This window comes from Pseudomonas argentinensis (genome assembly GCF_001839655.2).
Classification (GTDB): Bacteria; Pseudomonadota; Gammaproteobacteria; order Pseudomonadales; family Pseudomonadaceae; genus Aquipseudomonas; species Aquipseudomonas argentinensis_B.
Genome location: NZ_CP056087.1, coordinates 563,740 through 676,885 on the forward strand (window position 1 = coordinate 563,740; position 113,146 = coordinate 676,885).

Here is a 113,146-nt window from a genome sequence, read left to right on the forward strand (position 1 = left end):
GTCCTGGTCGGCGAGCATCTCCTGGGTCACGCCCTGCAGGTAGACGAAGTGCTCGGTGATCTCTTCCGGGTACAGGCGCGACAGGCGCTTGAGGGTCTTCATCACCGTACGGTAGTCACCGACCAGGCGTTGCAGGGACTCGCCGGACAGGCCAGGCGCCGCTTCGTTGACGTGCAGACTGGCGTCTTCCAGGGCCGACTGGGTCATGTATTCCTCCATGGCCTCGTCGTCCTTGATGTACTGCTCCTGCTTGCCCTTCTTGACCTTGTACAGCGGCGGCTGGGCGATGTAGATGTAGCCGCGCTCGACCAGCTCCGGCAGCTGACGAAAGAAGAAGGTCAGCAGCAGGGTACGGATGTGCGAACCGTCGACGTCAGCATCGGTCATGATGATGATGTTGTGGTAACGCAGCTTGTCGATGTTGTATTCCTCACGGCCGATGCCACAGCCCAGGGCGGTGATCAGCGTGCCGACCTCCTGAGAGGAAATCATCTTGTCGAAGCGTGCCTTCTCGACGTTGAGGATCTTGCCCTTGAGCGGCAGGATGGCCTGGGTCTTGCGGTTACGGCCCTGCTTGGCAGAACCGCCCGCGGAGTCACCCTCCACGATGTACAGTTCGGAAAGGGCAGGGTCCTTCTCCTGGCAGTCGGCCAATTTGCCGGGCAGGCCGGCGATATCCAGCGCGCCTTTGCGGCGAGTCATCTCGCGAGCCTTGCGCGCCGCTTCACGGGCACGGGCAGCGTCGATCATCTTGCCGACCACGGCCTTGGCTTCGTTCGGGTGCTCGAGCAGGAAGTCGGCGAAGTACTTGCCCATCTCCTGTTCCACCGCGGTTTTCACCTCGGAGGAGACCAGCTTGTCCTTGGTCTGGGAGCTGAACTTGGGATCCGGCACCTTCACCGAAATGATCGCGGTCAGGCCTTCGCGGGCATCGTCACCGGTGGTCGAGACCTTGTGCTTCTTGGCCAGGCCTTCCTGCTCGATGTAGTTGTTCAGGTTGCGGGTCAGCGCCGAGCGGAAGCCGGCCAGGTGGGTACCACCGTCACGCTGCGGAATGTTGTTGGTGAAGCACAGCAGGTTCTCGTTGAAGCTGTCGTTCCACTGCAGGGCGACTTCCACGCCCACGCCGTCGTCACGCTGGACGTTGAAGTGGAACACCTGGTTGACCGCGGTCTTGTTGACGTTCAGGTACTCGACGAATGCGCGCAGGCCGCCCTCGTACTTGAACAGCTCCTCCTTGGCGGTGCGTTCATCCTTGAGCAGGATGCCGACGCCGGAGTTCAGGAACGACAGCTCACGCAGGCGCTTGGCGAGGATGTCCCAGCTGAAATGAATGTTGGCGAAGGTCTCTTCGGACGGCTTGAAGTGAATCTGCGTACCGGTGCCATCGGTGTCACCAACGGCCGCCAAAGGTGCCTGGGGTACCCCATGGACGTAGGTCTGCTCCCAAATCTTGCCGCTGCGGCGAATAGTCAGCACCAGCTCCTTGGAGAGGGCGTTCACCACCGATACACCCACGCCGTGCAGACCACCGGAGACCTTGTAGCTGTTGTCGTCGAACTTACCGCCGGCGTGCAGCACGGTCATGATGACCTCGGCTGCGGAGACGCCTTCTTCCTTGTGCATGTCGACCGGAATACCACGGCCGTTGTCGCGCACGCTGATCGACTCATCCGGGTGGATGGTGATGGTGATTTCGCTGCAATAGCCAGCCAGGGCTTCGTCGATGGAGTTGTCGACCACCTCGAAGACCATGTGGTGCAGACCGCTGCCATCGTCGGTGTCACCGATGTACATGCCTGGCCGCTTGCGTACGGCATCCAGGCCTTTCAGTACCTTGATACTGTTGGAGTCGTACGTTTGGTTTTCGCTCATGCCTTACTCCCGGTGGTCGTGGGTCTGGGTGATACGCCCATGTTCCACGTGGAACATGGATACCGGCGTATCCGTTTGCCAGCCATCGCTCAACAATTCATGGTCTACACAGGTGATGAATACCTGGCAGTTCAAATCTTCCAACAAGCGGCACAAGGCACGGCGATGCTGCTCATCCAGTTCTGACGGCAGGTCATCCACCAGATAGATGCATTGGCCGCGCTTGGCCTGATCAACCAAATGCCCCTGGGCAATTCGCAAGGCGCACACCACCAGCTTCTGCTGGCCACGGGAGAGGATATCTGCCGCGTTGTGCGCGCCCAGTCGCAACCTGAGGTCGGCGCGCTGCGGTCCGGATTGGGTATGCCCAATCTGTTGGTCACGCACTAGCGACGACGTCAGCACCTCGCTCAGGGGGCGCTCTTTATCCCATCCCCGGTAATAGCTCAGCGTGAGCCCCTGCAGCTCGACCAGCTCGCTGAGGGTACGCTCGAAGACGGGCTTCAATTGCTGTATGTAGGATCGCCGATAACTGTCGATCTCATCGCTGGCCAGACACAACTCGCGATCCCAGGCCGCTTGAGAAACGGGGTCAAGTGTACCACGGCGAAGCCAGGAATTACGCTGCTTGAGGGCCTTCTGCAGGCGCTGCCAGGCGGGCAGGAATCGGTGTTCCACGTGGAACACACCCCAGTCGAGGAACTGCCGACGGATCTTCGGCGAGCCTTCCAGCAGGCGGAAGCTGTCCGGGTTGATCAGCTGCAACGGCAACGTCTCGGCAAGCTGCGCTGCGCTGCGCGCATTTTGTCCGTCGATGCGAATCTGGAACTCGCCCTGGCGATCCCGCGAGACACCCAGATTGCTCAGCCGGCCATCACTGAGTTGCACCTGACCAAACAGGGTGCAGACCTGCTGCTCGTACTGAATTACCGGCAACAGGCGAGCGCTGCGAAAGGAGCGCGCCAGACCGAGCAGGTGAATACCTTCGAGCACGCTGGTCTTGCCGCTGCCATTGTCGCCATACAGGATGTTGATGCGCGGCGAGGGCAGCAGGGTCGACGGCTCCAGATTACGAACGGCAGTAAAATTGATACGGGTCAGGGACATGAACAGACCGGATGAGAAGGGCAGCGATCGCACCGCCTGAAACGAAATCAGCCCGGGATGTCACGGATCAGAACTGCATCCGGACATTCCAAGGCTGATTATCTGACGCTGGGTAGCTGCCTTATTCAGCAGCTGGAATTACAGGCGCATCGGCATGACGACATAAGCGGAATCGTCATTGTCGGCTTCCTGTACCAGGGCACTGCTGTTGGAGTCGGAAAGGATCAGGCGCACCTGCTCGGTGGTCATCACGCCCAGCACGTCGAGCAGGTAGCTGACGTTGAAGCCGATTTCCAGCGCACTGCCGTTGTAGTCGACCGCGATCTCTTCTTCGGCTTCTTCCTGCTCCGGGTTGTTGGCCTGGATTTTCAGCAGGCCGGCGGCCAGTTGCAGGCGAATACCGCGGTACTTTTCATTCGACAGAATGGCCGTACGGCTGAAGGCTTCGCGCAGGCCCTGACGATCAGCGACCACCAGCTTGTCGCCGCCACGGGGCAGCACGCGCTCGTAATCTGGAAACTTGCCGTCGACCAGCTTGGAGGTGAAGGTGAACTCGCCGGTAGTGGCGCGAATGTGGTGCTGGCCCAGCACGATGGACACTTCGCCATCCTGCTCGGTCAGCAGGCGAGCCAGTTCGAGGATACCTTTGCGCGGCACGATGACCTGGTGCTTGCCGTCCTGCTGGATGGTGGCTTCCATGGAACACATGGCCAGGCGGTGGCCGTCGGTGGCCACAGCTCGCAGGATGCCGGTCTGCACTTCCAGCAGCATGCCGTTGAGGTAATAACGCACGTCCTGCTGGGCCATGGCGAAGCTGGTGCGCTCGATCAGGCGACGCAGTTTGCTCTGCACCAGGCTGAAGGTCAGCGAACCCGGCCCTTCCTCGACGGTGGGGAAGTCATTGGCAGGCAGCGTGGACAGGGTGAAACGGCTACGACCGGCCTTGACCAGCAGCTTCTGCTCGTCGACTCGGATGTCGATCAGTGCGTCGGCCGGCAGGCTCTTGCAGATATCCATCAGCTTGCGGGCCGGTACGGTAATCTCGCCCGGCTCGGCGGCATCTTCCAGGGCCACGCGACCGACCAGCTCGACCTCCAGGTCGGTGCCGGTCAGCGACAGTTGCTGGCCTTCGACGACCAGCAGAACGTTGGACAGAACCGGCAAGGTCTGGCGGCGTTCCACGACGCCGGCGACCAGTTGCAGGGGTTTCAACAGGGCTTCGCGTTGAATGGTGAAGTGCATGGTCTAGTCCCTTGCCTCGTGCATGGAGTTGCGTATCAAGTGGTCAGTGTACGCAGCAGGTTCTTGTAATCCTCGCGGATGTCCGCATCGGATCCCCTAAGTTCAGCAATCTTACGACAGGCGTGCAACACCGTGGTGTGATCACGACCGCCGAACGCCACGCCGATTTCCGGCAGGCTGTGGTTGGTCAATTCCTTGGACAACGCCATGGCCACCTGACGGGGTCTGGCGATGGAACGCGAACGACGTTTGGACAACAGATCGGTAATCTTGATCTTGTAGTACTCGGCCGTGGTGCGCTGGATATTGTCGATGCTGACCAGCTTGTCCTGCAGGGCCAGCAGATCCTTCAGCGACTCGCGGATCAGCTCGATGGTGATGTCGCGGCCCATGAAGTGCGAGTGGGCGATGACCCGCTTCAAGGCACCCTCCAGCTCACGTACGTTGGAGCGAATGCGCTGGGCGATGAAGAACGCCGCATCGTGGGGCAGGTCGACCTTGGCCTGGTCGGCCTTCTTCATCAGGATCGCCACGCGGGTTTCCAGCTCGGGCGGCTCGACCGCCACGGTCAGGCCCCAGCCGAAGCGCGACTTCAGGCGCTCTTCCAGGCCTTCGATTTCCTTCGGGTAGCGGTCACTGGTGAGAATCACCTGCTGGCCGCCCTCGAGCAGGGCGTTGAAGGTGTGGAAGAACTCCTCCTGGGAGCGCTCCTTCTTGGCGAAGAACTGGATGTCATCGATCAGCAGCGCATCCACCGAGCGGTAGAAGCGCTTGAACTCGTTGATGGCATTGAGCTGCAGGGCCTTGACCATGTCGGCCACGAAACGCTCGGAGTGCAGGTACACGACCTTGGCATTCGGGTTCTTGGCCAACAGGTGGTTACCTACCGCATGCATCAGGTGGGTCTTGCCGAGGCCGACGCCCCCATAAAGGAACAGCGGGTTATAACCGTGCTTAGGATTGTCCGCCACCTGCCAGGCGGCGGCGCGGGCCAGCTGGTTCGACTTGCCCTCGACGAAGTTGTCGAAGGTGAAGGTACGGTTCAGGTAGCTGGTGTGCTTGAGGCCACCTTCCACCTGCACGTTGCGCTCGCTACGCGCCGGCGCCACGCTGGGCGTTGCTCCGGCCATGGAATCGAAGCTGGCACGCGAAGGCTCGGTCTGCACCGGCAACTTGGGCGGCGGTGCGCTGACCTGAGGCGTGGGGACGGCAGGGGCAGGCGCGGAGGGCGCCGGGCTGTTATAGCTGGAAGCCGATGGCGAAGGCGTCAGCACGGCCCGCGGTGCCGAGCTGCGGCGGCTGCCGATCAGCAGCGAAATGGCCGGCACCAGGCCGGTCGCCCGCTCACCGAGCAGCTCGAGCATACGGCCCATGTACTTTTCGTTGACCCAGTCGAGTACGAAACGATTCGGTGCGTAGACACGCAGCTCATCGCCTTCGGCTTCTACCTGTAGTGGACGGATCCAGGTGTTGAATTGCTGGGCAGGCAGTTCATCGCGCAGGAGTTCCACGCACTGCTGCCAAAGTTCCACGGACACGGACATCCCCTGATTAAAAGCGCTGAGGCAAAAACAGCCTCTATTGTAGCTTCAAGAGATGGAGTTATCCACATAGGAAGGTCAGTCAGTACATGTTAAATCAAGGTGTTAGGCAATTTGCGACACGTCGAGAAGGGTCTGACTGTACTCTGTGGATAACGCGCCATAAGCACCGTTGAAAAGCGGGCGGAAAACTCTCTGGATATCCGTCCTGTGGGTAAAAGTCCATTCCATCCCCAGGCGATACCCAGCACGCGAACAGGCGCAGCACCGCTTTCTGACAGACTTTTGAATCGGCGCAAACCCTGGGCTGTCTAGGCTGCAGGAACTTATCCACAGAAGCGATCAAGCTAAGCTATAAACACTAAAACAAGCCTTCCTAAAAAGATTCTTTCCTTTATATTTCTCTTTCCGCAAAACAACTGGTTGGAAATTGACCTGGCCCGCGGCTTTCTCTAGAATCGCCGGTCTCTTAAAACGGGGACCATTCCGGTCCGTTGTCGACAACCAGGTAACCGCATCATGAAACGCACTTTCCAACCCAGCACCATCAAACGCGCTCGTACCCACGGCTTCCGTGCTCGCATGGCTACCAAGAACGGCCGTGCCGTCCTGTCGCGTCGTCGCGCCAAGGGCCGTGCTCGCCTGACTGTCTGATTTTTCCAGTCTTGTGGTGAGTCGAGGCTTCGGCCGGGAGAAGCGCCTGCTCACTCCCCGGCAATTCAAGGCAGTCTTCGACTCTCCAAGCGGCAAAGCGCCGGGCAAGAGTGTCCTGCTGCTTGCGCGCAACAATGAGCTTGATCATTCACGCCTCGGTCTGGTGATCGGCAAGAAGAGCGTCAAGCTCTCCGTTGAGCGCAACCGCCTGAAACGCCAAATCCGCGAATCGTTCCGCCTCAACCAGGACAACCTGGTGGGCTGGGACATCGTGGTGGTCGCGCGTAAGGGCCTGGGTGATCTGCAGAACGCCGAGCTGGCTCAACAGTTCGGCAAGCTGTGGAAGCGCCTGGCGCGCAGCAAACCTACCCAACAGGCCAATGCCCAGACCGGGGTGAACGACGATCCCCATGCGTAAACTGGTTCAAGCTCCAATCCGGTTTTACCAGTACGCCATCAGTCCGATGATGGCCAGTCATTGTCGTTTCTACCCCTCTTGTTCCTGCTACGCGCTTGAAGCCATCGAAACCCATGGCGTCCTGCGTGGTGGCTGGCTGACCGTTCGTCGGCTGGGACGCTGCCACCCCTGGCATCCCGGAGGCTACGATCCGGTGCCCCTCGCGAAACACTCCCGTTCCTCTTCGATGGCCGAATAATCATGGATATCAAACGTTCGATCCTGATCGTCGCCCTGGCAGTCGTGTCCTACATGATGGTTCTTCAATGGAACCAGGACTACGGCCAGGCCGCTCTGCCGAATCAGGCCGCTTCGACCAGCAAACCCGCACCGAGTCTGCCGGAAACCGCTTCGGTGGCCAGCAATGACGATGTCCCGACGGCCAATGCCGGCGGCACCGAGCCAAGCCCGGTGGAAACCGTTGCGGTCAGCGACGAGCTGATTCAGGTCAAGACCGACGTACTGGATCTGGCCATCGACCCGCGTGGCGGTGACGTGGTTCGCCTGAGCCTGCCGCACTACCCGCGCCGCCAGGACCGCCCGGACGTTCCCTTCCAGCTGTTCGACAACGGCAACGAGCACCTGTACCTGGCCCAGAGCGGCCTGACCGGCGCCAACGGTCCGGACGCCCGCGCCAATGGCCGCCCGCTGTACAACAGCGAGCAGCGCGTCTATCAGCTGGCCGATGGCCAGGATCAGCTGGTGGTCGACCTGAGCTTCAGCGAAGCCGGCGTCAACTACACCAAGCGCTTCACCTTCAACCGCGGCCTGGACACCAGCTGCTCGGCCAAGGAAGTGGAGCAGAAGAAAACCGGTTGCATCACCGGCAACGGTTACCAGATCGGCGTCACCTACCTGATCGACAACCAGAGCGCCAATGCCTGGACCGGTAACCTGTTCGCCCAGCTCAAGCGCGACAACAGCGGTGACCCATCCTCCAGTACCGCCACCGGTACCGCCACCTACCTGGGCGCGGCCCTGTGGACCCCGGAAAAGCCCTACACCAAGGTGTCGATGAAAGATATCGACAAGCAGGGCCTCAAGGAAACCGTGCAGGGCGGCTGGGTCGCCTGGTTGCAGCACTACTTCGTGACCGCCTGGATTCCGGCCAAGGACGACACCAACCTGGTGCAGACCCGCAAGGACAGCCAGGGCAATTACATCATCGGTTACACCGGCCCTGCGCTGAACGTGCCGGCAGGTGCCGAAGGCCAGACCAGTACCACCCTGTATGCCGGTCCGAAGATCCAGAAGGATCTGGCCGCGCTGTCGCCTGGCCTGGACAAGACCGTCGACTACGGCATCCTGTGGTTCCTCGCCGAGCCGATCTTCTGGCTGCTGGAACATATCCACAACCTGTTGGGTAACTGGGGCTTCTCGATCATCGTGCTGACGCTGATCATCAAGCTGGCCTTCTTCCCGCTGTCGGCTGCCAGCTACCGCTCCATGGCGCGCATGCGTGCCGTGTCGCCGCGCCTGCAGGCGCTGAAGGAACAGTTCGGCGACGATCGCCAGAAGATGTCCCAGGCGATGATGGAGCTGTACAAGAAAGAGAAGATCAACCCGCTCGGCGGCTGCCTGCCGATCCTGGTGCAGATGCCGGTGTTCCTGGCCCTGTACTGGGTGCTGCTGGAATCCGTGGAGATGCGTCAGGCGCCGTGGATCCTGTGGATAACCGACCTGTCGATCAAGGACCCGTACTTCATCCTGCCGATCATCATGGGCGCTACCATGTTCATCCAGCAGCAGCTCAACCCGACGCCGCCGGACCCCATGCAGGCCCGCGTGATGAAGATGATGCCGATCATCTTCACCTTCTTCTTCCTGTGGTTCCCGGCAGGTCTGGTGCTGTACTGGGTGGTCAACAACGTCCTGTCCATCGCCCAGCAGTGGTACATTACCCGCAAGATCGAAGCCGCGAGCAAGCCTTCCGAGGCCTGAGCCTTCGCGCTTCACCCGCTACATGACAGACGCCCCCTCGTGGGGCGTTCTGCTATCCAGCGTCTGGAGAACCTTATGTCCGCTCCCCGTGAAACCATCGTCGCCGTCGCCACCGCCCAGGGTCGTGGCGGGGTCGGCATCGTCCGCGTCTCCGGCCCCCGTGCACGGATGATCGCCATTACCCTGAGCGGCATCGAGCCCAAGCCACGCCATGCCCACCATGGTGCCTGGCATGACGATGCTGGCGAGGTGATCGACGAGGGCCTGCTGCTGTTCTTCCCGGGCCCCCATTCGTTCACCGGTGAGGACGTGCTCGAACTGCAGGGCCACGGTGGCCCTGTGGTGCTGGACATGCTCCTGCAGCGCTGCCTGGAGCTCGGTGCCCGGCAGGCGCGCCCAGGGGAGTTCAGCGAGCGCGCATTTCTCAACGACAAGCTCGACCTGGCCCAGGCCGAGGCGATCGCCGACCTGATCGAGGCCAGCTCGGCCGAGGCAGCGCGCAATGCCGTGCGCTCGCTGCAGGGCGAATTCTCGCGACGTGTGCACGAGCTGACCGAACGGCTGATCGCCCTGCGCATCTATGTCGAGGCGGCCATCGACTTCCCGGAAGAGGAAATCGACTTTCTCGCCGATGGCCACGTGCTGAGCTTGCTCGAAGGCGTACGCGAGCAGTTATCCACAGTGTTGCGCGAAGCGGGGCAGGGCGCCTTGCTGCGCGATGGCATGACCGTGGTGATCGCCGGCCGCCCCAATGCCGGCAAATCCAGCCTGCTCAATGCCCTGGCGGGTCGCGAGGCGGCCATCGTCACCGATATCGCCGGCACTACCCGTGACGTGTTGCGTGAACATATCCACATCGATGGCATGCCGCTGCACGTGGTCGATACCGCCGGGCTGCGCGATACCGATGATCAGGTCGAGCGGATTGGCGTGGAGCGCGCGCTGAAAGCGATCGGCGAGGCGGATCGCGTGCTGCTGGTCGTCGATTCGACGGCACCGGAAGCCGCCGACCCCTTCGCCTTGTGGCCCGAATTCCTGCAGCAACGGCCGGATACGGCCCGGGTCACGCTGATTCGCAACAAGGCCGATCTGTCCGGCGAACCGGTGGCCCTCTACAACGCCAACGATGGGCAGGCCACCCTGGCGCTTTCCGCCAGATCCAGCGAGGGCCTGGAGCTGCTACGTGAGCACCTGAAGGCCTGCATGGGCTTCCAGCAGACCGCAGAAAGCGGTTTCAGCGCCCGCCGCCGCCATCTCGACGCCCTGCATCAGGCACAACGTCACCTCGACCATGGACACGCCCAATTGACCCTGACCGGCGCCGGCGAACTGCTCGCCGAAGACCTGCGCCAGGCTCAGCAAGCCCTGGGCGAGATCACCGGTGCATTCAGCTCCGATGACCTGCTGGGGCGGATCTTCTCCAGCTTCTGCATCGGCAAGTAATCTTCGCCATTGGCTGTGGAAAACCTCTTCGCTAGTGGCATGGCCCGCCGCTGGCGAAAAATCCTACCACTGAACACCTGTAGCGTCCTGAGATTCAGGGGCTATTTCTCACCATGCGGCAGGCAAGCAGAAGAGCTTTCTGCGGACGGCTATCTCCAAGTTCCTCATATCAGCGGTCTCTCGCTCATTTTATGCACAGAGACGGTTGCTTTTAGGCATCCGAACGTACGTCTGCGCGGGAAACGGTGCCTCGCTCGGCAAGAGATCCACAGCAGAAATAAACCCTGTGGAAAAGCAGGCCTGAGCCCTGCCCATAAGCCGGTGACTAAGCGAGGGATAAACCCTCCTGTGAATAACCCATGCTTTTACACACAGGGTAATCACGGCCGTCGCACATGAGCCACCCAGGATAGTCGCGCTTTCATACATCGCTGTACATGCCGTGGATAAAGGGCTGTGGGAATCTATCCACAGATATGCCGGAGGCCATTTATAAACATAAAAACAAGCCTTTTAAAAAAATCATTCTTTTTTCTTTATTTACCTCATGGCACCGAGTGACGTTCTGGAAAGTCACAGTCGAGCGAGCGCCTTTTCTAAGAGGCAGGCCAATTGGCTATTTTTTGTGCAAAAGGCTTCTTTCAGCCGGGCTAAATCCCTATACTTGCCGCCCTTTCCTAGAAGCTCCCTTTCTCAACAGGCACGAGGTGCGTGGTGGATTTCCCTTCCCGTTTTCAAGTGATCGTCATCGGCGGCGGTCATGCCGGTACCGAGGCTGCGCTTGCAGCGGCGCGCATGGGGGTGAAGACCCTGTTGCTGACCCACAACGTGGAAACCCTCGGGCAGATGAGCTGCAACCCGGCCATCGGCGGAATCGGCAAGAGCCACCTGGTCAAGGAAATCGACGCCCTGGGCGGCGCCATGGCCACCGCTACCGATCTGGGCGGCATCCAGTTCCGCGTGCTCAACAGCCGCAAGGGCCCGGCGGTACGTGCGACCCGCGCCCAGGCTGACCGCATTCTGTACAAGGCGGCGGTGCGCGAGATCCTGGAAAACCAGCCCAACCTGTGGATATTCCAGCAGGCCGCCGATGACCTGATCGTCGAGCAGGATCAGGTCAAGGGCGTGGTTACCCAGATGGGTCTGCGCTTCTTCGCCGACTCCGTGGTACTGACCACCGGCACCTTCCTCGGTGGACTTATCCACATCGGTCTGCAGAACTACTCCGGTGGCCGCGCAGGGGATCCGCCTTCGATCGCCCTGGCCAAACGCTTGCGCGAATTGCCGCTGCGCGTCGGTCGCCTGAAGACCGGCACGCCGCCACGCATCGACGGCCGTTCGGTGGACTTCACCCAGATGACCGAACAGCCTGGCGATACGCCGATCCCGGTGATGTCGTTCATGGGCAACAAGGAACAGCACCCCCGCCAGGTCAGCTGCTGGATCACCCACACCAATGCGCGCACCCACGAGATCATCGCCGCCAACCTCGACCGTTCGCCGATGTATTCCGGGGTGATCGAGGGCGTGGGTCCGCGGTACTGTCCGTCCATCGAGGACAAGATCCACCGCTTTGCCGACAAGGACAGCCACCAGGTGTTCATCGAGCCGGAAGGCCTGACCACCCATGAGCTGTACCCCAACGGGATTTCCACCTCCCTGCCGTTCGACGTGCAGCTGCAGATCGTGCAGAGCATTCGCGGCATGGAGAACGCCCATATCGTGCGCCCGGGTTACGCCATCGAGTACGACTACTTCGACCCGCGTGACCTCAAGTACAGCCTGGAGACCAAGGTCATTGGCGGGCTGTTCTTCGCTGGCCAGATCAACGGCACCACCGGTTACGAAGAAGCCGGCGCCCAGGGCCTGCTCGCCGGTGCCAACGCCGCGCTGCGCGCCCAGGGCAAGGACGCCTGGTGCCCTCGCCGCGACGAGGCCTACATCGGCGTGCTGGTCGACGACCTGATCACCCTGGGCACCCAGGAGCCGTATCGCATGTTCACCTCGCGGGCCGAATACCGGTTGATCCTGCGTGAGGACAACGCCGATCTGCGTCTGACCGAAAAGGGTCGCGAGCTGGGCCTGGTCGACGACCAGCGCTGGGCTGCCTTCGAGGCCAAGCGCGAGGGTATCGCCCGCGAAGAGCAGCGCCTGAAAAGCACCTGGGTGCGACCGAACACGCCCCAGGGCGAGGCCATCGTCGAGCGCTTCGGCACACCGCTGACCCACGAGTACAACCTGCTCAACCTGTTGTCGCGCCCGGAAATCGATTACGCCGGCCTGGTCGAAGTGACCGGCGAAGGCGCTATCGACCCACAGGTCGCGGAGCAGGTCGAGATCAAGACCAAGTACGCTGGCTACATCGAGCGTCAGCAGGACGAGATCGCTCGTCTGCGTGCCAGTGAGGAAACCGCGCTGCCTGTGGATATCGACTATGCGACCATTTCCGGGCTGTCCAAGGAGATCCAGCACAAGCTCGGCAACGCACGGCCGCAGACCCTGGGGCAGGCTTCGCGCATTCCGGGTGTCACGCCGGCGGCCATCTCCCTGCTGCTGATCCACCTGAAAAAGCGCGGCGCCGGCCGCCAGCTGGAGCAGAGCGCCTGATGTCCGTTACCGCTCGCCATGCCGAAGAACTGCAGCAAGGCGCCCATGATCTGGGCGTCGAGTTGACCGAACAGCAGCAGACCCAGCTGCTGGGTTACCTGGCGCTGCTGATCAAGTGGAACAAGGCCTACAACCTGACGGCCGTGCGCGACCCTGACGAGATGGTGTCGCGCCATCTGCTGGACAGCCTCAGCGTGGTGCCCTTCGTGGCCGAGGCTGGGGATAACTGGCTGGACGTCGGCAGCGGCGGCGGTATGCCGGGCATTCCGTTGGCTATCCTGTTTCCCGAGCGGCGCTTCACCCTGCTTGACTCCAACGGCAAGAAGACCCGCTTTCTCACCCAGGTGAAGCTCGAGCTGAAGCTGGCCAACCTGGAAGTTATCCACAGTCGGGTGGAAGCGTTCACGCCCGAGCGGCCGTTCAACGGCATCTGCTCGCGGGCGTTCAGCTCCCTGGACGATTTCGCCAACTGGACGCGCCACCTGGGCGATGGCCACACCCGGTGGCTGGCCATGAAGGGCGTGCACCCGGATGACGAGCTGCAGGCACTGCCGGCGGACTTCAGTCTCACCGCCACCCAGGTGCTCAAGGTTCCCGGTTGCCAAGGCCAGCGCCATCTGTTGATACTGCGTCGCTCGGTTTAGGGGGAACGGCAACATGGCTAAAGTATTCGCAATCGCCAACCAGAAAGGCGGCGTGGGCAAGACCACGACCTGCATCAACCTGGCGGCGTCTCTGGTTGCGACCAAACGCCGTGTGCTGCTCATCGACCTCGACCCCCAGGGCAACGCCACCACGGGCAGCGGCGTCGACAAGCAGACCCTGGAGCACTCCATCTACGACGTGCTGGTCGGCGACTGCAACCTGGTCGAGGCCATGCAGTTCTCCGAGCATGGCGGCTACCAGCTGCTGCCGGCCAACCGCGACCTGACCGCCGCGGAAGTGTCCCTGCTGGAAATGAAGATGAAGGAGAGCCGCCTGCGTTACGCACTGGCGCCGATCCGCGAGAACTACGACTACATCCTCATCGACTGCCCGCCGGCGCTGTCGATGCTGACGATCAACGCCCTGGTCGCCGCCGACGGGGTGATCATCCCCATGCAGTGCGAGTACTACGCCCTCGAGGGGCTGAGCGATCTGGTCAACAGCATCCAGCGCATCGGCAAGCTGCTCAACCCGGCGCTGAAGATCGAAGGCCTGCTGCGCACCATGTACGATCCGCGCATCAGCCTGACCAGTGACGTGTCTGCCCAGCTCAAGGAACATTTCCCCGACACGCTCTATCAAACCGTGATCCCGCGCAACGTGCGACTGGCCGAAGCCCCCAGCTTCGGCATGCCGGCGCTGGTCTATGACAAGCAATCCCGTGGTGCGATCGCCTATCTGGCACTGGCTGGCGAGCTGGTTCGTCGCCAGCGCGCGAACGCCCACACCGCAACCGTATAAGGAAACTGTGCATGGCTGCCAAGAAACGTGGGCTCGGACGAGGCCTGGACGCCCTGCTGGGAGGCACCAGCGTCGATACCCTCGAGCAGGAAGCGGTCAAGGCCGATACCCGTGAGTTGCAGCACCTGCCTCTGGACCTGATTCAGCGCGGCAAGTACCAGCCGCGTCGCGATATGGACGTCACCGCCCTCGAGGAGCTGAGCCAGTCGATCAAGACCCACGGCGTAATGCAGCCGATCGTGGTGCGCCCGGTGGGCGAAGGACGCTTCGAGATCGTCGCCGGCGAACGCCGCTGGCGGGCCACCCAGCAGGCCGGGCTGGATCGCATCCCGGCCCTGGTGCGCGAACTGCCGGACGAAGCCGCCATCGCCATGGCGCTGATCGAGAACATCCAGCGCGAAGACCTCAACCCCATCGAGGAAGCCATGGCCCTGCAGCGTCTGCAGCAGGAGTTCCAGCTGACCCAGCAACAGGTCGCCGAAGCCGTCGGCAAGTCGCGGGTGACCATCACCAACCTGCTGCGCCTGATCGCCCTGCCCGAGGAAGTGAAAACCCTGCTCTCCCATGGCGACCTGGAAATGGGCCATGCCCGCGCCTTGCTCGGCCTGCCGGTGGAGCAGCAGACCGAAGGTGCGCGACACGTTGTCGCACGGGGCCTGACCGTGCGTCAGACCGAGGCACTGGTGCGCCAGTGGCTCAATACCCAGGAGCGGCCAGCTGCCACCACCAAGGTCGATCCGGATATCAGCCGGCTCGAACAGCGCCTGGCTGAGCGGCTGGGCTCTCCGGTGCAGATCAAGCACGGGCAGAAGGGCAAAGGCCAACTGGTCATCCGCTACAATTCCCTCGACGAACTCCAGGGCGTTCTAGCCCACATTCGCTGAAACAATTGCTCCCGGGGCACTACGGCGAAAAGACTTTCGGGCAGTTGAACGGGGTGGGAACCGCCCCTATACTCTGCGCGCATTTCGGCGGCACAAACTATGCCAAGGCATTGATTCTCCTGGCGCCGATACCATGAGGGCCATTCAGGTAATTCGATGGATATCCGCACGCCAAAACGCTTGCCCTTCCATCGCCTGCCGGTTTTTCCGGTGCTCCTGGCCCAGTTGATTGCATTGGTTCTGTTCGCCGCTGTGTTCTGGCAATGGCGAGGTGATGTCGCCGGTTATTCCGGCTTGTGCGGCGGGCTGATTGCCTGGCTGCCGAATCTGTACTTTGCCCACAAGGCATTCCGGTTTTCCGGAGCGCGGGCTGCCCAGGCCATCGTCCGGTCGTTCTACGCCGGCGAAGCAGGGAAACTGGTTTTGACAGCGGTGCTTTTCGCACTGGTGTTCGCAGGTGTGAAGCCTTTGGATGCGGCGGCCTTATTCGGCGTATTCCTGCTGACCCAATTGGTCAACTGGATCGCACCCTTGCTGATGAAGAGATGATTTTTAGAGCCTTAGAGCGTTTGAGGGATTTATGGCAGCTGCAGAAACCGCTTCGGGTTATATCCAGCATCACTTGCAGAACCTGACCTTCGGTCAGCACCCGGTCAATGGCTGGGGGTTCGCCCACACGGCCCAGGAAGCCAAAGAGATGGGGTTCTGGGCTTTCCACCTGGATACCCTGGGTATCTCCGTGGTACTGGGTCTGATCTTCATCTTCCTGTTCAAGGCAGCTGCCAAGCGCGCCACCTCCGGCCAGCCCGGCGGCCTGCAGAACTTCGTCGAAGTGCTGGTCGAGTTCGTCGACGGCAGCGTGAAGGACACCTTCCACGGCCGTAACGCGCTGATCGCCCCGCTGGCCCTGACCATCTTCGTCTGGATCTTCCTGATGAACCTGATGGACCTGGTGCCGGTGGACTGGATCCCGATGGCTGCCGCCAAGATCGCTGGCGACGACCACCTGTTCTTCCGCGCCGTGCCGACCACCGACCCGAACGCCACCCTGGGCATGGCCCTGTCGGTATTCGCGCTGATCATCTTCTACAGCATCAAGGTCAAGGGCATCGGCGGCTTCCTCGGCGAGCTGACCCTGCACCCGTTCAGCGCCAAGAACATCTTCGTCAAGATCCTGCTGATCCCGGTCAACTTCCTGCTGGAGTTCGTGACCCTGATCGCCAAGCCGGTATCCCTGGCCCTGCGACTGTTCGGCAACCTGTATGCCGGCGAGCTGATCTTCATCCTCATCGCGGTCATGTTCGGCGGCGGCATTCTGTTGGCAGCACTGGCAGGCGTCCTGCAGTGGGCCTGGGCAGTCTTCCACCTGATCATCATCACGCTGCAGGCCTTCATCTTCATGATGCTGACCATCGTCTACCTGTCGATGGCGCACGAAGACAGCCATTGATGGGCGTGTCGCGCGTCAACGATGCGCGGCGTTCACGATGGATCCGGCCTTGGCTGGAACGCCCGCAAGGGCACTGGAAGTAACGGTTTTGCTTTACCGCTTTACCCTTAGAAAAACCTTAACCAATACGACGTAAAAAGTCGGGAGGAAAGATGGAAACTGTAGTTGGTCTGACCGCGATCGCTGTTGCTCTGCTGATTGGCCTGGGCGCTCTGGGTACCGCCATTGGCTTCGGCCTGCTGGGCGGCAAGTTCCTGGAAGGCGCTGCGCGTCAGCCGGAAATGGTTCCGATGCTGCAAGTCAAGATGTTCATCGTCGCCGGCCTGCTGGACGCCGTGACCATGATCGGTGTTGGTATCGCACTGTTCTTCACCTTCGCGAACCCCTTCGTTGGTCAAATCGCTGGCTAATCACTCGAATTTTTCGAGTTGATTGGTGTGATGGACAACGAACGAGCGAGGTGTTGGCGTGAACATTAATGCAACCCTGATTGGCCAGTCCGTTGCCTTCTTCATCTTCGTGCTGTTCTGCATGAAGTTCGTGTGGCCTCCGGTCATTGCGGCTTTGCAAGAGCGTCAGAAGAAGATTGCTGAAGGTCTGGACGCTGCCAGTCGTGCGGCTCGTGACCTGGAGTTGGCCCAAGAGAAAGTGGGTCAGCAACTGCGCGAAGCCAAGACACAGGCTGCTGAAATCATCGAGCAAGCCAAGAAACGCGCGAACCAGATCGTCGATGAAGCCCGTGATCAGGCTCGCGTCGAGGCGGATCGCGTGAAGGCTCAGGCTCAGGCCGAGATCGAACAGGAAATCAACAGCGTCAAAGACGCCCTGCGTGCCCAAGTGGGTGCTCTGGCCGTCGGCGGTGCCGAGAAGATCCTGGGCGCATCCATCGACCAAAACGCGCATGCGGAGCTGGTTTCCAAACTGGCCGCCGAAATTTAAGCGAGGGCGCGATCATGGCAGAACTGACCACGTTGGCCCGACCTTATGCCAAGGCGGCTTTCGAATACGCCCAGGCCCACCAGCAGCTGGCCTCTTGGTCAGCCATGCTCGGCCTGGCAGCGGCGGTGTCGCAAGACGCCACCCTGCAGAGTGTGTTCAAGGCCCCGCGTTTGACGAGTACAGACAAGGCCACCACCTTCGTCGAGGTGTGTGGTGACAAGTTCGACGCCCAGGTACGCAATTTCATCCACGTTGTCGCAGAGAACGATCGTCTGGCCCTGTTGCCGGAAATCTTCGCCCTGTTCGAGCTGTACAAGGCCGAGCAGGAGAAGTCGATCGACGTGGACGTTACCAGTGCCTTCGCATTGAGCGATGAACAGCAAGACAAACTCGCCAAGGTTCTCAGTGCACGGCTCGGCCGGGAAGTGCGCCTGCACGCTGCGGAGGATGCCACCTTGATTGGTGGTGTCGTGATCCGCGCCGGCGACCTGGTTATCGATGGCTCAGTTCGCGGCAAGATCGCGAAGCTGGCCGAAGCATTGAAATCTTGAGTTTGAAGGGGCAGCAGAGCTATGCAGCAACTCAATCCTTCCGAAATTAGTGAAATCATCAAGGGGCGTATCGAGAAACTCGACGTCTCTTCCCAAGCCCGTAACGAAGGCACCATCGTCAGCGTATCCGACGGTATCGTGCGCATTCACGGTCTCGCCGACGTCATGTACGGCGAAATGATCGAGTTTCCGGGCAGCGTCTACGGTATGGCACTGAACCTGGAGCAGGACTCCGTCGGTGCCGTTGTCCTGGGTGCGTACACCACCCTGGCCGAAGGCATGAGCGCCAAGTGCACCGGTCGCATCCTGGAAGTTCCGGTTGGTCCGGAACTGCTGGGCCGCGTGGTCGATGCCCTGGGCAACCCGATCGATGGCAAGGGCCCGGTCAACACCGCCGCTACCGACGCCGTCGAGAAAGTGGCTCCGGGTGTGATCTGGCGTAAGTCGGTCGACCAGCCGGTACAGACTGGCTACAAGTCGGTCGATGCCATGATTCCGGTAGGCCGTGGCCAGCGCGAGCTGATCATCGGTGACCGCCAGATCGGCAAGACCGCCCTGGCCGTCGACGCCATCATCAACCAGAAGAACAGCGGCATCTTCTGCGTCTACGTCGCCGTTGGTCAGAAACAATCGACCATCGCCAACGTGGTGCGCAAGCTGGAAGAGTCCGGTGCCCTGGCCAACACCATCGTGGTCGCCGCTTCGGCTTCCGAGTCCGCTGCGCTGCAGTTCCTGGCTCCTTACGCCGGCTGCACCATGGGCGAATACTTCCGCGACCGCGGTGAAGACGCGCTGATCGTTTATGACGATCTGTCCAAGCAAGCAGTGGCTTACCGCCAGATTTCCCTGCTGCTGCGCCGTCCGCCAGGCCGTGAAGCCTACCCGGGCGACGTGTTCTATCTCCACAGCCGTCTGCTGGAGCGTGCATCGCGCGTTTCCGAAGAGTACGTCGAGAAGTTCACCAATGGCGCCGTGACCGGCAAGACCGGTTCCCTGACCGCGCTGCCGATCATCGAAACCCAGGCTGGCGACGTTTCCGCGTTCGTTCCGACCAACGTGATTTCCATCACCGACGGTCAGATCTTCCTGGAATCGGCCATGTTCAACTCGGGTATCCGTCCGGCCGTCAACGCCGGTATCTCGGTATCCCGTGTGGGTGGTGCTGCGCAGACCAAGATCATCAAGAAGCTCTCCGGTGGTATCCGTACCGCTCTGGCTCAGTACCGTGAACTGGCGGCATTCGCCCAGTTCGCGTCCGACCTGGACGAAGCCACCCGCAAGCAGCTCGAGCATGGTCAGCGCGTTACCGAGCTGATGAAGCAGAAGCAATACGCTCCGATGTCCATCGCGGACATGGCGCTGTCGCTGTATGCCGCCGAGCGTGGTTTCCTGACCGACATCGAAGTCGCCAAGATCATCAGCTTCGAGCAGGCTCTGATCGCCTTCTTCAACCGTGATCACGCCGACCTGATGGCGAAGATCAACGAGAAGGGTGACTTCAACGACGATATCGATGGCCAGCTCAAAGCCGGTATCGAGAAGTTCAAAGCCACCCAAACCTGGTAAGCCGCAGCGGGCGTCGCGAGACGCCCGCCTGCTAACCCGATAGGTGTGAAATGGCAGGCGCAAAAGAGATTCGCAGCAAGATTGCGAGCATCAAAAGCACGCAGAAGATCACCAGCGCCATGGAAAAGGTGGCGGTCAGCAAGATGCGCAAGGCACAACAGCGCATGGCAGCTAGCCGTCCCTACGCGGAGCGTATCCGCCAGGTAATTGGTCACCTGGCCAACGCCAACCCGGAGTACCGTCACCCCTTCATGATCGAACGCGAAGTCAAGCGCGTCGGTTACGTGGTGGTGAGTTCGGACCGTGGTCTGTGCGGTGGCTTGAATACCAACCTGTTCAAGGCCCTGGTCAAGGACATGTCGGCAAACCGCGAGCGCGGCGTGGAGATCGATCTCTGCGTAGTTGGCAGCAAGGGTGCGGCATTCTTCCGCAACTTTGGTGGCAACGTGGTCGCTGCGATCAGCCACCTCGGCGAAGAGCCGTCGATCAACGATCTGATCGGCAGCGTCAAGGTGATGCTCGATGCTTACCTGGAAGGGCGCATCGACCGTTTGTCCGTGGTTTCCAACAAGTTCATCAATACCATGACCCAGAAGCCGACCGTGGAGCAGTTGATTCCACTGGTGGCCGATCCGGATCAGGAACTGAAGCACCACTGGGACTACCTGTACGAACCCGACGCCAAGCAGCTGCTTGACGGGCTGATGGTGCGCTACGTGGAGTCGCAGGTGTACCAGGCAGTGGTCGAGAACAATGCAGCCGAACAGGCCGCACGGATGATCGCGATGAAGAACGCCACCGATAACGCGGGCGACCTCATCAAAGACCTGCAGTTGATCTACAACAAGGCGCGTCAGGCAGCGATCACCCAGGAAATTTCGGAAATCGTCGGCGGCGCTGCCGCGGTTTAACGGTTCAAATATTCAGAGGAACCAAAGATGAGTAGCGGACGTATCGTTCAAATCATCGGCGCCGTCATCGACGTGGAATTCCCGCGTGACAAGGTGCCGAGTGTTTATGAAGCGCTGAAAGTGGTCGGCGCCGAAACCACGCTGGAAGTTCAGCAGCAGCTGGGCGACGGCGTGGTGCGTACCATTGCGATGGGTTCGACCGAAGGCCTCAAGCGTGGCCTGAACGTCGACAGCACCGGCGCTGGCATCCAGGTACCGGTCGGGGTCAAGACCCTGGGCCGTATCATGGACGTGCTGGGCAACCCGATCGACGAAGCCGGTCCGATCGGCGAAGAAGAGCGCTGGGGCATTCACCGTGCCGCACCGACCTACGCCGAACAATCGGGCTCCAACGAGCTGCTGGAAACCGGCATCAAGGTCATCGACCTGGTCTGCCCGTTCGCCAAGGGCGGTAAAGTCGGTCTGTTCGGTGGTGCCGGTGTCGGCAAGACCGTCAACATGATGGAGCTGATCCGTAACATCGCCATCGAGCACAGCGGTTATTCCGTGTTCGCCGGTGTGGGTGAGCGTACCCGTGAGGGTAACGACTTCTACCACGAGATGAAGGACTCCAACGTTCTCGACAAGGTAGCCCTGGTTTACGGTCAGATGAACGAGCCACCAGGCAACCGTCTGCGCGTCGCACTGACCGGCCTGACCATGGCCGAGAAGTTCCGTGACGAAGGCCGTGACGTACTGTTCTTCGTGGACAACATCTACCGCTACACCCTGGCCGGTACCGAAGTATCCGCACTGCTCGGCCGTATGCCGTCGGCAGTGGGTTACCAGCCGACCCTGGCTGAAGAGATGGGTGTTCTGCAAGAGCGCATCACCTCCACCAAGACCGGTTCGATCACCTCGATCCAGGCCGTATACGTCCCTGCGGACGACCTGACCGACCCGAGCCCGGCGACCACCTTCGCCCACTTGGACGCCACCGTCGTACTGTCCCGTGACATCGCCTCCCTGGGTATCTACCCGGCGGTCGACCCACTGGACTCGACCTCGCGTCAGCTGGACCCGAACGTGATCGGCCAGGAGCACTACGACACCGCTCGCGGCGTTCAGTACGTGCTGCAGCGCTACAAGGAGCTGAAGGACATCATCGCGATTCTCGGCATGGACGAACTGTCGGAAGAAGACAAGCAGCTGGTATCCCGTGCTCGTAAGATCCAGCGTTTCCTGTCCCAGCCGTTCTTCGTTGCTGAAGTGTTCACCGGTTCGCCAGGCAAGTACGTTTCCCTGAAGGACACCATCGCTGGTTTCAGCGGCATCCTCAAAGGTGAGTACGATCACCTGCCGGAGCAGGCGTTCTACATGGTCGGTGGCATCGAAGAAGCCATCGAGAAAGCGAAGAAACTGTAATCACCCGTGCGCCCGGCAACGGGCGCTTACGTGAGGCTAGATATGGCTATGACAGTCCATTGCGACATCGTCAGCGCAGAAGGCGAGATCTTCTCCGGTCTGGTCGAAATGGTGATCGCCCACGGCAACCTGGGTGATCTGGGGATTTCCCCAGGCCACGCACCGTTGATCACCGACCTCAAGCCGGGCCCGATTCGTCTGGTCAAGCAGGGTGGCGATACCGAGGTGTTCTACATCTCCGGTGGCTTCCTGGAAGTGCAGCCAAGCATGGTCAAGGTTCTTGCCGACACCGTGCAGCGCGCTGCCGACCTGGATGAAGCCTCCGCTCAGGAAGCCGTCAAGGCTGCCGAGAAAGCGCTGAGCGAGCAGGGAGCCGAGTTCGACTACGGTTCCGCCGCGGCTCGTCTGGCCGAGGCCGCAGCCCAGCTGCGCACCGTCCAGCAAATGCGCAAGAAGTTCGGCGGTAGCTGATACCGACGCTCTTCATCGTTGCTTGGTAAAAGGGTAGCCTTGGCTACCCTTTTGCTTTTCTGCCGTTTACATTTCCCTGCCGACCCGCGCGGCCAGGGTCGCCAAGGAACCGCCTCCCATGTCCCTCGATATCGTCATTCTCGCCGCCGGCCAGGGCACCCGCATGCGTTCGGCCCTGCCCAAGGTGCTGCACCCGGTGGCTCACAAGCCCATGCTCGGTCATGTCATCGACACCGCCCGCAGCCTGCAGCCGCAGAGCATCCAGGTGGTGATTGGCCATGGCGCCGAGAAGGTACGCGAGCGCCTGGCGGCCGACGACCTGAATTTCGTCATCCAGGCCGAGCAGCTGGGTACCGGTCATGCGGTGGCCCAGGCGCAGCCGGCGCTGAGTGCCGATACGGTATTGATCCTCTACGGCGACGTGCCGCTGATCGAGCCGGCGACCCTGCAGCGCCTGCTGGAGCTGGTCAACCACAATCAGCTGGGCCTGCTCACCGTCGAACTGGCCGACCCGACCGGCTACGGCCGCATCGTGCGTAACGAGCAGGGCGCGGTGCAGGCCATCGTCGAGCACAAGGATGCCAGCGAGGCGCAGCGGCAGATCCGCGAAGGCAACACCGGCATTCTCGCCGTGCCGGGCAAACGCCTGGGCGACTGGCTCGGGCGGCTGTCGAACAGCAACGCCCAGGGCGAGTACTACCTGACCGACGTGATCGCCATGGCGGTGGCCGACGGCCTGGTGGTGGCCACCGCCACCGCCGCTGACGAGATGGAAGTACTCGGTGCCAACGACCGCATCCAGCTGTCGCAGCTCGAATGCCATTACCAGGAGCGCATGGCGCGCCGCCTGATGGCCCAGGGCGTGACGCTGCGCGATCCCCATCGTTTCGACGTGCGCGGTGAAGTGACCGTGGGCCGCGACGTGACCATCGATATCAACGTGATCCTCGAAGGCCGCGTGGTCATCGAGGATGACGTACAGATCGGCCCCAACTGCGTGATCAAAGACAGCACCCTGCGCAGGGGCGCCATCGTCAAGGCCAGCAGCCATCTCGAAGGTGCCGAAGTCGGCCAGGGTGCCGACTGCGGCCCCTTCGCCCGCCTGCGCCCGGGTAGCGTGCTGGGCGCCAGGGCCCATGTGGGTAACTTCGTGGAGTTGAAGAATGCCGTGCTGGGCGAGGGTGCCAAGGCCGGCCACCTGAGCTACCTGGGCGACGCCGAGATCGGCGCGCGCACCAACATCGGCGCCGGCACCATCACCTGCAACTACGATGGCGCCAACAAGCATCGCACCGTCATGGGTGAGGATGTGTTCGTCGGCTCCAACAGCGCACTGGTTGCGCCCGTTACCCTTGGCGATGGCGTTACCACCGCCGCCGGTTCGGTGGTCACCTCGGATGTACCGGCCAACAACCTGGCCGTAGCTCGCGGTCGCCAGCGCAATATCGAAGGCTGGCAGCGCCCCACCAAAAAACAGAAGTAAGGTCTCTTCTGTGGATAACCTGGCTATCGGCGCAATGCGGTCGCCGATGGGGTTATCCACAGCCTTGAGCGGCTTGACAGCAAAGCTCCGTTAGGTTTTGATTCGCGCCATTATCTTTCGAATCGAAACTTAAGCATGTCCAAACGCAACACGCCGCAACGTCGCCATACCATTCTTGCCCTGCTCGCCGAGCTGGGCGAGGTGAGCGTCGATGCCCTGGCCAAGCGTTTCGCCACTTCCGAAGTGACCATCCGCAAGGACCTCGCCGCGCTGGAAGCCAATGGCCTGCTGTTGCGCCGCTATGGCGGTGCGGTACCGCTGCCCCAGGAAATGATGGTCGAAAGCAGCCAGCCGGTGTCCCGCTACAAGCAGGCCATTGCCCGGGCGGGCGTGGCGCGCATCCGTGAGCACGCGCGGATAATCATCGACAGCGGCACCACCACCGCGGCAATGATCCCCGAACTGGGCCACAAGCCCGGGCTGGTGGTGATGACCAATTCCCTGAACGTGGCCAATGCCCTGCGCGATATCGAGCACGAGCCGGTGCTGCTGATGACCGGCGGCACCTGGGATCCGCATTCGGAATCCTTCCAGGGCCAGGTCGCCGAGCAGGTGCTGCGCTCCTATGATTTCGACCAGCTTTTCATCGGTGCCGACGGCATCGACCTGCAGCGCGGCACCACCACCTTCAACGAACTGCTGGGCCTGTCGCGAGTGATGGCCGAGGTGGCTCGCGAGGTGATCGTCATGGTCGAGAGCGACAAGATCGGCCGGCGCATTCCCAATCTCGAGCTGCCCTGGGGCAGCGTGCACACCCTGATTACCGACGAGCGCCTCGCCAGCGAGGCGCGCGAACAACTCTTGGCCCGCGGGATCCAGCTGATCTGCGCGGCCATCGACCCATCCTGAGGAGAACGCTATGTGTGGCATCGTAGGCGCCATCGCCGAACGCAATATTACCGCCGTGCTGGTCGAGGGCCTCAAGCGCCTCGAGTACCGCGGCTATGACAGCGCCGGTGTGGCGCTGATCGATGACCTGGGCAGCCTGCAGCGCCGCCGCCGGGTGGGCAAGGTCAGCGAGTTGGAAGCGGCGCTGGACAGCGAACCGCTGCCGGGCCGCCTGGGCATCGCCCACACCCGCTGGGCCACCCATGGCGTGCCCACCGAAAACAATGCCCACCCGCATTTCTCGGGGGATCAACTGGCGGTGGTGCACAACGGCATCATCGAAAACCATGGCCCGCTGCGCGAGCAGCTGCAGGGCCTGGGTTACCACTTCAGTTCGGATACCGACACCGAAGTCATCGTCCACCTGCTCGATCACATCCTGAAGAGCCACGCCGACTTGGCCGACGCCCTCAAGGCAGTGGTCAAGCAGCTGCGCGGCGCCTATGGCCTGGCGGTGGTCAGCGCAGCCAATCCGGATCGCCTGCTGGCCGCGCGCAGTGGCAGCCCGCTGGTGATCGGCCTGGGCCTGGGCGAGAACTTCCTGGCCTCCGACCAGTTGGCCCTGCGCCAGGTCACCGACCGTTTCATGTACCTGGAGGAGGGCGATATCGCCGAGATCCGCCGCGACAGCGTGCAGATCTGGGACACCCACGGCAACCCGGTGCAACGCGAAGCGGTGCAGTACCACGAAGGCGCCGATGCCGCCGACAAGGGCGCGTTCCGCCACTTCATGCTCAAGGAAATCCACGAACAGCCCACCGTCGTGCAGCGCACCCTGGAAGGCCGCCTGGGCACTGACCACGTGCTGGTACAGGCCTTCGGGCCACAGGCTGCCGAGCTGTTCGCCAAGGTGCGCAACGTGCAGATCGTCGCCTGCGGCACCAGCTACCACGCCGGCATGGTCGCCCGTTACTGGCTCGAAGAGCTGGCCGGCATTCCCTGCCAGGTCGAAGTGGCCAGCGAGTTCCGCTATCGGCGTGTCGCGGTGCAGCCGGACACCCTGTTCGTCAGCATCTCCCAGTCCGGTGAAACCGCCGATACCCTGGCTGCCCTGCGCAATGCCAAGGCCGATGGTGGCTACCTGGCCAGCCTGGCGATCTGCAACGTCGGCATCAGCTCGCTGGTGCGCGAGTCCGATCTGACCCTGCTGACCCATGCCGGCCCCGAGATTGGCGTCGCTTCCACCAAGGCCTTCACCACTCAACTGGTCGGCCTGATGCTGCTGACCCTGGCCCTCGGCCAGGTCAAAGGTACGCTGCAGGATGTCGTTGCCGCCGAGCTGGTCGAGGAGCTGCGCCGCCTGCCGGCGCGGCTGGACGAAGCCCTGGCGATGGACAAGATCGTCGAGAAGGTTTCCGAGCTGTTCGCCGAGAAGCACCACACCCTGTTCCTCGGCCGTGGCGCCCAGTACCCGGTGGCGATGGAAGGCGCCCTGAAGCTCAAGGAAATCTCCTATATCCACGCCGAGGCCTACCCGGCTGGTGAGCTCAAGCATGGTCCGCTGGCCCTGGTCGACGCCGATATGCCAGTGGTCACCGTGGCGCCCAACAACGACCTGCTCGACAAGCTCAAGTCCAACCTGCAGGTGGTTCGCGCTCGTGGCGGCGAGCTGATCGTGTTTGCCGATGCCAGCGCTGCCATGAGCAATGGCGAGGGTACCCATGTGGTGAACATGCCGCATATCCACGATGCGCTGGCACCGATTCTCTATACCCTGCCGCTGCAACTGCTGTCGTACCACGTGGCGGTGCTGCGCGGCACCGATGTGGATCAGCCGCGCAACCTGGCCAAGTCGGTCACGGTGGAGTGATGCGCAATAAGCCCGTGCTGGCCCAGCTCGGGCCACTGGCGCAACTGCGTGCCGGCAAACTGCCGCTACGGCTGCTGCAGCTGTTCGTCGGCCTGGCCTTCTTCGGCATGTCCATGGCGATGATGATTCGCGGCAACCTGGGGCTATCGCCCTGGGATGCGCTGCATGTCGGCCTGGCCAAGTTGTTGCCGTTGAGCTTCGGCTGGATCGTGGTCGGTGTGTCCTTCCTGGTGCTGCTGTTGTGGATTCCGCTGCGTGAAATCCCCGGCCTCGGCACCCTCGCCAACGCGGTGGTGATCGGCCTGGTGGCGGACCTCAGCCTGCAGCTGCTGGTGGCGCCGGAAGGCTTCATCTGGCGCCTGCTACTGACCCTGGGCGGCGTGCTGCTGTGCGGTTTAGGCTCGGCGCTGTACATCGGCGCCCAGCTGGGTCGTGGCCCGCGTGATGGCCTGATGACCGGCCTGCATCGGGTGACCGGTTACTCGCTGCGCTCGATGCGCACCGCCATCGAGTTGAGCGTGTTGTTGGTCGGCACCCTGCTTGCCGGCTACAAGGTGCTGGGCATCGGCACCCTGCTGTTCGCCTTCGGCATCGGCCCGCTGACCCAGCTGATGCTGCCGTGGGTGTTGGTGAAGTTGGATACCTGACTGGGCAGAAGCGGCCACGGGCTGAATACGCAGGCCAGCGATTTACGGCTTGCTTCGAACGCTTGCAGCGTATCAGCGCAGCGGCGTTTCATCCGCTCCCAGGGTCAGCACCCGAACACCGTCAGCCGTGACCGCCACGGTGTGCTCGAACTGCGCGGACAACAGGCCGTCAGTGGTCACTACCGTCCAGCCGTCGCCCAGGGTTCTGGTGGCGGGTTTGCCCTGGTTGATCATCGGTTCGATGGTGAAGGTCATGCCCTCGCGCAGGGTCAGGCCGGTTCCAGCCTTGCCCCAATGCAACACTTCCGGTGCTTCGTGCATCTGCTTGCCGATGCCGTGGCCGCAGTATTCGCGCACCACCGAATAGCCGTGGGCGCGGGCATGGCGTTCGATGGCGTGGCCAATGTCGCCCAAGCGGCCGCCCGGGCGCACCGCAGCGATGCCTTTCCAAAGCGCTTCGTAGGTCACGCGGGTAAGACGCTGGGCTTCAGGCGAAACGCTGCCGATCAGGTAGGTCTTGCTGGAGTCGGCGATATAGCCGTTCTTTTCCAGGGTGATATCGAAATTCACCAGGTCGCCGTCTTGCAGTATCTCGGCAGGACTGGGTACGCCGTGGCAGACCACTTGGTTGCGCGAGGCATTCAGTGCATAGGCATAGCCGTACTGCCCCTTGCTCGCCGGGCGCGCCTGAAGGTTGTGGACAATGAAGTTATCCACAAGGTCATTGACCTGCATGGTCGACATGCCGTGCAGATCCAGCTGGTCGAGATGGTCAAATACCAGGGCCAGCAGCCTGCCGGACTCGGCCATCAAGGCGATTTCGGCCGGTGTCTTGATCATGACGCATTCGCCAGACCAGGCGCCGATACACCGGCAGCGCGCAGTTCGGCAGCCATCAGCTCGTTGAAGCTCAGAGTCGGATTCATTTCGCAGAGCATGCCAATACGGATCCAGAAGCCGGCCTGGGCGTTGATGGAGCGATGCGAAACGCTGCTCGCCCGGCGAATCTGATCGTGCAGCTCGTCTTCGATATTGACGATACCCATGGTGGTTCCTCTATACGGTTCATATATGAATCATATAGAAGTTTCGGGGCGACGCCTATGTAGTCTATCGGGCAATGGCTGGGTACGCTGTTCAAGGATTGAACAGCCTGCTTGAAAGCACCGTGGTTACTGGCCTGTGTAACTATATCCACAGGTGATGAAAGATCTTATCCAAGGCATCTGTGCATAACCGACGGAGGATGCTCAAATCCTGATCAACGCTATGCTTTCCGCGTGGCACTAAGCGTGTAAGCGACGGCTACCAGCTTATCCACAGCTTCGACCACGATAAATGTGACTAGCCAAGTTGAGTCGTGTGCTCGCTCTGGAAAAGGCCATTCACCGAAGCGTCATCCAATCGTCATCTTCTTTGCCTAGCGTGCCTGCGCATCAGAAGAACGCAGGAGCGCCGTGATGCATGATGACCAATTGACCGACCTCGAACGCCTGACCCTTTCCCGCCGCCGTTTCATCGGTGCCGGGGCGCTGACCGGCGCGGCGCTGTTTCTTGGCGGCGGTTTGCTGAGCCGTAGCGTACTGGCCGATTCGATCAGTGCCACCGTCCCAAGCCCGCTGCTGGGTTTCGGCAACCTGGCTGCCTCCACGGCCGACACCATCACCTTGCCGCCTGGCTATTCGTTCCGCCCGCTGATCAGCTGGGGCCAGCCATTGCAGGCCGGTGGCCCGGCGTTCAAGGGCGACGGCAGCAACAGCGCGGCCGAGCAGTTGCTGCAGTTCGGTGACAACACCGATGGCATGAGTTTCTTTCCCTGGCCGGGCGACCCCGACCGCGCGCTGATGGCCATCAACAACGAATACGTGAATTACCGCTATCTGCTGGCCCATGGCGGCCTGCCGAAATCCGCCGAGGACGTGCGCAAGGCACAGAACGCCGAGGGGGTGACGGTGATCGAGGTGCGTCGCGGTGAGGGTGGCTGGGCCTTCGTGCAGGGCTCGCCCTACAATCGCCGGGTGCACGGCAACCTGCCGATCGAAGTGAGCGGCCCGGCCCGCGGCCATGACCTGCTCAAGACCGAGGCCGATCCGCTCGGTATCGAGGTGCTGGGCACCTTCCAGAACTGCTCCAGTGGCCAGACGCCCTGGGGTACCTACCTGACCTGTGAAGAGAACTTCAGCGACTGCTTTGGCAGCAGCGATGCCAATCTGCAGTTCACCCCCGACCAGAAGCGCTTCAGCGTACTGCATGCCAGTGCCGAGAACGATTGGCACCGCTTCGACCCACGCTTCGATATCGCCCGGAACCCCAACGAGCTGAACCGCCATGGCTGGATCGTCGAGATCGACCCCTTCGACCCCCAAGCCAAGCCGATCAAGCGCACTGCCCTGGGCCGCTTCAAGCACGAGAACGCGGCGCTGACCACCACCCGCGATGGTCGCGTGGTGGTGTACATGGGCGATGACGAGCGCGGCGAGTTCATCTACAAGTTCATCACCCGCGATCGTCTGGATCGCGACAATGCCAAGGCCAACCGTCATATTCTCGACCAGGGCACGCTTTACGTGGCGCGTTTCGACGAGGGCAACGGCGACGCCGATCATCCGAAAGGCCAGGGTCGCTGGATCGAGCTCACCGCCGGCAAGCATGGCCTGACCGCCGAGCACGGCTTTGCCAACCAGGCCGAGGTGGTGATTCGCGCGCGGCAGGCCGGCACCCATGTAGGCGCTACGCGCATGGACCGCCCCGAGTGGATCACCGTCAGCCCCAAGGACGGTCAGGTCTATTGCACCCTCACCAACAACAGCAAGCGCGGCGAGCCCGGACAACCGGTCGGCGGCCCGAACCCGCGGGCCAACAACCTGTACGGGCAGATCCTGCGCTGGCGCGAGCAGGGTGACGATGCCGCCGCCATGGATTTCCAATGGGACCTGTTCGTGGTCGCCGGCAACCCGGTGGTGCACGCTGGCACGCCCCAGGCAGGTAGCCACGCTATCAATGCCGACAACATGTTCAACAGCCCGGACGGCGTCGGCTTCGACGGTGGCGGCCGGCTGTGGATCCAGACCGACGGCAAGTACAGCAACAAGGGCGACTATGCCGGTATGGGCAACAACCAGATGCTCTGCGCTGACCCGCACACCGGCGAGATCCGCCGTTTCATGGTCGGGCCGGTGGGCTGCGAGGTCACCGGGCTGGCCTTCTCGCCGGACTACAGGAGCATGTTCGTGGGCATTCAGCACCCGGGCGAAGAGGGCGGCTCGAGCTTCCCAGACCACCAGGCCGGCGTGCATCCGCGCTCGACGGTGGTGGTCATCAGCCGCGACGACGGCGGCGTGATCGGCGCCTGATCCAGGGCGTGCTCAGAGGGACGGCGGGTGGTGTTAGCTGACTACCCTGCCGTCTTCCCTGCAGGCTGTTGATGCCGGCGCGCCCTCGTACCGCTGCAGTTTATTCGCTGTCTTCACTCCACTGCCGTCCATGACGCTCCAGCAGGTGCTGGAGCTGTTCCGGCCCATTGCTGCCTGCCGCATAGGGGCGCGGGCTCTGGTAGTGCTGTTGCCAGCCCTTGATGATCGGGTCGACCCACTGCCAGGCCGCTTCGACTTCATCGCGGCGCATGAACAGCGTCGAGTCACCCTCGATCACGTCCAGCAGCAGCCGCTCGTAGGCGTCCCAGCGGCGTTGCTTGTTGAAGGCATCGGCCAGGTTCAGGTCCAGTTCGACCGGTTGCAGGCGCATGCCCTTGCCGGGGTTCTTGGCCATCAGCTGCAGGCTGATGCGTTCCTCGGGCTGCAGGCGGATCAGCAACTGGTTGGCCTGGCCGTTGCCGAACAGCTGGTGGGGCACCGGCTTGAACTGGATGAGGATTTCCGAGGTCTTGCGGGCCAGGCGCTTGCCGGTGCGCAGGTAGAAGGGCACGCCGGCCCAACGCCAGTTGTTGATCTCGGCCTGCACGGCGACGAAGGTTTCGGTATCGCTGTCGTTGTCGACGTGTTTTTCGAAATAGTAGGCCGGCACCTCCTGGCCGCCAATCTTGCCGGCGGTGTACTGGCCGCGCACGGTCTTGTCGCGCACATCCTGGCCGGTGATGGGTTTGAGGGCTTCGAGAATCTTCACCTTCTCGTTGCGCACCGACTCGGCATCGAAGCGCACCGGCGCCTCCATGGCCACCAGGCAGAGCAGCTGCAGCAGGTGGTTCTGGATCATGTCGCGCATGGCGCCGGCGTTGTCGTAGTAGGCGCCGCGGTTTTCCACACCCAGGGTCTCGCACACGCTGATCTGCACGTGGTCGATGTGCCCGGCCCGCCACACCGGCTCGAACAGCGCATTGGCGAAGCGCAGCGCCATCAGGTTCTGCACGGTTTCCTTGCCCAGGTAATGGTCGATGCGAAACACCTGGGATTCATCGAACACCGCGCCGATGCCGGCGTTGATCGCCTGGGCGGACTGCAGCGAATGGCCGATGGGTTTTTCCAGCACGATGCGCGCACCCGCGCCGGCCAGGCCGGCGACCTTGAGGTGGGTGGCGATGGCTTCGAACAGATCCGGTGCGGTGGCCAGGTAATAGACCCTGACGCGATCCCGGTCGCTGCCCAGGGTCTTGCCCAGGCGGCCGAAGTCGGCGCTTTGCGAGGCGTCCATGGGGAAGTAGTCCAGGCGCTCGGCGAAGCTGCGCCAGGTGTCATCGTCGAAATCGGCGCGGGCCACCTGGGCGCGGCAATGGCGCTCGGCGAGGGCCTGGTAGGCAGCCCGGCTGTGGGGACTACGGGCCAGGGCGAGAATGCGCGTACCGCGGTGCAGGCGGCCGCCGCGATGCAGGTAATAGAGGGCCGGTAGCAGCTTGTGCAGGGCGAGGTCGCCTGTGCCGCCGAATACCAGCATGTCGCAATTGCTCTGCATGGGAACTCCGATTCGGTTAGTCCGTGCGAGGTCGCCAGGCTTGTAGTATAACTACAAGATCACTACAGCCCGGCGGCGTCCCTCGATCATAACCGAGTCGTGACGCTCGAATAGCCAGCCGGCGTAACCATCCTTTGCCAGTCGAGTCCCTGCCCGTGAATTTGTTGCAGCACATCGCCCAGTCACGCCACCTCCTGCGCAAGTCGGAACTCAAGGTGGCCGATCATGTGCTCCTCGATCCTGCGGCGGTCATGCACAGCTCCATGGCCGAGCTGGCGCACCTGGTGGGCATCAGCGAGCCGACCATCGTGCGCTTCTGTCGCGCCATCGGCTGCAGCGGCTTTCAGGATCTCAAGCTCAAGCTGGCGCAGAGCCTGGCCGCCGGCGCGAGCTTCGGCCAGTTCGCGATCCGCGAGGACGACTCGGTCGCCGATTTCAGCATGAAGATCTTCGACACCACCCTGCATACCCTGATCGAGGTGCGCGAGAAGCTCGACCCGGTAGCACTGGAAAAGGCCATTGGCCTTTGCTCCCAGGCGCAGCGTATCGAGTTCTATGGTTTCGGGGCGTCTGGCGCGGTCGCCGCCGATGCCCAGCACAAGTTCTTCCGCCTGCTGCTCAATGCCGCGGCCTATTCCGACCCGCACATGCAGGCGATGTCGGCCATTACCCTCAAGCCTTCCGATGTGGCGGTGTGCATCTCCCAGTCCGGTCGCTCCAAGGACCTGCTGATCACCGCCAACGTGGTGCGTGAAGCCGGTGCCTCGCTGATCGCCCTGTGCCCCGGGCAGACGCCGCTGGCCGAGCTGGCCACGGTGAACCTGGCCATCGACGTGCAGGAAGATACCGAGATCTACACGCCGCTGGCCTCGCGTATCGCCCACCTGGTGGTCATCGACGTACTGGCCATGGGCGTGGCCATGGCCCGCGGCCCCAGCCTGGTCAACCACCTCAAGAGCGTCAAACGCAGCTTGCGCAGCCTGCGCTTGTCGGCCAAGTCGGTGAAAGCCCACGAAGAAGGTGCCTGAACGCGGTCGTCACCCAGGCGTCACGCCTGCTTCCTCAAACTGTCATGGCATTCGCTGAAGCTGGTCTCCCGTAATTCAACCTGGAGACCTGCCATGGCTCGCCATGTGGATGAAGCGTTGCACCCGGATCAGAGCGTGGTGAAAGCCCGCCGCAAGCTGCTCGACGAACAGCGCATGCGTTACCGTCGCGCCATCGAGGCCTATGGCGAGAATCGTCGCCTGCAATCGGAAATCTCCAGTTTCCACGACCCACTGGTTGGCGAGTTCCGCCGCCTGCACTGATTGCAACCGAGTATTCGCACGGCGCGCACCCCGGGCGAGGAGGCTCCTATAATGGCGCTTCTTCGCCCAACGCCAGGGATGTGCCATGCGTCGTCTGCTCGTTCTCCTGCTCCTGTTGTTTCCCCTCCTCGGTGTTGCCCAAGAGGCCCAGCCCAAGGTCGGCCTGGTACTGTCCGGCGGCGCAGCGCGGGGCCTGGCCCATATCGGCGTACTCAAGGCGCTGGAGGAGCAGGGCGTGCGCATCGACGCCATTGCCGGCACCAGCATGGGCGCGGTGATCGGTGGCCTGTATGCCTCAGGCTACAGCATCGCCGAGCTCGAGGAGGTGGCGCTGACCATGGATTGGCGGCAGGTGCTCTCCGACGATCCGCCGCGCACCGACGTGCCGTTCCGGCGCAAGCAGGATGACCGCGATTTCCTGATCAAGCAGCGCCTGAGCTTTCGCGACGACGGCAGCCTCGGCCTGCCGCTGGGGGTGATCCAGGGCCAGAACCTGGCGCTGCTGCTCGAGCGCCTGCTGGTACGCAGCAGCGACGTGCGTGATTTCGACCGCCTGCCGATTCCCTTCCGCGCCGTGGCCACCGATATCGCCAACGATCAGAAAGTGGTGTTCCGCAGCGGCCACCTGCCCCAGGTGATCCGCGCCAGCATGTCGATCCCGGCGGTGTTCGCGCCGGTCGAGCTGGACGGTCGCCTGCTGGTCGATGGCGGCATGGTCGACAACATTCCCGTGGACGTGGCACGCGACATGGGCGTCGACCGGGTCATCGTGGTCGACATCGGCACGCCGCTGAAACCGCGCAAGGAACTGCTCACCGTGGTCGACGTGCTCAACCAGTCGATCACCATGATGACCCGGCGCAATTCCGAGGAGCAGCTGGCCACCCTGCGCGACGGCGACGTGCTGGTGCAGCCGGACATGGCGCGCTTCGCCGTCACCGATTTCGGCCGCGGCGAGGAAATGATCGAGGCGGGCTACCAGGCCGCCAAGGTGCTGCAGCCGCGCCTCGCGGAGCTGGTGCGGCGCGGCGGCGGCAATCCCGCGCTGACCCTGGCACGCAGTGCCCAGCAGCGCGCCCCGGTGATCCACGCCATTCAGGTGGCCAACGACTCCAAGGTCGGCGACGAGGTGATCGGCAACTACATCCGCCAGCCCATCGGCGAGCCGCTGGACATGGCCAAGCTGCAGCGCGACATGGGCACCCTGTACGGCCTCGATTACTTCGAGCGCGTGCAGTACCGGGTGGTCAACAGCGATGAGCGCAACACCCTGGTGATCGATGCCCGGGAAAAGCGCACCGGCACCGACTACCTGCGCCTGGGGCTGAACCTCTCCGACGATTTCAACGGCGACAGCGTCTTCAACCTGGGGGCGAGCTTTCGCAAGAACGGCATCAACCGGCTCGGTGCCGAGTGGCTCACCCGGGTACAACTGGGCGACCGCCAGGAGCTGTTCAGCGAGTTCTACCAGCCACTCGACGTCGGTTCGCGCTGGTTCGTGGCGCCGAATCTGCATGCCGAGGCCTGGAACCTGGAGTCCGTGCTGAACAACGACCCGATCGCCGAATACCGGGTGCAGCGCTACGGCTACGGGTTCGACCTCGGCCGGCAGATCGCCAACAACGGCGAGCTGCGTTTCGGTGTCGGCCAGGCCTGGGGGGATGCCGAGGTACGTATCGGTGAACGCGATCAGCCGGAGTTCAGCTTTACCGAGGGCTACTACGAGCTGCAGTACGCCTTCGACACCCTGGACAACGTCGACTTTCCCCACGAGGGCGAGGAGATCAGCCTTAACCTGCGTCAGTACGACGCCAGCCTCGGTGCCGACGATCGCTATCGGCAATGGCAGATCAAGCTCGACAAGGCCTTCAGCCAGGGACCGCACAGCCTGGTGATCGGCGGCCGCTACGGGCGCACCCTGGACGACGCGGAAATCGTCACCTCCAGCTTCCAGCTGGGCGGCGCGCAGCAGCTGTCGGGCTTCCGCCAGGACGCCCTGGCCGGGCAGAACGTCAGCCTCGGGCGGCTGGTGTACTACCGGCGCATGACGCCGCGCTCGTTCCTGCCGCTGGACTTCCCGCTCTACCTCGGCGCCTCCCTGGAACGCGGCCGGGTATGGAACAACGACAACGCCTTCGACAGCGGCTACATCAACGCGGCGAGCGTGTTCCTGGGTTACGAAACGCCGCTGGGACCACTGAATTTCAGCTATGGCCTCAATGACGACAACGAGAAGGCCTTGTATCTGAACCTGGGGCACAGCTTCTAGGCTGATGGTCATCGCCTTGCCAAGGCTTATGCAGAACTGGATCGTGCCTTGGGCTAGATGTCCTGGCGGCCTCTGGAGATCCAGGAAGTCGCTGATTGCATGGCGATCCTTGAAAGGCTTATCGTCCTGATCTGCGCCGCCACGACCTCGATTTCGTGGTTCAAGGAGTGTTCGTCAATCATCGGTCACGGCGTTTGAGGCAGGGCAATCGGACTGTCCGGCAGCTGTGGTCATTAGGATGTTTTCAGGCGCTGGTGATTCTATGGCGGTGCGCGTAGTTGTCGCAGCGGTTGCGGTGGGGGAGTTGAGATGAAGCGTGTAGTGGTAGTGGTAGGAGCACTGGGCCTGGTGGCCGGTTGCGCCAATGGTTCGGCCCAGTCACCCAGGTTGGCTGAGGCTGAACCGGTTGCGGTTAGCTCTCCTGTTACGGCCCCAGCCGTGCCAGCGCCGAGGCTGTCCAACTTCCGACCTGCGCCCGTGGTGCCTCTGTCACTGATCAGCTCGGGCGCCACGCCGCCGGCGCTCGTGAGAGAGCTGGGCCCGGCGACAGCCCAACCGTTACAGCCCCCCGCTGGCCAGGTGTCCGGCGCGCCAGCGGTTGCCGTGCTACCTGCTGCCGTAGAGCAGCCAGCATCTGGTGCCGCCGCGGCACAACGCGCACGAGCAGGCATCGAAATGCGTGCTGGGCGTCTGATCGTACCCATTGACGGAGGTGTCGTGCGGGTGGCTCCCCTCGAGGAGACCTCTGCAAGCGCCGACTGAGGCTCGGTCACGCGCAGATCGGGAGGGTTAAAAAGCATAATGATGTTTAACCTGGCCTTGACAGACCTACACGGGTATGAAAAAACAGTCCGGCGCACCGCCCTACCTCGCACTCACCACCGGCGGGATCGTATCGTTGCTGCTGGATCCGATGTTCGCCCCTGGCTTGGTCACCAAGCGGGGGGGTTGCCTGACCTGGCCGTCTGGGTCGATACCCTGCATGGCTGCTGCCAAGCGGTGCTGCAGGGTGATCAGCAATTGATCGTACGGCTGCGTGAGGCCGGTTTCGATTGCCAGGAGGGGGCGTGGAGCTTTCGTCTGCCCGCGCTGCATGCCTGGTTGTTCGGCCAGCATGGGGCGCTCGACTACCCGACCTTCCTCAAGCAGCTGTACGCCAGCGACCTCAACGAGCGCCTTGCCCGCCAGGGGGCGCAGATCGCCATTGCCGACAACTGCGGCAAGGTCAGCGAGAGCCTGTATCGTCTGCAGCGCCTGCCCTGAACAGGTGGCGGTGGCCTTCGTTGTAGAGCGCCGAGTCGGCGAAATCCTCCGCGCCCAGTACCGGGCCGACGAGAATCAGCGCGGTACGTTTGAAGCCCTTGGCGCTGACCTTCGCCTCGATATCCGCCAGGGTGCCGATCGCCCAGTCCTGATCCGGCCAACTGGCGCGATGCACCACCGCGATGGGGCAACTGGCGCCATAGTGCGGCAGCAGCTCGGCGACGATCTTCGCCAGGTGTGGTACGCCCAGGTGGATGGCCATGGTCGCGCCGTGGCGGGCGAGGTCTTGCAGCTGCTCGCCGGCCGGCATCGGCGACTTGCTGGCGTAGCGGGTGAGGATCACCGTCTGTGACACCCCGGGCAGCGTCAGTTCGCTTTCCAGCAGCGCAGCGCAGGCGGCCGTGGCCGTCACGCCGGGAATGATCTCGAAGGGTATGCCCAGCGCGCGCAGGTGACGAATCTGCTCGCCGATGGCGCCATACAGCGACGGGTCGCCGGAATGCACCCGCGCCACGTCCTCGCCACGGGCGTGGGCGGCGCGCAGCAGGGCGATGATTTCATCCAGGTGCAGCTCGGCGGTATTGACCACCTGATGGGCCTGATGGCCGTCGAGCACCGCGTCGGGCACCAGCGAGCCGGCGTAGAGGATCACCGGGCAGCTGCGGATCAGGCGCTGACCCTTGACGGTGATCAGCTCGGGGTCGCCGGGGCCGGCGCCAATGAAGTAGACGGTCATGCGGTTCCTGAATATGGGGTGGCGGTGTCTTGTATCGACCGATGAAAATCCCGGCAGATCGATAGGGCTTGATCCCTACCCATCGACTCGGGCTACGGCCAGGGTGGCGGCGGCGCTCTTGCGCTTGGTTATCCACAGGCGAGCGGGTCGGCCGCTCAGCTGTTCGGCCAGGGCCAGGGCGCTGGCTTCGGCGATGCCTGGCATGCCGGTCACCCGCAACGCCTTGGCCGAGGTCTCGGTCAGGCGCCCATGGTAACCCGCCAGCACCTCGGCGGGCAGGAAGTGGATCGGCAGGTTCAGGTGCGCGGCCAACAGCTGGAGGCCAGGTTCAGCCGCCTTGTGGGCGCTGCTGGCCAGGGCCGTCAGCTCAGCCGTGCTCGAGCCCTGCTCGGCCAGGGTGCTGTCGAGCAAGGCCAGCAGCTCATCGCGCGAGCACTCGCGCCGGCAACCCAGGCCGGCGACGAGGATGGGCCGCTCATTCACTGCGGCTGGCGCCCACGGCCATGGAACCAGGCGGCAGTCAGGCCCAGGGCGGCCCAGAAAACCGCGTTGGTCAGCAGCGAGGCGAGGATGAACTGATGCTCCAGCGCTTCGGGCGCCAGGCTTTCATGTGCTTCGGGCTGCGGCGCGCCAATCAGGTGGGGCAGGGCGAGAATCATCACGCCCGGAATGCGCAGCAGCCAGTTGCTGCCGAATGCCAGCAACGCCAGGCCGGCGGCGGTCGAGGCCGCGGTGCCGATCCACCAGTACTGGCGCAGCAGCAGGTCCGCCGCGGCAGTGCCTGGCAGTTCCGGCGGCAGGCCGCTGGAGGGTGCCAGTACGAAGGTGGCGAAACCCGCCAGGCCCCAGAGCAGGCCCTGCCAGGTTTTCTCGGGGGCACGCAGGGTGAACAGACCGGCGAGCATCAGCGCAAAGCCGACAGCCACCACCAGGTTGCTCAGGCCTGTGGATAACAGGCGCTGCCAGCCGTCCTCAGGGGCCCAGGCTTCACCGTCATGGCCGTGGCCATCGGCGCCGTCATGGTCGTGAGCGACGGTGCCAGTGTCATGGCCATGTTCCCTTGTGGCTGCAGGCTCCGCGACTTCGAAGGTCTCCGCGTGCTGAATCAACGGGGTTACCCACAGGCTCTGCAGCAGGGTCAGCACGATGGCGGCGAGCAGGCCGGCGAACCCGGCGGTCCGGGCGATACGCTTGATCATTCTGGTGCCCTCAGTGGCAGGGGAACGCGGCGCTATGCCGGGTATCGTGGGCGGCGTTGTGCAGGGCTTCGACCTGGGAGAAGCCGGCGAAGAAGATCAGCACGGCGCCCAGCACGCAGCTGCCAACGGCGAGCAGGATACGTTGCGACAGGGGGAGCGCAGAGGCGCTGGAATCGGAAAGGACACTGCTGGACATGATCGTAGACCTCAGGGGTAAACGGCACAGCAGGACACGGCGAGACAGCCCGCACGAGCAGGCAGCGATCGGCGCGTGCCCGCCCACCGCGGGTTGCCAAACAGAGGATTCAGGCCGGTCTCCGGGCTCACGACGATCACCTTGCGGCGATAGGGATCGGCCTTCCCATGCGCGTGCACAGTGGCCAAAACGATCCTGGCATTCGCTTACCGTTGCGGGGGCAGCGCCGGACTCTAACCGGCTTCCCGTTTCACCTCACGCGCGGCGGCGTGAGACACCTGAAACAACCGGGCAAGAACACCACGAAGCGGCCAGAGCGTCAATATGCTGCAGGTCGCGCCGCGATTGACCGTTACCCAGGCTCTGCGTAGCCTTGCGGTCTTCGAGGTTCTCCATGGGTCGCCATGGAGAGGAAACCTGTTCAGAAGGCTTCTAACAGGTTCAAGAGGGAACACGGATCGCCGTGGCTGCCCCCGCAACTGTAAGCAGCGAGTGCGTCGCCAATCGCCACTGGGAGACCGGGAAGGCCGGCCGCGTGCCATGACCTGCCAGCCAGGAGACCTGCCTCGATAACGCTTTCGACAACCGGGCGGGGTGATCCGGTGATGCCTTGGCGCGAGCCCTGCTCGTGCCTGCCATCCTATTGCCCGCTCGCCGTTTCTGTAGACGCCAGGGGCCACCATGAAAACGCTCGCCAAACTTCCCGTCACCATCGTCACCGGCTTTCTCGGTGCCGGTAAGACCACCCTGCTGCGGCACATGCTGGAAAACGCCGAAGGCCGGCGCATCGCGGTGATCGTCAACGAATTCGGCGAGCTGGGCATCGACGGTGAGATTCTCAAGCAGTGCTCCATCGGCTGCAGCGAGGAAGAAGCCAATGGCCGGGTGTTCGAACTGGCCAACGGCTGCCTGTGCTGCACTGTGCAGGAAGAGTTCTTCCCGGTGATGCGCGAGCTGGTGGAGCGCCGCGGCGATCTCGACCATATCCTTATCGAAACCAGCGGCCTGGCCCTGCCCAAGCCCCTGGTGCAGGCCTTCAACTGGCCGGAAATCCGTAACGCCTGCACCGTCGATGCGGTGATCACCGTGGTCGATAGCCCGGCCGTGGCGGCCGGCACCTTTGCCGCCTTCCCCGATCAGGTCGATGCCCAGCGCAAGCTCGACCCCAACCTCGATCACGAATCGCCGCTGCACGAGCTGTTCGCCGACCAGCTGGCCAGCGCCGACCTGGTGATCCTCAACAAGGCCGACCTGCTCGATGCCGAGGCGCTGGCCGCGGTGCGCGCCGAAGTGGCCGAGGAGCTGCCGTCGGCGGTCAAGGTGGTCGAGGCCCATGGCGGCTCGCTGCCGCTGGAGGTGCTGCTGGGCCTGGACAGCGAGACCGAGCTGCATATCGAAGGCCGCCGTACCCACCATGACGATGAAGACGACGATCACGATCACGACGAATTCGACTCGTTCCACGTGGAACTACCCGAAGCGGACGAGGCGCGCCTGCTCGCTGCCCTGAGGGACGTGGTCGGCAAACACGGCATTCTGCGCGTGAAAGGTTTCGTCGCCGTGCCGAACAAGCCCATGCGTTTGTTGCTGCAGGGCGTCGGTCAGCGCTTCGACAAGCACTTCGACCGCGCCTGGAAGCCCGACGAAGCCCGGGTGACGCGCCTGATCGTGATCGGCCAGGAGCTCGACCACGCCGGCATCGCCACCGAACTCAAGATGGCGTTGGCCTGATGCGAAGCGCGCTCGCGCGTAGGGCGTGCTCGGCTTTGGCTTCCTGCGTCGCTCGACCTCCTGCATCCATGCAGTCGTCGCGAAGCAGTACGCCGCCGATCTTTCGATGGGGCGGCCTTGTGCAGAACTCCGCATGGCCTGGCGGACTGTTTGCTGCGCTCCTGAGTCCGCCCTACGGCGGCTTCGAGTTTGCAGCGAGTAGGGCGTACTCGGCTTTGGCTTCCTGCGTCGCTCGACCTCCTGCATCCGTGCAGTCGTCGCGAAGCCGCATGCCGTCGATCTTTCGATGGGGCGTCGTGGTGAAGAACGCTGCAGGGCTTGGCGGACTGTTCGCTGCGCTCCTGAGTCCCCCCTACAGCAGCTTGCAGCCTGCGGCTTGCAGCTTGCGGCTCGCCTAAATGCACCTGCTACGGACCCAGCCCGGCCAGGCGCTGCCGGCCGACAGCATCGCCGACCTCGGCCAGACCCCCGCCGAGCTGGTGGTGCTGTGCACCGGTGATTCGCACCTGTCGCTGCTGACCGAAGTCGCCCGCCATCTACCCGAGGATTACCCCAGCCTGCGCCTGGCCAGCCCGGCGCAGCTGGGCAACAACGCCTCGGTGGACTTCTACGTCGAGCAGGTGCTCCGGCACGCCAAGGTCATCATGATTTCCGTGCATGGCGGCGTCAGCTACTGGCGCTACGGCATCGAGCGGCTGGTGGAACTGGCCGGGCAGGGCAAGACGCTGATTCTGGTGCCGGGCTGCGATAATCCCGACCCCGCGCTCATGGCGCTGGGCAACGTGACCGCCGAGGATGCCGAGCGGCTCTGGCAGTACCTGCGCCAGGGCGGGGTGGATAACGCCCGGCAGTTCTTCAACTGCATCGCCGACCGCTATATGGGCCGTGATTACGGCTGGCAGCCGCCGCAGGCTCTGCCGCGGGTCGGCCTCTACCACCCACGCCTGGGCAATGCCTCGCTGCAGGCCTGGCGCGGCGACTGGCAGGCCGACGCACCAGTCGCCGCGCTGCTGTTCTATCGCACCCAGGTGCAGGCGGCCAATACCGCCTTCGTCGACACCTTCTGCCAGCGCCTGCAGGCCCAGGGCCTCAACCCGCTGCCCATCGCTGTGGCCAGCCTCAAGGAGGCGGCCTGCATGGCGCAGGTCGAGGACTGGCTCGACGAAGCGGGCGCCAGCGTGATCATCAACACCACCGGTTTCGCCCAGTCCAACCCCGAGTCGCCCCAGGGGCGGCCGTTCCGCCGTGACGTGCCGGTGCTGCAGGCGCTGTGTGCGCTGGACAGCGAAGAGCAATGGCAAGGCAACGCCCAGGGCCTTGGTCCCCGGGACCTGGCCATGCATATCGCGCTGCCGGAATTGGACGGCCGGCTGATCACTCGGCCCATCAGCTTCAAGGGCCTGGCCTGGCGCAGCGAGCGCAGCCAGAGCGATGTGGTCTGCTACCGCGCGCACCTGCCGGGCATGGATTTCGTCGCCGAACTGGCGCGCCGCCAGGTCGATCTGCAACGCTTGCCGGCTGTGGATAAGCGCATCGCCCTGGTGCTCGCCAACTACCCGACCCGCGACGGCCGTATCGGCAATGGCGTCGGCCTGGACACGCCGGCGGCGGCGCTGAATATCCTGCAGGCCCTGCAAGCCCAGGGCTATCCGGTCGAAGGCCTGCCGGTCAGCGGCACCGCACTGATCCACCAACTGCTCGGTGGCGTGACCAACGACCTCGACAGCCTCGACCTGCGGCCCTGCGCGCAAAGCCTGGCGCTGGGCGACTACCAGCGCTTCTTCGCCGGCCTGCCCGAAGTCAATCGTCAGGCAGTGCTGGAGCGTTGGGGCTCACCGGAGAGCGACCCGATGTTTCGCGCAGGCCGGCTGATGATCGCCGGCCTGCGTTTCGGCCTGACCTTCGTCGGCATCCAGCCGGCCCGCGGTTATCAGGTGGACGCGGCGGCGGTCTACCACGACCCGGATCTGGTGCCGCCCCACGGCTACCTGGCCTTCTATTTCTGGATGCGCCACGTCTACGGGGCCAACGCGGTGATCCACGTCGGCAAGCACGGCAACCTGGAGTGGCTGCCGGGCAAGAGCGTCGGGCTTTCCGAAAGCTGCTGGCCAACGGCGATTCTCGGCGCGCTGCCGAATATCTATCCGTTTATCGTCAACGACCCCGGCGAAGGCGCCCAGGCCAAGCGCCGTACCCAGGCGGTGATCATCGACCACCTGATGCCGCCGCTGACCCGCGCCGAGAGCTATGGCCCGCTGCGCGATCTGGAGCGCCTGGCAGACGAATACTACGACGCCAGCCAGCTCGACCTGCGCCGCGCCGCCGAGCTGCGCGGCGAGATCCTGCACAAGGTGCGCGAGGCCAGCCTGGATCGCGAGCTGGGCCTGCAGGGTGACGATCCCGCCAGCTGGTTGCCGCAGCTCGACGCCTACCTGTGCGACCTCAAGGAATCGCAGATTCGCGACGGCCTGCATGTGTTCGGCGAGTCGCCGGCCGGCACGCTGCGCCGCGACACCTTGCTGGCGCTGCTGCGCATTCCACGAGGTGACGGGCAGGGGGGCAATGCCAGCCTGTTGCGTGCGCTGGCCCAGGATCTGGCACTCGACTTCGATCCCCTCGATTGCGATATGGCTGCGCCGTGGATGGGGCCGCGCCCGGAGATTTTGGCTGATCTGAGCGATGAGCCCTGGCGCAGTTTTGGGGACACTCGCGAGCGCCTTGAGCTGCTGGGCTTGCAGCTGGTCGAAGGTGGCGAATCAGTCGGCCCGCTCAGCGCCGCCGTGCTGCATAGCCTGCGCGGTCATATCGCCCCGCTGCTGGACGCCTGCGGCGACGCCGAAATGCACGGGCTGATCGATGCCCTCGATGGCCGCTTCGTGCCCTCCGGCCCCAGCGGCGCGCCGAGTCGTGGGCGCCTCGATGTACTGCCCACCGGGCGCAATTTCTATTCGGTGGATGTACGCAACCTGCCCACGCCCACCGCCTGGCGCCTTGGCGTGCAGGCCGCCGACCGCCTGCTGGAACGCCACCTGCAGGACGAAGGCGACCACCTGCGCCAGCTCGGCCTGTCGGTGTGGGGCACCGCGACCATGCGCACCGGCGGCGACGATATCGCCCAGGCCATGGCCCTGCTGGGCGTACGCCCGGTGTGGCAGGCCGGCAGCGGGCGGGTCGAGCGCTTCGAAGTGCTGCCCCTGGAGCAACTCGGCCGCCCGCGGGTCGACGTCACCCTGCGGGTGTCCGGCTTCTTCCGTGATGCCTTCGCCAACCTGATCCGCCTGTTCGACGACGCCGTGCAGGCGGTCGCCGATCTGGACGAGGCGCCGGACATGAACCCGCTGTCCGCGCGGGTCTGGCAGGAAGCCCTGGCCCTGCAGGACGGCGGGCTGGGCGAACTCGAGGCGCGGCGCCAGGCCGGCTGGCGGATCTTCGGCGCCAAGCCGGGTGCCTATGGCGCGGGCGTGCAGAACGCCGTCGAGGAGCGCCTGTGGGAAAACCGCGCGGACCTGGCCGAGGTGTACCTGAACTGGGGCGGCTACGCCTACGGCAAGGGCGCCGAGGGCACGCCGGCCCGCGAGCAGTTCGCCGAGCGCCTGGAGCGCATGCAGGCGGTGCTGCACAACCAGGACAATCGCGAACACGACATCCTCGATTCCAACGACTACTACCAGTTCCAGGGTGGCATGCTGGCGGCGGTGGAAACCCTGCGCGGTGGCAAGGTGGCCAGCTACTTCGGTGACAACAGCCAGCCCGACACTCCGCGCATTCGTACCCTCAAGCAGGAGTTGGGGCGGGTGGTGCGCGCCCGTGCGGCCAACCCGAAGTGGATCGAGGGCATGAAGCGCCACGGCTACAAGGGTGCCTTCGAACTGGCCGCGACCATCGACTACCTGTTCGCCTTCGACGCCACCAGCGAGCTGGTCGAAGACCATCAGTACGCCCTGCTCACCGACGCCTACCTGATGGACAAGGGCACCCGCGACTTTATCCAGCAGCACAACCCCGGCGCCCTGCAGGACATCATCGAACGCCTGCTCGAAGCCCAGCAGCGCGGCCTGTGGCAGGAGCCGGGCGACTACCGTGAAGCCCTGGAAAACCTGCTGCTCGATAGCGAAGAAAGCTGAGGTCTGTTGACGCGTTGGCCGCAAGGTTGCGGAAGCTTTAGCCCCGAGCGCGTTGTACTTCATAAAGCTCGGGGCTAAAACCCCTCCTACAAAAGCAGCAGCGCCCGATATCCGCTTTTACCTTGAAGCTGCCTTCAGCGTTTTTTCCGGTTTTACAAATCGCCGGTTGCCCTGACCTGACCTTGGATTTAGCCTAACCACTCATTTCCCTCTGGAGTTTCGTCCAATGCGCCAGTAATGCCGTCGTGTCCGCACGACCTGTGATCGTCCGCCGTGGCCTTGTGCCCCGCGTTTTCACGGCATTGCCTGGAGTCATTCATGACGAACTCGTCTTTTATCGCGCTCGAGCGCCTGTCCTTTCATTTTGCCAATGGCCAGCCGCTGTTCGATGGGCTGAGCGAAACCTTCGATGCCCGGCATACCGGCCTGGTGGGGCGCAACGGCGCCGGCAAGAGCGTGCTCGGCCGTTTGCTCGCCGGGCGTTTGCGGCCTACGGCAGGGCGGATCACGGGGCAGGCCCAGGTCGCCTATCTGCCTCAGGATATCGAGGTGCGCGATGGGACGCGGGTGGTCGACCTGATGGGTTTTGCTGCGCCTTTCGATGCGCTGGGTCGGGTCTCTGCAGGCTGCATGGACGAGGACGATGTCGAGACGCTCGAAGGCCGGTGGGATATCGCCGAGCGTCTGCACGCGGCGTTGCACGACGAGGGTCTTGGTCACCTCTCCCTGCAAACCCCGGCCGCCATGCTCAGCGGCGGCGAGCGCACGCGGGTGGCGCTGCTTGGCATGTTTCTCAGCGGTGCCGACCTGCTGATTCTCGATGAGCCCAGCAATCACCTGGATAGAGCCAGCCGCCAGCGTTTGTATCAGCGCTTGCAGCAATGGCCGGGTGGCCTGGTGGTGATCAGCCATGATCGCCAACTGCTCGATGGCATGCAGCGTATCGTCGAACTGTCACCGGGCGGGCTGCGCGCCTATTGGGGCAATTACAGCGATTTTCGAGACTGCCTGGTGCGTGAGCGACAGGCCGCCCAGCATGCGCTGGAGCACGCCCGTACCGAGCGCAAACGGGGTGAGCGGGAGTTGCAGGCGCAGCAACAACGTCAGCAGCGGCGTGCTGCCAGCGGAGCGCGTGCAGCGCGGGACAGCAATCAGGCGCAGATCCTTCTGGGCCGGCAGAAGAGTCGTAGCGAGATCAGCGCCGGATGCTTGCAGCAGCGCCTGCAGGAGGCCCGTAGCGGATTCGATGAAGCGGTGCGTGAAGCCGCCGCACGGGTCGACGAGAACCCTGAAATCCACCTGCATGGCGGTGCAGCCACTCTGCCCGAGGGCAAGCGGGTGTTGAGTCTGCGCGCTGTGCAGGCGCCGTTCTCGGGGGCCAGCCTGCCGGATATCGACCTGTTCGGCCCGCGCCGGCTGGCGGTCACCGGGCCCAACGGTTGTGGCAAATCGAACCTGCTGGCGATGCTTGCGGGGCGGTTGTCAGCGGTTGCCGGCGAGTGTCGTGTCGAGGTGCCGCTGGCCTATCTGGATCAGCAGCTGTCCTGCCTGCCGGCGGCGCAAAGCGCCCTCGAGCATCTGCGCCGATGCAATCCCGGATTGCCCGAAGCGCTTGCCCGTACTCGGCTGGTGCACCTGGGGCTGGATGCCTCTCGGGCGCTGTTGCCCTGTGCCCGGCTGAGCGGTGGTGAACGCCTGAAGCTGGCCCTTGCCGGAGTGATCGATGGTGAACCGACCACGCCCCTGCTGCTGCTCGACGAGCCCGACAACCATATCGATCTCGACTCGCTGCTGGCCGTCGAAGCCAGGTTGCGCGAATACCGCGGGGCGCTGATCCTGGTGTCTCACGACGCCGCGTTTATCGAGGCATTGGCGATCACCGATCGCTTGCAGTGGACGGCGCAGGGTTGGCAGTACCAGAGCGCGTGATCCGTGAGCCGTCTGTAGCCTGCGTCGAGCACAGCGACACCCGGGATGCTGACCCTGGGTATCGCTACGCTCAACGCCAGGCTGCGGGCGGTCAGACCAAGTGGCGCATACGGATGGCGGCGTCCACCAGCATGCGTTCGGTGCCAGCCCAGCCCAGGCAACCGTCGGTGATGGATACGCCATAGCGAAGCTCGCCGCCGAGGCTCTGGGCACCGTCGAACAGGTGGCTTTCGATCATCACCGCACGCAGGGCGCCGTCGCCGGCCAGGCGCTGGTCGAGCACGCTGCTCAGCACCTCGGGCTGGCGCAACGGGTTCTTGCCGCTGTTGGCGTGGCTGCAGTCGACCATGATGCGTGGCGCGATGCCCTGGCGCTCCAGCTCGGCGCGGGCCGTGGCGACGCTGGCGGCGTCATGGTTCGGCCCGCCGTGGCCGCCGCGCAACACCAGGTGGGTGTCCGGGTTGCCGTGGGTCTGCACCAGCGCCGGGCGGCCATGCGCATCGACGCCGAAGTGCTGGTGAGCATGGGCCGCCGAGCGTATGGCGTCGCAGGCGATGCCGAGGCTGCCGTCGGTGCCGTTCTTGAAGCCCACCGGCATCTCCAGGCCACTGACCAGCTCGCGGTGCACCTGGGATTCACTGGTGCGCGCGCCAATCGCCGCCCAGCCGAGCAGGTCGTCGAAGTAACCGGCCACCAGGGGCTGCAGAATCTCACTGGCCAGTGGCACGCCCAGCTCGAGCATGCGCAGCATCAATTTCCGCGAGCGGCGCAGGCCTTCGGCCATGTCGCCGCTGCCGTCCAGCGCCGGGTCGTAGACCAGGCCCTTCCAGCCCACCGTGGTGCGCGGCTTCTCGACGTAGGCGCGCATCACCAGCAGCAGGCGATCACCCACCCGCTGGCTCAGCGCAGCCAGGCGCTCGGCGTATTCGAGTACCGCGGCATCGTCGTGCAGGGAGCAGGGGCCGACCACCACCAGCAGGCGCGGGTCGTGACCATCGAGAATGGCGCGGATCGACTGGCGCTGTTGCTGCACCTGACGCGCAAGGGTAGGGGACAGCGGCAGTTCTTCGCGCAACTGCACGGCGGTTGGCAGGGGCGAAGCGTGGCGGCGGGATGGCTGGGCGACCAGGTGCAGGTCGGCGGCTTTGGCGGTGGAGCGGGAATTGACGGCTACGGACATGGTGATTTCCTCGGCCGGCGCGGACGTTACCGCGCGCGGCGCACTATCGGGCTCGATGGGATGTTCGATTGAGTGGTTGAGCGGCGTGAGCGCCGGTAAATCGCCAGCTGTAGCGGTAATAGGTCTGGTAGGTGCTGCAGTTGATATAGGCGGTCATGATGAAATCCTCGTTGGAAAATCTGTGTGCCGGAAAAACAAAACCCCCGGTCGGGAGGCCGACCGGGGGTTTCGAGAAACTGTCTGGTGGCGACCCTGAGTTGCTAGGGCGCCTGTGGGGTATCAGACGCGCCTGTGGCTAAACCAATACCCATAAAAATACGCGGCCGCCGCGACCACGGATGCCTGGGCACGCGCCATCACGATGCAGGCTGCATCGAGGCGGGTGGCGTTCAGGATCAGGGATGTGGACATGTGCGGCTCCGTTGAATGGGCTCGAAAGTAATCCAGGGTGTGAGCGATTGCAAGCCTTGGAATCGCTTCACGATCTGCTGCGTGCCGCTTGCAGCCGTTTCATGTACGGCTGCAAAAAGGCGGAAGCGGCCGCAAGCTGCAAGCCCCAAGCTACAAGTTAAAAGCAGTCCGCAGTGCTCTAGCTTCTTCTTGCAGCTTGAGGCTTGAGGCTTGAAGCTCGATGTCCGCTTCTGCCTTGCATCGGCCAAGGCCTGGCTCTGGCCTGCCAGGTGCTCAGGTTTCCTGCCTGCCGATCCACTTGTCCACCTGGGGCGCCTCGTAGCCTTCGATGGCCGCCAACAGCGCCTCGATATCCTGCTCGACGATCAGCATCTGGCGGTGCGGTGCCTTGACGAAGGCTTCGCCGACCATATGATCGAGAAACCCGGCGAGGCGGTCGTAATAGCCGTTGATATTGAGCAGCGCGCAGGGCTTCTGGTGGTGGCCGAGCTGCGCCCAGGTCCACACCTCGAACAGCTCTTCCAGCGTACCGACGCCGCCAGGCAGGGCGATAAAGCCGTCCGACAGCTCGGCCATCAGCGCCTTGCGCTGGTGCATGGAGTCGACGATGCGCAGGTCGTCGAGGCCGGTGTGGGCCACCTCCTTCTCCCACAGCGAACGGGGGATCACGCCGATCACTTCGCCGCCGGCTTGCAGCGCTGCGTTGGCCACCGCGCCCATCAGGCCGACGGAGGCGCCGCCGTACACCAGGCCGACGCCCGCCTTGGCGAGTGCCTGGCCGAGGCGGGTAGCGGCCTCGAGATAGACGGGATTGGTGCCCGCATTGGAGCCACAGAAAATGCACAGGCGCATCGAAAAATCTCCCTGGTGATTAGGCATGCAAACCAGCGACCTTAGCAGACGAGCGGGGCAGCGCACGACCGCCCGCTGCTACAATGCCGGCTTTGCCCAGCCGGATTGCGCCATGACCGACACCGTCCATTTCCCTCTCGCCGCCGTGGTCGGCGCCGACTCGCTGAAGTTGGCGCTGTGCCTGGTGGCGGTCGATCCGGCGATTGGCGGCGTGCTGATCGAAGGCCCGCGGGGCATGGCCAAATCGACCCTGGCCCGCGGCCTGGCCGCGCTGCTGGAGAGCGGCGTGTTCGTCACCCTGCCGCTGGGCGCCAGCGAGGAGCGCATCGTCGGCACCCTCGATCTTGACGCCGCACTGGGCGAGAGCCGTGCGCAGTTCTCGCCCGGTTTGCTGAGCAAGGCCGATGGCGGCGTGCTGTACGTCGATGAGGTCAATCTGCTGCCCGATCACCTGGTCGACCTGCTGCTCGATGCCGCGGCCAGCGGCATCAACCACGTCGAGCGCGATGGGATCTCCCATCGCCACGCGGCGCGCTTCATTCTGATCGGCACCATGAACGCCGAAGAGGGCGAGCTGCGCCCGCAGCTGCTCGACCGCTTCGGTCTCAACCTGGCGCTGGATGGCCAGCCGCAGCCGGGGGCGCGGGCCGAGATCGTCCGCCGTCGCCTGGCCTTCGATGCCGACCCGAAGGCCTTTATCGCCAAGTGGGCCGAGCAACAGCAGGCGCTGGCCGAGCGTTGTGAACGGGCGCGCGGGCGCGTGGCGAGTATTCCGCTCGATGACAGGGCGCTGGAGGCGATCACCGGGCGCTGCTTTGCGGCCGGCGTCGATGGGCTGCGTGCCGATCTGGTCTGGCTGCGTGCCGCCCGTGCCCATGCGGCCTGGCGCGGCGCCGACGCCATCATTGAGGAGGATATCGAGGCCGTGGCCGACTTCGTGCTGCGTCATCGCCGTCGCCACACGCCGCCCCAGCAGCAGGCGCAACCGCCGGCCAGCCCGCCGCCCCGGGCGCCGAGTGAGCAACCCGGTGCAGGCGAAGGCCAGTGGGGCGAGCTGCCAGCGCAGGCGCAAGTCACCGGTGAGCGACGTGAGCCGCCGCGCTGGTCAAAAAAGCCCTAGGCATTCCCCCGCGCGCCAAGGCGGGGACGGATGCCAGACCCACACCAGGCAAACATTCAGGCGGGCGCAGCGGTGCCAAGCGGCGCGGCGACAGCGGCGCCATCGACTGGCTCGCCACCTTGCTGCAAGGCAAGCCCACTCGCCGTACTGATCTGCAACGCCGGCCGCGCGGCAAGGCACCCACCCAGCTATGGCTGATCGTCGTCGACGCCTCGGCCTCGACCCGACGCCATGGCGCGCTGAGCAAGGCCAAGGGCCTGCTCGCCGAAATGTTCGAGCGCGCCTATCGGGCGCGCGCGCGCATCGCCATGATCGACGCCCATGGCGCCCAGCCGCAGTGGCACTGGCAGGGCCAGAAAGCCTCTGCTGCCCTGCAGCAGTGGTTGAGCGAACTCGGCGCTGGCGGCGGCAGCCCGTTAATCCCCGCGCTGCAGCAGGCCCGCGACTGGCTGCAGCGTCGGCAACGCCTCAAACCCGGCGAGGCGCAACGCCTGCTGGTGATTACCGACGGGCGCCTGCGCGAATGGCCGGCGCTACCCGCCAGCCCGTGCCCGGCCACCCTGGTGGATATCGAATGCGCGCCGATCCGTCTGGGGCGCGCGGTGCAACTGGCGGGTGAGCTGGGGGCGGACTATTGCCATATCGAGGCGCTGCCCCAGCTATCGCAGCTCTGAGCGTCCCTGGCCGGCAAGGCGTTGGCGTAGACTGGCGCGCTCACTCAGCAACAGGTCCTCTCCTCGATGCATACCCTCGACCAATTGCGTTCCGGCCAGCTCAAGGGCATCAGCCGCCTGGATCTGTCCGCGTCGCTGGAACAGTTTCCCGAGGAAATCTTCGCCCTGGCCGACAGCCTGGAAGTGCTCAACCTGAGCGGCAACCGGCTGAGCGATCTGCCCAAGGACCTGCACCGGCTGCATCGCCTGCAGGTGCTGTTCTGCTCGAACAACCACTTCGAGCATGTGCCGGAGTCGGTGGGCCGCTGCCCGTCGCTGCGTATGGTCGGCTTCAAGTCCAACCGTATTCGTGAGCTGCCTGCGGGGGCGCTGCCGCCGCGCCTGCGCTGGCTGATCCTGACCGACAACTGCCTGGAAACCCTGCCCGAGGCGCTCGGCGACTGCCGTGAGCTGCAGAAGCTGATGCTGGCCGGCAATCGCCTGCGGGCGCTGCCAGCGAGCCTGGCAAAGCTGCACAAGCTGGAGCTGCTGCGCATCGCGGCCAACCGGTTGCCTGCCTTGCCGGATTTCCTGCTGCAGCTGCCCAGCCTGGCGTGGCTGGCCTATGCGGGCAATCCCTTCGCCGAGGCTGGCGCACCCGAGTCGCGAGCGCCCGATGTGCGCTGGGCCGATCTGCAGTTGGGCGAGGTGCTGGGCCAGGGCGCATCCGGGATCATTCACCGCGCGGATTGGCAGCGGGCCGATGGCAGCAACGAGGCCGTGGCTCTTAAGCTGTTCAAGGGGCAGATGACCAGCGACGGCACGCCGCAGAGCGAAATGGCCGCGTGCCTGACCGTGGGGCAGCATGCGAATCTGATCGGCGCCATTGCTCGCCTCATTGAGCACCCGCAGGGCGAACCGGGCTTGCTGTTGAGCCTGGTCGAGCCGCGCTTCAGCATCCTGGCCGGGCCGCCGAGCCTGGAAAGCTGCAGCCGCGATGTCTATCCGCGCGACTGGCGCCTGCCGTTCGCCCAGGCCCTGCGCGTAGCCAGCGGGATCGCCTCGGCCCTGCGCCACCTGCACGCCCGCGGCGTGACCCATGGCGACCTGTACGGCCACAACATCCTGATCGACGAGGCCGGCAATGCGCTGCTTGGCGACTTCGGCGCTGCGTCCTCTCTACCTGCTGCTGCGCCGTCGCAGCATGGGTTGCTGCAACGTATCGAGGTGCGGGCGTTCGGCATTCTGCTCGAGGAGCTGATGCAGCGCTGCGAGGTGCCGGCCGAGCATGCCGCGCAGTTGGCCGAGCTGGTGCGGCGTTGCCAGCAACCCCAGGTGAGCGAGCGCCCGGATTTCATCGGGCTCGACGGCGCCCTGGCAGCGCTGCGCGAGGGCCACGCCTAAGCGGCGGAGCCAAGTCCGACGGTCAGGTCATCGGCTCATCCAGCGAACGCTTCGACGACTCCGGCAGCGCCAGGCCGCCGGCCAGGGCCTGCAGGGCAATGGCGATCAGGTAGAAGGCCGGGGACATGCGGTTGCCGGTCGCCTCGATCAGCCAGGTAGCCACCAGCGGCGCGGTGCCGCCGAACACCGTGTAGGCCAGATTGTAGGTGAAGGCCGAGGCTGTGTAGCGCACCCGGGTGGGAAATTGCTCGGAGAGCAGCACGGCGGTCACCACACCGCAGATCACCGCACCAACGGCCAATAGCATGGCGCCAACGGCCGAGGCCAGCAGGGTGCCGGAAGCGGCCAGGGTGAAGGCTGGGTACACCGCGACGATCAGCGCGATGCCGGCGGTGAGAATGGTGCGTCGGCGGCCGACGCGATCCGAGTAGCGGCCCACGAATGGGCACAGCAGGGCGGCGAAGAACAGCGCCATCAGGCTGGCGAGCAGGGCGGTCGGCCGTGCGGCACCGCCGACCACCTGCATGTAGGTGGTCAGGTAGGTGGTGAACATGTAGAACGACAGCGCCGTGGCGGAGATGAACGCCGACAGGCACAGCACGGTACCGCCGTGCTCGCGCAGGGTTTCGCGCAACGGCGAATGCTCGGGATGTGGTTGCGCCGCCAGGGCCTGGAAGGCTGGCGACTCGTCCAGACGCAGGCGCATGTACAGGCCGACCAGGCCCAGGGGTGCGGCGATCAGGAACGGCACGCGCCAGCCCCAGGCCTGCATCTGCGCTTCGTCCAGCCAGATGCCCATGCCGAACACCAGCGCGGCCGCGCAGGCGAAGGCGGCGAAGGTGGACACCGGCACGAAGCTGCCGTAGCGGGCCTTCTGCTCGGTGGGCGCATGTTCCATGACGAAGGCGCAGGCGCCGGCGTATTCGCCACCGGCGGAGAAGCCTTGCAGGCAGCGCGCCAGGGCCAGCAGCAGCGGCGCGACCAGGCCGATGCTGGCGTAGGTGGGCAGCAGGCCGATCAGGGTGGTGGCGCCGGCCATCAGCAGCACGGTGATCGACAGCACGCGCTTGCGGCCGATACGGTCGCCGAGAATGCCGAACACGATGCCGCCCAGCGGGCGCAGTGCGAACGACACGGCGAATACCGCGAAGGTCTGCAGCAGCGCCAGGGTCGGGTTGCCCGGTGGGAAGAACAGCGAGGCGATGGTCACGGCAAGAAAGCCGTAGACCGCGAAGTCGAACCATTCGACGAAGTTGCCGATGGCCGAGGCGGCGATCACCTTGCGCAAGGTGCGCAGATCGACCGGCACAGCCGATTGTGGATAAGTCGTGACGCCCATGGCGGCCTCCGCGCGATTACTCCAACGTGCGGACGCGCCTGGCTCGGGCCTTGGCGTCCATCTGTGGATAACTTACTTCGTGCGCTGAATGCGGCGGGCTGTGAGTACGACCTGAGGGTATTCGTGAGCGACAGCGAACCCTTGAGCGCCTTGCTATTGGCGAATCATCGGTCTCGGCGTGTGAACAATGGTGGATAAGCGTCGCGTTAGCCACCCGTGGGAACGGGCCATGCCCGTGATTTCGCGCGCATGGCGCGCTCCCACATAGGGCGGCCCTGAGCACCCTAGCCCGATCCAGCGCAGCTCCTAGGGCGGACCGGGACGCCGGCCGCTCGTAGCGAAGCGAACAGTCCACCAGAGCATGCCGATCCTGGCACAACGACACGGCGTACTGCTTCGCGAGTACGCCCCACGGCGCTGGTACATCGGGTGTAGGAGCGGGCCATGCCCGCGAATCGCGCCCACAAAAAAGCCGACCCAGAGGTCGGCTTTCTCGTTGCAGCGCAGCGGGTGCTTACAGGGCGTCGCGGCTGCTGGCGCCATCCACCAGGCGGGCGATCTGCAGCGGGTTGGCGTTCTTCAACGCGTCCGGCAGCAGGGCATCCGGGCAGTTCTGGTAGCACACCGGGCGCAGGAAGCGATCGATGGCCAGGGTGCCGACCGAAGTACCGCGAGCGTCGGAGGTCGCCGGGTACGGGCCGCCGTGGACCATGGAATCACAGACTTCCACGCCGGTCGGGTAACCGTTGAACAGCACGCGGCCAACCTTCTGCTCGAGCAGCGCGAACAGCTCTTCGCTACCGGCCAGATCGCCCGGCTCGGTAAGCAGCGTGGCGGTCAGCTGGCCGTGCAGGCCATCGATGGCTTTCAGCAGCTCGGCCTTGTCGGCCACTTCGACGACGATGGTGGTCGGGCCGAAGACTTCTTCCTGCAGCAGTTCGTCGCCGCCCAGCAGCAGGCTGACGTCGGCCTTGAACAGTTGCGGTCGAGCCTGGTTGCCTTCCTGCTTGGCACCGGTCAGGTGAGTGATGCCGGAGTGGGCATTCAGCGCTTCCAGGCCTTTCACGTAGCTCTTCAGGGTGCCGGCGTTGAGCATGGTCTGCGGCTGCTGTTCGGCCATCTTGGCGGTGAAGCTTTCCAGGAAGGCGCTGAACTCCGGCGAACGGATGCCGATCACCAAACCCGGGTTGGTGCAGAACTGACCACAGCCCATGACCACGGAACCGGCCAGCTCGCCGGCGATCTTCTCGCCACGGGCCTTGGCGGCTTCGGGCAGCAGGATGACCGGGTTGATGCTGCTCATCTCGGCGAACACCGGGATCGGCTGCGGGCGGGCCGCGGCCATGTCGCACAGGGCGCGACCGCCTTTCAGCGAGCCGGTGAAGCCGACCGCCTGGATTGCCGGGTGCTTGACCAGCGCCTCGCCAACGCCCGAGCCGTAGATCATGTTGAACACGCCTTTCGGCATGCCGGTTTTCTCGGCGGCGCGCAGGATGGCTTCACCCACGTGGGCGGCGGTGGTCATGTGGCCGCTGTGGGCCTTGAACACCACCGGGCAACCGGCGGCCAGGGCGGCGGCGGTATCGCCACCGGCGGTGGAGAAGGCCAGCGGAAAGTTGCTGGCGCCGAACACGGCGACCGGGCCCAGGCCGATGCGGTACTGGCGCAGGTCCGGGCGCGGCAGCGGCTGGCGATCCGGCAGGGCGCGGTCGATACGCGCGCCGTAGAAGTCACCGCGGCGCAACACCTTGGCGAACAGGCGCATCTGGCCGCTGGTACGGCCGCGCTCGCCCTGGATACGGGCGGTCGGCAGGGCGGTTTCGCGGGTTACGGTGGCGACGAATTCGTCGCCCAGGGCGTCCAGCTCATCGGCGATGGCGTCGAGGAACTCGGCGCGCTTGGCGGCGGGCAGGCTGCGGTAAGTCGGGTAGGCAGCAGCGGCTGCTTTGGCGGCGGCGTCGACTTCCTCAGGCGTGGCCTGGATGAAATCGAAGGGCAGGGCTTCGCCAGTGGTAGCGTCATGGCTCTTGTGAATGACGGAGCCGGCTGCGCTGAACGCGCCGCCGATGATGTTGTGGCCGATGGTAGCGGGCATTGTTAGCTCCTGTTGAGGACGTTTACACGTACGGAAAAGACTTTGATTGTACGATGTCTGATCAGTTGCGCAAGTCTGCCATTTTTCTTGCCGGGTGCTCAGCGCTCCGGCCTCGATATCCCGCTCGGCAGGGCGTGGGGCGGCGAGGTGTCAAACGCGCAGCGCGAGGCTGGATCAGCACCGATGAGTTCCTGGGTAAACATCTCGGCAGCTGTGCTCAGGCAAGGCAATCAGCCCACGCAGGCAGGCTGTCATTCACTACGAGTCAGCTTGGCCGGATGCGTTGCAGGCAGCCGGCCAAGGTACAGGGATCAGGCGGCGCTGTTTGCGGCCGACCAGTTGGCGTACCACTGGCGGAACAGCGTGTATTGCGTCTCGGTGTAGTTACGCTGGGCGTCGCTGAGGGCATCGGTTTGGTTGAAGTGCAGGGCGTATTCCTGATCGCCGCCCAGCACCATCAGATACTTGTAATAGAGAACCAGGTCGCAGCCCTCGTCGAAGGACGACAGCACGTTCAGCGCTTCGGAAAGCTCCAGGGCGCGGCGGCGGGAAACGGCGTCGCCCTTGGCGGCCTGCTTGCTCAGCTCGACCAGTCGCAGCACTTCGCGTGGCAGGGCGTTACCGATACCGGTAATGGCACCAGTGGCGCCGCAATTGACGAAGCCATGCACCACCTGGGTGTCGACCCCGGCCATGAGGATCACCTGATCATCCTGTGAGGTGATGTGCTCGGCGGCGTAGCGCATGTCGGCGGCGCCACCGAATTCCTTGAAGCCGATCAGGTTGGGGTACTTGCGGCGCAGCTTGAAGAACAGCTCGGCGCGGGTCGCGAAGCCGTAGTACGGGCTGTTGTAGATCACCGCCGGAAGCGCTGGCGCCGCTTCGAGGATGGCCGCGAAGTGGGCTTCCTGAGCGGCTGGGGAAGCGCCACGGGACAATACGCGCGGGATGACCATCAGGCCACCGGCGCCGACCTTGGCAGCATGGGCGGCGTGGGAAACCGCTTCACGGCTGTTCACCGCACCGGTGCCGACGATGGTCGGAATCCCGGCAGCGACCAGGCGGGCCACGCCTTCCTGGCGTTGGGCCTCGGTGAGCAACGGCCAGTCGCCCATGGAGCCGCAGTAGACCACCGCGCTCATGCCGGCCTGGATCAGCTCTTTGCCCTTGCGCACCAGGGCGTCGAAGTCCGGTTTGCGCTCGGCGGTGCAGGGGGTCATCAGGGCGGGGATGGTGCCGGTGAAAATATTGCTGCTCATGGGTGTGCCTCCTGGGCGCATTAATATTATTTCGTATACGAAAGTGAGAGGCCGTGGTGGGCCGTCTGTTTTCCGTTGTTGGGCGTAACGCCCGGTTCATTGCGCCGGCGAACCGGCAGTTTCAAGTTTCAATCCGTCTTGGAGCCTGTTCACGATCTTTGTTTACCTGAAGCGGCAGCTACAAGGCAGAAGCGCCCGCTCCCAGCGTAGGGTGGACAACGCTCTTTTTGTCCACCATTGCGCTCGCAGAGCGGTGGACGGATGAAGCGTCGTCCACCCTACGAAAGGCCGCTTTCGCCACTGCGCTGCCAAAATCGACGAGCCTGGGCTGAAAAATCATGAACAGGCTCTTATGAACGGGTCCTTACAGCTTCAGCTCCACCGGCCAGGTATCCGACAGGCGATAGCCCGTTGGCCAGGGGTCGCTCGGGTCGAGCAGGTGCTGGTGAGTACCGGTGATCCACGCCCGGCCGGATAGGCAGGGGTAGATCGCCGGACGACCGGCCACGTCGGTGAGTGAGTCGATGCGGCAGTGGAATTCGGAGCCGATGATCGAGCGGCCGATAAAGCGTTCGCCCACCGCCAGCTGACCTTTGGCGTGCATGACCGCCATGCGCGCCGAGCAACCAGTGCCGCAGGGCGAGCGGTCGATCTTGCCGGGGCGGATGACCACCGCGTTGGCGCCGGTGGCGATGCCGTTCTCGTGCACCACTGGCGCGGCGATCTGGCAGAAGGAGATATGGCTCCAGTCCGGGTTCAGCGGATGCTGAAAACCGAGCTGCTCATTGGCGGCCTTGGTGATGCGCAGGCCTATGGCAACGAGATCGGCCGCTTCATCGGCCTGAATGGCGAAACCCAGGTGGCGTGCGTCAGCGATCACGAAGCTGTCGCCGCCGTAAGCGGTATCGACCTGCAGCGAACCCAGGCCTTCGACCTCGATCCAGGCGTCGAGCTTGTCGGCAAACGACGGTACGTTCTTCACCTCGACGCGCTTGGCCTTGCCGTCGCGGCAGTCGGCGACCACTTCCACCAGGCCGCCGGGCGCCTCCAGAGTCAGGAAGGTCTGCGGTTCGGTCATCGGCAGGATGCCACTGTCGAGCAGCACGGTGGCCACGCACAGCGAATTGGAACCGGACATCGGCGGTACATCGGCCGGCTCCATGATGATCCAGCCCATCTGCGCCTTGGGGTTCTTTGCCGGCACCAGCAGGTTGACGTGACGGAACACGCCACCGCGCGGTTCGTTGAGCACGAAGTTGCGTAGAAAGTCGTCCTGTTCGATCCAGCGCGACTGCTGCCACAGGGTATCGCCAGGCGGTGGCGCGACGCCGCCGACGATGACGTCGCCGACCTCGCCTTCGGCATGGCAGCTGACCACATGAATGACCTTGTTGGAGCGCACGGTGCAGCCCTCTTAATGAACCGATTTGAGGAAGTCGGCGGTTTCCGGCTTCTGCGGGTTGCCGAGCACCTGCTCGGGCGCGCCGATCTCGTGCACCAGGCCGTGGCGGAAGAACGCCACACGGTCGGACACGTCACGGGCGAAGCGGATTTCGTGGGTCACCAGCACCATGGTCATGCCGTCTTCGGCAAGCATGCGCATGGTGTCGAGCACCTCGCCGACCAGTTGCGGGTCGAGGGCGCTGGTGGCCTCGTCGAACAGCATGTAATCGGGGCTCATGGCCAGGGCGCGGGCAATCGCCATGCGCTGCTGCTGGCCGCCGGAGAGCTTGCCGGGGAACACCTTGAGCTTGTCGGCCAGGCCCACGTGGGTGAGCTGCTGCACGGCGATGGCCTCGGCTTCCTGCTTGCTCAGGCCGAGCACCTTGCGCGGCGCCAGCATGACGTTCTCCAGCACGGTCAGGTGCGGGAAGGCGTTCCACTGCTGGAACACGATGCCGATCTTCTGGCGCAGCTTGTTGATATCGGTGCCCGGCGCATGCACCTCGGTGCCGTCGACGCGGATGCTGCCGCTCTTGATCGACTCCAGGCCGTTGATGCACATCAGCAGGGTCGACTTGCCAGAGCCGGAGCCGCCGATGATCGACACCACTTCGCCCTTGTTGACGGTCAGGCTGACGCCCTTGATCACATCCAGGCTGCCGAAGGATTTGTGTACGTTGTCGATCTCAATCATTTTCCTGCCACCTTCTTTCCAGCCGGGCACCCAGTTGGGCGACCACCAGGCTCATGACGTAGTAGATGAGGCCGGCGATGCACAGCACCAGCAGCGGCTCTTGAATGCGCGTGACGATGGTTTGCGAGGCGCGCAGCAGCTCGACGATGCCGATCCACATCACCAGCGCGGTGTCCTTCATCACCCCGAGCACCAGGTTCAGCCAGCCGGGGAAGGCCACCCGGGTAGCCATTGGCAGCACGATGTAGCGCAGGTCCTGCAGGTAGCTCAGGCCCAGCGAGCGGCTGGCGCGGCGCAGGGTGAAGGGCACCGACAGCACGCCGCTGCGCACGATCTCGGTGAAGTAGGCGGCGGCGTAGATACCCAGCACGATGCAGCCTACCGCGAAGGCGCTGATGTCGATGCCGGCGATGCTCTTGAACGAGTTGAACAGCACGAACTGGATGAGCAGTGGCACGCTGCGAAACACGTCGAGCACCCAGGCCAGCGGCAAAGTGGCGCGCGGCAGCAGGGCGCGCAGCAGGCCGAACAGCAGGCCGGCGAAAGAGCCCAGCAGGATGGCCCAGAAGGTCAGTTGCAAGGTGACCCAGGCACCGTCGAGCAGGTAGAGGAAATCGTTCCAGGTGAAGCTGGTATCGAACATGTGTGCTTCCTCAGTAACGGAACAGGCGCCAGGCCAGCAGCCGGGCAACCGCCACGATCGCCTTGGCGATCAGGTAATACAGCACCGCCGCGATGGCGAAGAACTCGAAGGTGCGGAAGGTCTTGACGTTGTAGTCCTGGGTGACGCCGGTGAGGTCGTTGTTGAGGCCGACGATCACTCCCAGTGAGGTCATCAGCACGGCCCAGACCATCTGGTTGGTCAGCGGGTAGAAGACGATGCGCAGCAGCTGCGGCACGACGATCATCCGGTAGGCCTGGAAGGCGCTCATGCCCAGCGAGCGGGCGGCACGCACCTGGGTGCCGGGCACGGCCTTGAGACCACCGCGGAAGTTTTCCGCCAGGTAGCCAGCGTTGTTGAAGGTGATGCCGGCCAGCAGCGCGACCCAGGAGCTGACGTGCCAGCCCATCGAGCCCAGGCCGAAGTAGAGGATATAGATCTGGAACAGCGACGGCGTGTTGCGCGCGATGGATACCCAGGTGTTGGCAAAGCCTCGGGCCACGGGGTGCTTCAGCTCACGCATCACCGTCAGGGCGAGGGCGATGAGCACCCCGAAGATCATCGACAGGGCGGCTGTCTCGAAGGTTATCCAGGCGCCGGCGAGCATGTCGGGCAGCGCCTTGAATGCCTGGCGCCAATGGAAGGTGTAATCAAACATGCGCGGGGTTCTCCACAGGGGAAGCCGGTTGCAGCCAGCACGGCAGACGGCCACTGGCTTGGCCCGAACAGGCGGCATCGACGCACTCGGCCAGGCTGGCGAAGTGCACCGAACGGCCGACCAGCCCTGGCGCGTAATGGGCGTATTTGCCCGAGTTGGTCATCAGGGTGCGGCAGCCCGTGGGCACCACGGGCTCGCCGAGCATGCACCAGCAGGTGTCGGTCACCAGGGTTGCGCCGAAGGCTTCCAGCACGGTGAGGTAACCGGCCACGCGGGCCTGCTCGTGAATCGCCCGACCACAGGTGATCACCAGGCTTACCCCAGCGTGCTTGCTGCGGCCTGCGCACAGTTCGGCGAGGCGGGCGAATTCGCTGAGCGAGAAATGCGGATTGCCGAGGGCGATCAGCCCCACCTCGGTGTCATTGGCGCTATTGAGTTCGTCCCAGCTACGGCGCAGATCGGCGAGGGCGACCCGCTCGGTAGGCGCCCGCTGACTACTGTGGATAACTTGTTCCGGATCCAGGGCTTCCGGGGTAACACCGGCGATATGGAACAGCGGTGCTGCCGAGCTGGTGGCGAAGGCAGCGCCAAAGGCCCTGAGATCGTCCAGGCTCGGCTGGGTCCTTTCCAGGCCGAGTACCAGCGGAATATGGCTGCCGCAAAGCAGGCCGACGTGGTAACCGAGCAGCGGGTAGAAGGCATCGTCCAGCTCGGCAAGTTCGGGCAACTCGATCTGCAGGCTGGCCATGCGCTGCTCGTCGAGGTGGCAACCGACTTTTGGCGCACGGCCGGTGAGGGCGATGCAGATATCCAGATAATCCGGATACTTCAGGGTGCGCGCGCCAAGCACGCTGTTGGCGTACACCACCGCATTGGATTCGGCCCAGACGATCTGCTCGCCCTCGGCTGGCGCGCTGTCCAGCAGGTAGGGCGCGCAGGTGAAACTGAGCTGCGCACCCATGGCCATGTAGGCATCGCCGAGTGCACTGGCCGGCTCGCCGAATGTGGCGTCGATGCCCAGGGCGCGCCAGCGGCGTTGGTCCACGGAAATCGAGTTGAGGGTGGTCGGCACGCGCACCCTGGCTCCCCAGGCCACCAGTTGCTCGGCGAAGCGCAGGCTGGCCGGACCGGTATAGATGCAGCCGTCGATATGCGCCTGGGTGACATCCAGCAATTCGCTGGCGCCCTGCAGATCGGCCATGCGCAGCACCAGCTGCATGGCCACCTGGGCAGCCTTGCCGTGGCGGCCATCGAGCAATGCACGGTCGCTTTCGCCCAGTTGCAGGGCGCTGGCGAATGGCGGCTGGTGTAGTGAGGTAATGCCAGTCGGCTTGGCATCGGCAGGCCGCTGTGGATAAAGCTGCAGCCGCTCACCGTCGAGGCGGGCGTAAGCCTTGCCACGCAAGCGAGTGAAGGCTTCATGGCCAATGCACAGTACGGCGATGGAACGCTGGAACAGCAGCTCGGCCACCAGCACGCCGAGGGTGAGGATCTCGTCGGCCTCGGCGAGCACCAGGGCGCAGGGCGCGTGCTCGCCGCTGAGCAGCTCCATCATCACGCTGCTGCCGGTGCAGGAACCGCGACCGCTGGGAATGGCCAGCACGCGGCCCGTCAGCTTCTGGCCACTGAGCGGATGATGGCGGTCGATCACCTCGCCCGTGAACGGATCGACGCCGCCCCAGAAGCTCAGGCCCATCTCGGCGAACAGCAGCTCACCCTCGGCACGCCCGACGATCAGGCTGCGACCCTGGAGGGTGCAGGCTGGCGAGTCGGCCGAGGCGTGGTCAGCAACTGTTGGCATCGATGGCTCCAGGCGTTGATAGGAAGCCCGGCGCCATGGGGCGCGCGAGCGTGAAATCGTGGGTGTGCAGGTACGCAAACCTAGGGCGGGCTGGGCGTGCTGCCGCATGCCCTTCCACGGGTTACAGATGGTTGCTAATCAGTAGTACACGCCCGGCACGGTCAGGTTGGCCGGTTTGATTTCGTCGCCGACCCACTTCTTCCACAGCTCGTCGTAACGGCCACTGCGGACCTGCTGATTGACGAACAGATTGAGGTAGTTGATCAGGCCGTACTCGTCGCGCTTGGCGGCCAGGGACACGTAGTCGACGACGTAAGGCGCATCACCGACCACTTTCAGGCCCTTGTACTTGCCGGACTTGAGGGTGGCGGCTGCCACGGTGTTGGTGACCACGGTGGCGGCAATGTGGCCCTGAGCGACGGCGAGAATGGTGTCGTTCTGCGACTGATAGGCACGGAAGCTACCGCCGCCCCAGGCTTTCACGTCCTTCTCCAGTGCAATGGCCTCGTAGGTACCGCTGGTGTTACCCACGGCTTTGCCCTTGAGGTCTTCGTAGCTGCTGATACCGGTGTCTTCGCGGGTCAGTACCACCATCTGGAAGGCGAAATAAGGCACGGTCATGCCTACGGTCTTGGCGCGCTCCAGGGTGTCGGAGGTGGAGGCGACGATCACGTCGGCGCGGCCGGAAACCAGCGCCGGGATACGATCCGGGAATGGCGTTTCCACCACTTCGGCCTCTACGCCAAGCACTTTCGCCAGGTCGTTGCAGTAGTCGACGTCGAAGCCGACGGGCTGGTTCTTGTCGTCGCGCGAGCCCATGGGTGGGAAGTCCAGGGTTACCGCGCAGCGGAGCTTGCCGGACTCGATGATCGAGTCGAGTTTGTCGGCGTGAGCGGTGCCGATCAGGGTGGTGCTGAGTACTGCGCTGAGGGCTACGGCAAAAGCGGGGTTTTTCATAGGAGCCTCGAAACGGTGCAGACAATCGTTATAGGAGATTTCGTATACGATATTTTATATGCAACCGCTGTGCCTGTTCTGCGGCGCGATGCTGCAGGCCGCGCGCAGTGGCGGATCGATAGGAAATGAGGGGCAAACGGGCAGTCATGAGCGCAGACGGGGTGTTACAAATGGGAGCGACAGCTGCCCGCTGCCGCACTGGTTCGGAACACCCGGCGGTATCAGCCGGCGTGCGATTGACGGAATTGGCTAGGCGTCAGCCCGGTAAGTGCACGGAACTGGCGGCTGAAGGCGCTGTGGTCGGTGTAGCCGCAGCGCAGGGCGATCTCGGTGATCGGCAGATCCTGCAGCAGCAGGCGGCTGGCTTCGCCGAGGCGCGCCTTATGAATCATCTGCCGCGGGGTGAGCTGAAAGATGCGCTTGCAGTGGCGTTCCAGCTGCGCCACTGACAGCCCGGCCAGCTCGGTGAGCTCGGCCAGGCTGATCGGCCGGGCGAAGTGCTCGCGGATATGGGCATCCACCGCCGCCAGCTTCGGGTACGCCGGATGGGCGGACTGCGGCAACTGCACATCGCGGGAAATACCCGCCAGGCCGATGATCTCGCCTGCCGGGTTGCGCAGCGCCAGCTTGTGGGTCAGGCACCATACCGGCTGGTTGCCGTAATAGAGGTGCAATTCCAGCTGGTCGTCGAGCTGGCTGCCGTCTTCGAGCACCCGCCGATCCTGCGCCGTGTAGGAAGGGCCGAAGCTAGCCGGAAACACCTGTTCGGCCGTCATGCCCAGCAGGCTCTGCTTGTTCCTGACGCCCAGGCGCTGCACCAGGGTCTGATTGACCAGCGCATAGCGGGTCGCGGTGTCCTTGACGAAGAACACTGCCTCGGGCATCGCATCGAGCAGCGGTTCGATCTGCCGCAAGGTGTCGACCACGGTGGGCAAGTCGTTATGGGGCGAGTGGGGCAGCAGGCTGTGCATGGGGGTCAGATGGGGAGTGGGAGAGTACGCAGACTACCGCACGCCGAGGCCTAGTGGGTCTAACGACTGGAGATCAGGAGCCGTGGGCGCAAACGCCAGAAAGCAGAAGGGGGAGCCTAAGCTCCCCCAAATCTTGTTCGAATCATCGTTCTTATTAGTGCTACCGGCCTGTTGTTCTTGTTTGAGCCGAGGCCTCCAAAGGAGGCCAAGAGCGAACGGATTTGTTTGGACGCTGATGTTGCCGTGATCCTGAGATCCAACCCGTCTGTCGCTGCCTTGCAAAGCAGTTTTATTGTTCTCGACCCGGTTGCGGTACAAGCCCGAGGGCGGTCCTCTCCAAAGAAATCAGTTAGCTGCGTCTCTGCGTTTTTGTCTTTCTTATGCTAGAGCCGTTGTCTTGTTCTTGTTATCAGATGTGTCTTGTTATTTTTGTTGTGCGAGACATAGAGCATAACCTGTGCCAATTTCAGAATATCTATATTTATCAATAAGTTAAGATTTTCAGCGTTTTTCCGGATGCGCTTCTGAGCACAAAAGCGTTACCGCGCTACCCGTTTTGTTACCGTTTGATGTGTGCAGCCATGGGGCGAAGAAAGAACAGGATTGATTCCCATCTCAGCGGCTCTGGGACGCCTCCTCCAGCCTGATGAGGGTGTCGATGCGTGCTGGGCTGTAGGGCGGCCGGGGCGGCGCTGGCTGCCAACCGAACAGATGATGGGCAGCGGCACCGCACACCCGGCCCTGGCAGGCGCCCATACCGCAGCGGGTCGCCAGTTTCGCCTCGCGCCAGCTGTCACGCGTGGCCACGGCGCCGTAGGGCACGTCTTCGCAACGACAGAGCAGGGTGTCCGCTTCGGCCAGGCGCTTGATTGCCGGATCGAGGGCGAAGTAGCGGTGCAACGCGTCGGCGAAGCGCTGCCAGCGGGCGCGTGTCGGCCACAGCCGCTGCGCAGCCTCGCGGTTGCCAGCCGCGACATGCCCGGCGATGCGCCCTTCCACCAGCGCCAGCTCGCTGCCACCGAAGCCGGTGCATTCACCGGCTGCATAGATACCCGTGACGCTGGTCGCTTGCCAGGTATCCACGGCAATGGCGTTGTTACCCAGTGCGCAGCCGAGGGCCCGCCCCAGCTCTGTGTTGGCGATCAGGCCGAAGCCGCAGGCCAGCCGCTCGCACGCCAGCTCCTCGACCTGTCTGCCGCGCCGCAGGCGCACGCCTTCCAGGCGATCCGTGCCCAGCGCGGCGATGACGCGCGTGCCGGGCCGATACCCGCGATCGAACAGACCGAAGGACTGCAGCCATTTGTGCGGCCAGCGCGGCAGTTGCAGGGCGAAGGCGGTGATGGCAGCTGCGGACGCCTGTTCGGCGATGCGCAGCACGCGGGCGCCAGCCTGTTTCGCGGTGCTCGCGGTAGCCAGCAGCAGCGGGCCGCTGCCGGCGATCACGGTGCGCTCGCCCGCCATCGGCAGCCCGCCCTTGATCAGCGCCTGCAAGCCTCCGGCGCCGGTAACACCGGGCAGCGTCCAGCCGGGAAAGGGCAGTAACAACTCCCGCGCACCGGTGCACAGGATCAACCGCTGGTAGCCGATCACCCAGCCGCGCTCGGCATTCTCGACCAGCAAGGCACTGCTGCCGACCCTGGCTACCACGCGTGTGGTGGCGTGGCGCTCGATGGTGGCGTGGTTATCCACAGCGTCGCGCAGCCGGTACGCCTGGGTGGATACCCTGGCCCCTGCGCCATCACGCCAGATCTGCCCGCCGGGCAATGGGTTGTCGTCGATCAGCACCACCCGGGCGCCATCCCTGGCCGCGGCCAGGGCGGCGGACAGGCCGGCCGGACCCGCGCCGACGATCAGCACATCGGTGCTCTGGTTCATGGCCGGGTCTGCACCTGCATGCCGTCGCGGCACAGGGTCTGGCAGGCCAGTCGGCGCAGGCCGTCGATGGTGACCCGGCATTCCTGGCACACGCCCATGCCGCACAGTGGCGCCCTGCGCCCGCCGCTCACTGCGGTGCGCGCACTGCCATCGCCGCCCAGTGCCAGGGCGGCGGCCACCGTGGTGCCGGGCGCCACCCTGAGGGGGCGGCCGTCGAGATGCAGGTCAGGCATGGGCGGGCGCTCCGAGGTAACGCTGCGGTGAATAGGCAGCCGCGGGTATCGGCTCGGCCTCGTTGAACAGCAATGCGGCGAGCAGATCGGCAGTACCCGGCGCAGCGGTAACACCCAGCCCTTCATGGCCGACCGCCAGCCACAGGCCAGGCTGCGCCGGGTGCTCGCCAATCAGCGGCATGCCGTCTGGTGTGGCGGCGCGAAAGCCCGCCCAGGCGCGGATGCCATTGAGTTGCGCCAGGCCCGGCGCATAGCTCGCGGCGTGCTTGAGCATGCGCGCCAGCAGCCAGCCGTCGACCTCAGGTTCGAGGGTATCGAATTGCCGCGAGGTGCCGATGAACAGCTGGCCGGTCGGCCGTGGCTGGATATTGCAGGCCACCGAGGCGCCACTGCTGTTGTGCACACTGGTCAGGTAGCTCAGCTCGGTAATGGTGTGGGTGACCGGGTGCGGGTAGCGGTCGGTGATCAGCAGGTGGCCTTTCTTCGGCGCGATGGGCAGCGCCGGGCATAGCTCCACGGCCTGGATGCCGTTGGCGAGCACCACGGCATCGGCGCCTAGCCAGCTACCGTCTTCCAGGCGCAGGCGGTTGCCGGCCAGCTCGACGACCCGTGCGCGGCGCTGGCGTATGCGCGGCTCGTCGAGCAGCCAGCGTGCGGTATTCGGTGCGTAGAGAATGCCGTCGTCCGGCAGGCGCAGGGCGCCGTGCAGGCCATCGCGCAGAATCGGCTCCATCGCCTGCAGCGCGTGGCCGGGCACCATCTCGCAGCGTATTCCCTCGGCGCGCAGGTTGAGGCTCTTGGCCTCCGCTGCGGCCAGTTCTTCTTCGTTGGCGGCCAGCCACAGCGTGCCGTTTTGGCGATACGCGCAGTCGTCGGGCAATTGCGGGCCCAGCTCGCGCCAACGGCGCAGCGAATAGCGGCTGATATCCAGTTCGGCCTGGTTGTCGTCGAGCACCAGCAGATGGCCCATACCGGCGGCGGTGGCGCCGTGCAGGCCGGCGTCGATGACCAGCACCTGCTGACCACGGCGGGCCAGTTCGCGGGCGCAGGCGGCCCCGATGATGCCGGCGCCGATAACGATCACATCGGCGACCCGCGTCGGCGTCACGGGCGAATGCCCCAGGCGAAGGGGTCGTCCGAGTCGAGTAACAGCGTGGCCTCGGCGCTGATATGGGCACGGCCGCGAATGGTCGGAATCACCTTGTCGCCCAGCCACTGGTACGACCCTTCGAACAGGCTGCCGATCACGCTGGCCTGGCGCCAGGTTTCGCCGGGCTGCAGCTTGCCATCGGCGGCCAGGCAGGCCAGCTTGGCACTGGTGCCGGTGCCACACGGAGAGCGGTCGTAAGCCTTGCCGGGGCAGAGCACGAAGTTCCGGCTGTCGGCTCGCAGCGAAGCTGCTGCGCTCGATGATGCTGCGTTGGGAACTGGCGAAAAATGCTCATTTACAGCCAGTAAACTGCGCTTTTTCGTCAGCTCCCGCCCTGCCTCCTCTGCGCTCGCGACGCTTGGCTGCGAGCCTCCCGGCTGTTCATGTTCGGCAAACAGCTCGATATGGTCGATCAGGCCGCCGTCCTCACCCCGAATGCCCTGGTCTTCCAGCGCCTTCTGCACCGCATAGGTATAAGCGCTCAGCGCTTCGACGTTGTCGCCGGCGATGCGCTGGCCATGCTCGGCGATCAGAAAGAACCAGTTGCCGCCCCAGGCGATATCGCCCTGCACCAGGCCGTAGCCCGGCACCTGCAGCTCGACACCCTGGCGATAGCGGTAGGACGGCACGTTGCGCACGCTGACCGAGCGATCCCCATGCAGGGTCGCCTCCACGGTACCCACCGGCGTTTCGATCTTGTGCACACCGGGGCCGATGCGGCCCATATGGGCCAGCGACACCACCAGGCCGATGGTGCCGTGGCCGCACATGCCGAGGTAGCCGGTGTTGTTGAAGAAGATCACCCCGGCACAGGCGGTCGGGTCCACCGGCTCGCAGAGCAGGGCGCCGACCAGCACGTCGCTGCCGCGCGGTTCGAGCACCGCCGCGGCGCGCCAGTGATCATGCTCGCTGGCCAGCAGCTGTTTGCGCTCGGCCATGCTGCCGGTGCCCAGATCAGGAAAGCCGGCGATCACCAGCCGCGTCGGCTCGCCGCCGGTATGGGAGTCGATCACTTCGATGCGTTTCATGGGCGCTGCGCCTGTATGCCGATTGAATGGCCACAGGGTGACGCGGGGCGGGCCAGACGGCTTGAAGGATTTGCGCGGGTGCGATGACGAAATCGGCATAGGATCAGCTACAAGCTACAAGCTAGAGTTGAGCCTGTTTTCTCTTGTGGCTTGCAGCTTGAGGCTTGCCGCTAAATTCAGCCTTCCTTGGCGCTGAGGATGCCGGCGACCAGAGCCGGCTTGCAGTTGATGAACGCCGAGGCTTTCAACCAGCGCTTGTCCGGGTAGTAGGAAAACATGAATTGGCCACCCTTGAGGCTGTCTACCACCATGCGCGCCACTTCCGGGCGGACCGCGGGGCAACCCTGGCTGCGGCCGATGCGGCCCTGGGTCTTGATCCAGGCGGGGTTCACGTAGTCGGCGGGGTGGATGACGATGGCGCGCTGGCGCGCCAGGTCGTTGAAGCCGGGCTCCAGGCCGTCCATACGCAACGAGTAGCCATGTTTGCCGGTGTAGCTTTCGCTGGTGCGGAACAGGCCGATGCTGGACTGATGGCTGCCTTCACGGTTGGAGAAGCGCGTGGCGAAGTTGTCGCCGGACTGTTGGCCGTGGGCGACCAGGTCGTGCAGCAGCACGCGCTTGCTGGTCAGGTCGAAGATCCACAGGCGGCGTTCGCTGGAGGGTTTGGAGAAGTCGATCACGGCCAGGCGCTGGGCAGGCACGGCACCATTGTTGATGGCGCAGCGCATCGCATCGAGGGCGTGGTTGAGGACCTTGCGGTCGAGCGCCGGGGCTTGGGCCGACAGCCCCTCCAGCAGGGGATCCGGCGCCAGGGTGGCGGCGATCACCGATGGAACGGGCAACGCCAGGCAAAGAAAGGCTAAGCAAATTCGCTGAATCGTGGTCATCATTTCAAGTCTCAGAGCTTCAGCCCTCGATGGAAGCTTCGGCCATCGATGGGGTGCGCTTTCGCCAGGCGATGCGGGCACAACAAAGCCCGCGATTCTAGCAGCCGAGTTCCCTCGTCCCGCGGGCCATTCCGACGGGCTGTCATTCACTCTGTCGTAATTGGAGCGGCGCCTTGTTTTCTCCCTCTGTAACCGCTGCCTGGGCCCTGGCCTTGACGGCCCCCCTGGCGCTGGCCGATGCGCCGCCGCCCAGCCCGCTTCAGGAGCAGCTCGCCGAGCCTGCGCTGAGCTGTGTAACGCCCGTGCTCCAGCTGTCCGCCAAGGATCGCGAGTGGCTCGAACCCTTCTACCTGCTGCGCGGCGCCCAGCCGGTGTGGAACAAGAAAAATCTGCCCGTGTTGTTCGCCCAGTTGGAGGCATTGGCCGACGATGGCCTGGAGCCCCGTGCCTATCATCTGGAGCCACTGCGCGAACTGGCGGCGGTCGGCGACCCGTCGCCACGCCTTGAGGCCTGTGTCGAGGTGCTCGCCTCCACGGCCTATCTGCAGGCACTGCGGGACCTGGCCTACGGGCGCCTGGAGCAGGCGGAGGTCGAGCCGCTCTGGGAGCCCGAGAGCATGGCCGTACAGCAGAGCCAGGCGCCGCTGCTGGCCGTCGCCCAGGCTGGGTTGAGTGATCCGGCGCAGGCCTTCGCCCAGGCGCGGCCGGATTTCGGCCCCTATCAGCAATTGCGCCAGCGCTACGCCGAACTACGCCGCCAGGAGCTGCCGCAGTGGCTGGCGATTCCCGGTGGCACGCTGCTCAAGCCCGGCGCCGTGGATGGCCGGGTGCCCCTGCTGGAGCAACGCCTGCAGCTGCATGGTGATCTGTCCCAGGGTGCGCCGACCCTGGTCGCCGAGCAAACCTCGGTGTATTCCACGGCGCTGGTCGAGGCGGTCAAGGCCTTCCAGCGCAACCACCTGCTCAAGCCCGACGGCGTGGTCGGCCCCGGTACGCTGGCCGAGCTGAACCGTTCGGCCAGCGAGCGCATGGACCAGATCCGCATCAACCTGGAGCGCCTGCGCTGGCTGTCCCACGAGATCGAGCCGACCAGCGTGCTGATCGACGTGGCGGGCGCCGAGGTGATGTTCCTGCGTGACCACGCCGTCGCCTGGCAGGCGCGCACCCAGGTGGGTCGCCCGGCGCGGCCGACGCCGCTGCTGCGCTCGCGCATCACCCACCTGACGCTCAACCCGACCTGGACCATTCCGCCGACCATCCTGAAGGAGGACAAGCTGCCCGAGCTGCGCCGTGACGCCGCCGGCTACCTGGCCGCCAACCATATGCAGGTGATCGACTACGACGGCAACCCGGTAGACCCGCGCGGCGTCGACTGGGAGCGCCCCGGCCGGGTGATGGTGCGCCAGTCGGCGGGGGCCCACAGCCCGCTGGGCAAGGTGGCGATCCGCTTCCCCAATCCGTTCTCGGTTTACCTGCACGACACGCCGAGCCAGCGCCTGTTCGACAACCTGCCACGACTGTTCAGTTCGGGCTGCGTGCGCATCGAGCGGGTTACCGAACTGGTCGATCAGCTGCTCGCCGGGGCCTCGCCCAGCGAGCGGGCGCGGATCACCAGGCAGTGGGACAGCGGCCGCACCCTGCGCGCCGACCTGCCGCAGCCGGTACCGATCCTGATGGCCTACTGGACGGCTCAGGTCGGGGCCGACGGGCAGGTGCAGTTTCGCCCGGACATCTACGGCCATGACGCCCGCCTGCTCAAGGCGCTGGAGGCGTCGAACCAGATTTAAAGTCGGAGCAGCTGCGTTTTTGGGAGCGCGCCATGCGCGCGAATCGCGGGCATGGACTAGGCGTCCGCGCCCGACCCCGCAAGCATGAGTCCGTCTTCCGGACTGCCGACTCACCGCCGCCCTGGCAAATGCTCGAATAGGCTGCGGCATACGCCGGTGATGTGCTGCTCGAGCAGCGCCGCTGCGCGTTCCACGTCCCGGGCCCGGCAGGCGGCGATGATCTCGCGGTGTTCCAAGTCGGCGCGATCCTTGCCCTCGGACAGGCTCATCTGCAGGCGCAGGTAGCGCTCCAGCTTGTCGTGGATCGAGCGGATCAGGTTGATCAGATAAGGCCGCTGTGCCGGCTCGTAGAGGCAGGCGTGCAGCGCCCAGTTGAGCTCGGCCCAGCGGCCGATGTCGTGCTCACCGATGAATTCCGCGCAGATGCCTTCGGCCTGGGCGAAGGTCGCGATGGTCATATTGGGGATCGCCAGGCGCAGCGCCTTGTCCTCGAGCAGGATGCGCACCTCGAACATCTGCGCCAGGTCCGGCTCGGAGATGCGCGTGACCACCGCGCCCTTGTTACGCTGAAACACCACCAGCCCTTCGGCCTCCAGGCGTTTGAGCGCTTCGCGCACAGGGATCTTGCTGACATTGAACAGCTTGGCGATATCGTCCTGACGCACTGGCTCGTCTTCGCCGAAGTGCCCGGAAACGATGGCATCACGCAGATGCTTGGTGATCACCTCGGAGGCTGACGGTGTAATGCCCAGGTTTGGGGCGTTAAGAAGGGACAATGGCACGCGGGTGCACCTGCTAAGAGCGGCTTTTGAATAGGATATACGAAATCATTACAGCGAATTCCCCACGCCACTGAACTGCGCGGCCAGCGCGCCGATCTGCTTGCGCTGGTCGCGCACGAAGTTGAAGAACGCCTGGGCCACTGGCGACAGGTATTTGCCACGGGGGTGCATCACGCACCAGCTGCGCAGCAGCGGCAGTTCGGCCACCGGCAACTCGCGCAACAGGCCCAATTGCAGCTCACGGCGCACCGCATGGCGCGGGATAAGCGCCAGGCCCAGGCCGGCCAGCACGCCTTCACGCTGGCCCTCCAACGAGCCGACCTCCTGGATCTGGGCGAAGTGCGCGCGCTTCTGGTGGCAGTACTCCTCGCAGGCGCGGCGGGTGCCCGAGCCCGGCTCGCGTACCAGCAGCGGCCACTCGCACAGGTCCTGCAATTGCAAGGCCTCGGCCTGGCTGAGCGGATGATCCACCGGCGCCACCGCGATGATCGGGTTATTGAGAAAGGGCAGAAATTCCAGGGCCATGTCCGACGGCACCTGGGACATGATCAGCAGGTCATCGCGGTTGGCGCTCAGCCGCCGAACCGCCTGGGTGTGGTTGACCACCGTGAGCTGCAGGCTGACTTCCGGGTGTTCGCGGCGAAAGGCGGCGAACAGGTGGGGAACGAAGTACTTGGCGCTGGATTCGATGGCCAAGCTCAGTTGCCCCTGCAGCGAGCCCTTGAGGTCGGCCAGCTGCATGTCGAGGCTCTCCAGGCGCCCGAAGATATCCTCGCTGGCCCGCTGCAGCGCTTCGGCGGCTTCGGTCAGGTAGAGCTTCTTGCCCACGTAGTCGAACAGCGGCTGGCCGAGCAGCTCTTCGAGCTGGCGAATCTGCAGGCTCACCGCCGGTTGGGTCAGGGCCATTTCCTCGGCCGCGCGGCTGTAGGAGCGCTGATCGCACACCGAGCGAAACACCTGAAGCTGGCGAAAGGTCATGCGTAACAATGACTTGCGAATTCTGTTCACCACTCGGGTGGTTTGTTGTCTGCAGAGCATAAGTTTTTACTTATGCAGAACCCAACAAATATTGATTTTGGTTAATTGTTACAGCGGCGTAGGGTTGATCACAAGATCGGGCGGACATATCCGGTCATATCTCGACCCTCTTTGGGTTGCCTGTTCACGTGATCGAGGATGCTGGCTCGTGATCAAGAAAATCCTGATTGCCAACCGTGGCGAGATTGCGGTGCGCATCGTGCGGGCCTGTGCCGAAATGAACATCCGGTCGGTGGCCATCTATTCGGATGCCGACCGTCAGGCGCTGCACGTCAAGCGTGCCGATGAGGCGTACGGCATCGGTGACGACCCCCTGGCCGGTTACCTCAACCCGCGCAAGCTGGTGAACCTGGCCGTGGAAACCGGCTGCGACGCCCTGCACCCCGGCTATGGCTTTCTCTCCGAGAATGCCGAGCTGGCGGAAATCTGCGCCGAGCGTGGCATCAAGTTCATCGGCCCGAGCGCCGAGGTCATCCGCCGCATGGGCGACAAGACCGAAGCGCGGCGCAGCATGATCAAGGCCGGCGTACCGGTGACGCCGGGTACCGAAGGCAACGTGGCGGATATCGCCGAGGCGCTGCGCGAAGGCGACCGCATCGGCTACCCGGTGATGCTCAAGGCTACCTCCGGTGGCGGCGGCCGCGGCATTCGCCGCTGCAACAGTCGCGCGGAACTGGAGCAGGCATTCCCGCGGGTGATTTCCGAGGCCACCAAGGCCTTCGGCTCGGCCGAGGTGTTCCTGGAGAAGTGCATCGTCAACCCCAAGCATATCGAGGCCCAGGTGCTGGCCGACAGCTTCGGCAATACCGTGCACCTGTACGAGCGTGACTGCTCGATCCAGCGCCGCAACCAGAAGCTCATCGAAATCGCCCCGAGCCCGCAGCTCACCCCCGAACAGCGCGCCTATATCGGTGATCTGGCGGTGCGCGCCGCCCAGGCCGTGGGCTACGAGAACGCCGGCACCGTGGAGTTCCTGCTCGCCGAGGGCGAGGTGTACTTCATGGAGATGAACACCCGGGTGCAGGTGGAGCACACCATCACCGAGGAAATCACCGGCATCGACATCGTCCGCGAGCAGATCCGCATCGCCTCGGGCCTGCCGCTGTCGATCAAGCAGGAAGATATCCAGTACCGCGGCTTTGCCCTGCAGTTCCGCATCAATGCCGAGGACCCGCGCAACAACTTCCTGCCCTCGTTCGGCAAGATCACCCGTTACTACGCCCCCGGCGGCCCCGGCGTGCGCACCGACACGGCGATCTACACCGGCTACACCATTCCGCCGTACTACGACTCCATGTGCCTGAAGCTGATCGTCTGGGCGCTGACCTGGGAAGAGGCCCTGGCCCGCGGTTCCCGTGCGCTGGACGACATGCGTGTGCAGGGCGTGAAGACAACCGCCACCTACTACCAGCAGATTCTCGCCAACGACGAGTTCCGCAGTGGGCGCTTCAACACCAGCTTCGTCGACAACCACCCAGAGCTGTTGAACTACTCGATCAAACGCAAGCCGGGCGAACTGGCCCTGGCCATCGCCGCCGCCATCGCCGCCCACGCCGGCCTATGAATGCAGCGTCAAGCTGCGAGCTACAAGCGGCAAGTAGAAGCGGATCGGCTTTGACTTGAGCTTGAGGCTTGGAGCTTGCAGCTCTGAAGGAGAAACCTGATGAACAAGAAGATCACCGTCACTGACACCATCCTGCGCGACGCCCACCAGTCCCTGCTGGCCACCCGCATGCGTACCGAAGACATGCTGCCGATCTGCGACAAGCTCGACAAGGTCGGCTACTGGTCGCTGGAAGTCTGGGGCGGCGCGACCTTCGACGCCTGCGTGCGCTTCCTCAAGGAAGACCCCTGGGAGCGTCTGCGTCAGCTGCGTGCCGCATTGCCCAATACCCGCCTGCAGATGCTCCTGCGCGGCCAGAACCTGCTCGGCTACCGCCACTACAGCGATGACGTGGTGCGCGCCTTCGTCGCCAAGGCGGCAGAGAGCGGCATCGACGTGTTCCGCATCTTCGACGCCATGAATGACGTGCGTAACCTGCAGGTGGCCATCGAGGCGGTGAAGGCCAGCGGCAAGCACGCCCAGGGCACCATCGCCTACACCACCAGCCCGGTGCACACCGTGGCGGCCTTCGTGGCCCAGGGCAAGGCCATGCAGGCCATGGGCATCGACTCCATCGCCATCAAGGACATGGCCGGGCTGCTCACGCCTTATGCCACGGCCGATCTGGTCAAGGCGTTGAAGGCCGAGATCGACCTGCCGGTATTTATCCACAGCCACGACACCGCGGGCCTGGGTTCGATGTGCCAGCTCAAGGCCATCGAGGCCGGCGCCGACCATATTGACACGGCCATCTCCAGCTTCGCCTGGGGCACCAGCCACCCCGGCACCGAGTCGATGGTCGCCGCGCTCAAGGGCAGCGAATACGATACCGGCCTGGACCTGTCGCTGATCCAGGAGATCGGCATGTACTTCCACGCGGTGCGCAAGAAGTACCACCAGTTCGAAAGCGAATTCACCGCCGTGGACACCCGCGTGCAGGTCAACCAGGTGCCGGGCGGGATGATTTCCAACCTGGCCAACCAGCTCAAGGAGCAGGGCGCGCTGAACCGCATGAACGAAGTGCTGGCGGAGATCCCGCGGGTGCGTGAAGACCTCGGCTTTCCGCCACTGGTCACGCCGACCTCGCAGATCGTCGGCACCCAGGCGTTCTTCAACGTGCTGGCCGGCGAGCGCTACAAGACCATCACCAACGAGGTGAAGCTCTACCTGCAGGGCGGCTACGGCCAGGCGCCGGGCAAGGTCAACGAGAGACTGCGCAAGCAGGCCATCGGCAGCGAAGAAGTCATCGACGTTCGCCCGGCCGACCTGCTCAAGCCGGAGATGGACAAGCTGCGGGGGCAGATCGGCGAGCTGGCCAAGTCCGAAGAGGACGTGCTGACCTTCGCCATGTTCCCGGACATCGGCCGCAAGTTCCTCGAAGAGCGTGAAGCGGGCACCCTGCAACCGGAAGTGCTGCTGCCGATCCCCGATGGCACTGGCGTGGCGGCAGCCGGCGGCGCGGGCGTGCCCACCGAGTTCATCATCGACGTGCACGGCGAAAGCTACCGCGTGGACATCACCGGCGTCGGCGTCAAGGGCGAGGGCAAGCGGCACTTCTACCTGTCCATCGACGGCATGCCCGAGGAAGTGGTGTTCGAGGCGCTCAACGACTACGTGGCCGGCGGCACCGGCAGCAAGCGCCGCAGCGCCAGCGCACCGGGTGACGTGAGCACCAGCATGCCGGGCAATATCGTCGATGTGCTGGTCAAGGAGGGCGACACCGTCAAGGCCGGCCAGGCGGTGCTGATCACCGAGGCGATGAAGATGGAAACCGAAGTGCAGGCGCCGATCGCCGGCACCGTCAAGGCCGTGCACGTGGCCAAGGGCGACCGCGTCAACCCGGGCGAAGTGCTGATCGAAGTCGAAGCCTGACCGTCATCGATTAACCTCTGGGGGCCGCAAGGCCCCTTTTTTTGTCAGTCGGCCCTGATATCGTGGGGCGGGCGGGGAGGCCGAATCTCCTCGAACCCGTGGGAGCGGGCGGGGACGCCCATTCCATGCCCGCGAAGCCTTCGGGCGCATGGCGCCCTCCCACAAGGACTTGGGTGTACATCGGCTGGCCGCCATTGCTTGCAATGGTGCCGAGGCTCTAGCACCATGCCTGGGCTTCAAGTGGCATAATGCAATCACTCGGATTCTGGCGATTGCCGCTCTGCCTGCCGGCGCCTGCAATGCGCCGGCTCGACCTCTTTATAAGGACATTCCATGCTGCGTCGTTGCGTTCTACTCATCCTGCTGTTCAGCCTGGCCGCCTGTTCCAATGGCCGCAAGATCGACTATTCCCAGGCCTACCCCGCGGTGCCGCAAACCTTCACCAAGGCCGTTGAGGTGCAGGTGATCGATGAGCGTCCCTACGTGGTTTCCGGCAACAAGAAGGGGCATTTCGTTGGTCTGATCCGCGGCAGCTACTACATCCCCTATGACGTCAACACGCGCTCCGGCGAGCCGCTGGCTCAGGAGCTGCAGAAGTCGCTGCTCGGAGGCTTGCAGCGCAAGGGCGTCGCCGCCCGCGGTGTGGATGGCACGGTGCGCCAGGCGTCTTCTGCCGACGCCATGCTGCTGTCGGTTCGCGTGCGTGAATGGAAGAGCGAAAGCTTCATGGGCGTGGTGCTGACCCATGCGCTGACTGCCGACGTGTTCGATAGCCGCGGCCAGCGCCTGGCGTCGGTGCCGCTGCAGGGTTCATCGAGCGTCTATGACTTTACCGACTCGGGCAAGGCCATCCTGTCCGGCGTGCTGACCCAGCAGTACGTGGAGAAGGCGCTAAATGGCGAACAGGTCGAGGTGGTCGAGGCGGCCGAGATCGAAGAGGGTTCGGTGCGTCGTGATCCTGCCGGATTGTTCACGCCACCGATTGCCCGTGACGGCGTGTTCTGAAGGCTGCCGCTTGCTGGCATAACCTTTTCAGCAATCGTTCTAAGCATCCCCATGCCGGGGCATCCGCGACGGGCTAGAATAGCCGACCGTTTCAATTGGTTATTCGAAGGTCTATATGAGTTTGTCGATTCCCGCTGCTACGCCGGCCAACCGCTCGGGTACGCCGCTGGTGGCCGTGGCGCTGCTGCTGGCTGGCGCCCTGGCCCTCACCTTTGCGGTCAGCGGTCGCCAGGCGTTGTTGTTCATCGTCGGTGGCGCGCTGGGCCTGGTGCTCTATCACGCCGCATTCGGCTTCACTTCGGCCTGGCGCGTGCTGCTCAACGAGCGCCGCGGCGCCGGCCTGCGGGCACAGATGCTGATGCTGGCCATCGCCGTGCTGCTGTTCTTCCCGGCGTTGTCGGCCGGCACGCTGTTCGGCGAGCCGGTCAGGGGCCTGGTGGCGCCAGCAGGCACCTCGGTGATCGTCGGCGCGTTCATCTTTGGCATCGGCATGCAGCTGGGCGGTGGTTGTGCGTCCGGCACGCTGTTCACCGTGGGTGGCGGCAACGCGCGGATGCTGGTGACGTTGCTGTTCTTCATCATCGGCGGGGTGATCGCCACTCACCATCTGCAATGGTGGTCGGCGTTGCCGAGCCTGCCGCCGACCTCCATCGTCAGCAGCCTGGGCCTGGTGCCGGCACTGATCGTCAGCCTGGCCCTGTTCGCCGCCATCGCCGCCCTGAGCGCGCGCCTCGAGCTGCGCCGCCATGGCAGCCTGGAACGCGCGGCGCCAGGTGAGCACCAGGGCTGGCAGCGTTTTCTGCGTGGCCCCTGGCCGCTGATCTGGGGTGCGGTGCTGCTGGCGCTGCTCAACTTCGCCACCCTGGCCCTGGCCGGTCGCCCCTGGGGCATCACCTCGGCGTTCGCGCTGTGGGGTGCCAAGGTGCTGCAGGGCACCGGCGTCGACGTGTCGTCCTGGGCGTTCTGGCAGCAGCCGGGCAATGCCCAGGCGCTGGCCGCGCCGCTGTGGGAAGACATCACCACGGTGATGGATATCGGCATCGTCATCGGCGCGCTGCTGGCCGCCGGGCTGGCCGGGCGCTTCGCGCCGAATCTGAACATCCCGTTGCGTTCGCTGGTGGCGGCGGTGATCGGTGGCCTGCTGCTTGGCTACGGCTCGCGCCTGGCCTATGGCTGCAACATCGGCGCCTACTTCAGCGGTATCGCCTCCGGCAGCCTGCACGGCTGGTTGTGGCTGGTCGCTGCATTCGTGGGTAACGGTGTGGGTGTGCGCCTGCGGCCGTTTTTCTTTCCCGGTGAACGCCGCGAGGCGAAGCTGACCGGATGCTGATCATCCGCCCTGCAAGGCCGCCAGTGCTGCTTCTCGGCGCGCTGCTGGCCCTTGCCTTGGGCGGCTGCCAGTCACCGCAACAGCGGCTGGGCGAACTGGCTGGCCAGCATCATCAGCAGCTGCAGACCCTGGATGCCAAGCCGTTGCCACTGCTGTCGGGCGCACCGAACCTGCAATCGGGTGTACCGCGCTTGCGTATCTATCTCGAGGGCGATGGCCATGCCTGGGCCACGCCCTCGCAGCCCAGCCTCGACCCGTCGCCCCGTGATCTGCTGGTAGCGCGCCTGGCGTTCAGCGACCCGACGCCGAGCCTGTATCTGGCGCGGCCCTGCCAGTTCGTCAGCGCACCTGGTTGCAGCCCCCGCCTGTGGACGAATCAGCGTTTCAGCGCCGATGTGCTGCGCAGCCTCGACCAGGGCCTGGATCTGATCAAGGCGCGCTACGGCAACCACGACTTCGAGCTGATCGGCTATTCCGGTGGCGCCGCGCTGGCGTTGCTGCTGGCCGCACAGCGCGACGATGTCGCCAGCGTGCAGACCCTGGCGGGCAACCTGAGCCCCCGTCAATGGGCGAGAATGCAACACCTGAGCCCCCTCGATGGCTCCCTCGAACCCCTGGAATACCGCCAGCGACTGGCGCAGATCCCTCAGCGGCATCTGACGGGCGCAGCCGACACGGTGGTGCCGGCGGCTGTCGTGCATCATTACCTCGGTGAGCTCGGCGCGGCGCCGTGCGTGGAAACCGTCAGCCTGGCCGGGGTAACCCATGACGCAGGCTGGGAAACGGCCTGGGCACAGTGGCGACAAGCGCCCTTGAAATGCGCCCTGAGCCCCGACCCTGATAGCCGGAAAGCTGCCATCGAGCATGGCTAATGCCTGTTTCACCGAGGGCCGTTAGTGAATTCGCCTGTTTTTTTGACGCCTCTTGGGGGCAAGTTGTTATAGCCTTGGCGCCTTGGCAACAATCGCTGTGCTTTGCAATTGATTGATCCGCCAGCTGTTTTCCAGAAATCGTGTTCATGACGATTCCCCGCTCGGCGGATACTCCGGCGCCACCGCGCCATGCCGATCCTGGCGGCCACAAGCCGTAATGGACATAACAAAAAGGATAACTACCCCATGGATTCATTCCTCGCTCTACTGTCGAGCATCAACAGCTTCGTGTGGGGCCCGTTCCTGCTGATCCCGCTGCTGCTGCTGACGGGCCTGTACCTGACCATTCGCCTGCGCGGCCTGCAATTTCGCGTGCTCGGCCATGCCTTCTGGCTGGCCTTCGTGAAACGCTCGGAAAAGGGTAACGTGCCGGGCGACGTGTCCCACTATCAGGCGCTGGCCACGGCGCTGGCGGCGACCGTCGGGGTGGGCAACATCGCCGGCGTGGCGACGGCCATCGGTATCGGCGGCCCGGGCGCGCTGTTCTGGATGTGGATGACCGGCCTGCTGGGCATGGCGACCAAGTATTCCGAGGCGCTTCTGGGCGTCAAATATCGGGTGACCGATGCCAAGGGCGAGCAGAGCGGTGGTCCGATGTACTACCTCACCAACGGCGTTGGCGGCTGGTTCGGCAAGAGCCTGGGAATCGCCTTCGCGATCTTCGGCGTGCTGGCCTCGTTCGGCATCGGCAACATGGTGCAGTCCAACACCGCGGCCCATCAGCTGTACGACACCTGGGGCGTATCGCCGGTGGTCAGCGGGCTGTGCCTGGCGCTGGTCACCGCGGTGGTGATCATCGGTGGCATCAAGAGCATCGGCCGCTTCGCTGCGGCCGTGGTGCCGTTGATGATCGTGCTGTATATCGCCTGCATCATCGCCGTGCTGGTGGTCTTCGCCGACCGCCTGCCGGGCGCCATCGCGCTGATCTTCACCGATGCCTTCAGCGGCTCGGCGGCGGCTGGTGGCTTCCTCGGCTCCAGCGTGATCCTCGCTGTGCAGATGGGTGTGGCACGCGGCATCTTCTCCAATGAGTCGGGCCTGGGCACCGGCGCCATCGCCGCGGCCGCGGCCAAGACCGACAAGCCGGTCCGTCAGGCCATGGTCTCGATGACCCAGACCTTCCTCGATACCCTGGTGGTGGTGACCTTCACGGCCCTGGCGATCATCGTCACCGGCGCCTGGATGCAGGAAGGCCTCAAGGGCGCGCCGATGACCGCATGGGCGCTGGAGCAGGGCATGGGTGGCGGCTGGGGCCTGTACACCGTGGCCATCAGCGTGATGGTCTACGCCTTCACCACCATCCTTGGCTGGTCGTACTACGGCGAGCGTTGCATGGAGCGCCTGATGGGCCGCGTGGCGGTGATGCCGTACCGGCTGGTCTTCTCGGTGATGGTGTTCGTCGGCGCGGTGACCTCCCTGGAAGTGGTATGGACCTTCTCCGATATCGCCAACGGGCTGATGGCGTTGCCCAACCTGATCGGCCTGCTGCTGCTCTCCGGTATCGTGGTCAAGGAAACCCGCGACTACATGAGCCGCAAGAACTGGAAGAGCGAGGAATGATCAGCGGCCGCTGCTGGCTTTCCGCGACTCAGTGTGGGCGCGCGCCATGCGCGCGAATCGCGGGCATGGACTAGGTGTCCCCGCCCGCTCCACAGTCTGTAGGGTGGATCACGCTTCATCGATCCACCGTTGCGGTGGACGCGAAAAGCGACGTCCACCCTACGAGGCTGGAAGACCTGATACCTCGCTCGCCAATGAAAACGCCCCGCACTAGCGGGGCGTTTTCGTTCTGCGGCTCAGGTTTACAACCCGCAGACGCTACCGTCGCTACGTGGATCGGCAGCGCCTTCCAACACGCCGTTGGGATGGCGCAGCAGCGCGCCGGCATGGCCCATGGTGTCGCTGAAGGCTTCGTCCAGCTGCTCGACAATATGCCCCGCTCTACGCAGCTCTTCGACCAGTTCGCTCGGGAAACGGCTCTCCAGCTTGAGCGTGGTACTGAGGCCGCCCCAGGTGCGGCCGAGCAGCCAGCGCGGCGCGCTGACCGCAGCCTGCAGGTCGCTGCCCAGGCGGTAGCGGCTGAGAATCGCCGCCTGGGTCTGCGGCTGGCCTTCGCCGCCCATGGTGCCGTAGCTCAGGGTGCGGCCATCGTCGAACAGCGCCAGGGCCGGGTTGAGGGTATGGAACGGCTTGCGCCCCGGCTCCAGGGCCTGCAGCGCGGTCGGGTCCAGAGAGAAACTGATCCCGCGGTTCTGCCAGGCCACGCCAGTGGACGGCAGCACCACGCCGGAGCCGAATTCCCAGTACACGCTCTGGATAAAGCTGACGGCGCGGCCCTGATCGTCGATGCAGCCCATCCAGATGGTGTCGCCCGGCTGCGCCGGTCGCGGCCAGGCCAGTGCCCGTTGCGGATCGATGGCGGCGGCCAGGCGCTGCAGGTTGGCGTCGGTCAGCAGGCTTTGCGGGTCCTCCGGGACGCGGCCGGGGTCGGTCACCAGGCGGTCACGGATCAGAAAGGCCTGCTTGGTCGCTTCCACCAGCCCGTGCACATGGGCGAAGTCTTCGGCCTGCTGGACGTCGAGCTTGTCGAAGATGCCGAGGATCAGCAGCGAGGCCAGGCCCTGGGTCGGCGGCGGCATGTTGTAGAGGGTGGCGTCGTGCAGGCGCACGCTCAGCGGTGCGACGGCGCGGGCCCGGTAGCCCTGCAGGTCGGCCAGGCGCAGCGGGCTGCCCAGGCGTTCGAGGTCGGCGGCCATGCGTTCGGCCAGCTCACCGCGGTAGAAGTCATCCAGGCCGGCGTCGGCCAGGCGCTGCAGGGTGCCGGCCAGGGCGGGTTGGCGCAGCAGATCGCCTTCGCGTGGCGGCTGACCACCCGGCAGATAAACCTCGGCGAAGCCCGGCACATCCTGCAGTTCCGCCAGTTTGGCGCGGGTCAGCTGCGCCTGGCTGCGACTGACCACGACGCCACGGCGGGCATGGCCGATGGCATCGGCGAGCAGCTCCGGCAGGGCCTTTTGCGGCTGCCAGTGAGCGGTCTGCGTCAGGGCCTCGGCCCAGCCACCGACGGTACCGGCCACGGTCAGCGCGGCCAGGGGGCCGCGGCTGGGAATCTGCGTATGGCCGGCGTAGAAATCGCGGTTGGCCAGCGCCGCACTGCTGCCGCAGGCATCGATGGCGATGGGCCGCTTGCCCGGCTCGTGGATCAGCCAGAAGCCGTCGCCGCCAATGGCGTTCATGTGCGGGTAGACCACGGCGATGGTGGCCGCCGCGGCGACCATCGCTTCCGCGGCGCTGCCGCCGGCCTTGAGCACGTCGCGCCCGGCCTGGGCGGCAAGATGGTGGGGAGCGACGAACAGGCCGCCGGTGGCGTGGGTGCTCTTGAGCATGGGTGCGAACTCCTTGTTGTTGTCAGGCCGCGATCATAGCCGGCGCGGCCCGGGTTCGATGTACTACCAACCGATGGCCTCGGGCAGCCAGGTTGCCAGTTGCGGGAAGCAGAACACCACCGCCACTGCGAGCATCTGCAGGAACACGTAAGGCAGCGCGCCGATGTAGATGTCCTTGGTGGTGATCCCCGGCGGCGCCACGCCCTTGAGAAAGAACAGCGCCCAGCCGAAGGGCGGAGTGAGAAAGGACATCTGCAGGTTCAGGGCGACCAGAATGCCCAGCCACACCAGGTCGGTGTCGTAGGCGATGAACACCGGCAGGAACATCGGCAGGGCGATATAGGAAATCTCGATCCACTCGAGGAAGAAGCCGAGCACGAACAGCACCGCCATCAGGAACAGGATCGCCCCCAGCTCGCCACCCGGTAGCAGGGTGAACAGCTCGTGCACCAGGGCTTCGCCACCCAGGCCACGGAAGGCCAGGGAGAAGGGCTGCGAGCAGAGCAGGATCAGGAAGATCATCGCGCTGATGGTCAGGGTGCCGTGCAGCGTGGCCTTGAGCGTCGGCCAGCTCAGCCGGCCCGAAAGCGCGGCGATCAGCAGGGCGCCGAGGGCACCCATGGAGGCCGCCTCGGTGGGCGCGGCGACGCCGCCGATGATCGAGCCGAGCACCGCCATCACCAGCAGCAGCGGTGGCAGCACGCTGCGTGCCATATCCTTGAGCAATTGCTTGCGGCTGGTCAGGGCGCGTTCCTCGGCGGGAATCGCCGGCACCCAATCCGGGCGCAGCCAGCCGAGCAGCAGCATGTAGGCGACGTAGATCAGCGCCAGCACCAGGCTGGGAATGAAGGCCGCAGCGAAGATCGAGCCCACCGACTGGCCGAGGATGTCGGCCAGCAGGATCAGCACCAGGCTCGGCGGAATGATCTGCCCCAGGGTGCCGGAGGCACAGATGGTGCCGCAGGCCAGGGTCTTGTTGTAGCCACGGCGCAGCAGCGTGGGCAGGGTCAGCAAACCGATGGTCACCACGGTGGCGCCGACGATACCGGTGGAGGCGCCGAGCAGTACGCCGACCAGAATGATCGCCAGGCCCATGCCGCCATTCAGGCCGCCCATGGCCCGGCCGATGGTGTCGAGCATGTCCTCGGCGACCCGGGATTTCTCCAGCATCACCCCCATGAAGGTGAACAGCGGTATCGCCAGCAGCGTGTAGTTGCTGACCACCCCGAACATGCGCGCCGGCAGCAGGGCGAAGAGCATCGGGCCGAAGCCGACCATGCCGGCGACGAAGCCGGACACGGCCAGGGAAATGGCCACCGGCACCCCCGCCATCATCATGGCGAAGAAGCCGAACACCATGGCGATGGCCAGCCATTCGTTGGGGCTCATGGGCGCACCTCCCGAGCGGAGGCGGGCTGCAGCAGCACGCACGACGCGCGCAGGCTATCGGCCACCCCCTGCAAACCGAACAGGCCGAAACCCAGGGGCAGGAAAGCCTTGACCAGAAAGCGATAGGGCAGGCCGCCCGGGTCAGGCGAGCCTTCACCCATGCGGTAGGACTGCATCGTGTACTTGAACGCCAGGTGGGCGATGTAGAAACCGATGGCCGCGGTGGCGATGCCGCTGAACAGGTCGACGGCAGCCTTGGTCTTCACGCTGAATTTCTCGTAGAGAAAATCCACGCGCACGTCCTGGCGGTGCTTGAGGGTGTAGGCGATGCCGAGCAGGGCGATGGGCGAGATCAGGTACCACTCCAGTTCCTGCAAGGCGATGGGGCTGAGGTCGAACAGGTAGCGCATCAGCACGTCGAACGACACCAGCAGTACCAGCAGCAGCACGCAGGCCCGGGCCATGCAGCCCAGTGCCTCGACCAGCCCTTCGATACGAGTGACGAGGGCCATCATGACGCGTCCATCCCGATGTCCATGAACGCCTTCTCGCCTACCGAGGCCCAGGACAGGTACTGCTTGCGGAAGGCGAAGAAGTGCTCGTAGACCTTCCGGGTCGCCGGATCGCCCGCCGCCATGCTCGACAGGGTGTCGCGGGTGGCCTCATGCAGACGCTTGATGAGGTCGCCTGGCAGCGGCCGGGCGATCACCCCCTGGTTGCCCACCAGGTCCTGCATGGCCTCGGCGTTGACCGTATCGCACCACGACCAGCTGTCGGTGTTGCAGGCCTGGGCGCAGACCCGCACGATGGCCTGCAGGTCGGCGGGCAGGCTGTCCCAGGCCTGCTTGTTGATGATCAGCTCGGTGACGTTGGTCGGCTCGTGCCAGCCGGTGGTGTAGTAGTTCCTGGCCGCCTTGTGCAGGCCCATGCGGCGATCCTGATAGGGGCCGACGAACTCGGCGGCGTCGATCACGCCGCGCTCCAGCGCCGGGAAGATCTCGCCGCCGGGCAGCAGGCGCACGGCCACGCCCAGCTCGCTGTAGACCTTGCCGGCCAGGCCGGCGATGCGCATCTTCAGGCCCTTGAGGCTGTCGACGTTCTCCAGGGGCTGGCGGAACCAGCCGGTCATCTGCGTGCCGGTGTTGCCCATGGGCATCGGCACCAGGCCATGGGGTTCGTAGAGTTCTTCCCAGAGCGTGAGGCCGCCACCGTTGTACAGCCAGGCGTTCATGCCCTGGGTGTTCATGCCGAACGGCACGGCGGTGAAGAACTGTGCGGCGGGAATCTTGCCGGCCCAGAAGAAGGCATTGGCGGCGTTCATTTCCACCATGCCGCTGGCCACTGCGTCGAAGCCTTCCAGCGCCGGGATCAGCTCGCCGGCCGCGAAGTGCTGGATCTTCAGGCGGCCGCCGGACATGTCCTCGACGCGCTTGCAGAAGTCGGTGGGGCTGCCCCGGCCCTGCACGTAGAAGGGCGAACCCGGCGCGTAGGCGTTGGTCATCTTCCAGTTGAAGGTCTTGCTGCTCACCGCGGCACCGGCCACGCCGCTGCCACCCAGTGCCAGGCCCGCGCCGGCTGCGAGGGCGCCGGCGCCAATGAAATTGCGTCGATTGAGGCTCATGGGATTCTCCTGTCGTTCTGGCCATGGCGGCGGGCCTGCGCCTGCCGGATGTAAAGTCGCTGCCAGATGCCTTGAGCAACTGCCATGCCAGGAGAAATCATTTTTAACTCATTGATTCTTAATGTATTTATTCAGGATTTGGGTTTTCGTCCAGATGGCTCGGCGCACAAAAAACAAGCGTGACTGTGGCTGCGAAGCTGACGAAACGGCAACCAGAACCCTGATTACTGAACATCTGACAGGTCGCGGCGGTTGCTCAGGTCCATAGCGGTAAGCCGGGGCGCGGTGAGCGGCCGAATGTCAGTTGTGCACCAAAACGCGTCGCCGGCACGCTTTTAACGCAGCCTTCGCCGCTGACGATGGCTACCATCGCTGCCGCGACGGGCATCGAGCGCGCCATGCGTGAGAAATCGCGGGCACGGCCTAGGCGTTCCTGCCCGCTCCCATGGGTTCGATGAACGACGGCCTCCGGCTTACAGGCGTGCACCGCCACGGCGGTGCTTGACCCGGGTCATCAGCGCCTTGCAATCCACCGTGAGGATCTCCGGGTGGTTGAAGATGTGCTGGCGCACGAAGGCATCGAAGGTTTCGTAGCTGTCGGTCAGGGTGTGGATATGCAGGCTTTTCAGGTCGCTCATGATGTACAGGCTGACCACTTCGCGGGTGGCCGAGAGCCGTTCGGCGACGGCCTCGATGGCGTAAGGGGCGACGGTCAGGTCGACGAAGGTGGAGATGCCCTTGCCGAGTTTTTCCGGGTTGACCACCGCCGTGAATTTCTCGATCACTCCGGTCTCCACCAGCGCCTGCACCCGGGTACGGGCGTGGGCGCGGGAGATGTTCAGCTGGCGGGCGATATCGGCGAAGGAGGTGCGTGAATCCTTGATCAGGATATTCAGCAGGGCGTTGTCGAGTTTGTTCATGGCTCGCTCTGTCGGTGGTTGAGCCGACAGAGATGCGGATTGTGTGCCAGCCGCCGCTTAGAGCAGCTTGCGGTACTGCTCGAAGCCCGAGCGTTCGCCGATGCGCTCGTAGAGCAGCTTGGCCTTGGCGTTGGTTTCGTGGGTAAGCCAGTGCACCCGTGAGCAGCCGGCTTGTGCGGCCTCGGCGTAGACGTGTTCGATCAGCTGGCGGCCGATGCCGTTGCCGCGCACGTCCTTGCCGATAAACAGGTCCTGCAGGTAGCAATAGTCGCCGGTGGTCCAGCAGGAGCGGTGGTAGATCCAGTGCACCAGGCCGATGGCCTCGCCGCCCCGCCAAGCCAGGGCAGCGAACATCGGTTCGGCGGGGTCGAGGAAGCGTTGCCAGGTCAGGTCGCTGGTGGCCGCATCGATTTCGGTCATGTAGAAGCGCTGGTAGCCCTGCCAGAGCGGCAGCCAGGCGGCGTGATCGGCAGCGCAGACGGGGCGGATTTCCACGGGAATGCGGACGGTCATGGGCGGCTCTCCTGAAAGTCGGTCGACCGCCATCCTGCGATGCCAGGACCTGCATCGCAAGCGACAGATCCTAGCGTCCGTTCAGGTAGGCCTTGCCATAGTGCCGCTCCAGGCGCGCCTGGATCAGCTCCAGGCCGATCGACAGCAGCCAGTAGATCACCGCCGCGGTGGTCAGCATCTCGATATAGCGGTACGACGAGCGGCCGTAGGACTGGGCCAGGAACATCACCTCCCAGACGCCCATCACCGAGATCAGCGATGAGTCCTTGAGCATCGAGATGAACTGGCTGGTGGTCGGCGGGATGATGGTGCGCATGGCCTGGGGCAGGGTCACCCGCCAGAAGATCACCACCGGCTTGAGGCCCAGGGCCAGGGACGCCTCGCGCTGGCCGGGCGGCACGCCGAGCAGGCCGGCGCGGAAGATCTCGCTCAGGTAGGCGCCGTAGTTCAGCGACAGGGCGATGATCCCGGCGGTGATTGCGCCGGGTACCAGGCCCAGCTGCGGCAGGCCCAGGTAGATCAGCAGGATCTGGATCAGCAGCGGCGTGCCGCGAAAGAACGAGGCGTAGAAGCTGGCGATGCCGAACGCCACGGCGCTCTTCGACAGGCGCGCCAGGGCGGTGACGAAGCCCAGCGCCAGGGACGCCCAGATCGAGCAGAAGCACAGCAACAGGGTCAGCGCCGCGCCCTGCAGAAAGCCGTTCGGTGCCAGGCTGGTGCCCAGCAGGTTGGGCAGCTTGTCGAGGATGATCGAGAACTTCAGCTCGAAGCTCAGGAAGAACGTCACGCACAGGGCGAACAGGGTCGCCCAGGTAAGGTACAGGCGAGTGCGAAAGCCGAACAGGCGCTGCAGCAACGACTCGCCCGCCAGGGGCGGCGGGCGAGGGGTTTCAGGTGGCGGCGTCATTGGCTGATATCGGAACCGATCCACTTCCTGGAGATGGCCGCCAGGGTACCGTCCTGGCGCAGCTCGGCGAACACGCGCTCGACCTTGGCGCGCCACTGGGGGTCGTCCTTCTCGATGGCCACGGCGTTCGGCTCGGCGTACAGCGCCTCGCCGGCCAGCTTGAAGCGCTTGTCCTGGTCGATCCGCGGCTGGGCGGTCACCAGGTTGGTGAGGATGGCGTCCAGGCGTACGCCGGCGCCCAGGGCCAGGTCATGGAAGGCCACGGTATCGTTGTCGTAGGGCGCGACCTGCACGGCGTCGAAGGGGTACTGCAGCGGCTTGTCTTCGGCGCCTTCGATGACCAGGTCCTTGTTCAGGTAACCCTCGTAGGAGGAGGCGCTGGTGACGCCGACCTTGAGGCCGGACAGGTCCTTGGCCGAGTGCATGCGCTCATCGCTGGCGTTGACCACGATCACCGCCGGGGAGGCGTAGTAGGTTACCGGGAAGTCGAACACCTGAGCGCGCGCCTGGCTGGGCGTCATCGAGCAGATGCAGATGTCGTAGCGGCCGTTCCAGCGGCCCGCGGCGATCACGTCCCAGGACGGCGTTTCCAGGCGCAGCTTGACGCCCAGCTTGTCGGCCACGGCCTTGGCGACATCGACGTCGAAGCCGTCGAGCTGGTTCTGCTCGTTGAGGAAGGAGAACGGCGGGTAGTTCTCCATCAGCACGTTGACCAGCTCGCCGTTCTTCTCGATACGCTCGAGGGTGGGGCCGGCCAGGGCCAGGTTGCAGACGGCGGCGAGGGTCAGGCCGAGGGCGGCGAGCAGGGTGGCTTTCACGGAAATCCTTGGGCGCGAAAAAGGTTGAGAGGGGCAATTGGATGTATTAAATAGTTATAAACATCGGCATCCAAATGAATTGAATGCATATAGATATGACTGGAGCTTATATGAGCGAGCGATCTCTGATTCTGCTGGACGGCGGTATGGGCCGGGAACTGCAGCGCCGCGGCGCGCCGTTTCGCCAGCCGGAATGGTCGGCCCTGGCCCTGACCGAGGCGCCGGAGCAGGTGGAAGCCGTGCACGCCGCCTATATCGCCAGCGGCAGCCAGGTGATCACCAGCAACAGCTACGCCCTGGTGCCCTTTCATATCGGTGAGCAGCGTTTCGCCGCCGAAGGCCGCGCCCTGGCCGAGCGTGCCGGCCAACTGGCCCGCAGTGCGGCGGACAAGGCCGGCAGTGGCGTTCGGGTCGCCGGCTCGTTGCCACCGCTGTTCGGCTCCTACCGCCCGGACCTGTTCCAGCCCGCGCGAGTGACCGAAGTGCTGACCCCGCTGCTCGGGGGCCTGGCGCCCTATGTCGACCTGTGGCTGGCGGAAACCCAGAGCGCCATCGCCGAAGCGCGGGCCATTCACGCCCAGCTGCCAAGGGACGGCAAGCCGTTCTGGCTGTCGTTCACCCTGCGCGACGAAGATGTCGACGAGGTGCCGCGTCTGCGTTCCGGCGAGCCGGTGGCCGAGGCAGCCCGCGCGGCCGCCGAGCTGGGTGTCGAGGTGCTGCTGTTCAACTGCAGCCAGCCGGAGGTGATCGGCGCGGCCATCGACGCGGCGCGTGACACCTTCGCCAGCCTGGGCGTGAATGTGGCCATCGGCGCCTACGCCAACGCCTTCCCGCCGCAACCGCAAGAAGCCACCGCCAACGATGGCCTCGACCCACTGCGCGAAGACCTCGACCCGCCGGGCTATCTGCGTTGGGTCGCCGACTGGCGCGCGCGAGGGGCCAGCCACCTGGGCGGTTGCTGCGGCATCGGCCCGGAGCATATCGCGGTTCTGGCACAGCGCCTCTGAACGTCGCTGTGCTTTGCGGGTCAGTCGTGGCGTCTATGGCTGATTGAGCCCGGCAGCCGCCGGGCCGGATTGCGAGCGTGTCCATGCAAGCGTTGCTGAATGAAATCCTCGACCAGGTTCGCCCGCTGATTGGTCAGGGCAAGGTCGCCAGCTACATCCCGGCGCTGGCCGAGTTCTCGGCGAACCAGCTGGGTATCGCCGTCTATGGTAACGACGGTGAGCTGTTCACCGCCGGCGATGCCCATACGCCGTTCTCGATCCAGAGCATTTCCAAGGTGTTCAGCCTGGTGCAGGCCATCCAGCATTCCGGCGAGAGCATCTGGGAGCGCCTGGGCCACGAGCCGTCGGGCCAGCCGTTCAATTCCCTGCTGCAGTTGGAGCTGGAAAACGGCCGGCCGCGCAACCCCTTCATCAATGCCGGCGCCCTGGTGATCAGCGACATCAACCAGTCGCGCTTCGCCGCCCCGGCGCTGTCGATGCGCGACTTCGTGCGGCGCCTGTCGGGCAACCCCCATGTGCTGATCGACCGGCATATCGCCGACTCCGAATACCAGCACCGCGCGCGCAACGCGGCCATGGCCTACCTGATGCAGTCGTTCGGCAACTTTCACAACGACGTCGAGATGGTGTTGCGCAATTACTTCAGCTACTGCGCCCTGAGCATGAGCTGCGTGGACCTGGTCAAGGCCTTCTGCTTCCTGGCCCGCGACGGTTTCTGCAAGCACAGCGGCGAGCAGATCCTCAGCGCGCGGCAGACCCAGCAGGTCAACTCGATCATGGCCACCAGCGGGCTGTACGACGAGGCCGGCAACTTCGCCTACCGCGTGGGCCTGCCGGGCAAGAGCGGCGTCGGTGGCGGCATCGTCGCCATCGTGCCGGGGCAGTACACGATTTGCGTGTGGTCGCCGGAGCTCAACAAGGCGGGCAACTCCCTGGCCGGCATGGCGGCCCTGGAAGTGCTCAGCGAGCGGATCGGCTGGTCGGTATTCTGAGGGAGCGGGATCGAAGCGCGGTTCGATCCCGGCAGGCGTGGGCTGCCCGAGCGGCAGCCGCGCGGTTACTCGGCGTCGCGTTGGGCTTTGCGCAGCATCTTAAGGTCCTGGTCGCTGCAGGTGCCGGCCACCGGGGCGGTCAGGTCATAGCATGGATGACGGAAACCCATCGGCCAGTAAATGATGCTGTACGGCGGCCAGAAGATCGATACGACGCGAAAACGCGTGCTCAGTTTGCCTTCGGAGATCGGCTGGCCGGTGGAGGTGTTGGTCAGACGGTACGGCACGCCACCGGCGCGGTTCCAGAAGAATGGGCGAATCTTGACCAGGCCCTGAGGGTGCTGCTCGGCACGCTCGTTGATGGCAACGGTGCTGTTTTCCGGCAGTTTGAAGAAGGCTTTGGTCGAGCAGCCGGTAATAGCCAGGGCGATCAGAAGGAATACGCTGGAGCGAAGCAAAGGCATGGGACATCCTTGTAAGTGAGTGTTAAAAACAGGCTGGCTTCCGTCAGCCGGGCGCGACTATACCGACTTTTCGCGCACTAGGGTCTGTTCTCGTTTCACGCACGGCCGCGCCGGAGCCAATTTTTACGCGAGGCAAGGCACGAGATGCCAAGGTTGGCGGGCCAGATGAGCCATGGAGTAACCCGCATCGCGCAAAAACTGGCCCGGCCCTTCGGGTGGGACGCCTAGGTTGCGCGGGAAACGGCCTCCGCTGTCGTTGCAGGACTTGGCAAGGGAGCGACTAACCGGAGGCCATTTCTCCCAGCAACGCGGCTCGCGCTGAAACGGGAACAGCCCCTCCCATGCCTTACTCCACGCGCTCGCCACACAGGTCGAGGCTGAACAGGCGCTCCACCTCGTCCTGCGCCAGGCCCGCCCCGAGCAGGGCGAACAGCTTGCCCAGGGCTGACTCGCGGGTCATGCCGCCCGCCGAGATCAGGCCCGCCGAGGCCAGCTGGCTCCCCGCCGCGTATACGCCGAACTCCACATGCCCGTGCGCGCACTGGCTGATCGCCGCCAGCACCACGCCGCGGGCATGGGCCGCGCGCAGCACGCCGAGCAGCTCGGCGTTGTCCGACGGCCCGGTGCCGCTGCCGTAGCATTCCAGCACCAGGCCCTGCACGCCGCTGTCCAGCAGGGCGCGCAGGTGGCTGGCGCGCAGGCCGGGCACCAGCGGCAGGCTGAGCAGGTTGACCGGCTGGCGCGACTGGCGGAAGTCGATGTGCGCGGGCACTTCGCCCAGGCGCTCGCCCTGGCGCAGGCGCGGCACCACCTGGAAGGCGTCGAGGGCCTCGCTGCTCAGCTTGCTGACCCGGGCGCCGTGCATCAGCGCGCCGTTGAAGTACAGGTGCACGCCCAGCGGCACGCCGTGGTGCAGGGCCTGCATGGCGCCGAACAGGTTGGGCCAGGCGTCGCTGTTCTCGGCACCCGCCGGCAGCATCGAGCCGGTCAGCACCACCGGCACCGGCAGGCCCAGCAATAGGAAGCTCAGGGCGGCGGCGCTGTACGCCAGGGTGTCGGTGCCGTGCAGCACCAGCACGCCGTCGCAGCCGTCCTGGGTGCCCTGGCGGATCGCCGCGACCATGGCCAGCCAGTTGGCCTGGCTCATGTTGGCACTGTCGATCGGTGGCAGCAGCTCGCGAAAGGTCCAGGCTGGCAAGCGCTCGGCCTGCCGGGCTTGCTGCGCACGCACGCGCGTCTCGAAACCGGATGCAGGAGCCAGACCGCTGGCGCTGGCCTGCATGCCGATGGTGCCACCGGTATAGAGCACGAGAATATGGGATGAAGTCATGGATCACCTGAGGGGTGGTCTTGGCGCGGGGCCGTCATCGAGATACTGCACCGTTGCGCACAGCTGATGCGGCCCGCTGATCAGGGGTAGAGCCATGGCGGGCATGGCTCTGTTTCGCGAGGGCTCAGCGCTGCTGAGTGTCCTGGGCAGCTGGCTGCGGCGGCAGGGCCGGCCAGGAGGTCTTGTCCAGTCTCAGGTCGGCGAACTTGGCAGGGTCGAAGACCGGGGTCTTCACGCCTGCCTTGATCTGCGCGTCGTAGTCGTTCATCAGGCGCAGGCCGGTCTTGAACAGCAGGGCCATGGCGATCAGGTTGACGATGGCCAGCAGGCCCATGGTCAGGTCGGCGAAACCGAAGACGGTGCCCAGATCCTGGGTCGAACCCCACATCACCAGCACGATCACCAGCACGCGGTAGAACTGCAGCATCGCGCGGCTCTTGCTGAAGAAGCCCAGGGCGTTTTCACCCAGGTAGTAGTTGTAGATCAGGGTGGTGAACACGAACAGGCTCAGTGCCACGCTGATGAACACGCGGCCCCACTCGCCGACAATGGCGGCCAGAGCACTCTGGGTGAGGATCACGCCGCCCACTTCGCTACCCGGCGAGTAGGTGCCCGACAGCAGGATGATCATGGCGGTGCAGGTGCAGATGATCAGGGTGTCGATGAACACGCTCAGCGACTGCACCACGCCCTGGGCGGCCGGGTGCGGCACTTCGGCCACGGCAGCCACGTTCGGGGCGCTGCCCAGGCCGGCTTCGTTGGAGAACAGGCCGCGCTTGACGCCCATGATGATCGCCGCACCGATGCCGCCGGCGAAGGCTGGCTCGAGGCCAAAGGCGCTGCGGACGATGAGCATGAAGGTTTCCGGCACCTGGCTGATGTTGCTGCCGATCACGAACAGGGCGATGGCGATGTAGGAACCGGCCATGACCGGAACCAGAACATCGGCGAACTTGGCGATGCGCTTGATGCCGCCAAAGATGATCAGGCCGATGATGCACACCAGCACGATACCGCTGACCCACACCGGGATACCGAAGGTGTCATGCATGGAGCTGGCGACGGTGAACGACTGCAGGGCATTGAAGCCGAAGCCGAAGGTGACCAGCAGCAGGATCGAGAAGACGATGGCCATCCAGCGCTGGCCAAGGCCATGCAGGATGTAGAAGGCCGGGCCGCCACGGTAGGTGCCGTCGCCTTCGTTCTGCTTGTACAGCTGCGCCAGGGAGCACTCGAAATAGCTGGTGGCCATGCCGACCAGCGCAACCAGCCACATCCAGAACACCGCGCCTGGGCCGCCCAGGGTAATGGCCACGGCCACACCGGCGATGTTACCGGCGCCAACCCGGCCGGCCACGCTGAGCATCAGTGCCTGGAACGAGCTGAGCTGACCCGGCTTGCGTTGCAACGCCTGGCCGAAGATCTGGAACATGCTGGTGAAATAACGGAATTGCACGAAGCGAGAACGGATGCTGAAGTAGAGCCCGAGGCCAACCAGCATGACGATCAGCACTTTGCTCCAGATAAGGTCGTTCAATAAATCGAGCATGACACTCTTCCTGTTGTTATTAGGGGTGTAGGTATGAACCGCGCGCTCGCCAGGCGCCCGGCATGGCGCTACCCGGGCGATGTTCATCGAGTAGACGGCGGACGCGGGTTTACTGGCCGCCATGGTTGGTCAAAGGCATCGGAGCGGCAATTTCGCGGGTCGATCCTATGTGACGCGACCTGATGCTACAATCACGTCACTCGCATCATCTGAGCCGCTCATGTCCAGTTACCTTGGGGAAAATCTCCGCCTGTTGTGCAGCCACTACCGTTCCATTGCGGAGGTGTGCCGCAAGGTGGGCATCAATCGCGCGCAGTTCAACAAGTACCTGTCTGGAGAGAGCCAGCCCACGGCCTACAACCTCAAGCGAATCGGCGATTTCTTCGGCGTCGAGGGCTATGAGCTGGGCTTGCCCGGCGACCAGTTCGCACGCTTGATCGGTGCACGCGGCGCGCAGATCGGCGCACCAGCCGAGCAGGACCCGTTACACGCAATGTTACAGCCGCTGCGTGAACAGTCCGGCGACCTGACCCGGTACTGCGGTTACTACTTCGAATACGCCAACTGCATGTCGGTGCCAGGCACCATCCTGCTGTCACTGGTGCATATGCGCGAGGAGGGCGGCGCCTTCCTGTTCGAGCGCCAGGAACGTCAGGTGCTCTCCACCGGCGGGCCGGCCGAGGAGTCGGCGCGCTGCCGCTACCTGGGCGCCGCGTTCCAGCTGCAGGATCGCCTGTTTCTCATCGATTACGAGTCGCTGACGGTCAACGAGATGAGCCAGACCATCCTGATCCCCAGCTTCAAGAGTCGTATCACCCGCCTCAACGGCCTGAAGACCGGCGTGTCCAGCGGTGACCGCCGTACGCCGGCCTGCACCCGGGTGGTCTGGGAGTTTCTCGGGACCGAGATCAACCGCATCAGCACCTACCGCCAGGTGATGCTCTACCAGCCGGACGATCCGCGCATCGACGAGGACATCCGCCAGCGCCTGGCCCAGGCGCCGGTTCGTGAGGGGTTGTTCGAGGTGGAGTGAGTGGGGGCTGGCGAAGTGCCGAGCGGCTGTTTCGTGGCGGGAGCGGCCGGTCGGGCGCTTTGCCTTTTTGATGCTCCTCATGCCACAAAATTAGCAGGCGACACCAATCGCCCCTTCAGGAGGCCGAGCGGAATCGTTGTGGAAAGGGCCGGGCGGGTAGCCTTGAGCGACATGGATGTCGCGAGAGGCTAGGCGCCCCCACCGGATGGGCCAAGGATGGCCCTTCGTGGGAAGCCGCCTAGGCCCGGCCCTCGGAACAATGATGAAGCGAGGGTACCCCAGCGAAGCTGGGGCCGGATGTCGGGGCTGGACCTTTTGGTTTCTTTTGGCGGGGCCGGCCATCCGGGCGATGCCAAAAGAAACCCGCTCGTCAGAGCGGAACCGAACGGACGAACAACGCGATAACTCTGGCAAACCACAGCTCACGTAAAGGATGCGGAGCGACCAGGCCTAGAAACCTCGCGGCTAAAGCCGCTCCCACAAGGTTGCTGAAAGCCAGCTTCTGCCTTTATCTGTAAAGGCATGGCCGTACTGCCGCTATCAGCACAGCTCCGGGTGTTTGCTGCAGGTGCCGTAGCCTTCGGCCTTCATCTGCTCCAGCGCCTGTTGCAGGCGGTCGACCACTTCGTCCGGCGTTTCCAGGTTGAGCGCCAGGTACATGTCCGAGCGGTCGACGATCAGCACCGTGCGCAGCCCGCTTACGCCGGCCTGGTTGGCGTGATAACGCCATACCGGGTCGGTGGTGGCCCACAGGTCGATCTTGCCGCCGGTGAGTTTGGCGATGTTTTCCTGGTCACGCAGGGCGTTGCTCGGTTGCAGACCCGCCCGCTCCAGGGCCTGGCTGACCGCGCCGTCCTTGTAGCTACCGATGCGGTACTGGCGCGCCTGATCGAGGCTCGCCAGGTTGGTGATCTTCGGGTCGGCTGCCACCAGCACGCCCTCTACCTTGGCGATCGGGCCGACCCACTTGAACAGTGGCCGGCGCGCCTCGCTCATGGACGTGGAGAACAGGCCGTAGTTGGCATGGGCCAGGGTATCGTCGTACACGCGGCTCCATGGGAAGCGCAGGGTCATGGTGTAGGCAATGCCGGCGCGCTTGAACATCTCGCGCACGATGGTGGTGCTGACGCCATGGATATTGGCGTCGCGGGCGAAATTCTTGTTCTGCTCGGCCATGTTGAAGGGCGGGAAGTTTTCGGTCTGCAGCACCACCTTGTAGTCAGGCGGCAACTCGGCCTGGGCAGGCAGGACGAATAGGCTGGAAACGGCAAGCAGGCCGGCAAACCATGCGGCGTTGACACTCATTGGAACGACTCCTTGTTAGGCCGCTGCCCTTTTAGCGTGCCGCCGCGTAAACGGCAATGAGTCGTGATGAGCAGAGCCCCAGACTGTGAACCGGTCTGGGGCTTTTGATCGATGCCGGGCGCCGGCCGTTGCGGCGGCGCGTCGCCGTCAACACAGCTCCGGGTGCTTGTTGCAGGTACCGTAGCCCTCGGTCTTCATCTGGTCCAGCGCCTGTTGCAGGCGCGAGACGACTTCGTCCGGCGTATCGAGGTTGAGCGCCAGGTAGAGGTCGGCGCGGTCGAAGGTCAGTACGTTGCGCAGGCCGGTGACGCCCGCCTGGCGAGCCTGGTAGCGCCACACCGGGTCGGTGGTGCCCCACAGGTCGATCTTGCCACCGGTGAGCTTGGCGATGTTCTCCTGGTCGCGCAGGGTGTTGTTCGGCTGCAGCCCGGCCTTTTCCAGGGCCTGGGCAGCGGCGCTGTCCTTGTAGCTGCCGATGCGGTACTGGCGCGCCTGCTCCAGGCTCGTCAGGTTGGGAATGGCGGAGCCAGGCGCGGCCAGCAGCACCCGCTCGACCTTGGCGATCGGGCCGACCCACTTGAACAGCGGGCGCCGCGCCTCGTTCATCGAGGTGGAGAACAGGCCATGGTTGGCATTGGTCAGGGTGGCATCGTAGACCCGGCTCCAGGGGAAGCGCAGGGTCAGGGTGTAGTCGATGCCGGCGCGCTTGAACATCTCGCGCACTATGGTGGTGCTGACGCCCTGAATGTTGGCGTCACGGGCGAAGTTCTTGTCGTTGTCGGCCATGTTGAACGGCGGAAAGTTTTCCGTTTGTAACACGACCTGGTAGCCAGACGGCAATTCGGCCTGGGCGGGGAGTGCGACAGCGCCTGATAGGGACAGCAAGCACAGCAGCCATGCAGTTTTGACGGTCATGGGGCGACTTCTCTTTATAAGGACTGTTGCCCTTTTAGCCTGCGCGCAGGCAAACGGCAATCGGTCCTTGAATAAAGCGAAGCCCCGCAGCGCTGAGCGGTACGGGGCTTCGGGTCGAGCGGTGCTTAACGCTGCTGCTCGACCGCCTCTCTGACCGGCGGGGTCAGGGGCTTGAGCTGGTGCGGGGCGATCATGTTTTCCGGGCGCAGGATCTCGGCCAGGGTGCTGTCGTCGAGCAGCTGCTCTTCACGTACCAGCTCCAGTACGCCGCGGCCGCTGACCAGAGCGTCCTTGGCGATACGGGTGGAGTTCTCGTAGCCGATATAGGGGTTGAGCGCGGTGATCAGGCCGATGGAGTTTTCCATCAGCGCGCGGCAGTGGGCTTCGTTGGCGGTGATGCCGTTGATGCAATGCTCGCGCAGCATGTCCATGGCGCGCTGCAGCAGGCGGATCGAGTCGAAGATCTTGTAGGCGATCAGCGGCTCCATCACGTTGAGCTGCAGCTGGCCGCCTTCGGCTGCCATGGTCAGCGCCAGGTCGTTGCCGATGATCTCGAAGGCTACCTGGTTGACCGCTTCCGGGATCACCGGGTTGACCTTGCCGGGCATGATCGAGCTGCCCGGCTGGCGCGCCGGCAGGTTGATCTCGTTGATGCCGGTGCGCGGGCCGCTGGACAGCAGACGCAGGTCGTTGCAGATCTTCGACAGCTTGACCGCGGTGCGCTTGAGCATGCCGGAGAACAGCACGAAGGCGCCCATGTCGGAAGTCGCTTCGATCAGGTCGGCGGCCGGTACCAGCGGCTGGCCGCTGATCAGGGCCAGGCGTTGTACGGCCAGGTGCTGGTAGCCGGGGTCGGCGTTGATGCCGGTGCCGATGGCGGTGCCGCCCAGGTTCACTTCGGTCAGCAGTTCCGGTGCCAGGCTGCGCAGGCGCGCCAGGTCTTCACCGAGGGTGGTGGCGAAGGCGCGGAATTCCTGGCCGAGGGTCATCGGTACGGCGTCCTGCAGCTGGGTGCGGCCCATCTTCAGTACGTGGGCGAATTCTTCGCCCTTGGCCGCGAACGACTGGATCAGGCTGTCGAGGCTGGCCAGCAGGGTGTCGTGGCCGAGCAGCAGCCCCAGGCGGATGGCGGTCGGGTAGGCGTCGTTGGTCGACTGCGCCATGTTCACGTCGTTGTTCGGGTGCAGGTGCTTGTATTCACCCTTGGCATGGCCCATGGCTTCCAGGGCGATGTTGGCGATCACCTCGTTGGCGTTCATGTTGGTCGAGGTGCCGGCACCGCCCTGAATCATGTCCACCACGAACTGCTCGTGGAAATCGCCGCGGATGATGCGCGCACAGGCTTCGCTGATCGCCGCGTGTTTTTCAGCGGGCAGGTGGCCCAGCTCACGGTTGGCGTCGGCGGCGGCCTGCTTGACCATCGCCAGGGCCACCACCAGTTTCGGGTAGTGGGCCAATGGCACGCCGGACAGGCGGAAGTTGTTCAGCGCACGCAGGGTCTGAATGCCGTAATAGGCTTCTGCCGGGACTTCGAGGGTGCCGAGCAGGTCTTTTTCGACGCGGAACGATGCAGCAGCGGACATGATGTCTAGATTCTCGTAAAGGCGCGGAAGATGCCGCGATGGGCCAAAGAATAAGGCTTGAGCGCTGGTGGCGGCCAATGCTGTTGTTTGCTGACCTATGCATAATCGGCATAATGTGGCTGTGACCTTTTTGGGTCTGTTGACGTTTCAGCACGACCCTTCAGGTTGCACGGGAAATCTCGCCATGCGTTGGAGGACTTGAAGAGGGAGCACCATTTCCTGCGTCCTCCGCCTCGCCTGGCGAGATTTCTCGCAGCAACGCGGCTTGCGCTGAAACGTCAACAGACCCTAATGCACCAAACGTGTGCGCAGGCCTGCAGGAGTGGAGAGCGCCGATGAACCTGGAAACCAAATGGCTGGAAGACTTCGTTACCCTGGCCGCCACCCGCAGCTTTTCGGCCGCGGCGCAAAAGCGCTTCGTGACCCAGCCGGCGTTCAGCCGCCGCATTCAGAGTCTGGAGGCGGTGCTTGGCCTGACCTTGGTCAACCGCTCGCGCACACCAATCGAGCTGACCGAGTCCGGCCAGCTGTTCCTGCTCACCGCGCGCAGCATGGTCGAGCAGCTGGGGGAGGTGGTGCGCCACCTGCATCATCTCGAGGGGCAGCAGGGCGAGGCCCTGCAGATTGCTGCCGCCCACTCCCTGGTATTCGGCTTCTTCCCGCAATGGATCGCCCGCCTGCGCCGAGACGGCCTGCCGCTGACCACCCGGCTGGTGGCGACCAACGTCGGTGAGGCGGTGCACTCGCTGCGCGAAGGCACCTGCGACCTGATCCTCGCCTACCACGATCAGGACGCCGCCGTGCAGCTGGCCCCCGATCTGTTCCCGTCACTGCCCTTGGGCGTCAGCGAGATGCTGCCGGTCTGCGCCGTGGATGAGCAGGGCACGCCGCTCTTCGACCTGGACGCCGGTCAGAGCGTACCGCTGCTGGCCTACAGCGCCGGCACCTACCTGGGCCGCTCGGTGAACCTGCTGCTGCGCCAGCGCGCCCTGCGTTCCACCACCGTACATGAAACGGCCATGGCCGACAGCCTCAAGGCCATGGCCCTGCAAGGCCTGGGCGTGGCCTGGGTGCCGCGGCTGTCGATGAACGCCGAGCTGGCGCGGGGCGAGCTGGTGGTGTGCGGCAAGGAGCACTGGCATATCCCGCTGGAAATCCGCCTGTACCGCTGGAGCATGTCGCGCAAGGCGGCGGTGCGCCTGTTGTGGCGCAAGCTGGAAGGAGGGGTGGGGCGGTAGAGCAGCTTCAAGCTGCAAGCCACAAGCCTCAAGTAAGAGCAAAAGCTTGATCGCGATCTTGAGGCGCACGCCATGCTAGCTTGCAGCTTGCAGCTTGCAGCTTGCAGCTTGCAGCTTGCAGCTTGCAGCTTAAAGCCCGTACTTCTTCACCTTGTCGAACAGCGTGGTCTTGGCCATGCCAAGAGCCTGGGCGGCCTGGCTGAGATTGCCGGCGTGCTGTTCGAGGGCGTCGACCAGCAGGTTGCGTTCGAAGGCTTCCACGGCTTCGGCAAAGGTGGCGGGGTTGCCTTCGTTGGCGCCGCTCTTCTTGAAGGCCGGCAGGCCGAGGGCGAAGCGTTCGGCGACATTGCGCAGTTCGCGCACGTTGCCAGGCCAGTCATGGGCCAGCAGGGCGGCCAGGGTATGGCGGTCCAGTTCGGGCGCGGCGCGGTCGAAGCGCAGGGCCGAGAGCTGCAGGAAGTGCTCGAACAGCAGGGCGATATCCTCGCGGCGCTCGCGCAGTGGCGGCAGCTCCAGGGTCACCACGTTGAGGCGATAGTAGAGGTCGCTGCGAAACTGGCCGTTCCTGCCGGCCTCGTCGAGGTCGGCCTTGGTGGCGGCGATCACCCGGCAATCGACGGCGATCGGCTGGTTCGAGCCCAGGCGCTCCAGGCTGTGTTCCTGCAGCACGCGCAATAGCTTGATCTGCAGGTTGAGCGGCATGCTTTCGATCTCGTCTAGAAACAGGCTGCCGCCATTGGCGTGCTCGATCTTGCCGATGCGCCGTTTGCCAGCGCCGGTAAAGGCATGGGCCTCATGGCCGAAGATCTCGCTCTCGAACAGGTTTTCCGGCAGGCCGCCGCAGTTCAGCGCCACGAAGGCCTTGCTCTGCCGGCGGCTGAAGTCGTGCAGGCAGCGGGCGACCAGCTCCTTGCCAGTGCCGGTCTCGCCTTCGATCAGCACGTTGGCGGAGGTGTCGGCGACGTTGGCGATCAGCTCGCGCAGTTGCTGCATGGCCGGCGAGCGGCCGATCAGACGGTGCTCCAAGGCCTGCTTGCCAGCCAGTTGGCGGCGCAGCGACGACACCTCGCGGGCCAGGCTACGTTGCTCCAGGGCGCGGCGGGCGACGTCCACCAGGCGCTCCGGGGAAAAGGGTTTCTCCATGAAGTCGTAGGCGCCGTCGCGCATGGCGCCTACCGCCATGCCGATGTCACCGTGACCGGTGATCAGCACCACCGGCAGGCTGGGATCGCGGCGCTTGAGCTCGCCGAGCAGTTGCAGGCCATCCATGCCGGGCAGGCGGATATCGCTGATGACGATGCCGGCGAAATCCGCATCGATGCGCCGCAGGGCGTCTTCGGCGCTGCCCACGCCTTCGCAGGGGATGTCCTCCAGTGCCAGGGCCTGCTGGCAGCCGAGCAGCACGTGGGGGTCGTCCTCGACGATCAGCACGGTGAGGTCATCATTCATCGGGTGTCTCCATGACAACGGCAACCTGGGGCAGGTTGAGTTCGAAAGCGGTGCCGCCCTGGGGCGGATGGTCGGCGCTGAGGCTGCCGCCGGCGGCTGCGGCGAGGCTGGCCGATAGCGTCAGGCCGAGCCCCAGGCCCTGCTCGCCGGGCTTGGTGGTGAAGAAGGGTTCGAACAGGTGGGTACGGTCTTCGGGAGCGATGCCGGGGCCGTTGTCCTGCACGCGCAGGCGGTAGCGCTCGCCCTCGGCGCTGCCCTGCAGCCACAGGTGGCGATCGGCCTGGGTGCTCATCGCGTCGGCGGCATTGGCGATCAGGTTGACCAGGATCTGCTCCAGGCGGGTCTGGTTGATCGCCAGCCGGGCGTCCTCGAACTGGTGATGGATGTTCAGCGGCGTGCGCTCCAGACGCGGCTGCACCACCTGCAGGGCGGCGTCCACGGCCTTGCTCAGGCTGGCTTCGCCACCGTCGTTGGAGCGGCGGGCGAAGGCGCGCAGGCTGCCGGTGATCTTGCCCATGCGGTCGACCAGTTCGTTGATGGTCTGCAGGTTGGTGGTGGCCACGTCGTAGGCACCGCGGGACAGGAAGCGCACGGTGTTGCCGGACAGCGTGCGCAGCGCCGCCAGCGGCTGGTTGAGTTCGTGGGCGATGCTGGTGGACATCTGCCCGATGACCGCCAACTTGCCGGCCTGCACCAGTTCGTCCTGGGCCAGGCGCAGGGTCTCCTCGGCCTGGCGGCGCTCGCGAATCTGCGCCTTGAGGCGGTCGTTGCTGGCGCGCAGGTCGGCGGTGCGCTCGGTGATCTTGCGCTCCAGCTCGCTGTTGGCCAGCTGCAGGGCCTCACGAGCGGCCAGGCGGGTGGCAATCACCTTGCGCCGCTCGTTCCAGGCGATCAGCAGAAAGGCCAGCAGGGCGAAGCCGGCGGCGGCCAGCATGCCGTGGCTGACCGCTTCGCGGCGCAGGTCCTGCAGTGGGCTGAGCAGGGTCAGGTGCCAGGGTGTGTCTTCCAGGGGGCGGCTCTGGGCGAGGTAGTGGGTGACCTCGCTGGCATCCTGCGCATTGTGACCGGCGAAGCTGACCTGCTCGACCCCGGTGTCCAGCGCCTGGCGCGCCAGGGGGATCAACTCGTCGAGCGACGACCAGTGATACTGCAGGCTGCGCGCCAGGCGCTCCTTGGTTTCGGCCACCAGCGGACGTACCGCCTTGAGACGCCGCGCCGGATCGCTGGAAAGAATGATGATGCCGTTTTCGTCGCTGACGTAGGCCTCGAGGCGCGCCCGTTGCCAGCGCTGCTCGAGCGGGTCGAGGCGTACCTTGACCACCGCCACGCCGATGATCCGGCCGTTGGCCTTGAGACCGTGAGACAGGTAGTAGCCGGGCTCGCCGGTGGTGCTGCCGATCCCGTAGAAGCGGCCCTGCTCGCCTTCCAGGGCGTCCTGGAAATAGGCGCGGAACGAGAGATCCTCGCCCAGGTAGCTGTCGGCCTGGCGCCAGTTGCTGGTGGCCAGCACGCGGCCGTCGGTGTCCATCACGTAGATGGCCAGGCTGCCGCTGCGCTGGTTGAGGCCTTCAAGGTAGTCGTTGACGCGCTGGCGCCGGTAGGCGTCGGGGGTCAGCAGCAGACGGCTGACGTTGGATTCGAGCTCCAGCAAGCTGGGCAGGTAGGTGTACTTGTTGATCTCGCTTTCCACCGCCCGGGCATTGAGCTCGAGCTGGCGCTCACCGCTTTCGACCAGACTGCGGATGCCCGATTTTTCGCTCAGGTAGTAGCCGGCGTAGCCGCAGGCGGCCACCAGTGCCAGCATCAGCAGGGTCAGCGACAGGTGGCGGACGTAGCGCGGTTTGGCGGCCAAGGCGGGCGGCACCCGAGGTGGACTGATGGACGCGCATTGCATCACAGTCACCGTGACCGAACCAGCCCGCGCAGGGGCGCGGGTGGCGGCTCACCGCCGCGGGTGCGGCAGTGCCGTGGGGGGCGGCTCATGACACGGGACTCAGGGTTCCACCACCAGGCCGACGCCGCGCCCACGCGGGTCGGAGGCGGTTTCCAGACGGCGCCCGTCGACGCGGATGGCCTGGATGTCTCCCATGTTCCAGCCCTGATCCTCGAGCACGTAGCCCATGGCTTTCAACTCGTCGGCGACCTTGCCGGTGAGCGGTGCGTGGGCGTCGTAGTAGAGGGTGTCCTTGGGCAGTAGCTGGTGATGGACGCGCTGGGCGGCCACGGCCTTTTCCAGGGGCAGCTTGAAGTCGTAGACGTTGTTGAGCACCTGGAAGATCGAGGTGAAGATCCGCGAGCCGCCGGGCGTGCCCAGCACCAGGCTGACCTTGCCGTCGCGGGTGACGATGCTCGGGCTCATCGACGACAGCATGCGCTTGCCCGGCTCGATGGCGTTGGCATCGCTGCCCACCACACCGAAGGCGTTGGCGACGCCGGGCTTGGCACTGAAGTCGTCCATCTCGTCGTTGAGCAGGAAGCCGGCGCCTTCGACCACCACGCCGCTGCCGAAGTCCCAGTTCAGGGTGTAGGTGTTGCTGACCGCGTTGCCGTCGGCATCGACGATGGAGAAGTGCGTGGTCTGGTGCGGTTCCAGGCCTGGGCGCACCTGCTCGGTCGGCGAGATGGCGGTCGGATTGACCTCGGCGGCGCGGCGCTTGAGGTACGCGGCGTCGATCAGCTTGGCGACCGGCACCTGGGAGAAGTCCGGGTCGCCCAGGTAGTCGGCGCGGTCGGCGAACACGCGCTTCTCGATCTCGGCCAGCAGGTGGATATAGCGCGCCGAGTTCAGCTCGACGCCCTTGAAGTCGGCGGCGCGCTGCTCCTTGATGCCGATCAGCTGGGCCAGGGCGATGCCGCCGGAGCTGGGCAGGGGCGCGGTATACAGGCTGTTGCCCTGCCAGTCGACGCGCATCGGCTCACGCCATTTGACCCGGTAGTCGGCCAGATCCTGTTTGCTGATCAACCCGCCATCACGCTGCATCTGGGCGACCAGCAGATCGGCGGTCTGGCCCTTGTAGAATTCGTCCGGGCCATTGGCGGCGATGCGCTCCAGGGTCTCTGCCATCAGCGGCTGCTTGAACACCTCGCCCGGGCGCATGCTGCCGAAGTGCGCGGTGAAGTTGGTCTTGCCGTTGAACAGGCCGATGGCGTCCTCGCGGTACTGGAACTGCTGGTCGGCGACCTTGAAGCCGCTGTTGGCATAGCCGATGGCGGGTGTCAGCAGCTCGCTCCACGACAGCTTGCCGAAGCGCTTGTGGGCTTCCCACAGGCCCAGCACCGTGCCGGGTACGCCGGCTGCCTTGGCGCCAACCAGGCTGAGGTTCTCGATCACCTCACCCTTTTCGTCCAGGTACATGGTCTTGGTCGCGGCCTTTGGCGCGGTTTCCCGGTAGTCGAGGAAGTAGGGCTTGCCGTCCATGAACAGGGTCATGAAGCCGCCGCCGCCGATGTTGCCGGCCTCGGGGTAGGTGATGGCCAGGGTAAAGGCGGTGGCGACGGCGGCGTCCACCGCGTTGCCGCCCTTCTTGAGTACGTCGGCGGCCACCTTGGCGGCGTACCCGTCAGGAGCGGCGACCGCAGCGCCGTCGAGAGGGGCCGCCAGCAGCGCATGGCTGCTGGCGGCGATGGCAACGCTGAGGGTCAGGGTCTTGAAGTGCAGTAGGCGCATGATGGGTCTCGATCATTGTTGTACTTGTCGAGTCTAGGCCCATCATCGCTGCGATGGTGGGCCTGGTGCATCAATGCTGGAGGATCTTGGCGAGGAACTGCTGGGCGCGGTCGGAGCGGGCGCTGATATCGCCGAAGAACTCTTCCTTGGGGCAGTCTTCGACGATCTTGCCGGCGTCCATGAAGATCACCCGGTCGGCGACCTTGCGGGCGAAGCCCATCTCGTGGGTCACGCACATCATGGTCATGCCTTCGTGGGCCAGCTGCACCATCACGTCGAGCACTTCGTTGACCATTTCCGGGTCCAGCGCCGAGGTCGGTTCGTCGAACAGCATGACGATCGGGTCCATGGCCAGGGCGCGGGCAATCGCCACCCGCTGCTGCTGGCCGCCGGAGAGCTGGCCCGGGTGCTTGTGGGCGTGCTCCGAGAGGCCGACGCGGTCGAGCAGCTGCAGGCCTTTGTTGGTGGCCTCTTCCTTGCTGCGGCCCAGCACCTTGATCTGCGCGATGGTCAGGTTTTCGGTGATGGTCAGGTGCGGGAACAGCTCGAAGTGCTGGAACACCATGCCGACGCGCGAGCGCAGCTTGGGCAGGTTGGTCTTCTTGTCGGCAATCGAGGTGCCATCGACCACGATGTCGCCCTTCTGGAAGGGCTCCAGGGCGTTGACGCACTTGATCAGGGTCGACTTGCCCGAGCCGGACGGCCCGCAGACCACGACCACTTCGCCTTTCTTGACGTCCGTGGTGCAGTCGGTCAGCACCTGGAAGTCCCCATACCACTTGTTGACGTTCTTGATGGAAATCATACGGCTAACCTTTTTTGCAGGAGCTTGACCAGCTGCGAGGCCGCGAAGCTGATGGTGAAGTAGACCAGGCCGGCGAAGATCAGGAATTCATGGGGCTGACCCAGAATGTCGCCGCGCGAGCGGGCAGCATTGAGGAAGTCCATCAGGCCGACGGTGTAGACCAGCGAGGTGTCCTGGAACAGGATGATGCTCTGCTGCAGCAGCAGCGGGGTCATCTTGCGAAATGCCTGGGGCAGGATGATCAGGCGCATGGTCTGGCCGTAGCTCATGCCCAGTGCCTGGGCAGCGCCCATCTGGCCCTTGGGTATGGACTGGATGCCGGCACGGACGATTTCGCAGAAGTACGCCGCCTCGAACATGATGAAGGCCACCAGGCAGGACGCGAACGCGCCCACGGGGGTGTCCTCGCCGGTGATCCAGCGCAGGATGAACGGCACCGCGAAGTAGAACCAGGTGATCACCAGCAGCAGCGGGATCGAGCGGAAGTAGTTGACGTAGGTGGCTGCCACCTTGGACAACAGCACGTTGCTCGACAGGCGCATCAGCGCCAGCAGGGTGCCGAGAATCACACCACCGATGACGCCCATGACCATAAGTTGCAGGGTCATGGCCATGCCTTCCCAGAGGCCTGGCAGAGCGGGGATGATCTGACTGAAGTCCATCATTTACCTCCCACGGAGATCAGGCCCGGCACGGCGACCTTACGCTCGACCATGCGCATGATCATCATCAGGCTCATGTTCAGGGTGAAGTAGATCAGCGTCGCCAGGGTGAAGGCTTCGAACAGGTTGGCGCTGAATTCGGCGGTCTGCTTGGTCTGCGCGAGCAGCTCCATGAGGCCGATCAGCGAGGCCACCGAGGAGTTCTTGAAGATGTTCAGGAACTCACTGGTTAATGGCGGAATGATGATCCGGTAGGCCTGGGGCAGCAGCACGTTGCGGTAGATCTGCGGCAGGCGAAAGCCCATGGCGTAGGCCGCGGCAGTCTGGCCCTTGGGCAGTGCCTGAATGCCGGTGCGCACCTGCTCGCATACCCGTGCGGCAGTGAACAAGCCGAGGCAGACCACGACCGACAGATAGGCCGAGGTAGCCGGGTTGAGGTCCTGCTTGAACCATAACTCCAGCGGTTCGGGCAGCAGGTCCGGCACCAGGAAGTACCAGAGGAACAGCTGCACCAGCAGCGGCACGTTTCGGAAGATCTCCACGTAGGCGGTGGCGATCCCGGAGATCAGGCGGTTCGGCACGGTGCGCATCACACCGAGCAGCGAGCCGAGCGACAGGGCGATCAACCAGCCGACCAGGGCGATGGCGATGGTCCAGCCCAGGCCGGTGATGAACCACTCCAGGTAGATTTCATCGCCAATGCCGGTGGACTTGAAGAATATGCCCCAGTCCCAGTTGTAGTTCATTCGGGTTTCCCCTCAGGTGAGTTGACGTGGCGAAGCCAGGTGGCGGGCAACAGTCCCCCGCATCCGCGTGAGCGAACGGTGTTCGGCTTCGTCAGGAAATGGATGGAGCGGCCGGCGGCCCCTCCGGATCCCCGCTACGCCCCCTTCTCGTGAAAGGGGCGCGGCATCACACCGTCAGATCTGCTCGGCAGACTTGTCGGTGGGATTGGCGATCAGCTTCTTCAGCTCTTCGCTCATGGGGAAGTTGAGGTTCAGGCCTTTTGGCGGAACAGGCTGCTGGAACCACTTGTTGTAGAGGTCGTTGATCTCGCCCGATGCGAAGGTGTCGGCAATGGCCTTGTCGACCACCTTCTTGAAGCCTTCGTCGCCCTTGCGAACCATGCAGCCGTAGATTTCGAAGGACTGCGGGGTGCCGACCACGTGCCAGTCGTCCGGCTGCTTGGCCTTGGCCATTTCGCCGGCCAGCAGGGCGTCATCCATCATGAAGGCCACTGCGCGGTTGGACTCGAGCATCAGGAAGGATTCGCCGTGATCCTTGGCGGAAATCACGTTCATGCCCATCTTCTTCTCGGCGTTCATGGCCTTGAGCAGGCGCTCGGACGTGGTGCCGGCGGTGGTCACCACGTTCTTGCCCCTGAGGTCCTCGAAGTCGTTCACGCCGCTGCTTTTCTTGGTCAGCAGGCGGGTGCCCACTTCGAAGATGCCGACGGAGAAGTCGACCTGGCGCTGGCGCTCGACGTTGTTGGTGGTGGAGCCGCACTCCAGGTCCACGGTGCCGTTCTGTACCAGCGGGATGCGGGTCTGGGAGGTCACCAGGTTGTAGCGCACCTTCAGGTCAGGCAGCTCCAGTTCCTTTTTCAGCTCTTCGACGACCTTCAGTTGCAGGTCATGGGAGTAGCCAACCGGCTGCTTGGAAGTGTCGCCGTAGTAGGAGAAGGGGATGGACGAGTCGCGGTGGCCCAGGGTGATGGTGCCCGAGTCCTTGATCTTCTTCAGGGTGCCGGTCAGTTCGGCAGCGAAAACCGGGCTGGACATCAGGGTGGCGGCAACGGCTACAGCCAGTACGCGGGGGACGAGACGCATGAGGAATCCTCGGTGTTGTTGTTATTGAGGACGTACTTCTAGGTACGTGCCTGCTGATGGAAGGGCTATCGCTTTTCCTGTCCTGTAGGGGAGCAGGATGTGTGCCAGGCCTCGATAGCTCCGTTTCCATTGCGCAACTGCATGAATATTAAGGCTATTTACTTTCAGTTCTGGCGCTGGGAAAAGGCGTGATGGTCGGATGTTCGGTTTTTCGACCGTCCGGCGTTCGGATTTCCGAACGAAAGAAGGGCGGCCTGGATGGCCGCCCGGGGAGTCGCTGCTTAGCGATTACGCAGAAAGGCGTTGATGAAGTCGCCCTGGTTGGCGGCGTCACGCTCGGTGGTGAACTGGATGCGATTGTCCTGTTCGCGAATCTTCATTTCCTTGCCGAAGCTGCACTCGACGCTGTTCAGCTTGGCAGCCTGCTCCTTGAATGCCGGCGAGCTGCTGCACAGGCTGTTCATCTGGTTGACCACCTCGCCGCAGTAGCCGGACACGCTCAGTTCCTTGAGCAGTTGGTCATCCATGGCCTGCCAGTCGATGTCGGTCTTCAGGGTGGTGCCGCAGCTGGTCGAGGCCTCGGCGTCCATCTGTTGCAGGCGCTCGACGTGGTACTGCTGACGCTTCTCGCGGTCGAAACGGGCGAGCTTCTCCTGCACGCCGTCCTTGTGCTGCTTTTCATAGAGGGCGAGCAGTTCGGCCGGCTTGACCGCCTTGCTGGCCTTGTCGTCGAAGCTCAGGTACAGCGGGTCGCGGTTGTTCGGCAGGTACAGCTGATAGGACTCGCCGCCCCATTCCTGGCGCTGGCCGAGCAGCACGTAGCTGCTGCCATCGAGGGTGGTGGCGTAGTCGCTTTCGTCCTGGCTGCGCGGCTCGACCTTGGTCAGCAGCACCACTTCATCCAGCGGATGGTTGATACCGCTGATCTGCACCAGGGCCTGTTTCTCGTCGCTGCTGGGGGCGACCACGACGCTGATGCCCTTGTCAGCGGCGAACGCCTTGGGATATTTCGCCAGTTCCAGGGCGCTGGCGTTGAAGGTCAGGAAGGTTGAGGCGATAAGCAGCGACAGCCGTGTCATGGCAGGATCCCTTGGTGGTTGATGGGTGCGAGTCTAACGGCGTCTGACAGCGGGCACTGTGCGCCCGTTCCCGCTGGCAAACGCTCTGCTCAGAACTGCATCACCACCCGGCCTTCGATCTGCCCGGCGCGCATCTGCTCGAGCACGCCGTTGACGTTGTCCAGCCGGTCACGGTGGATGGTCGCCTTGACCAGGCCTTCGCCGGCGAAGTCCAGGGCCTCCTGCAGATCCGCGCGGGTGCCGACGATGGACCCGGTGATGCTTATGGCCTTGAGCACCACGTCGAAGATCGGTGTCGGGAAGTCGCCCGGTGGCAGGCCGACCAGGGCCACGGTGCCGCCGCGCCGGGCCATGCCGATGGCCTGGCCAAAGGCGCTGTTCGATACCGCGGTGACCAGCACGCCATGGGCGCCGCCGATGTCGCGCTGAATGACCTCGGCCGGGTTTTCATGGCGGGCATTGATGGTCAGGCTGGCGCCGAGCTTTCTGGCCAGCGTCAGCTTGGCATCGTCCACGTCGATGGCCGCCACGTGCAGGCCCATGGCGCGGGCGTACTGCACGGCCACGTGACCCAGGCCGCCGATGCCGGAAATCGCCACCCACTGGCCGGGGCGGGCGCCGGTCACTTTCAGGCCTTTGTAGACGGTGACGCCGGCGCAGAGGATCGGCGCGATCTCGGCGAACTCGACGCGCTTGGGCAGGATACCCACGTAATCGGGGTCGGCCAGCACGTACTCGGCGTAGCTGCCGTTGACCGAGTAACCGGTGTTCTGCTGCTCGGCGCACAGGGTTTCCCAGCCGGTCAGGCAGTGTTCGCAGCAACCGCAGGCGGTGTACAGCCAGGGCACGCCGACCCGGTCGTCTTCGCGCACACGGGTGACGCCGGCGCCTACCGCGGCGACGTAGCCAACGCCCTCATGGCCGGGAATGAACGGCAGGCTGGGCTTTACCGGCCAGTCGCCGTCGGCGGCGTGCAGGTCGGTGTGGCAAACGCCCGCTGCCTCGATCTTCACCAGTATCTGCCCGGGGCCAGGCAGGGGCACTTTCACCTCTTCGAGCCGCAGGGGCTCGCCGAAGGCATGGACGACGGCGGCTTTCATGGTCTTCTGCATGGCGCGATCCTCCTCGATAGGAACCCCAGTATGGAAGGCCCGGCGGGGCGGACATTGCTCCAGGACAAATTCCGGTGCCCATGGCGGCACCGGCCGACAGGCGGTCAGTTATCGATTTGTGCGCGACTGCAGTATAATTACCGGTTTACGCAAACCACGCCTCCCGCGTGGTTTGTTGTTTCTGCCGCGGCGCCAAGCGCCCGATCAATCGACATGGCGCCCTGCGCCCGAGACGTAGAGAGGCACGACGATGAGCGCACTGGTTGGCGTGATCATGGGTTCCAAATCCGACTGGAGCACCCTGAGCCATACCGTCGAGATGCTCGACAAGCTGGGCATTCCCAACGAGGTGAAGGTGGTGTCCGCCCACCGCACGCCGGATCTGCTGTTCCAGTACGCCGAACAAGCCGAGGGCCGTGGCATCCAGGTCATCATCGCCGGTGCCGGTGGCGCCGCCCACCTGCCGGGCATGTGTGCTGCCAAGACCCACCTGCCGGTGCTTGGCGTGCCGGTGCAGTCGTCCATGCTCTCGGGCGTCGACTCGCTGCTGTCCATCGTGCAGATGCCGGCCGGTATCCCGGTCGCCACCCTAGCCATCGGCAAGGCCGGCGCCATCAACGCTGCGCTGCTGGCGGCGAGCATCCTGGGTCACCAGCACCCGCAGTTCCACGCGGCGCTCAAGCAGTTCCGCGACGAGCAGACCAACGCCGTGCTGGAAAACCCGGACCCGAGGGCGCAGTGATGAAGATCGGCGTGATCGGTGGCGGCCAGCTCGGTCGCATGTTGGCCCTGGCGGGTACTCCGCTGGGCATGAGTTTCGCGTTTCTCGACCCGGCGCCGGATGCCTGTGCGCAAGCCCTGGGCGAGCATATCCGCGCTGATTACGGTGACCAGGATCACCTGCGCCAGCTGGCCGATGAAGTCGATCTGGTAACCTTCGAGTTCGAGAGCGTGCCGGCGGAAACCGTCGCCTTCCTGTCGCAGTTCGTGCCGGTCTATCCGAACGCCGAGTCGCTGCGCATCGCCCGGGATCGCTGGTTCGAGAAGTCGATGTTCAAGGACCTCGGCATTCCCACGCCGGCGTTCGCCGATATCCAGTCCCAGGCCGACCTGGATGCGGCGGTGGCCAGCATCGGCCTGCCGGCGGTGATGAAGACCCGCACCCTGGGCTATGACGGCAAGGGCCAGAAGGTGCTGCGCAAGCCCGAAGACGTCACCGGCGCCTTTGCCGAGCTGGGCAGCGTACCCTGCATCCTCGAAGGCTTCGTGCCCTTTACCGGGGAAGTATCGCTGGTCGCCGTGCGTGGCCGTGATGGCGAAACGCGCTTCTACCCGCTGGTGCACAACACCCACGACAGCGGCATTCTCAGCCTGTCGATCGCCAGCACCGCGCACCCACTGCAGGCACTGGCCGAAGATTACGTCGGCCGTGTGCTGGAGCAACTCGATTACGTCGGTGTATTGGCCTTCGAGTTCTTCGAGGTCGACGGTGGCCTGAAGGCCAACGAGATCGC

100 protein-coding genes and 2 riboswitches (2 of these 102 running past the window's edge) are annotated in these 113,146 nt (G+C 64.5%); of the genes, 46 read left to right on the top strand and 54 right to left on the bottom strand.

The features are described 5' to 3' along the window. The 4 genes from gyrB to dnaA all read right to left on the bottom strand — a co-directional run. Positions 1 to 1,875, bottom strand: the 5' portion of a protein-coding gene (gyrB, locus tag SA190iCDA_RS02625) for a DNA topoisomerase (ATP-hydrolyzing) subunit B (protein ID WP_070884857.1). 543 nt of this gene lie to the left of the window's left edge; only the first 1,875 of its 2,418 coding nucleotides appear in the window; it begins with the start codon at positions 1,873 to 1,875; the stop codon falls past the left edge of the window. Between the two features lie 3 nt (positions 1,876 to 1,878). Further along, positions 1,879 to 2,982, bottom strand: coding sequence for a DNA replication/repair protein RecF (recF, locus tag SA190iCDA_RS02630; RefSeq protein WP_070884858.1), 1,104 nt, complete (start codon positions 2,980 to 2,982; stop codon positions 1,879 to 1,881). A 138-nt stretch (positions 2,983 to 3,120) separates the two neighbouring features. Further along, positions 3,121 to 4,224: a DNA polymerase III subunit beta gene (gene dnaN, locus SA190iCDA_RS02635; RefSeq protein WP_070884859.1), complete on the bottom strand. Its 1,104-nt coding sequence runs from the start codon at positions 4,222 to 4,224 to the stop codon at positions 3,121 to 3,123. 35 nt (positions 4,225 to 4,259) lie between these two features. Then, positions 4,260 to 5,762: a chromosomal replication initiator protein DnaA gene (dnaA, locus tag SA190iCDA_RS02640; protein WP_070885254.1), complete on the bottom strand. Its 1,503-nt coding sequence runs from the start codon at positions 5,760 to 5,762 to the stop codon at positions 4,260 to 4,262. A gap of 522 nt (positions 5,763 to 6,284) precedes the next feature. On the opposite strand from dnaA, the gene rpmH reads away from it, so the two are divergent. The 22 genes from rpmH (at position 6,285) to SA190iCDA_RS02750 (ending at position 27,377) form a co-directional block, all read left to right on the top strand. After that, on the top strand, positions 6,285 to 6,419 hold the full coding sequence (gene rpmH / locus SA190iCDA_RS02645; RefSeq protein ID WP_013793569.1) for a 50S ribosomal protein L34: 135 nt from the start codon (positions 6,285 to 6,287) through the stop codon (positions 6,417 to 6,419). A gap of 16 nt (positions 6,420 to 6,435) precedes the next feature. Then, complete coding sequence (gene rnpA / locus SA190iCDA_RS02650; RefSeq protein WP_070885255.1) at positions 6,436 to 6,837, top strand: ribonuclease P protein component; 402 nt, start codon at positions 6,436 to 6,438, stop codon at positions 6,835 to 6,837. Then, positions 6,830 to 7,075, top strand: coding sequence for a membrane protein insertion efficiency factor YidD (gene yidD / locus SA190iCDA_RS02655; RefSeq protein WP_075929009.1), 246 nt, complete (start codon positions 6,830 to 6,832; stop codon positions 7,073 to 7,075). Before rnpA ends, yidD begins: the two co-directional genes overlap by 8 nt. A 2-nt stretch (positions 7,076 to 7,077) precedes the next feature. After that, entirely contained in the window at positions 7,078 to 8,817 is a 1,740-nt protein-coding gene (yidC, locus tag SA190iCDA_RS02660) for a membrane protein insertase YidC (RefSeq protein WP_070884860.1), read from the top strand. A gap of 75 nt (positions 8,818 to 8,892) precedes the next feature. Beyond that, positions 8,893 to 10,260, top strand: coding sequence for a tRNA uridine-5-carboxymethylaminomethyl(34) synthesis GTPase MnmE (mnmE, locus tag SA190iCDA_RS02665; protein ID WP_070884861.1), 1,368 nt, complete (start codon positions 8,893 to 8,895; stop codon positions 10,258 to 10,260). Between the two features lie 714 nt (positions 10,261 to 10,974). Continuing rightward, entirely contained in the window at positions 10,975 to 12,867 is a 1,893-nt protein-coding gene (gene mnmG, locus SA190iCDA_RS02670; RefSeq protein ID WP_070884862.1) for a tRNA uridine-5-carboxymethylaminomethyl(34) synthesis enzyme MnmG, read from the top strand. Next, positions 12,867 to 13,511, top strand: coding sequence for a 16S rRNA (guanine(527)-N(7))-methyltransferase RsmG (rsmG, locus tag SA190iCDA_RS02675; protein ID WP_070884863.1), 645 nt, complete (start codon positions 12,867 to 12,869; stop codon positions 13,509 to 13,511). Before mnmG ends, rsmG begins: the two co-directional genes overlap by 1 nt. Positions 13,512 to 13,524: 13 nt before the next feature. Then, a complete protein-coding gene (locus SA190iCDA_RS02680) occupies positions 13,525 to 14,313 on the top strand; it encodes a ParA family protein (protein WP_070884864.1) in 789 nt (262 codons plus the stop codon). Positions 14,314 to 14,324: 11 nt separating this feature from the next. Further along, a complete protein-coding gene (locus tag SA190iCDA_RS02685) occupies positions 14,325 to 15,197 on the top strand; it encodes a ParB/RepB/Spo0J family partition protein (RefSeq protein WP_070884865.1) in 873 nt (290 codons plus the stop codon). A gap of 156 nt (positions 15,198 to 15,353) precedes the next feature. Further along, positions 15,354 to 15,746: a F0F1 ATP synthase subunit I gene (locus SA190iCDA_RS02690; RefSeq protein WP_070884866.1), complete on the top strand. Its 393-nt coding sequence runs from the start codon at positions 15,354 to 15,356 to the stop codon at positions 15,744 to 15,746. Positions 15,747 to 15,777: 31 nt separating this feature from the next. Then, positions 15,778 to 16,647, top strand: a complete 870-nt coding sequence (atpB, locus tag SA190iCDA_RS02695) for a F0F1 ATP synthase subunit A (protein ID WP_070884867.1) — start codon at positions 15,778 to 15,780, stop codon at positions 16,645 to 16,647. A gap of 152 nt (positions 16,648 to 16,799) precedes the next feature. Continuing rightward, on the top strand, positions 16,800 to 17,057 hold the full coding sequence (gene atpE / locus SA190iCDA_RS02700; protein ID WP_003097235.1) for a F0F1 ATP synthase subunit C: 258 nt from the start codon (positions 16,800 to 16,802) through the stop codon (positions 17,055 to 17,057). Positions 17,058 to 17,115: 58 nt separating this feature from the next. Next, positions 17,116 to 17,586, top strand: a complete 471-nt coding sequence (locus tag SA190iCDA_RS02705) for a F0F1 ATP synthase subunit B (RefSeq protein ID WP_070884868.1) — start codon at positions 17,116 to 17,118, stop codon at positions 17,584 to 17,586. 14 nt (positions 17,587 to 17,600) lie between these two features. Further along, on the top strand, positions 17,601 to 18,137 hold the full coding sequence (locus SA190iCDA_RS02710; RefSeq protein ID WP_070884869.1) for a F0F1 ATP synthase subunit delta: 537 nt from the start codon (positions 17,601 to 17,603) through the stop codon (positions 18,135 to 18,137). A gap of 21 nt (positions 18,138 to 18,158) precedes the next feature. Further along, positions 18,159 to 19,703 (top strand): F0F1 ATP synthase subunit alpha, encoded by a 1,545-nt coding sequence (gene atpA, locus SA190iCDA_RS02715; RefSeq protein ID WP_070884870.1) that lies wholly within the window; start codon positions 18,159 to 18,161, stop codon positions 19,701 to 19,703. Positions 19,704 to 19,753: 50 nt separating this feature from the next. Continuing rightward, positions 19,754 to 20,614, top strand: coding sequence for a F0F1 ATP synthase subunit gamma (atpG, locus tag SA190iCDA_RS02720; protein ID WP_027904139.1), 861 nt, complete (start codon positions 19,754 to 19,756; stop codon positions 20,612 to 20,614). A 27-nt stretch (positions 20,615 to 20,641) separates the two neighbouring features. After that, positions 20,642 to 22,018, top strand: a complete 1,377-nt coding sequence (gene atpD / locus SA190iCDA_RS02725; RefSeq protein ID WP_013793552.1) for a F0F1 ATP synthase subunit beta — start codon at positions 20,642 to 20,644, stop codon at positions 22,016 to 22,018. Positions 22,019 to 22,060: 42 nt separating this feature from the next. Beyond that, entirely contained in the window at positions 22,061 to 22,489 is a 429-nt protein-coding gene (locus SA190iCDA_RS02730) for a F0F1 ATP synthase subunit epsilon (protein ID WP_070884871.1), read from the top strand. Positions 22,490 to 22,607: 118 nt separating this feature from the next. Continuing rightward, positions 22,608 to 23,972, top strand: coding sequence for a bifunctional UDP-N-acetylglucosamine diphosphorylase/glucosamine-1-phosphate N-acetyltransferase GlmU (gene glmU, locus SA190iCDA_RS02735; protein ID WP_070884872.1), 1,365 nt, complete (start codon positions 22,608 to 22,610; stop codon positions 23,970 to 23,972). Positions 23,973 to 24,107: 135 nt separating this feature from the next. Further along, positions 24,108 to 24,881 carry a DeoR/GlpR family DNA-binding transcription regulator gene (locus SA190iCDA_RS02740; RefSeq protein ID WP_070884873.1) on the top strand — a complete coding sequence of 258 codons (774 nt, stop codon included), beginning with the start codon at positions 24,108 to 24,110 and terminating at the stop codon, positions 24,879 to 24,881. A 10-nt stretch (positions 24,882 to 24,891) separates the two neighbouring features. Continuing rightward, positions 24,892 to 26,730 carry a glutamine--fructose-6-phosphate transaminase (isomerizing) gene (glmS, locus tag SA190iCDA_RS02745; RefSeq protein ID WP_070884874.1) on the top strand — a complete coding sequence of 613 codons (1,839 nt, stop codon included), beginning with the start codon at positions 24,892 to 24,894 and terminating at the stop codon, positions 26,728 to 26,730. Next, positions 26,730 to 27,377 carry a YczE/YyaS/YitT family protein gene (locus SA190iCDA_RS02750; RefSeq protein WP_070884875.1) on the top strand — a complete coding sequence of 216 codons (648 nt, stop codon included), beginning with the start codon at positions 26,730 to 26,732 and terminating at the stop codon, positions 27,375 to 27,377. The genes glmS and SA190iCDA_RS02750 overlap by 1 nt, the downstream gene beginning before the upstream one ends. 72 nt (positions 27,378 to 27,449) lie before the next feature. On the opposite strand, the gene map is transcribed toward SA190iCDA_RS02750, so the two are convergent. Beyond that, the gene (gene map / locus SA190iCDA_RS02755; protein ID WP_070884876.1) at positions 27,450 to 28,217 is read right to left on the bottom strand and encodes a type I methionyl aminopeptidase; all 768 of its coding nucleotides are present in this window, start codon (positions 28,215 to 28,217) and stop codon (positions 27,450 to 27,452) included. Continuing rightward, positions 28,214 to 28,423: a ParD-like family protein gene (locus SA190iCDA_RS02760; RefSeq protein WP_070884877.1), complete on the bottom strand. Its 210-nt coding sequence runs from the start codon at positions 28,421 to 28,423 to the stop codon at positions 28,214 to 28,216. Before SA190iCDA_RS02760 ends, map begins: the two co-directional genes overlap by 4 nt. Before the next feature lie 414 nt (positions 28,424 to 28,837). Here SA190iCDA_RS02760 and SA190iCDA_RS02765 point away from each other — a divergent pair, with 414 nt between their 5' ends. After that, entirely contained in the window at positions 28,838 to 30,730 is a 1,893-nt protein-coding gene (locus tag SA190iCDA_RS02765; RefSeq protein WP_070884878.1) for a PhoX family protein, read from the top strand. A 100-nt stretch (positions 30,731 to 30,830) separates the two neighbouring features. Here the strand turns inward: SA190iCDA_RS02765 and zwf are convergent, their stop codons facing one another. Beyond that, positions 30,831 to 32,282 (bottom strand): glucose-6-phosphate dehydrogenase, encoded by a 1,452-nt coding sequence (gene zwf, locus SA190iCDA_RS02770; RefSeq protein ID WP_070884879.1) that lies wholly within the window; start codon positions 32,280 to 32,282, stop codon positions 30,831 to 30,833. Between the two features lie 155 nt (positions 32,283 to 32,437). On the opposite strand from zwf, the gene hexR reads away from it, so the two are divergent. From hexR to SA190iCDA_RS02790, 4 genes are all read left to right on the top strand, one after another. Continuing rightward, positions 32,438 to 33,310 (top strand): transcriptional regulator HexR, encoded by an 873-nt coding sequence (gene hexR / locus SA190iCDA_RS02775; protein ID WP_070884880.1) that lies wholly within the window; start codon positions 32,438 to 32,440, stop codon positions 33,308 to 33,310. 93 nt (positions 33,311 to 33,403) lie between these two features. Next, positions 33,404 to 33,592 (top strand): PA3496 family putative envelope integrity protein, encoded by a 189-nt coding sequence (locus SA190iCDA_RS02780; RefSeq protein WP_070884881.1) that lies wholly within the window; start codon positions 33,404 to 33,406, stop codon positions 33,590 to 33,592. A gap of 85 nt (positions 33,593 to 33,677) precedes the next feature. Beyond that, complete coding sequence (locus SA190iCDA_RS02785) at positions 33,678 to 35,861, top strand: patatin-like phospholipase family protein (protein ID WP_070884882.1); 2,184 nt, start codon at positions 33,678 to 33,680, stop codon at positions 35,859 to 35,861. Between the two features lie 948 nt (positions 35,862 to 36,809). Then, the gene (locus SA190iCDA_RS02790) at positions 36,810 to 37,124 is read left to right on the top strand and encodes a hypothetical protein (protein WP_070884883.1); all 315 of its coding nucleotides are present in this window, start codon (positions 36,810 to 36,812) and stop codon (positions 37,122 to 37,124) included. Here the strand turns inward: SA190iCDA_RS02790 and cobM are convergent. The 4 genes from cobM to SA190iCDA_RS02810 all read right to left on the bottom strand — a co-directional run bounded on the left by cobM (position 37,087) and on the right by SA190iCDA_RS02810 (position 39,255). Beyond that, complete coding sequence (gene cobM / locus SA190iCDA_RS02795; RefSeq protein ID WP_070884884.1) at positions 37,087 to 37,860, bottom strand: precorrin-4 C(11)-methyltransferase; 774 nt, start codon at positions 37,858 to 37,860, stop codon at positions 37,087 to 37,089. The genes SA190iCDA_RS02790 and cobM overlap by 38 nt on opposite strands. Positions 37,861 to 37,935: 75 nt before the next feature. Then, positions 37,936 to 38,343: a cobalamin biosynthesis protein gene (locus tag SA190iCDA_RS02800; protein ID WP_070884885.1), complete on the bottom strand. Its 408-nt coding sequence runs from the start codon at positions 38,341 to 38,343 to the stop codon at positions 37,936 to 37,938. Beyond that, positions 38,340 to 39,059, bottom strand: a complete 720-nt coding sequence (locus tag SA190iCDA_RS02805; RefSeq protein WP_070884886.1) for a CbtA family protein — start codon at positions 39,057 to 39,059, stop codon at positions 38,340 to 38,342. Before SA190iCDA_RS02805 ends, SA190iCDA_RS02800 begins: the two co-directional genes overlap by 4 nt. 10 nt (positions 39,060 to 39,069) lie before the next feature. After that, positions 39,070 to 39,255: a CbtB domain-containing protein gene (locus tag SA190iCDA_RS02810; protein ID WP_070884887.1), complete on the bottom strand. Its 186-nt coding sequence runs from the start codon at positions 39,253 to 39,255 to the stop codon at positions 39,070 to 39,072. A gap of 94 nt (positions 39,256 to 39,349) precedes the next feature. Continuing rightward, positions 39,350 to 39,552, bottom strand: a riboswitch (cobalamin riboswitch). A gap of 96 nt (positions 39,553 to 39,648) precedes the next feature. Next, a riboswitch (cobalamin riboswitch) is annotated at positions 39,649 to 39,839 on the top strand. A 97-nt stretch (positions 39,840 to 39,936) separates the two neighbouring features. On the opposite strand from SA190iCDA_RS02810, the gene cobW reads away from it, so the two are divergent. The 3 genes from cobW to SA190iCDA_RS02825 all read left to right on the top strand — a co-directional run bounded on the left by cobW (position 39,937) and on the right by SA190iCDA_RS02825 (position 47,039). Continuing rightward, a complete protein-coding gene (gene cobW / locus SA190iCDA_RS02815; protein WP_070884888.1) occupies positions 39,937 to 40,986 on the top strand; it encodes a cobalamin biosynthesis protein CobW in 1,050 nt (349 codons plus the stop codon). Positions 40,987 to 41,384: 398 nt separating this feature from the next. Then, on the top strand, positions 41,385 to 45,110 hold the full coding sequence (gene cobN, locus SA190iCDA_RS02820; protein ID WP_070884889.1) for a cobaltochelatase subunit CobN: 3,726 nt from the start codon (positions 41,385 to 41,387) through the stop codon (positions 45,108 to 45,110). A 318-nt stretch (positions 45,111 to 45,428) separates the two neighbouring features. Continuing rightward, positions 45,429 to 47,039, top strand: coding sequence for an ATP-binding cassette domain-containing protein (locus SA190iCDA_RS02825; RefSeq protein ID WP_070884890.1), 1,611 nt, complete (start codon positions 45,429 to 45,431; stop codon positions 47,037 to 47,039). A 91-nt stretch (positions 47,040 to 47,130) separates the two neighbouring features. Here the strand turns inward: SA190iCDA_RS02825 and SA190iCDA_RS02830 are convergent, their stop codons facing one another. From SA190iCDA_RS02830 to SA190iCDA_RS02835, 3 genes are all read right to left on the bottom strand, one after another. Beyond that, entirely contained in the window at positions 47,131 to 48,219 is a 1,089-nt protein-coding gene (locus tag SA190iCDA_RS02830) for a 3-deoxy-7-phosphoheptulonate synthase (RefSeq protein ID WP_070884891.1), read from the bottom strand. Between the two features lie 279 nt (positions 48,220 to 48,498). Next, positions 48,499 to 48,630 (bottom strand): hypothetical protein, encoded by a 132-nt coding sequence (locus tag SA190iCDA_RS23130; protein WP_268963868.1) that lies wholly within the window; start codon positions 48,628 to 48,630, stop codon positions 48,499 to 48,501. A gap of 273 nt (positions 48,631 to 48,903) precedes the next feature. Beyond that, on the bottom strand, positions 48,904 to 49,482 hold the full coding sequence (locus tag SA190iCDA_RS02835; protein WP_070884892.1) for a TIGR00730 family Rossman fold protein: 579 nt from the start codon (positions 49,480 to 49,482) through the stop codon (positions 48,904 to 48,906). A 112-nt stretch (positions 49,483 to 49,594) separates the two neighbouring features. Here SA190iCDA_RS02835 and SA190iCDA_RS02840 point away from each other — a divergent pair, with 112 nt between their 5' ends. The 3 genes from SA190iCDA_RS02840 (at position 49,595) to SA190iCDA_RS02850 (ending at position 52,659) form a co-directional block, all read left to right on the top strand. Then, positions 49,595 to 50,602, top strand: a complete 1,008-nt coding sequence (locus tag SA190iCDA_RS02840; protein WP_070884893.1) for an ATP-binding protein — start codon at positions 49,595 to 49,597, stop codon at positions 50,600 to 50,602. A gap of 2 nt (positions 50,603 to 50,604) precedes the next feature. Then, positions 50,605 to 51,276, top strand: a complete 672-nt coding sequence (locus SA190iCDA_RS02845; protein ID WP_070884894.1) for a VWA domain-containing protein — start codon at positions 50,605 to 50,607, stop codon at positions 51,274 to 51,276. A 66-nt stretch (positions 51,277 to 51,342) separates the two neighbouring features. Next, positions 51,343 to 52,659: a leucine-rich repeat-containing protein kinase family protein gene (locus SA190iCDA_RS02850; RefSeq protein ID WP_070884895.1), complete on the top strand. Its 1,317-nt coding sequence runs from the start codon at positions 51,343 to 51,345 to the stop codon at positions 52,657 to 52,659. Positions 52,660 to 52,681: 22 nt separating this feature from the next. On the opposite strand, the gene SA190iCDA_RS02855 is transcribed toward SA190iCDA_RS02850, so the two are convergent. The 15 genes from SA190iCDA_RS02855 to SA190iCDA_RS02925 form a co-directional block, all read right to left on the bottom strand. Continuing rightward, positions 52,682 to 53,998 carry an MFS transporter gene (locus tag SA190iCDA_RS02855; protein ID WP_070884896.1) on the bottom strand — a complete coding sequence of 439 codons (1,317 nt, stop codon included), beginning with the start codon at positions 53,996 to 53,998 and terminating at the stop codon, positions 52,682 to 52,684. Between the two features lie 514 nt (positions 53,999 to 54,512). After that, on the bottom strand, positions 54,513 to 56,093 hold the full coding sequence (locus SA190iCDA_RS02860; RefSeq protein ID WP_070884897.1) for an aldehyde dehydrogenase (NADP(+)): 1,581 nt from the start codon (positions 56,091 to 56,093) through the stop codon (positions 54,513 to 54,515). A gap of 311 nt (positions 56,094 to 56,404) precedes the next feature. Then, positions 56,405 to 57,352, bottom strand: coding sequence for a dihydrodipicolinate synthase family protein (locus SA190iCDA_RS02865; protein ID WP_070884898.1), 948 nt, complete (start codon positions 57,350 to 57,352; stop codon positions 56,405 to 56,407). Between the two features lie 364 nt (positions 57,353 to 57,716). Then, positions 57,717 to 58,754: a trans-3-hydroxy-L-proline dehydratase gene (locus SA190iCDA_RS02870; protein WP_070884899.1), complete on the bottom strand. Its 1,038-nt coding sequence runs from the start codon at positions 58,752 to 58,754 to the stop codon at positions 57,717 to 57,719. A gap of 12 nt (positions 58,755 to 58,766) precedes the next feature. Beyond that, positions 58,767 to 59,489, bottom strand: a complete 723-nt coding sequence (locus SA190iCDA_RS02875) for an amino acid ABC transporter ATP-binding protein (RefSeq protein ID WP_070884900.1) — start codon at positions 59,487 to 59,489, stop codon at positions 58,767 to 58,769. Further along, positions 59,482 to 60,132 carry an amino acid ABC transporter permease gene (locus SA190iCDA_RS02880; protein ID WP_070884901.1) on the bottom strand — a complete coding sequence of 217 codons (651 nt, stop codon included), beginning with the start codon at positions 60,130 to 60,132 and terminating at the stop codon, positions 59,482 to 59,484. The genes SA190iCDA_RS02875 and SA190iCDA_RS02880 overlap by 8 nt, the downstream gene beginning before the upstream one ends. 10 nt (positions 60,133 to 60,142) lie before the next feature. Continuing rightward, a complete protein-coding gene (locus SA190iCDA_RS02885) occupies positions 60,143 to 60,808 on the bottom strand; it encodes an amino acid ABC transporter permease (RefSeq protein ID WP_070884902.1) in 666 nt (221 codons plus the stop codon). Then, positions 60,801 to 62,609 (bottom strand): aconitase X, encoded by a 1,809-nt coding sequence (locus tag SA190iCDA_RS02890; protein WP_070884903.1) that lies wholly within the window; start codon positions 62,607 to 62,609, stop codon positions 60,801 to 60,803. Before SA190iCDA_RS02890 ends, SA190iCDA_RS02885 begins: the two co-directional genes overlap by 8 nt. 138 nt (positions 62,610 to 62,747) lie before the next feature. Then, positions 62,748 to 63,566, bottom strand: a complete 819-nt coding sequence (locus SA190iCDA_RS02895) for a transporter substrate-binding domain-containing protein (RefSeq protein WP_070884904.1) — start codon at positions 63,564 to 63,566, stop codon at positions 62,748 to 62,750. A 221-nt stretch (positions 63,567 to 63,787) separates the two neighbouring features. Beyond that, positions 63,788 to 64,537 (bottom strand): AraC family transcriptional regulator, encoded by a 750-nt coding sequence (locus SA190iCDA_RS02900; RefSeq protein WP_070884905.1) that lies wholly within the window; start codon positions 64,535 to 64,537, stop codon positions 63,788 to 63,790. Positions 64,538 to 65,152: 615 nt separating this feature from the next. Next, on the bottom strand, positions 65,153 to 66,412 hold the full coding sequence (locus SA190iCDA_RS02905; protein ID WP_070884906.1) for an FAD-dependent oxidoreductase: 1,260 nt from the start codon (positions 66,410 to 66,412) through the stop codon (positions 65,153 to 65,155). Beyond that, the gene (locus SA190iCDA_RS02910) at positions 66,409 to 66,645 is read right to left on the bottom strand and encodes a (2Fe-2S)-binding protein (RefSeq protein ID WP_070884907.1); all 237 of its coding nucleotides are present in this window, start codon (positions 66,643 to 66,645) and stop codon (positions 66,409 to 66,411) included. Before SA190iCDA_RS02910 ends, SA190iCDA_RS02905 begins: the two co-directional genes overlap by 4 nt. Then, positions 66,638 to 67,753, bottom strand: coding sequence for an NAD(P)/FAD-dependent oxidoreductase (locus SA190iCDA_RS02915; RefSeq protein WP_070884908.1), 1,116 nt, complete (start codon positions 67,751 to 67,753; stop codon positions 66,638 to 66,640). Before SA190iCDA_RS02915 ends, SA190iCDA_RS02910 begins: the two co-directional genes overlap by 8 nt. After that, positions 67,750 to 68,823 (bottom strand): proline racemase family protein, encoded by a 1,074-nt coding sequence (locus SA190iCDA_RS02920; protein WP_083329737.1) that lies wholly within the window; start codon positions 68,821 to 68,823, stop codon positions 67,750 to 67,752. Before SA190iCDA_RS02920 ends, SA190iCDA_RS02915 begins: the two co-directional genes overlap by 4 nt. A 176-nt stretch (positions 68,824 to 68,999) precedes the next feature. Continuing rightward, a complete protein-coding gene (locus SA190iCDA_RS02925; protein ID WP_070884909.1) occupies positions 69,000 to 69,713 on the bottom strand; it encodes a murein L,D-transpeptidase catalytic domain family protein in 714 nt (237 codons plus the stop codon). Between the two features lie 170 nt (positions 69,714 to 69,883). Between SA190iCDA_RS02925 and SA190iCDA_RS02930 the strand changes: the two genes are divergently transcribed. Continuing rightward, positions 69,884 to 71,497 (top strand): L,D-transpeptidase family protein, encoded by a 1,614-nt coding sequence (locus SA190iCDA_RS02930; RefSeq protein ID WP_070884910.1) that lies wholly within the window; start codon positions 69,884 to 69,886, stop codon positions 71,495 to 71,497. A gap of 110 nt (positions 71,498 to 71,607) precedes the next feature. On the opposite strand, the gene SA190iCDA_RS02935 is transcribed toward SA190iCDA_RS02930, so the two are convergent. After that, positions 71,608 to 72,279, bottom strand: a complete 672-nt coding sequence (locus tag SA190iCDA_RS02935; protein WP_070884911.1) for a GntR family transcriptional regulator — start codon at positions 72,277 to 72,279, stop codon at positions 71,608 to 71,610. Between the two features lie 48 nt (positions 72,280 to 72,327). After that, entirely contained in the window at positions 72,328 to 73,278 is a 951-nt protein-coding gene (locus tag SA190iCDA_RS02940) for a LysR family transcriptional regulator (protein WP_070885256.1), read from the bottom strand. Positions 73,279 to 73,465: 187 nt separating this feature from the next. On the opposite strand from SA190iCDA_RS02940, the gene SA190iCDA_RS02945 reads away from it, so the two are divergent. The 6 genes from SA190iCDA_RS02945 (at position 73,466) to SA190iCDA_RS02970 (ending at position 81,619) form a co-directional block, all read left to right on the top strand. Beyond that, positions 73,466 to 74,881, top strand: coding sequence for an acetyl-CoA carboxylase biotin carboxylase subunit (locus SA190iCDA_RS02945; protein WP_070884912.1), 1,416 nt, complete (start codon positions 73,466 to 73,468; stop codon positions 74,879 to 74,881). Between the two features lie 99 nt (positions 74,882 to 74,980). Beyond that, positions 74,981 to 76,792: a sodium-extruding oxaloacetate decarboxylase subunit alpha gene (oadA, locus tag SA190iCDA_RS02950; RefSeq protein ID WP_070884913.1), complete on the top strand. Its 1,812-nt coding sequence runs from the start codon at positions 74,981 to 74,983 to the stop codon at positions 76,790 to 76,792. Positions 76,793 to 77,125: 333 nt separating this feature from the next. Then, positions 77,126 to 77,797 (top strand): hypothetical protein, encoded by a 672-nt coding sequence (locus tag SA190iCDA_RS02955; protein WP_070884914.1) that lies wholly within the window; start codon positions 77,126 to 77,128, stop codon positions 77,795 to 77,797. A gap of 115 nt (positions 77,798 to 77,912) precedes the next feature. Further along, on the top strand, positions 77,913 to 79,127 hold the full coding sequence (locus SA190iCDA_RS02960; protein ID WP_070884915.1) for a YeeE/YedE family protein: 1,215 nt from the start codon (positions 77,913 to 77,915) through the stop codon (positions 79,125 to 79,127). Further along, positions 79,121 to 79,999: an alpha/beta hydrolase gene (locus SA190iCDA_RS02965; protein ID WP_070884916.1), complete on the top strand. Its 879-nt coding sequence runs from the start codon at positions 79,121 to 79,123 to the stop codon at positions 79,997 to 79,999. Before SA190iCDA_RS02960 ends, SA190iCDA_RS02965 begins: the two co-directional genes overlap by 7 nt. Before the next feature lie 246 nt (positions 80,000 to 80,245). Next, the gene (locus SA190iCDA_RS02970) at positions 80,246 to 81,619 is read left to right on the top strand and encodes an alanine/glycine:cation symporter family protein (protein WP_083329738.1); all 1,374 of its coding nucleotides are present in this window, start codon (positions 80,246 to 80,248) and stop codon (positions 81,617 to 81,619) included. Positions 81,620 to 81,861: 242 nt separating this feature from the next. Here SA190iCDA_RS02970 and SA190iCDA_RS02975 read toward each other — a convergent pair whose 3' ends face one another. From SA190iCDA_RS02975 to SA190iCDA_RS03010, 8 genes are all read right to left on the bottom strand, one after another. Further along, a complete protein-coding gene (locus SA190iCDA_RS02975) occupies positions 81,862 to 83,445 on the bottom strand; it encodes a gamma-glutamyltransferase family protein (protein WP_070884917.1) in 1,584 nt (527 codons plus the stop codon). A gap of 63 nt (positions 83,446 to 83,508) precedes the next feature. Beyond that, positions 83,509 to 84,834 (bottom strand): TRAP transporter large permease, encoded by a 1,326-nt coding sequence (locus SA190iCDA_RS02980; protein ID WP_070884918.1) that lies wholly within the window; start codon positions 84,832 to 84,834, stop codon positions 83,509 to 83,511. Beyond that, positions 84,831 to 85,346 carry a TRAP transporter small permease subunit gene (locus SA190iCDA_RS02985; protein ID WP_236100984.1) on the bottom strand — a complete coding sequence of 172 codons (516 nt, stop codon included), beginning with the start codon at positions 85,344 to 85,346 and terminating at the stop codon, positions 84,831 to 84,833. Before SA190iCDA_RS02985 ends, SA190iCDA_RS02980 begins: the two co-directional genes overlap by 4 nt. After that, positions 85,346 to 86,455 carry a TRAP transporter substrate-binding protein gene (locus SA190iCDA_RS02990; protein WP_070884920.1) on the bottom strand — a complete coding sequence of 370 codons (1,110 nt, stop codon included), beginning with the start codon at positions 86,453 to 86,455 and terminating at the stop codon, positions 85,346 to 85,348. Before SA190iCDA_RS02990 ends, SA190iCDA_RS02985 begins: the two co-directional genes overlap by 1 nt. A gap of 473 nt (positions 86,456 to 86,928) precedes the next feature. After that, positions 86,929 to 87,375, bottom strand: a complete 447-nt coding sequence (locus SA190iCDA_RS02995; protein ID WP_070884921.1) for an Lrp/AsnC family transcriptional regulator — start codon at positions 87,373 to 87,375, stop codon at positions 86,929 to 86,931. Between the two features lie 57 nt (positions 87,376 to 87,432). Continuing rightward, on the bottom strand, positions 87,433 to 87,888 hold the full coding sequence (locus SA190iCDA_RS03000) for a GNAT family N-acetyltransferase (protein WP_236100986.1): 456 nt from the start codon (positions 87,886 to 87,888) through the stop codon (positions 87,433 to 87,435). Between the two features lie 70 nt (positions 87,889 to 87,958). After that, positions 87,959 to 88,795 (bottom strand): amino acid ABC transporter permease, encoded by an 837-nt coding sequence (locus SA190iCDA_RS03005; RefSeq protein WP_070884922.1) that lies wholly within the window; start codon positions 88,793 to 88,795, stop codon positions 87,959 to 87,961. Next, entirely contained in the window at positions 88,792 to 89,613 is an 822-nt protein-coding gene (locus tag SA190iCDA_RS03010) for an ABC transporter substrate-binding protein (protein ID WP_070884923.1), read from the bottom strand. The genes SA190iCDA_RS03005 and SA190iCDA_RS03010 overlap by 4 nt, the downstream gene beginning before the upstream one ends. A 110-nt stretch (positions 89,614 to 89,723) precedes the next feature. Between SA190iCDA_RS03010 and SA190iCDA_RS03015 the strand changes: the two genes are divergently transcribed. Both SA190iCDA_RS03015 and glsB read left to right on the top strand, forming a co-directional pair. Continuing rightward, positions 89,724 to 90,620, top strand: a complete 897-nt coding sequence (locus tag SA190iCDA_RS03015) for a homocysteine S-methyltransferase family protein (RefSeq protein WP_070884924.1) — start codon at positions 89,724 to 89,726, stop codon at positions 90,618 to 90,620. Positions 90,621 to 90,703: 83 nt separating this feature from the next. Continuing rightward, entirely contained in the window at positions 90,704 to 91,612 is a 909-nt protein-coding gene (gene glsB, locus SA190iCDA_RS03020; protein ID WP_070884925.1) for a glutaminase B, read from the top strand. Between the two features lie 65 nt (positions 91,613 to 91,677). On the opposite strand, the gene SA190iCDA_RS03025 is transcribed toward glsB, so the two are convergent. The 3 genes from SA190iCDA_RS03025 to SA190iCDA_RS03035 form a co-directional block, all read right to left on the bottom strand. After that, entirely contained in the window at positions 91,678 to 92,076 is a 399-nt protein-coding gene (locus SA190iCDA_RS03025) for a hypothetical protein (RefSeq protein ID WP_070884926.1), read from the bottom strand. Positions 92,077 to 92,422: 346 nt separating this feature from the next. After that, a complete protein-coding gene (locus tag SA190iCDA_RS03030) occupies positions 92,423 to 93,406 on the bottom strand; it encodes an asparaginase (RefSeq protein WP_070884927.1) in 984 nt (327 codons plus the stop codon). 124 nt (positions 93,407 to 93,530) lie between these two features. After that, positions 93,531 to 94,955, bottom strand: coding sequence for an alanine/glycine:cation symporter family protein (locus tag SA190iCDA_RS03035; RefSeq protein ID WP_070884928.1), 1,425 nt, complete (start codon positions 94,953 to 94,955; stop codon positions 93,531 to 93,533). A 220-nt stretch (positions 94,956 to 95,175) separates the two neighbouring features. Between SA190iCDA_RS03035 and SA190iCDA_RS03040 the strand changes: the two genes are divergently transcribed. Beyond that, a complete protein-coding gene (locus tag SA190iCDA_RS03040) occupies positions 95,176 to 95,988 on the top strand; it encodes a helix-turn-helix domain-containing protein (protein ID WP_070884929.1) in 813 nt (270 codons plus the stop codon). 540 nt (positions 95,989 to 96,528) lie between these two features. Here SA190iCDA_RS03040 and SA190iCDA_RS03045 read toward each other — a convergent pair. The 3 genes from SA190iCDA_RS03045 to aspA form a co-directional block, all read right to left on the bottom strand. After that, positions 96,529 to 97,293 (bottom strand): substrate-binding periplasmic protein, encoded by a 765-nt coding sequence (locus tag SA190iCDA_RS03045; protein WP_083329739.1) that lies wholly within the window; start codon positions 97,291 to 97,293, stop codon positions 96,529 to 96,531. Positions 97,294 to 97,440: 147 nt separating this feature from the next. Further along, the gene (locus SA190iCDA_RS03050) at positions 97,441 to 98,208 is read right to left on the bottom strand and encodes a substrate-binding periplasmic protein (protein ID WP_070884930.1); all 768 of its coding nucleotides are present in this window, start codon (positions 98,206 to 98,208) and stop codon (positions 97,441 to 97,443) included. 125 nt (positions 98,209 to 98,333) lie between these two features. Then, a complete protein-coding gene (gene aspA / locus SA190iCDA_RS03055; RefSeq protein ID WP_070884931.1) occupies positions 98,334 to 99,791 on the bottom strand; it encodes an aspartate ammonia-lyase in 1,458 nt (485 codons plus the stop codon). A 335-nt stretch (positions 99,792 to 100,126) separates the two neighbouring features. Here aspA and SA190iCDA_RS03060 point away from each other — a divergent pair, with 335 nt between their 5' ends. Then, positions 100,127 to 101,029 (top strand): LysR substrate-binding domain-containing protein, encoded by a 903-nt coding sequence (locus SA190iCDA_RS03060; RefSeq protein WP_070884932.1) that lies wholly within the window; start codon positions 100,127 to 100,129, stop codon positions 101,027 to 101,029. A gap of 129 nt (positions 101,030 to 101,158) precedes the next feature. Here the strand turns inward: SA190iCDA_RS03060 and SA190iCDA_RS03065 are convergent, their stop codons facing one another. The 9 genes from SA190iCDA_RS03065 to adhP all read right to left on the bottom strand — a co-directional run bounded on the left by SA190iCDA_RS03065 (position 101,159) and on the right by adhP (position 111,632). Further along, positions 101,159 to 102,430, bottom strand: a complete 1,272-nt coding sequence (locus SA190iCDA_RS03065; RefSeq protein WP_236101218.1) for a sigma-54-dependent transcriptional regulator — start codon at positions 102,428 to 102,430, stop codon at positions 101,159 to 101,161. A 40-nt stretch (positions 102,431 to 102,470) separates the two neighbouring features. Then, entirely contained in the window at positions 102,471 to 104,372 is a 1,902-nt protein-coding gene (locus SA190iCDA_RS03070) for a sensor histidine kinase (RefSeq protein ID WP_070884934.1), read from the bottom strand. Positions 104,373 to 104,471: 99 nt separating this feature from the next. Further along, complete coding sequence (ggt, locus tag SA190iCDA_RS03075) at positions 104,472 to 106,145, bottom strand: gamma-glutamyltransferase (RefSeq protein WP_070884935.1); 1,674 nt, start codon at positions 106,143 to 106,145, stop codon at positions 104,472 to 104,474. Positions 106,146 to 106,215: 70 nt separating this feature from the next. Beyond that, positions 106,216 to 106,950 carry an amino acid ABC transporter ATP-binding protein gene (locus tag SA190iCDA_RS03080; protein ID WP_070884936.1) on the bottom strand — a complete coding sequence of 245 codons (735 nt, stop codon included), beginning with the start codon at positions 106,948 to 106,950 and terminating at the stop codon, positions 106,216 to 106,218. Continuing rightward, complete coding sequence (locus SA190iCDA_RS03085) at positions 106,947 to 107,615, bottom strand: amino acid ABC transporter permease (RefSeq protein WP_170833923.1); 669 nt, start codon at positions 107,613 to 107,615, stop codon at positions 106,947 to 106,949. Before SA190iCDA_RS03085 ends, SA190iCDA_RS03080 begins: the two co-directional genes overlap by 4 nt. Then, complete coding sequence (locus SA190iCDA_RS03090; RefSeq protein WP_070884938.1) at positions 107,612 to 108,358, bottom strand: amino acid ABC transporter permease; 747 nt, start codon at positions 108,356 to 108,358, stop codon at positions 107,612 to 107,614. Before SA190iCDA_RS03090 ends, SA190iCDA_RS03085 begins: the two co-directional genes overlap by 4 nt. Before the next feature lie 174 nt (positions 108,359 to 108,532). Next, positions 108,533 to 109,441, bottom strand: coding sequence for a glutamate/aspartate ABC transporter substrate-binding protein (locus SA190iCDA_RS03095; protein ID WP_070884939.1), 909 nt, complete (start codon positions 109,439 to 109,441; stop codon positions 108,533 to 108,535). A gap of 281 nt (positions 109,442 to 109,722) precedes the next feature. After that, the gene (locus tag SA190iCDA_RS03100) at positions 109,723 to 110,520 is read right to left on the bottom strand and encodes a hypothetical protein (protein ID WP_070884940.1); all 798 of its coding nucleotides are present in this window, start codon (positions 110,518 to 110,520) and stop codon (positions 109,723 to 109,725) included. A gap of 89 nt (positions 110,521 to 110,609) precedes the next feature. Then, positions 110,610 to 111,632, bottom strand: coding sequence for an alcohol dehydrogenase AdhP (adhP, locus tag SA190iCDA_RS03105; RefSeq protein WP_070884941.1), 1,023 nt, complete (start codon positions 111,630 to 111,632; stop codon positions 110,610 to 110,612). Between the two features lie 250 nt (positions 111,633 to 111,882). Between adhP and purE the strand changes: the two genes are divergently transcribed. Further along, positions 111,883 to 112,374, top strand: coding sequence for a 5-(carboxyamino)imidazole ribonucleotide mutase (gene purE, locus SA190iCDA_RS03110; RefSeq protein WP_070884942.1), 492 nt, complete (start codon positions 111,883 to 111,885; stop codon positions 112,372 to 112,374). Next, positions 112,374 to 113,146, top strand: the 5' portion of a protein-coding gene (locus tag SA190iCDA_RS03115) for a 5-(carboxyamino)imidazole ribonucleotide synthase (RefSeq protein ID WP_070884943.1). The gene runs 310 nt beyond the window's last position; 773 of the gene's 1,083 nt are visible here — the first part of the coding sequence; it begins with the start codon at positions 112,374 to 112,376; its stop codon lies beyond the right edge, outside the window. Before purE ends, SA190iCDA_RS03115 begins: the two co-directional genes overlap by 1 nt.

What these genes read in the sequence shown, in the direction of transcription:
- recF (WP_070884858.1), bottom strand. Translation starts at nt 2,982, where the DNA reads ATGTCCCTGACCCGTATCAATTTTACTGCCGTTCGTAATCTGGAGCCG.
- dnaN (WP_070884859.1), bottom strand. Translation starts at nt 4,224, where the DNA reads ATGCACTTCACCATTCAACGCGAAGCCCTGTTGAAACCCCTGCAACTG.
- rpmH (WP_013793569.1), top strand. Translation starts at nt 6,285, where the DNA reads ATGAAACGCACTTTCCAACCCAGCACCATCAAACGCGCTCGTACCCAC.
- yidD (WP_075929009.1), top strand. Translation starts at nt 6,830, where the DNA reads ATGCGTAAACTGGTTCAAGCTCCAATCCGGTTTTACCAGTACGCCATC.
- yidC (WP_070884860.1), top strand. Translation starts at nt 7,078, where the DNA reads ATGGATATCAAACGTTCGATCCTGATCGTCGCCCTGGCAGTCGTGTCC.
- mnmE (WP_070884861.1), top strand. Translation starts at nt 8,893, where the DNA reads ATGTCCGCTCCCCGTGAAACCATCGTCGCCGTCGCCACCGCCCAGGGT.
- rsmG (WP_070884863.1), top strand. Translation starts at nt 12,867, where the DNA reads ATGTCCGTTACCGCTCGCCATGCCGAAGAACTGCAGCAAGGCGCCCAT.
- SA190iCDA_RS02680 (WP_070884864.1), top strand. Translation starts at nt 13,525, where the DNA reads ATGGCTAAAGTATTCGCAATCGCCAACCAGAAAGGCGGCGTGGGCAAG.
- SA190iCDA_RS02685 (WP_070884865.1), top strand. Translation starts at nt 14,325, where the DNA reads ATGGCTGCCAAGAAACGTGGGCTCGGACGAGGCCTGGACGCCCTGCTG.
- SA190iCDA_RS02690 (WP_070884866.1), top strand. Translation starts at nt 15,354, where the DNA reads ATGGATATCCGCACGCCAAAACGCTTGCCCTTCCATCGCCTGCCGGTT.
- atpB (WP_070884867.1), top strand. Translation starts at nt 15,778, where the DNA reads ATGGCAGCTGCAGAAACCGCTTCGGGTTATATCCAGCATCACTTGCAG.
- atpE (WP_003097235.1), top strand. Translation starts at nt 16,800, where the DNA reads ATGGAAACTGTAGTTGGTCTGACCGCGATCGCTGTTGCTCTGCTGATT.
- SA190iCDA_RS02710 (WP_070884869.1), top strand. Translation starts at nt 17,601, where the DNA reads ATGGCAGAACTGACCACGTTGGCCCGACCTTATGCCAAGGCGGCTTTC.
- atpA (WP_070884870.1), top strand. Translation starts at nt 18,159, where the DNA reads ATGCAGCAACTCAATCCTTCCGAAATTAGTGAAATCATCAAGGGGCGT.
- atpG (WP_027904139.1), top strand. Translation starts at nt 19,754, where the DNA reads ATGGCAGGCGCAAAAGAGATTCGCAGCAAGATTGCGAGCATCAAAAGC.
- atpD (WP_013793552.1), top strand. Translation starts at nt 20,642, where the DNA reads ATGAGTAGCGGACGTATCGTTCAAATCATCGGCGCCGTCATCGACGTG.
- SA190iCDA_RS02730 (WP_070884871.1), top strand. Translation starts at nt 22,061, where the DNA reads ATGGCTATGACAGTCCATTGCGACATCGTCAGCGCAGAAGGCGAGATC.
- glmU (WP_070884872.1), top strand. Translation starts at nt 22,608, where the DNA reads ATGTCCCTCGATATCGTCATTCTCGCCGCCGGCCAGGGCACCCGCATG.
- SA190iCDA_RS02740 (WP_070884873.1), top strand. Translation starts at nt 24,108, where the DNA reads ATGTCCAAACGCAACACGCCGCAACGTCGCCATACCATTCTTGCCCTG.
- glmS (WP_070884874.1), top strand. Translation starts at nt 24,892, where the DNA reads ATGTGTGGCATCGTAGGCGCCATCGCCGAACGCAATATTACCGCCGTG.
- SA190iCDA_RS02750 (WP_070884875.1), top strand. Translation starts at nt 26,730, where the DNA reads ATGCGCAATAAGCCCGTGCTGGCCCAGCTCGGGCCACTGGCGCAACTG.
- map (WP_070884876.1), bottom strand. Translation starts at nt 28,217, where the DNA reads ATGATCAAGACACCGGCCGAAATCGCCTTGATGGCCGAGTCCGGCAGG.
- SA190iCDA_RS02760 (WP_070884877.1), bottom strand. Translation starts at nt 28,423, where the DNA reads ATGGGTATCGTCAATATCGAAGACGAGCTGCACGATCAGATTCGCCGG.
- SA190iCDA_RS02765 (WP_070884878.1), top strand. Translation starts at nt 28,838, where the DNA reads ATGCATGATGACCAATTGACCGACCTCGAACGCCTGACCCTTTCCCGC.
- zwf (WP_070884879.1), bottom strand. Translation starts at nt 32,282, where the DNA reads ATGCAGAGCAATTGCGACATGCTGGTATTCGGCGGCACAGGCGACCTC.
- SA190iCDA_RS02780 (WP_070884881.1), top strand. Translation starts at nt 33,404, where the DNA reads ATGGCTCGCCATGTGGATGAAGCGTTGCACCCGGATCAGAGCGTGGTG.
- SA190iCDA_RS02785 (WP_070884882.1), top strand. Translation starts at nt 33,678, where the DNA reads ATGCGTCGTCTGCTCGTTCTCCTGCTCCTGTTGTTTCCCCTCCTCGGT.
- cobM (WP_070884884.1), bottom strand. Translation starts at nt 37,860, where the DNA reads ATGACCGTCTACTTCATTGGCGCCGGCCCCGGCGACCCCGAGCTGATC.
- SA190iCDA_RS02805 (WP_070884886.1), bottom strand. Translation starts at nt 39,059, where the DNA reads ATGATCAAGCGTATCGCCCGGACCGCCGGGTTCGCCGGCCTGCTCGCC.
- SA190iCDA_RS02810 (WP_070884887.1), bottom strand. Translation starts at nt 39,255, where the DNA reads ATGTCCAGCAGTGTCCTTTCCGATTCCAGCGCCTCTGCGCTCCCCCTG.
- cobW (WP_070884888.1), top strand. Translation starts at nt 39,937, where the DNA reads ATGAAAACGCTCGCCAAACTTCCCGTCACCATCGTCACCGGCTTTCTC.
- cobN (WP_070884889.1), top strand. Translation starts at nt 41,385, where the DNA reads ATGCACCTGCTACGGACCCAGCCCGGCCAGGCGCTGCCGGCCGACAGC.
- SA190iCDA_RS02825 (WP_070884890.1), top strand. Translation starts at nt 45,429, where the DNA reads ATGACGAACTCGTCTTTTATCGCGCTCGAGCGCCTGTCCTTTCATTTT.
- SA190iCDA_RS02830 (WP_070884891.1), bottom strand. Translation starts at nt 48,219, where the DNA reads ATGTCCGTAGCCGTCAATTCCCGCTCCACCGCCAAAGCCGCCGACCTG.
- SA190iCDA_RS23130 (WP_268963868.1), bottom strand. Translation starts at nt 48,630, where the DNA reads ATGTCCACATCCCTGATCCTGAACGCCACCCGCCTCGATGCAGCCTGC.
- SA190iCDA_RS02835 (WP_070884892.1), bottom strand. Translation starts at nt 49,482, where the DNA reads ATGCGCCTGTGCATTTTCTGTGGCTCCAATGCGGGCACCAATCCCGTC.
- SA190iCDA_RS02840 (WP_070884893.1), top strand. Translation starts at nt 49,595, where the DNA reads ATGACCGACACCGTCCATTTCCCTCTCGCCGCCGTGGTCGGCGCCGAC.
- SA190iCDA_RS02850 (WP_070884895.1), top strand. Translation starts at nt 51,343, where the DNA reads ATGCATACCCTCGACCAATTGCGTTCCGGCCAGCTCAAGGGCATCAGC.
- SA190iCDA_RS02855 (WP_070884896.1), bottom strand. Translation starts at nt 53,998, where the DNA reads ATGGGCGTCACGACTTATCCACAATCGGCTGTGCCGGTCGATCTGCGC.
- SA190iCDA_RS02860 (WP_070884897.1), bottom strand. Translation starts at nt 56,093, where the DNA reads ATGCCCGCTACCATCGGCCACAACATCATCGGCGGCGCGTTCAGCGCA.
- SA190iCDA_RS02865 (WP_070884898.1), bottom strand. Translation starts at nt 57,352, where the DNA reads ATGAGCAGCAATATTTTCACCGGCACCATCCCCGCCCTGATGACCCCC.
- SA190iCDA_RS02875 (WP_070884900.1), bottom strand. Translation starts at nt 59,489, where the DNA reads ATGATTGAGATCGACAACGTACACAAATCCTTCGGCAGCCTGGATGTG.
- SA190iCDA_RS02880 (WP_070884901.1), bottom strand. Translation starts at nt 60,132, where the DNA reads ATGTTCGATACCAGCTTCACCTGGAACGATTTCCTCTACCTGCTCGAC.
- SA190iCDA_RS02885 (WP_070884902.1), bottom strand. Translation starts at nt 60,808, where the DNA reads ATGTTTGATTACACCTTCCATTGGCGCCAGGCATTCAAGGCGCTGCCC.
- SA190iCDA_RS02890 (WP_070884903.1), bottom strand. Translation starts at nt 62,609, where the DNA reads ATGCCAACAGTTGCTGACCACGCCTCGGCCGACTCGCCAGCCTGCACC.
- SA190iCDA_RS02895 (WP_070884904.1), bottom strand. Translation starts at nt 63,566, where the DNA reads ATGAAAAACCCCGCTTTTGCCGTAGCCCTCAGCGCAGTACTCAGCACC.
- SA190iCDA_RS02900 (WP_070884905.1), bottom strand. Translation starts at nt 64,537, where the DNA reads ATGCACAGCCTGCTGCCCCACTCGCCCCATAACGACTTGCCCACCGTG.
- SA190iCDA_RS02905 (WP_070884906.1), bottom strand. Translation starts at nt 66,412, where the DNA reads ATGAACCAGAGCACCGATGTGCTGATCGTCGGCGCGGGTCCGGCCGGC.
- SA190iCDA_RS02910 (WP_070884907.1), bottom strand. Translation starts at nt 66,645, where the DNA reads ATGCCTGACCTGCATCTCGACGGCCGCCCCCTCAGGGTGGCGCCCGGC.
- SA190iCDA_RS02920 (WP_083329737.1), bottom strand. Translation starts at nt 68,823, where the DNA reads ATGAAACGCATCGAAGTGATCGACTCCCATACCGGCGGCGAGCCGACG.
- SA190iCDA_RS02925 (WP_070884909.1), bottom strand. Translation starts at nt 69,713, where the DNA reads ATGATGACCACGATTCAGCGAATTTGCTTAGCCTTTCTTTGCCTGGCG.
- oadA (WP_070884913.1), top strand. Translation starts at nt 74,981, where the DNA reads ATGAACAAGAAGATCACCGTCACTGACACCATCCTGCGCGACGCCCAC.
- SA190iCDA_RS02955 (WP_070884914.1), top strand. Translation starts at nt 77,126, where the DNA reads ATGCTGCGTCGTTGCGTTCTACTCATCCTGCTGTTCAGCCTGGCCGCC.
- SA190iCDA_RS02960 (WP_070884915.1), top strand. Translation starts at nt 77,913, where the DNA reads ATGAGTTTGTCGATTCCCGCTGCTACGCCGGCCAACCGCTCGGGTACG.
- SA190iCDA_RS02965 (WP_070884916.1), top strand. Translation starts at nt 79,121, where the DNA reads ATGCTGATCATCCGCCCTGCAAGGCCGCCAGTGCTGCTTCTCGGCGCG.
- SA190iCDA_RS02970 (WP_083329738.1), top strand. Translation starts at nt 80,246, where the DNA reads ATGGATTCATTCCTCGCTCTACTGTCGAGCATCAACAGCTTCGTGTGG.
- SA190iCDA_RS02975 (WP_070884917.1), bottom strand. Translation starts at nt 83,445, where the DNA reads ATGCTCAAGAGCACCCACGCCACCGGCGGCCTGTTCGTCGCTCCCCAC.
- SA190iCDA_RS02980 (WP_070884918.1), bottom strand. Translation starts at nt 84,834, where the DNA reads ATGAGCCCCAACGAATGGCTGGCCATCGCCATGGTGTTCGGCTTCTTC.
- SA190iCDA_RS02985 (WP_236100984.1), bottom strand. Translation starts at nt 85,346, where the DNA reads ATGGCCCTCGTCACTCGTATCGAAGGGCTGGTCGAGGCACTGGGCTGC.
- SA190iCDA_RS02990 (WP_070884920.1), bottom strand. Translation starts at nt 86,455, where the DNA reads ATGAGCCTCAATCGACGCAATTTCATTGGCGCCGGCGCCCTCGCAGCC.
- SA190iCDA_RS02995 (WP_070884921.1), bottom strand. Translation starts at nt 87,375, where the DNA reads ATGAACAAACTCGACAACGCCCTGCTGAATATCCTGATCAAGGATTCA.
- SA190iCDA_RS03000 (WP_236100986.1), bottom strand. Translation starts at nt 87,888, where the DNA reads ATGACCGTCCGCATTCCCGTGGAAATCCGCCCCGTCTGCGCTGCCGAT.
- SA190iCDA_RS03005 (WP_070884922.1), bottom strand. Translation starts at nt 88,795, where the DNA reads ATGACGCCGCCACCTGAAACCCCTCGCCCGCCGCCCCTGGCGGGCGAG.
- SA190iCDA_RS03015 (WP_070884924.1), top strand. Translation starts at nt 89,724, where the DNA reads ATGAGCGAGCGATCTCTGATTCTGCTGGACGGCGGTATGGGCCGGGAA.
- glsB (WP_070884925.1), top strand. Translation starts at nt 90,704, where the DNA reads ATGCAAGCGTTGCTGAATGAAATCCTCGACCAGGTTCGCCCGCTGATT.
- SA190iCDA_RS03025 (WP_070884926.1), bottom strand. Translation starts at nt 92,076, where the DNA reads ATGCCTTTGCTTCGCTCCAGCGTATTCCTTCTGATCGCCCTGGCTATT.
- SA190iCDA_RS03030 (WP_070884927.1), bottom strand. Translation starts at nt 93,406, where the DNA reads ATGACTTCATCCCATATTCTCGTGCTCTATACCGGTGGCACCATCGGC.
- SA190iCDA_RS03035 (WP_070884928.1), bottom strand. Translation starts at nt 94,955, where the DNA reads ATGCTCGATTTATTGAACGACCTTATCTGGAGCAAAGTGCTGATCGTC.
- SA190iCDA_RS03040 (WP_070884929.1), top strand. Translation starts at nt 95,176, where the DNA reads ATGTCCAGTTACCTTGGGGAAAATCTCCGCCTGTTGTGCAGCCACTAC.
- SA190iCDA_RS03045 (WP_083329739.1), bottom strand. Translation starts at nt 97,293, where the DNA reads ATGAGTGTCAACGCCGCATGGTTTGCCGGCCTGCTTGCCGTTTCCAGC.
- SA190iCDA_RS03050 (WP_070884930.1), bottom strand. Translation starts at nt 98,208, where the DNA reads ATGACCGTCAAAACTGCATGGCTGCTGTGCTTGCTGTCCCTATCAGGC.
- aspA (WP_070884931.1), bottom strand. Translation starts at nt 99,791, where the DNA reads ATGTCCGCTGCTGCATCGTTCCGCGTCGAAAAAGACCTGCTCGGCACC.
- SA190iCDA_RS03060 (WP_070884932.1), top strand. Translation starts at nt 100,127, where the DNA reads ATGAACCTGGAAACCAAATGGCTGGAAGACTTCGTTACCCTGGCCGCC.
- SA190iCDA_RS03070 (WP_070884934.1), bottom strand. Translation starts at nt 104,372, where the DNA reads ATGCAATGCGCGTCCATCAGTCCACCTCGGGTGCCGCCCGCCTTGGCC.
- ggt (WP_070884935.1), bottom strand. Translation starts at nt 106,145, where the DNA reads ATGCGCCTACTGCACTTCAAGACCCTGACCCTCAGCGTTGCCATCGCC.
- SA190iCDA_RS03080 (WP_070884936.1), bottom strand. Translation starts at nt 106,950, where the DNA reads ATGATTTCCATCAAGAACGTCAACAAGTGGTATGGGGACTTCCAGGTG.
- SA190iCDA_RS03085 (WP_170833923.1), bottom strand. Translation starts at nt 107,615, where the DNA reads ATGATGGACTTCAGTCAGATCATCCCCGCTCTGCCAGGCCTCTGGGAA.
- SA190iCDA_RS03090 (WP_070884938.1), bottom strand. Translation starts at nt 108,358, where the DNA reads ATGAACTACAACTGGGACTGGGGCATATTCTTCAAGTCCACCGGCATT.
- SA190iCDA_RS03095 (WP_070884939.1), bottom strand. Translation starts at nt 109,441, where the DNA reads ATGCGTCTCGTCCCCCGCGTACTGGCTGTAGCCGTTGCCGCCACCCTG.
- SA190iCDA_RS03100 (WP_070884940.1), bottom strand. Translation starts at nt 110,520, where the DNA reads ATGACACGGCTGTCGCTGCTTATCGCCTCAACCTTCCTGACCTTCAAC.
- adhP (WP_070884941.1), bottom strand. Translation starts at nt 111,632, where the DNA reads ATGCAGAAGACCATGAAAGCCGCCGTCGTCCATGCCTTCGGCGAGCCC.
- purE (WP_070884942.1), top strand. Translation starts at nt 111,883, where the DNA reads ATGAGCGCACTGGTTGGCGTGATCATGGGTTCCAAATCCGACTGGAGC.